At 43.8% G+C, this 115,343-nt stretch carries 90 protein-coding genes and 1 riboswitch (1 of these 91 running past the window's edge); of the genes, 53 read left to right on the plus strand and 37 right to left on the minus strand.

The genetic code is table 11. The annotated features are described in order from the left end of the window. The 3 genes from CAG58_RS10010 to ubiG form a co-directional block, all read right to left on the minus strand. Positions 1 to 287: ribonucleotide-diphosphate reductase subunit beta (locus CAG58_RS10010; protein ID WP_202598261.1), on the minus strand; the 287-nt coding region annotated here is incomplete at its 3' end. Between the two features lie 76 nt (positions 288 to 363). Beyond that, positions 364 to 2,646 (minus strand): class 1a ribonucleoside-diphosphate reductase subunit alpha, encoded by a 2,283-nt coding sequence (gene nrdA, locus CAG58_RS10015; protein WP_158138393.1) that lies wholly within the window; start codon positions 2,644 to 2,646, stop codon positions 364 to 366. 500 nt (positions 2,647 to 3,146) lie between these two features. Further along, on the minus strand, positions 3,147 to 3,854 hold the full coding sequence (ubiG, locus tag CAG58_RS10020; protein ID WP_158138394.1) for a bifunctional 2-polyprenyl-6-hydroxyphenol methylase/3-demethylubiquinol 3-O-methyltransferase UbiG: 708 nt from the start codon (positions 3,852 to 3,854) through the stop codon (positions 3,147 to 3,149). 350 nt (positions 3,855 to 4,204) lie between these two features. Between ubiG and gyrA the strand changes: the two genes are divergently transcribed. From gyrA to CAG58_RS10045, 5 genes are all read left to right on the plus strand, one after another. Further along, positions 4,205 to 6,880 (plus strand): DNA topoisomerase (ATP-hydrolyzing) subunit A, encoded by a 2,676-nt coding sequence (gene gyrA, locus CAG58_RS10025; protein WP_161426333.1) that lies wholly within the window; start codon positions 4,205 to 4,207, stop codon positions 6,878 to 6,880. A gap of 364 nt (positions 6,881 to 7,244) precedes the next feature. Beyond that, on the plus strand, positions 7,245 to 7,433 hold the full coding sequence (locus CAG58_RS16955; RefSeq protein ID WP_372436266.1) for a hypothetical protein: 189 nt from the start codon (positions 7,245 to 7,247) through the stop codon (positions 7,431 to 7,433). A gap of 479 nt (positions 7,434 to 7,912) precedes the next feature. Then, positions 7,913 to 8,560, plus strand: coding sequence for a GTP cyclohydrolase II (locus CAG58_RS10035; protein WP_154168307.1), 648 nt, complete (start codon positions 7,913 to 7,915; stop codon positions 8,558 to 8,560). A 389-nt stretch (positions 8,561 to 8,949) separates the two neighbouring features. Continuing rightward, on the plus strand, positions 8,950 to 10,488 hold the full coding sequence (locus CAG58_RS10040) for a L,D-transpeptidase family protein (protein WP_161425667.1): 1,539 nt from the start codon (positions 8,950 to 8,952) through the stop codon (positions 10,486 to 10,488). A gap of 109 nt (positions 10,489 to 10,597) precedes the next feature. Beyond that, positions 10,598 to 11,254: an MBL fold metallo-hydrolase gene (locus CAG58_RS10045; RefSeq protein WP_161425668.1), complete on the plus strand. Its 657-nt coding sequence runs from the start codon at positions 10,598 to 10,600 to the stop codon at positions 11,252 to 11,254. A gap of 66 nt (positions 11,255 to 11,320) precedes the next feature. Here CAG58_RS10045 and CAG58_RS10050 read toward each other — a convergent pair whose 3' ends face one another. Beyond that, the gene (locus tag CAG58_RS10050) at positions 11,321 to 11,986 is read right to left on the minus strand and encodes a DUF2982 domain-containing protein (RefSeq protein WP_161425669.1); all 666 of its coding nucleotides are present in this window, start codon (positions 11,984 to 11,986) and stop codon (positions 11,321 to 11,323) included. Between the two features lie 247 nt (positions 11,987 to 12,233). Between CAG58_RS10050 and CAG58_RS10055 the strand changes: the two genes are divergently transcribed. Next, entirely contained in the window at positions 12,234 to 12,620 is a 387-nt protein-coding gene (locus CAG58_RS10055) for a MarR family transcriptional regulator (RefSeq protein ID WP_158138399.1), read from the plus strand. Between the two features lie 69 nt (positions 12,621 to 12,689). Here CAG58_RS10055 and CAG58_RS10060 read toward each other — a convergent pair whose 3' ends face one another. Continuing rightward, positions 12,690 to 13,166: a MarR family winged helix-turn-helix transcriptional regulator gene (locus CAG58_RS10060; protein ID WP_004395351.1), complete on the minus strand. Its 477-nt coding sequence runs from the start codon at positions 13,164 to 13,166 to the stop codon at positions 12,690 to 12,692. A gap of 629 nt (positions 13,167 to 13,795) precedes the next feature. Between CAG58_RS10060 and CAG58_RS10065 the strand changes: the two genes are divergently transcribed. Together CAG58_RS10065 and CAG58_RS10070 are read left to right on the plus strand one after the other, a co-directional pair. Then, positions 13,796 to 15,370, plus strand: coding sequence for a BCCT family transporter (locus CAG58_RS10065; protein ID WP_004395350.1), 1,575 nt, complete (start codon positions 13,796 to 13,798; stop codon positions 15,368 to 15,370). Positions 15,371 to 15,594: 224 nt separating this feature from the next. Next, entirely contained in the window at positions 15,595 to 17,478 is a 1,884-nt protein-coding gene (locus CAG58_RS10070; RefSeq protein ID WP_161426506.1) for a methyl-accepting chemotaxis protein, read from the plus strand. 128 nt (positions 17,479 to 17,606) lie between these two features. Here CAG58_RS10070 and CAG58_RS10075 read toward each other — a convergent pair whose 3' ends face one another. Beyond that, positions 17,607 to 18,323 carry a 3'-5' exonuclease gene (locus tag CAG58_RS10075; protein ID WP_154168299.1) on the minus strand — a complete coding sequence of 239 codons (717 nt, stop codon included), beginning with the start codon at positions 18,321 to 18,323 and terminating at the stop codon, positions 17,607 to 17,609. Positions 18,324 to 18,330: 7 nt separating this feature from the next. Beyond that, a complete protein-coding gene (locus tag CAG58_RS10080; protein ID WP_158138402.1) occupies positions 18,331 to 20,220 on the minus strand; it encodes a DUF294 nucleotidyltransferase-like domain-containing protein in 1,890 nt (629 codons plus the stop codon). 227 nt (positions 20,221 to 20,447) lie between these two features. Here CAG58_RS10080 and CAG58_RS10085 point away from each other — a divergent pair, with 227 nt between their 5' ends. Further along, the gene (locus CAG58_RS10085; RefSeq protein WP_161426505.1) at positions 20,448 to 21,068 is read left to right on the plus strand and encodes a DUF481 domain-containing protein; all 621 of its coding nucleotides are present in this window, start codon (positions 20,448 to 20,450) and stop codon (positions 21,066 to 21,068) included. Between the two features lie 101 nt (positions 21,069 to 21,169). Here the strand turns inward: CAG58_RS10085 and CAG58_RS10090 are convergent, their stop codons facing one another. Further along, a complete protein-coding gene (locus tag CAG58_RS10090; RefSeq protein WP_004395346.1) occupies positions 21,170 to 22,360 on the minus strand; it encodes an amino acid aminotransferase in 1,191 nt (396 codons plus the stop codon). Between the two features lie 221 nt (positions 22,361 to 22,581). Further along, entirely contained in the window at positions 22,582 to 23,982 is a 1,401-nt protein-coding gene (gene asnS, locus CAG58_RS10095; protein ID WP_004395345.1) for an asparagine--tRNA ligase, read from the minus strand. Positions 23,983 to 24,412: 430 nt separating this feature from the next. Between asnS and queD the strand changes: the two genes are divergently transcribed. Next, the gene (queD, locus tag CAG58_RS10100) at positions 24,413 to 24,772 is read left to right on the plus strand and encodes a 6-carboxytetrahydropterin synthase QueD (RefSeq protein WP_004395344.1); all 360 of its coding nucleotides are present in this window, start codon (positions 24,413 to 24,415) and stop codon (positions 24,770 to 24,772) included. A gap of 38 nt (positions 24,773 to 24,810) precedes the next feature. Here the strand turns inward: queD and CAG58_RS10105 are convergent, their stop codons facing one another. The 7 genes from CAG58_RS10105 to pabB all read right to left on the minus strand — a co-directional run bounded on the left by CAG58_RS10105 (position 24,811) and on the right by pabB (position 34,737). Next, positions 24,811 to 26,193, minus strand: a complete 1,383-nt coding sequence (locus CAG58_RS10105) for an efflux transporter outer membrane subunit (RefSeq protein WP_161426504.1) — start codon at positions 26,191 to 26,193, stop codon at positions 24,811 to 24,813. A 2-nt stretch (positions 26,194 to 26,195) separates the two neighbouring features. Continuing rightward, positions 26,196 to 28,160 carry a MacB family efflux pump subunit gene (locus CAG58_RS10110; RefSeq protein ID WP_161426503.1) on the minus strand — a complete coding sequence of 655 codons (1,965 nt, stop codon included), beginning with the start codon at positions 28,158 to 28,160 and terminating at the stop codon, positions 26,196 to 26,198. Then, complete coding sequence (locus tag CAG58_RS10115; protein WP_161429703.1) at positions 28,160 to 29,347, minus strand: efflux RND transporter periplasmic adaptor subunit; 1,188 nt, start codon at positions 29,345 to 29,347, stop codon at positions 28,160 to 28,162. The genes CAG58_RS10110 and CAG58_RS10115 overlap by 1 nt, the downstream gene beginning before the upstream one ends. 167 nt (positions 29,348 to 29,514) lie before the next feature. After that, the gene (locus CAG58_RS10120; RefSeq protein WP_040904335.1) at positions 29,515 to 30,876 is read right to left on the minus strand and encodes an L-serine ammonia-lyase; all 1,362 of its coding nucleotides are present in this window, start codon (positions 30,874 to 30,876) and stop codon (positions 29,515 to 29,517) included. 145 nt (positions 30,877 to 31,021) lie between these two features. After that, positions 31,022 to 32,275, minus strand: a complete 1,254-nt coding sequence (locus CAG58_RS10125) for an aromatic amino acid transport family protein (protein WP_161426263.1) — start codon at positions 32,273 to 32,275, stop codon at positions 31,022 to 31,024. Between the two features lie 295 nt (positions 32,276 to 32,570). Then, positions 32,571 to 33,170 (minus strand): CoA pyrophosphatase, encoded by a 600-nt coding sequence (locus CAG58_RS10130; protein ID WP_040904333.1) that lies wholly within the window; start codon positions 33,168 to 33,170, stop codon positions 32,571 to 32,573. 199 nt (positions 33,171 to 33,369) lie between these two features. After that, positions 33,370 to 34,737, minus strand: coding sequence for an aminodeoxychorismate synthase component 1 (gene pabB, locus CAG58_RS10135; protein WP_161426118.1), 1,368 nt, complete (start codon positions 34,735 to 34,737; stop codon positions 33,370 to 33,372). 194 nt (positions 34,738 to 34,931) lie between these two features. Here pabB and CAG58_RS10140 point away from each other — a divergent pair, with 194 nt between their 5' ends. The 7 genes from CAG58_RS10140 to CAG58_RS10170 all read left to right on the plus strand — a co-directional run bounded on the left by CAG58_RS10140 (position 34,932) and on the right by CAG58_RS10170 (position 42,129). Continuing rightward, positions 34,932 to 36,455: a fumarate hydratase gene (locus tag CAG58_RS10140; protein WP_161426117.1), complete on the plus strand. Its 1,524-nt coding sequence runs from the start codon at positions 34,932 to 34,934 to the stop codon at positions 36,453 to 36,455. A 207-nt stretch (positions 36,456 to 36,662) separates the two neighbouring features. Beyond that, positions 36,663 to 36,848: a hypothetical protein gene (locus tag CAG58_RS10145; RefSeq protein WP_040904331.1), complete on the plus strand. Its 186-nt coding sequence runs from the start codon at positions 36,663 to 36,665 to the stop codon at positions 36,846 to 36,848. 47 nt (positions 36,849 to 36,895) lie between these two features. Then, the gene (locus CAG58_RS10150; RefSeq protein ID WP_161425582.1) at positions 36,896 to 38,275 is read left to right on the plus strand and encodes a YcjX family protein; all 1,380 of its coding nucleotides are present in this window, start codon (positions 36,896 to 36,898) and stop codon (positions 38,273 to 38,275) included. After that, a complete protein-coding gene (locus CAG58_RS10155; RefSeq protein ID WP_161425581.1) occupies positions 38,272 to 39,294 on the plus strand; it encodes a YcjF family protein in 1,023 nt (340 codons plus the stop codon). The genes CAG58_RS10150 and CAG58_RS10155 overlap by 4 nt, the downstream gene beginning before the upstream one ends. A gap of 147 nt (positions 39,295 to 39,441) precedes the next feature. Beyond that, positions 39,442 to 40,986 (plus strand): transcriptional regulator TyrR, encoded by a 1,545-nt coding sequence (gene tyrR, locus CAG58_RS10160; RefSeq protein WP_161425580.1) that lies wholly within the window; start codon positions 39,442 to 39,444, stop codon positions 40,984 to 40,986. Next, positions 40,986 to 41,573 (plus strand): ribosomal protein S5-alanine N-acetyltransferase, encoded by a 588-nt coding sequence (gene rimJ, locus CAG58_RS10165; RefSeq protein ID WP_040904330.1) that lies wholly within the window; start codon positions 40,986 to 40,988, stop codon positions 41,571 to 41,573. Before tyrR ends, rimJ begins: the two co-directional genes overlap by 1 nt. An 82-nt stretch (positions 41,574 to 41,655) precedes the next feature. Then, a complete protein-coding gene (locus CAG58_RS10170; protein ID WP_040904328.1) occupies positions 41,656 to 42,129 on the plus strand; it encodes a DUF2947 domain-containing protein in 474 nt (157 codons plus the stop codon). Positions 42,130 to 42,210: 81 nt separating this feature from the next. Here CAG58_RS10170 and CAG58_RS10175 read toward each other — a convergent pair whose 3' ends face one another. The 3 genes from CAG58_RS10175 to CAG58_RS10185 all read right to left on the minus strand — a co-directional run bounded on the left by CAG58_RS10175 (position 42,211) and on the right by CAG58_RS10185 (position 46,541). Continuing rightward, the gene (locus CAG58_RS10175; RefSeq protein ID WP_004395331.1) at positions 42,211 to 43,080 is read right to left on the minus strand and encodes an EamA family transporter; all 870 of its coding nucleotides are present in this window, start codon (positions 43,078 to 43,080) and stop codon (positions 42,211 to 42,213) included. 347 nt (positions 43,081 to 43,427) lie between these two features. Then, positions 43,428 to 44,651 carry an alanine racemase gene (alr, locus tag CAG58_RS10180; protein WP_154168282.1) on the minus strand — a complete coding sequence of 408 codons (1,224 nt, stop codon included), beginning with the start codon at positions 44,649 to 44,651 and terminating at the stop codon, positions 43,428 to 43,430. 258 nt (positions 44,652 to 44,909) lie between these two features. Then, positions 44,910 to 46,541, minus strand: a complete 1,632-nt coding sequence (locus CAG58_RS10185; protein ID WP_158138412.1) for a methyl-accepting chemotaxis protein — start codon at positions 46,539 to 46,541, stop codon at positions 44,910 to 44,912. 471 nt (positions 46,542 to 47,012) lie between these two features. On the opposite strand from CAG58_RS10185, the gene CAG58_RS10190 reads away from it, so the two are divergent. The 3 genes from CAG58_RS10190 to CAG58_RS10200 are packed head-to-tail and all read left to right on the plus strand — an operon-like array spanning position 47,013 to position 50,244. After that, positions 47,013 to 48,431, plus strand: a complete 1,419-nt coding sequence (locus CAG58_RS10190) for an SLC13 family permease (RefSeq protein ID WP_170905962.1) — start codon at positions 47,013 to 47,015, stop codon at positions 48,429 to 48,431. 30 nt (positions 48,432 to 48,461) lie between these two features. Continuing rightward, complete coding sequence (locus CAG58_RS10195) at positions 48,462 to 49,784, plus strand: ATP-binding protein (protein WP_202598267.1); 1,323 nt, start codon at positions 48,462 to 48,464, stop codon at positions 49,782 to 49,784. Next, entirely contained in the window at positions 49,771 to 50,244 is a 474-nt protein-coding gene (locus CAG58_RS10200; RefSeq protein ID WP_161425769.1) for a response regulator, read from the plus strand. Before CAG58_RS10195 ends, CAG58_RS10200 begins: the two co-directional genes overlap by 14 nt. 62 nt (positions 50,245 to 50,306) lie before the next feature. On the opposite strand, the gene nqrM is transcribed toward CAG58_RS10200, so the two are convergent. Next, the gene (gene nqrM, locus CAG58_RS10205) at positions 50,307 to 50,498 is read right to left on the minus strand and encodes a (Na+)-NQR maturation NqrM (RefSeq protein WP_161425768.1); all 192 of its coding nucleotides are present in this window, start codon (positions 50,496 to 50,498) and stop codon (positions 50,307 to 50,309) included. Between the two features lie 30 nt (positions 50,499 to 50,528). Further along, complete coding sequence (locus CAG58_RS10210; RefSeq protein WP_040904326.1) at positions 50,529 to 50,987, minus strand: NifB/NifX family molybdenum-iron cluster-binding protein; 459 nt, start codon at positions 50,985 to 50,987, stop codon at positions 50,529 to 50,531. 414 nt (positions 50,988 to 51,401) lie between these two features. Between CAG58_RS10210 and CAG58_RS10215 the strand changes: the two genes are divergently transcribed. The 6 genes from CAG58_RS10215 to CAG58_RS10240 all read left to right on the plus strand — a co-directional run bounded on the left by CAG58_RS10215 (position 51,402) and on the right by CAG58_RS10240 (position 60,242). Continuing rightward, positions 51,402 to 52,097: a GntR family transcriptional regulator gene (locus CAG58_RS10215; RefSeq protein ID WP_154168272.1), complete on the plus strand. Its 696-nt coding sequence runs from the start codon at positions 51,402 to 51,404 to the stop codon at positions 52,095 to 52,097. Then, the gene (gene prpB, locus CAG58_RS10220) at positions 52,094 to 52,993 is read left to right on the plus strand and encodes a methylisocitrate lyase (RefSeq protein WP_161425395.1); all 900 of its coding nucleotides are present in this window, start codon (positions 52,094 to 52,096) and stop codon (positions 52,991 to 52,993) included. Before CAG58_RS10215 ends, prpB begins: the two co-directional genes overlap by 4 nt. 116 nt (positions 52,994 to 53,109) lie before the next feature. Then, positions 53,110 to 54,240, plus strand: a complete 1,131-nt coding sequence (gene prpC, locus CAG58_RS10225; RefSeq protein ID WP_161425394.1) for a bifunctional 2-methylcitrate synthase/citrate synthase — start codon at positions 53,110 to 53,112, stop codon at positions 54,238 to 54,240. Between the two features lie 51 nt (positions 54,241 to 54,291). Beyond that, positions 54,292 to 56,889, plus strand: a complete 2,598-nt coding sequence (acnD, locus tag CAG58_RS10230) for a Fe/S-dependent 2-methylisocitrate dehydratase AcnD (RefSeq protein ID WP_161425393.1) — start codon at positions 54,292 to 54,294, stop codon at positions 56,887 to 56,889. Further along, a complete protein-coding gene (prpF, locus tag CAG58_RS10235; RefSeq protein WP_161425392.1) occupies positions 56,886 to 58,121 on the plus strand; it encodes a 2-methylaconitate cis-trans isomerase PrpF in 1,236 nt (411 codons plus the stop codon). Before acnD ends, prpF begins: the two co-directional genes overlap by 4 nt. 258 nt (positions 58,122 to 58,379) lie before the next feature. Further along, the gene (locus CAG58_RS10240; protein ID WP_161425391.1) at positions 58,380 to 60,242 is read left to right on the plus strand and encodes a potassium transporter Kup; all 1,863 of its coding nucleotides are present in this window, start codon (positions 58,380 to 58,382) and stop codon (positions 60,240 to 60,242) included. Between the two features lie 86 nt (positions 60,243 to 60,328). Here the strand turns inward: CAG58_RS10240 and CAG58_RS10245 are convergent, their stop codons facing one another. From CAG58_RS10245 to CAG58_RS10255, 3 genes are all read right to left on the minus strand, one after another. Further along, positions 60,329 to 61,012, minus strand: a complete 684-nt coding sequence (locus tag CAG58_RS10245) for a DedA family protein (RefSeq protein WP_004395317.1) — start codon at positions 61,010 to 61,012, stop codon at positions 60,329 to 60,331. Between the two features lie 52 nt (positions 61,013 to 61,064). Further along, positions 61,065 to 61,442, minus strand: coding sequence for a hypothetical protein (locus CAG58_RS10250; RefSeq protein WP_158138419.1), 378 nt, complete (start codon positions 61,440 to 61,442; stop codon positions 61,065 to 61,067). A gap of 98 nt (positions 61,443 to 61,540) precedes the next feature. Beyond that, the gene (locus CAG58_RS10255; RefSeq protein ID WP_161425139.1) at positions 61,541 to 62,254 is read right to left on the minus strand and encodes a GGDEF domain-containing protein; all 714 of its coding nucleotides are present in this window, start codon (positions 62,252 to 62,254) and stop codon (positions 61,541 to 61,543) included. Between the two features lie 562 nt (positions 62,255 to 62,816). On the opposite strand from CAG58_RS10255, the gene CAG58_RS10260 reads away from it, so the two are divergent. Beyond that, positions 62,817 to 63,800: a helix-turn-helix transcriptional regulator gene (locus CAG58_RS10260; RefSeq protein WP_161425140.1), complete on the plus strand. Its 984-nt coding sequence runs from the start codon at positions 62,817 to 62,819 to the stop codon at positions 63,798 to 63,800. Positions 63,801 to 63,900: 100 nt separating this feature from the next. Here the strand turns inward: CAG58_RS10260 and CAG58_RS10265 are convergent, their stop codons facing one another. Then, entirely contained in the window at positions 63,901 to 64,548 is a 648-nt protein-coding gene (locus CAG58_RS10265) for a HEPN domain-containing protein (RefSeq protein WP_161425141.1), read from the minus strand. A 241-nt stretch (positions 64,549 to 64,789) separates the two neighbouring features. Between CAG58_RS10265 and CAG58_RS10270 the strand changes: the two genes are divergently transcribed. Together CAG58_RS10270 and CAG58_RS10275 are read left to right on the plus strand one after the other, a co-directional pair. Continuing rightward, positions 64,790 to 65,572, plus strand: coding sequence for a cytosolic protein (locus tag CAG58_RS10270; RefSeq protein ID WP_161425142.1), 783 nt, complete (start codon positions 64,790 to 64,792; stop codon positions 65,570 to 65,572). 60 nt (positions 65,573 to 65,632) lie between these two features. Next, on the plus strand, positions 65,633 to 66,667 hold the full coding sequence (locus tag CAG58_RS10275; protein WP_161429702.1) for a cytosolic protein: 1,035 nt from the start codon (positions 65,633 to 65,635) through the stop codon (positions 66,665 to 66,667). 101 nt (positions 66,668 to 66,768) lie between these two features. Here the strand turns inward: CAG58_RS10275 and CAG58_RS10280 are convergent, their stop codons facing one another. Next, the gene (locus CAG58_RS10280) at positions 66,769 to 68,088 is read right to left on the minus strand and encodes an alpha/beta fold hydrolase (RefSeq protein WP_161425375.1); all 1,320 of its coding nucleotides are present in this window, start codon (positions 68,086 to 68,088) and stop codon (positions 66,769 to 66,771) included. 510 nt (positions 68,089 to 68,598) lie between these two features. Here CAG58_RS10280 and CAG58_RS10285 point away from each other — a divergent pair. Continuing rightward, the gene (locus tag CAG58_RS10285) at positions 68,599 to 69,156 is read left to right on the plus strand and encodes a sugar O-acetyltransferase (protein ID WP_161425376.1); all 558 of its coding nucleotides are present in this window, start codon (positions 68,599 to 68,601) and stop codon (positions 69,154 to 69,156) included. Positions 69,157 to 69,237: 81 nt separating this feature from the next. Here CAG58_RS10285 and CAG58_RS10290 read toward each other — a convergent pair whose 3' ends face one another. After that, complete coding sequence (locus CAG58_RS10290) at positions 69,238 to 70,719, minus strand: carboxypeptidase M32 (protein WP_161425377.1); 1,482 nt, start codon at positions 70,717 to 70,719, stop codon at positions 69,238 to 69,240. Between the two features lie 555 nt (positions 70,720 to 71,274). Here CAG58_RS10290 and CAG58_RS10295 point away from each other — a divergent pair. From CAG58_RS10295 to CAG58_RS10310, 4 genes are all read left to right on the plus strand, one after another. Beyond that, positions 71,275 to 72,960: a carbon starvation CstA family protein gene (locus CAG58_RS10295; RefSeq protein ID WP_161425378.1), complete on the plus strand. Its 1,686-nt coding sequence runs from the start codon at positions 71,275 to 71,277 to the stop codon at positions 72,958 to 72,960. Further along, positions 72,947 to 73,219 (plus strand): cory-CC-star protein, encoded by a 273-nt coding sequence (locus tag CAG58_RS10300; protein ID WP_040904321.1) that lies wholly within the window; start codon positions 72,947 to 72,949, stop codon positions 73,217 to 73,219. Before CAG58_RS10295 ends, CAG58_RS10300 begins: the two co-directional genes overlap by 14 nt. A gap of 66 nt (positions 73,220 to 73,285) precedes the next feature. Beyond that, complete coding sequence (locus tag CAG58_RS10305) at positions 73,286 to 74,269, plus strand: ArsA family ATPase (RefSeq protein ID WP_443084098.1); 984 nt, start codon at positions 73,286 to 73,288, stop codon at positions 74,267 to 74,269. Between the two features lie 198 nt (positions 74,270 to 74,467). Continuing rightward, the gene (locus CAG58_RS10310) at positions 74,468 to 75,103 is read left to right on the plus strand and encodes a LysE family translocator (protein WP_158138428.1); all 636 of its coding nucleotides are present in this window, start codon (positions 74,468 to 74,470) and stop codon (positions 75,101 to 75,103) included. Positions 75,104 to 75,195: 92 nt separating this feature from the next. Here CAG58_RS10310 and CAG58_RS10315 read toward each other — a convergent pair whose 3' ends face one another. Continuing rightward, the gene (locus CAG58_RS10315; RefSeq protein ID WP_154168241.1) at positions 75,196 to 76,569 is read right to left on the minus strand and encodes an alanine/glycine:cation symporter family protein; all 1,374 of its coding nucleotides are present in this window, start codon (positions 76,567 to 76,569) and stop codon (positions 75,196 to 75,198) included. A 184-nt stretch (positions 76,570 to 76,753) separates the two neighbouring features. Beyond that, positions 76,754 to 76,858, minus strand: a riboswitch (glycine riboswitch). 448 nt (positions 76,859 to 77,306) lie between these two features. On the opposite strand from CAG58_RS10315, the gene CAG58_RS16820 reads away from it, so the two are divergent. Together CAG58_RS16820 and CAG58_RS10320 are read left to right on the plus strand one after the other, a co-directional pair. After that, on the plus strand, positions 77,307 to 77,465 hold the full coding sequence (locus CAG58_RS16820; protein WP_167363644.1) for a hypothetical protein: 159 nt from the start codon (positions 77,307 to 77,309) through the stop codon (positions 77,463 to 77,465). 19 nt (positions 77,466 to 77,484) lie between these two features. Continuing rightward, positions 77,485 to 78,216 carry a chromosome partitioning protein ParA gene (locus CAG58_RS10320; protein ID WP_154168239.1) on the plus strand — a complete coding sequence of 244 codons (732 nt, stop codon included), beginning with the start codon at positions 77,485 to 77,487 and terminating at the stop codon, positions 78,214 to 78,216. Positions 78,217 to 78,276: 60 nt separating this feature from the next. On the opposite strand, the gene CAG58_RS10325 is transcribed toward CAG58_RS10320, so the two are convergent. Together CAG58_RS10325 and CAG58_RS10330 are read right to left on the minus strand one after the other, a co-directional pair. After that, positions 78,277 to 78,759, minus strand: coding sequence for a YajQ family cyclic di-GMP-binding protein (locus CAG58_RS10325; protein WP_004395307.1), 483 nt, complete (start codon positions 78,757 to 78,759; stop codon positions 78,277 to 78,279). A gap of 17 nt (positions 78,760 to 78,776) precedes the next feature. Next, on the minus strand, positions 78,777 to 79,835 hold the full coding sequence (locus tag CAG58_RS10330) for a 3-deoxy-7-phosphoheptulonate synthase (protein ID WP_161426047.1): 1,059 nt from the start codon (positions 79,833 to 79,835) through the stop codon (positions 78,777 to 78,779). 206 nt (positions 79,836 to 80,041) lie between these two features. Between CAG58_RS10330 and CAG58_RS10335 the strand changes: the two genes are divergently transcribed. Together CAG58_RS10335 and CAG58_RS10340 are read left to right on the plus strand one after the other, a co-directional pair. Further along, entirely contained in the window at positions 80,042 to 80,932 is an 891-nt protein-coding gene (locus tag CAG58_RS10335; protein ID WP_161426045.1) for a putative PEP-binding protein, read from the plus strand. Positions 80,933 to 81,052: 120 nt separating this feature from the next. After that, a complete protein-coding gene (locus CAG58_RS10340) occupies positions 81,053 to 81,535 on the plus strand; it encodes a DUF4442 domain-containing protein (protein WP_158143898.1) in 483 nt (160 codons plus the stop codon). A 19-nt stretch (positions 81,536 to 81,554) separates the two neighbouring features. Here the strand turns inward: CAG58_RS10340 and CAG58_RS10345 are convergent, their stop codons facing one another. After that, on the minus strand, positions 81,555 to 82,904 hold the full coding sequence (locus CAG58_RS10345; protein WP_040904829.1) for a hypothetical protein: 1,350 nt from the start codon (positions 82,902 to 82,904) through the stop codon (positions 81,555 to 81,557). Positions 82,905 to 83,007: 103 nt separating this feature from the next. Here CAG58_RS10345 and CAG58_RS10350 point away from each other — a divergent pair, with 103 nt between their 5' ends. Next, complete coding sequence (locus CAG58_RS10350) at positions 83,008 to 83,841, plus strand: CvfB family protein (RefSeq protein WP_161426044.1); 834 nt, start codon at positions 83,008 to 83,010, stop codon at positions 83,839 to 83,841. Between the two features lie 242 nt (positions 83,842 to 84,083). Here the strand turns inward: CAG58_RS10350 and rsmF are convergent, their stop codons facing one another. From rsmF to CAG58_RS10370, 4 genes are all read right to left on the minus strand, one after another. Further along, the gene (gene rsmF, locus CAG58_RS10355) at positions 84,084 to 85,508 is read right to left on the minus strand and encodes a 16S rRNA (cytosine(1407)-C(5))-methyltransferase RsmF (RefSeq protein WP_161426043.1); all 1,425 of its coding nucleotides are present in this window, start codon (positions 85,506 to 85,508) and stop codon (positions 84,084 to 84,086) included. A 68-nt stretch (positions 85,509 to 85,576) separates the two neighbouring features. Further along, positions 85,577 to 88,216, minus strand: coding sequence for a PqiB family protein (locus CAG58_RS10360; protein ID WP_161426042.1), 2,640 nt, complete (start codon positions 88,214 to 88,216; stop codon positions 85,577 to 85,579). Next, on the minus strand, positions 88,209 to 89,468 hold the full coding sequence (locus CAG58_RS10365; protein WP_161426046.1) for a paraquat-inducible protein A: 1,260 nt from the start codon (positions 89,466 to 89,468) through the stop codon (positions 88,209 to 88,211). The genes CAG58_RS10360 and CAG58_RS10365 overlap by 8 nt, the downstream gene beginning before the upstream one ends. Positions 89,469 to 89,551: 83 nt before the next feature. Continuing rightward, positions 89,552 to 91,342, minus strand: coding sequence for an ABC transporter ATP-binding protein (locus CAG58_RS10370; RefSeq protein ID WP_161426041.1), 1,791 nt, complete (start codon positions 91,340 to 91,342; stop codon positions 89,552 to 89,554). 84 nt (positions 91,343 to 91,426) lie between these two features. Between CAG58_RS10370 and CAG58_RS10375 the strand changes: the two genes are divergently transcribed. From CAG58_RS10375 to rmf, 13 genes are all read left to right on the plus strand, one after another. After that, positions 91,427 to 91,900, plus strand: coding sequence for a GAF domain-containing protein (locus tag CAG58_RS10375; RefSeq protein ID WP_154170647.1), 474 nt, complete (start codon positions 91,427 to 91,429; stop codon positions 91,898 to 91,900). A gap of 101 nt (positions 91,901 to 92,001) precedes the next feature. After that, positions 92,002 to 92,634 carry an RNA chaperone ProQ gene (gene proQ, locus CAG58_RS10380; protein ID WP_154168225.1) on the plus strand — a complete coding sequence of 211 codons (633 nt, stop codon included), beginning with the start codon at positions 92,002 to 92,004 and terminating at the stop codon, positions 92,632 to 92,634. 17 nt (positions 92,635 to 92,651) lie between these two features. Further along, on the plus strand, positions 92,652 to 94,649 hold the full coding sequence (gene prc / locus CAG58_RS10385; protein WP_154168223.1) for a carboxy terminal-processing peptidase: 1,998 nt from the start codon (positions 92,652 to 92,654) through the stop codon (positions 94,647 to 94,649). A 182-nt stretch (positions 94,650 to 94,831) separates the two neighbouring features. Then, a complete protein-coding gene (locus tag CAG58_RS10390; RefSeq protein ID WP_158143893.1) occupies positions 94,832 to 95,506 on the plus strand; it encodes a hypothetical protein in 675 nt (224 codons plus the stop codon). 301 nt (positions 95,507 to 95,807) lie between these two features. Further along, the gene (pepN, locus tag CAG58_RS10395) at positions 95,808 to 98,417 is read left to right on the plus strand and encodes an aminopeptidase N (protein WP_161429701.1); all 2,610 of its coding nucleotides are present in this window, start codon (positions 95,808 to 95,810) and stop codon (positions 98,415 to 98,417) included. 72 nt (positions 98,418 to 98,489) lie between these two features. After that, complete coding sequence (locus CAG58_RS10400; RefSeq protein WP_040904316.1) at positions 98,490 to 98,711, plus strand: DUF2835 domain-containing protein; 222 nt, start codon at positions 98,490 to 98,492, stop codon at positions 98,709 to 98,711. Positions 98,712 to 98,895: 184 nt separating this feature from the next. After that, the gene (locus CAG58_RS10405; protein WP_161429700.1) at positions 98,896 to 103,737 is read left to right on the plus strand and encodes an NAD-glutamate dehydrogenase; all 4,842 of its coding nucleotides are present in this window, start codon (positions 98,896 to 98,898) and stop codon (positions 103,735 to 103,737) included. A 71-nt stretch (positions 103,738 to 103,808) separates the two neighbouring features. After that, complete coding sequence (pyrD, locus tag CAG58_RS10410) at positions 103,809 to 104,819, plus strand: quinone-dependent dihydroorotate dehydrogenase (RefSeq protein ID WP_004395290.1); 1,011 nt, start codon at positions 103,809 to 103,811, stop codon at positions 104,817 to 104,819. Positions 104,820 to 104,985: 166 nt separating this feature from the next. After that, the gene (locus CAG58_RS10415) at positions 104,986 to 105,531 is read left to right on the plus strand and encodes a cell division protein ZapC (protein WP_040904315.1); all 546 of its coding nucleotides are present in this window, start codon (positions 104,986 to 104,988) and stop codon (positions 105,529 to 105,531) included. A gap of 666 nt (positions 105,532 to 106,197) precedes the next feature. Next, positions 106,198 to 108,345, plus strand: coding sequence for a bifunctional 23S rRNA (guanine(2069)-N(7))-methyltransferase RlmK/23S rRNA (guanine(2445)-N(2))-methyltransferase RlmL (gene rlmKL / locus CAG58_RS10420; protein WP_040904314.1), 2,148 nt, complete (start codon positions 106,198 to 106,200; stop codon positions 108,343 to 108,345). Between the two features lie 100 nt (positions 108,346 to 108,445). Then, on the plus strand, positions 108,446 to 110,365 hold the full coding sequence (locus CAG58_RS10425; protein ID WP_158138440.1) for an ABC transporter ATP-binding protein: 1,920 nt from the start codon (positions 108,446 to 108,448) through the stop codon (positions 110,363 to 110,365). After that, entirely contained in the window at positions 110,365 to 112,050 is a 1,686-nt protein-coding gene (locus tag CAG58_RS10430; protein WP_161429699.1) for a DUF3466 family protein, read from the plus strand. The genes CAG58_RS10425 and CAG58_RS10430 overlap by 1 nt, the downstream gene beginning before the upstream one ends. A 166-nt stretch (positions 112,051 to 112,216) precedes the next feature. Beyond that, entirely contained in the window at positions 112,217 to 112,390 is a 174-nt protein-coding gene (gene rmf / locus CAG58_RS10435; RefSeq protein WP_040904313.1) for a ribosome modulation factor, read from the plus strand. A 181-nt stretch (positions 112,391 to 112,571) separates the two neighbouring features. Here the strand turns inward: rmf and fabA are convergent, their stop codons facing one another. Both fabA and CAG58_RS10445 read right to left on the minus strand, forming a co-directional pair. Beyond that, positions 112,572 to 113,090: a bifunctional 3-hydroxydecanoyl-ACP dehydratase/trans-2-decenoyl-ACP isomerase gene (fabA, locus tag CAG58_RS10440; RefSeq protein ID WP_004395285.1), complete on the minus strand. Its 519-nt coding sequence runs from the start codon at positions 113,088 to 113,090 to the stop codon at positions 112,572 to 112,574. Positions 113,091 to 113,159: 69 nt separating this feature from the next. Further along, positions 113,160 to 114,800, minus strand: coding sequence for a S16 family serine protease (locus tag CAG58_RS10445; protein ID WP_161429698.1), 1,641 nt, complete (start codon positions 114,798 to 114,800; stop codon positions 113,160 to 113,162). Between the two features lie 165 nt (positions 114,801 to 114,965). On the opposite strand from CAG58_RS10445, the gene matP reads away from it, so the two are divergent. Next, a protein-coding gene (matP, locus tag CAG58_RS10450; RefSeq protein WP_154168209.1) for a macrodomain Ter protein MatP crosses the window boundary here: on the plus strand, positions 114,966 to 115,343 show its 5' portion. It continues 78 nt past the right edge of the window; only the first 378 of its 456 coding nucleotides appear in the window; its start codon is at positions 114,966 to 114,968; its stop codon lies off the right edge, out of view.

Raw genomic sequence — 115,343 nt, forward strand, 5'->3', positions numbered from 1 at the left:
AGCGCAACGTTCGGGCTGCGTCCTTGAATAGAATCGAGCAGAGTTTGATATTTTAAATTAGAGATAAAAATATGCTTTTCATGATCAGGTAATTTACCATAGTCGATTCGGTCGCTCGATACATCGACTTCTTCTGGTCGCCAGAAAAAGCTTAATTGTTTTTCGATCAGTTTTTCGAAAATTTCATATTTTTGCTGGTCATAACGAGCAACGTTGACTGGTTGACCAAGAAACATAGGTTCTTTCAGTTGGTCATTTTTTTTCTGAGTAAAAGTGCTGTAAGCCATAGTGGTTTCATCCGTTTAGCCCCTTACTCTGCAAGGGGCATACAAATTATCAGTGAATAACATTCAAAAAAGTTGCTTAGATCTTACATCCGCCGCCAGCGCAGTCATCATCTTGTGCTTGCACAGCATCTTTTTGATCATCTTTAGCGCCATCACGCGTGTTATGATAGTAAAGCGTTTTTACGCCATACTTATACGCAGTGAGCAGATCTTGGAGCAGTTTTTTCATCGGAACTTTACCAGAATCGTACTGGCTTGGATCATAATTGGTGTTCGCTGAAATCGCTTGATCAACGAACTTCTGCATAATACCGACTAAATGCAGGTAACCATCATTAGAGCCAATATTCCATAACAACTCGTAATTTTCTTTAAGCTTGATGAACTCAGGAACGACTTGCTTAAGAATGCCATCTTTAGACGCTTTGACCGATACATAGCCACGTGGTGGTTCAATACCATTGGTCGCGTTAGAAATTTGCGATGACGTTTCAGACGGCATTAAAGCGGTCAACGTTGAGTTACGTAAACCAAACTCCATGATCTCAGTACGTAAGCTATCCCAATCGTAATGCAATGGTTCATCACATAATGCATCAAGATCTTTTTTGTACGTGTCGATCGGTAGCAGACCTTTAGCGTAGTTAGTCTCGTTAAATGCAGGGCAACGGCCTTGCTCCTTCGCTAACAACACCGAGGCTTTAAGCAGATAATATTGCATCGCTTCAAAGGTACGATGCGTTAATCCGTTCGCGCTGCCATCGGAATATTTCACACCGTGTTTTGCCAAGTAGTAAGCGTAGTTGATAACACCTACGCCTAACGTACGGCGGTTCATGGTTGACTTACGAGCCGCTGGAAGAGGGTAATCCTGATAATCGAGTAGAGCATCTAATGCACGCACCACCAATTCAGCTAACTCTTCGAAATCATCGAGTTTTTCTATTGCACCTAAGTTAAAGGCAGACAGGGTACAGAGTGCAATCTCACCGCTATCGTCTTCGACATTCGTCAGTGGTTTGGTAGGTAGAGCAATCTCTAAACACAGATTCGATTGACGTACTGGTGCGACGCTGGCATCAAATGGACTGTGAGTATTGCAGTGGTCAACGTTTTGAATGTAGATCCGACCTGTTGAGGCACGCTCTTGCATTAACAGCGAGAAGATCTCTAACGCTTTGACGGTACGTTTTTTGATACTAGGGTCATTTTCATAGTTAACGTACAGACGTTCAAATTCATCTTGATCTTGGAAGAAAGCGTCATATAAGCCAGGGACATCAGACGGTGAAAAGAGGGTAATATTGCCGCCTTCTACTAAGCGTCTGTACATCAGTTTATTGAGCTGAACTCCATAGTCCATATGACGAACACGGTTTTCCTCGACACCACGGTTATTTTTCAGAACCAATAAGGATTCTGCTTCACCGTGCCACAAAGGATAGAATACCGTTGCTGCACCGCCACGAACGCCACCTTGTGAGCAGCATTTCACCGCCGTTTGGAAATACTTGTAAAATGGAATACAACCCGTATGGAATGCTTCACCGCCACGAATTTCAGAGCCTAATGCGCGAATGCGTCCAGCATTAATGCCGATCCCTGCTCGTTGTGAGACGTAACGGACAATCGAGCTTGCCGTTGCATTAATCGAGTCTAAGCTATCACCACATTCAATCAACACGCACGAGCTGAACTGACGCGTAGGGGTGCGCACACCTGACATAATCGGTGTCGGGAGTGATATTTTAAAGGTCGACGTCGCATCGTAAAAACGTTTAACAAAATCAAGACGTGTTGCTTTGGGATACTTGGCGAATAAACAAGCGGCCACTAACAGATACAAAAATTGTGCACTTTCGTAAATTTGTCCAGTGACTCGGTTCTGTACGAAGTATTTGCCTTCCAGCTGTTTGACGGCGGCGTAAGAAAAATCTAAATCGCGTCGATGATCAATAAACGTATCCATCATCGCAAATTCTTCGGCGCTATAATCTTCAAGTAAGTGACTATCATACTTACCTTTTGCGACCATTGCAGAAACGTGATCATAGAGTGCGGGTGGCTCATATTGACCATAGGCTTTTTTGCGTAGATGGAATACCGCGAGCCTTGCTGCAAGATATTGGTAATCTGGTGTCTCTTCAGAAATCAAATCAGCGGAAGACTTGATGATCGTTTCATGGATATCAGAGGTGGTGATCCCGTCATAAAACTGGATGTGAGCGCGCAGTTCTACTTGTGAAACGGAGACGTTATCCAGACCTTCAGCGGCCCATTCGATTACGCGATGAATTTTATCTAAATCGATATTTTCTTTGCGGCCATCACGCTTGGTGACAGTAAGTTGTTGGTTCATTCTGCTTTATTTCCCTAACAAAACTGATAAAAGCCATGTTTTGGTGTAATTATTGTAAATCAAACGTTGGCTTTGTGATAAAAATCGCCCTACAGCCAGTGGTGAGAAACACTATATATAGGGGTGTATCAGTGTTCGGGTTACAAGATAGTGCTATCTGGTCATGAATGCAAGTTACAGAACTTGCACATATTGTGGATAACCTGAGAAATAAAAAAATTCAGTTAGTAGCTACTTACCGACAATCAAAGGGTAGATTTAATGGTAAAAAATCTGCCTTTGCAGATTGCTTTTTTACTAACCAAGCTTAAAAAAAAATGACTTGATCTTTCAGTAATTTTTTCAGTAAAGATTGAGACCCGAGTCAAAGGTTTACTAAGGTCTTGTCAAGCACCAATTGACACGATAAATGTGCTGGTCATGATGCCCAAGACCCGTTGTTCGTTCTACTTATGGTTGCCAACGCTCTTTGCTATCGATGAGCAAAGAGAGCGGTTATTTTAGAGCACTCGGGTATGAATGATGTAATTCACATCCACATTCTTTCCCAAACGGTAACGATCAGTAAGGGGATTGTAATGCAAACCAGTGATGCCTTGTTCTTGTAACGCAGTTTGATCAATCATACGTAACAGCTCAGAAGGGCGAATGAACTTGCTGTGGTCATGGGTTCCTTTCGGCACAATCTTGAGCAGTTGCTCAGCACCGACAATCGCAAATAGATAAGATTTAATATTGCGGTTTAAGGTAGAAAAAAACACATGGCCGCCGGGTTTCACCAAACGAGCACAGGCTTTGACCACGGAGAGAGGATCGGGTACGTGTTCGAGCATTTCCATACAGGTGACCACATCATAATGATGCGGATATTGCTGGGCGTGATCTTCGACGGTACTTTGTAGATAAGTCAGCGTTGTGCCTGTTTCAAGCGCGTGTAAGCGAGCCACTTCCAATGGTTCTTTGCCCATATCAAGGCCAGTCACGATTGCGCCTTCTCGAGCCATACTTTCGGCTAAGATCCCCCCGCCACAGCCAACATCCAGTACGGTTTTATCAAATAAACCATTAGCATTATCCAGCACGTAATTAAGACGTAGCGGATTAATTTGATGCAATGGTTTAAATTCGCCGTTTAAATCCCACCAACGTGATGCCATATCGGCAAATTTTTGAATTTCATTTGGATCGACATTTTGTGCTTTGGTCATACTTCTGATTGCCTATGTTTTCCACACGAATAAGCGCTCATTATAACCCGCTGAGCAATACACACCAGCCGTTATCTTTAACCCAAAGAGAGTTGATGGAAAAGTAACCACTTATCAGTTAGATATAAGACGAATGTGTGATTTCTCGGCAGTTGATACTTAACCACGGTCACAACCTGATAAAAGGGCAGGGAAAGTGATGCCGAAATGGGTCAACTTGTGTTATATTTTTCAACCTTATAAGTATCAATATTATTCGGCCAACAAAACAGTTAAACCAAGGCTCGTTGTCGAGCAAAACTGAGTGTGGTTTGAATAATCCGATCAAACTATAGAGGGATAATGGCTCTATGAGCGATCTAGCTAAAGAGATCACACCCGTAAACATTGAAGATGAGCTACGAAGTTCATACTTAGACTATGCGATGTCAGTCATCGTTGGTCGTGCTCTTCCAGATGTGCGTGATGGTCTAAAACCAGTGCATCGTCGCGTGTTGTTCGCGATGAGTGTCTTGGGTAACGATTGGAATAAACCCTACAAAAAATCGGCTCGTGTAGTAGGGGACGTCATTGGTAAATATCACCCACATGGTGATAGTGCGGTTTACGATACAATTGTACGTATGGCGCAACCTTTTTCTCTGCGTTATATGTTGGTCGATGGCCAAGGTAACTTTGGTTCGATTGACGGTGACTCAGCGGCAGCGATGCGATATACCGAAGTTCGGATGTCGAAAATTGCTCACGAGCTTTTGGCCGATTTAGATAAAGAAACGGTTGATTTTGTACCTAACTATGATGGTACAGAGCAAATTCCTGCTGTCATGCCGACAAAAATTCCTAATTTATTGGTGAATGGCTCGTCTGGTATTGCGGTCGGTATGGCAACCAATATCCCGCCTCATAACTTGACTGAAGTGATCAATGGCTGTTTGGCTTACATTAGTAATGAAGATATTACTATTGATGAGCTGATGGAGTATATCCCAGGTCCAGATTTCCCAACTGCTGCTCTGATCAGTGGTCGTAAGGGCATTGTTGACGCCTATAAAACGGGGCGCGGCAAAGTCTACATGCGTTCAAAAGCGGAAATTGAAACCGAGAAAAATGGCAAAGAGACGATCATCGTTAGTGAAATTCCTTATCAAGTGAATAAAGCGCGCTTGATTGAGAAAATTGCCGATTTAGTAAAAGAGAAAAAAGTCGAAGGGATTAGCGCATTACGTGATGAGTCTGATAAAGACGGTATGCGCATTGTAATTGAGTGTCGTCGCGATGCTGTGGCGGAAGTGGTATTAAATAATCTTTATGCCAATACTCAACTGCAAACGACGTTCGGCATTAACATGGTGGCACTTGATAACGGTCAACCAAAACTGTTCAACTTAAAAGAGATGTTGAAGTGTTTTGTTAACCACCGCCGTGAAGTTGTCACTCGCCGCACCATTTTTGAATTACGTAAAGCGCGTGAAAGAGCCCATATTCTTGAAGGTTTATCACTCGCGTTGGCCAATATCGATGAGATCATCGATCTGATTCGTAAAGCCCCGACACCGGCTGAAGCCAAAATGGGTCTTGTTTCTCGTGGTTGGGATTTAGGCCATGTTGCCGCTATGCTTGAGCGTGCTGGTACTGATGCTGCGCGTCCAGAGTGGTTAGAGCCGCAATACGGCATTCGTGATGGTCAATATTTCTTAACTGAGCAACAAGCTCAGGCGATTCTTGACTTGCGTCTACACCGTTTGACGGGTCTAGAACACGGCAAAATCCTCGATGAATACAAAGCATTATTGGATGAAATTGCTGAGCTAATCCATATTTTATCGAATACAGAACGCTTGATGGAAGTGATCCGTGAAGAGTTAGAAATGGCTCGTGATAATTTTGGTGATGCACGTCGTACCGAAATTACTGCCGCTAGCCACGATATCGATATGGAAGAGCTGATTGCTCGTGAAGATGTTGTCGTTACTTTGTCACACGAAGGCTATGTTAAGTATCAGGTATTGACCGATTACGAAGCGCAGCGTCGTGGTGGTAAAGGTAAGAGTGCGACTCGAATGAAAGATGAAGATTATATTGAGCGTTTATTGGTAGCCAATACACACGATAATATCTTATGTTTCTCAACTCGTGGTAAGACCTACCGTTTGAAAGTGTATCAATTACCATTGGCTAGCCGCACCGCACGTGGTAAGCCGATTGTTAACTTACTGCCACTTGAAGAAAACGAGCGTATCACCGCTATTTTACCGGTAACGGAATTCAGTGAAGATAAATTTATCTTTATGGCAACCGGTGATGGTACGGTTAAGAAGACCTCACTTGATCAATTCTCTAATGTTCGCGCTAATGGTTTGATCGCTGTTAACTTACGTGATGATGATTCGTTGATCGGGGTTGAAATTACCGATGGTGAAAGCGATATCATGTTGTTCTCAAAATCAGGCAAGGTGGTTCGTTTTAACGAAAAACCGATTGTTGATGATGAAGGTAATGTGAAAGGTGGGGTTCGACCAATGGGACGTACCGCTTCTGGTGTTCGTGGTATGAAGCTGGTTAAAGGCGATCAAGTCGTATCTTTAATTGTGCCGAAAACCGATGGTGACATTTTAACGGTGACCGAAAATGGTTACGGTAAACGAACTCAGCTTTCTGAATACCCAGCGAAGAGCCGTGCGACACAGGGCGTTGTGTCAATCAAAGTTTCAGAACGTAATGGTAAAGTTGTCGGAGCGGTGCAAGCCGATGAAGGCGATGAATTTATGATGATTACCAATGCAGCAACTTTGGTTCGCACTCGTGTTTCTGAAGTGAGTCAGGTAGGGCGTAATACCCAAGGTGTCACGCTTATCCGTACTTCAGAAGGTGAGAAAGTGGTTGGTCTGCAACGTATTGAAGAGCTTGATGAGGCGGATTTGCCACAAGATGATGATGTTTCTTCTGAAGATCAGTCATCGGTGGAGTCAACGTCAACGGTGATCGATACCGATTCAACGGATGTAAATACGGATCCTACTGAATAAGTTGTCATACTCACACCGCTTTAATAAATAAGAACTGGTGAATATTACGAATAAAAGACCGAGATTAAATACTCGGTCTTTTTTATGGTTAAAAGAAGTGCAGATATTAAGATCATAATAGGATCGTTAAGAACGATCGATATAATTGAGTGATCATTCCATATCATGATTTTACTCTTCACTCACTCTCGATGATCCCTTTTATTATATAGCCAATGTATTTATGATTGTCTAAGGTTCAATCCCTCTATTAGCTCATATAAATAAATAGTGTGATTATTATTGCAATTCTAAAATATTCTTGCTAGATATTAACAGGAAGTGATATTATTTTTAGAGTAAATTATAATCAAACCACCATAGGATATTCGCCGTGGACTACGCCATAATCTCGCAATTAAAAAAAGATTTTTATGCGCAAATTAGCGCGTTTCAGTCTTATGCTTTGCCTCAGCAAACCACGACCTTATCGTTGTTAACTGAAGAAGAATTAAAAGAGCTAGAGCAAATTTGGGTTGAATTAGCGGTTTGGAAGCGCTCGCAAAGTCATTAATTCAAAAATGGTAACATCGACTAATGAATGGATCTCGATGATATCATCATTTTTGATTGAACAGAGCATCGTCTATCTATTTTATTATTTAGCTATTCTTTTTTTTGATCATCTTTTCTTACGACTTAAGTGTCACACTTTTTCTGCTTGATTGACGTCAGTCTAGTCTGGATAGGTTCGCATATTCTTTATGCTGCAATGTTGGCCACAAGCCTCACTATCTATCCCCTTCCGACTTGAAGCTGCAGCGGTGTTAGCTACGTTCGTTCATCCCAATCACATCGTTTGCCTATGCTCATGGGGATTCACTCACTTGCCGCCTACCTACAACTTTAAGTCGTTTGGGTATAAGCTCTTCACTCTTTTGTTGCGATCTTAATGAATTGTTATAATATAACAATTTGAGCTTATTGTGATCTTTTCGTTGAAAAATGGGGTATTAGTCTCCATAGTAAAAATCATCAGATAAGAGTAACCTTATGCATACCATAACTAGCGTGCAGTCAGAACGAATTCAAGTGAGTAAAGATATGGCGGAAGTGAGAGCCAGAGTCGACTTTAAAGTTGGCTTGAAAAGTAATATTGATGCTGAGATTCTTTCATTCCGAGGTTTACAATCGGATAAAGAACACGTAGCCGTTATCTTTCAAGCGGCAGATAAAACACAACCTATTCCATTAGTTAGAATGCATTCTGAGTGTCTAACTGGCGATGTTTTCCATTCTTCAAGGTGTGACTGTGGGGAGCAACTTGAAGAGACCATTACTAAGATGGGCGAATATGGCGGTATCATTCTCTATTTGCGTCAAGAAGGTCGTGGAATCGGTTTGTATAATAAGATTGATGCTTATCGCTTACAAAGCCAAGGCATGGATACATATCAAGCCAATAATCATCTTGGCTTTGGTGATGATTTGCGCGATTTTACCGAAGCTGCGCAAATGCTAAAAGCACTTGGGGTGACTAAAATTCGTTTAGTAACGAATAACCCTAAGAAAATAAGAGAATTACAAGAGCACGGTATTGAAATTATCAGTGTCGTTAATACAGCTGCACACATTAAAAATGGTAATGAAGACTATTTAAAAGCGAAAGTCTCACATGGTAAACATCATTTGAAGTTATAAGCGGTTATCTTTTTCAGTGTAGAAGTCTCTGCGATATCGATGTGTGTTTCTCCATCGGCGTCATCTACGTGATATTTTCTATGACTGCTCATTAAAATTTTATACCCAAACCCCATCATTTCAAATCAAGAAATGATGGGGTTTGTCGTTTGTACGTTGCAGATTTTTCCTATCGATAGCCTATCAAGATAACGCGCTACTTGCTCAAGAGCAGCCGATAAACGTTTGGCTTAGCCGTCGAGATCAATTTGGATAAAGAGTGGGTAAAGCGGGGAATATTTGCCATACTTACTCCAACATCGGTTGGACGGTTTAGTGATGGGTATCGTCTATGCCCACCTATCCTAAATTAACCAATGCTACCGGTTAGCCAAGGGAGCACTAAAAATATGAAGCGTTACTCATTGATGGCGATTGTTTTGCTTTGGATTAGTTTGCCACTTTTTGCCAATACGCCAGTGGTTCAACTTTCTGATCTCAAAGGACAAAGTGAGTATGCGTTACATTATCCTCAACAAGTCGAGAAACTCTATCAGCGTAATCAGTATCAATTAATTTGGCGAGATGAGTTGAGTCGAGTCTATTTTGAGCAGCAACTTGCGCTGATCCATCAGGCGAATATTAGTCCGTTATTTTCAAAACGCTATAAGCAATTACGAGCCTTGAGTGAACAACAAGCATGGGTTCAATATGATGTTTTAGCGACAGACACCATTATCGGCTATCTTAGTTATGCTCAATTGGCCCCTCAACAAGGGATTGATTGGTTTTTTAACGGTAAACTTAACCACGTTTTGCCTTTGCCGAGTGCATCTTCACGGTTAGCTCTGTCTGTTGCCGCTGGCACGCCAGCGATGGCTGATTTAGTGTTGCAGCATGCACCACAAGATCCCGCTTATCATCAATTGGTTTATGCTCACGGTTTTTTATCTGCGCTCAAAGCGACACCATTACCGCTTTATCGACAAGCGGGTTTGAAACGGCCGGGCGATAAGTTGGACGACCGTCCTACCTTGATCCAGCGTTTAGCTCTGGTCAATATTGATGTCACAGTGATTCGTGATGATGTCTCTTGGTACGATAATTCATTAATCGAACCCATAAAGCATTTTCAGCAGTTACATGGACTAACCGCTGACGGTGTGATTGGTCCGCAGACATTAAAATGGCTTAATCTCTCCGTTGAAGAACGTTTGGGTCTGATTGCCTTGAATGCTGAGCGAATGCGTTTATGGCCAACCAGTAACACATCCATTGTGGTTAATGTACCGAGCTTTGAATTGAAATATTGGCATGCGGGGGAAAACGTCTTTCAATCAAAGGTGGTGGTCGGACGCATTTCACGACCGACGCCAGTCATGACGACTCGTTTGGATTCTTTAATTGTTAATCCCACTTGGAATGTTCCCTATAAAATCATGGTGGAAGATATTTTACCGATGGCGAAGCGAGACCTTCGTTATTTAGATCGTCAGAATCTAGAGATTCTACCGCGTTGGGGAGCGACGCAGACTCTAGATCCGACATCGATAGATTGGGAAAATATCTCATTAGAGGCATTTCCCTATCGTATGCGTCAAAGAGCGGGCTATCATAATGCTCTGGGATTATATAAATTTAACACCCCGAATCGCCGAGCGATCTTTTTGCATGATACTCCAAGTAAATACTTATTTGAGCGTGACTCAAGAGCGTTTAGCTCGGGGTGTATTCGGGTTGAACATGCCGATCAATTTGCCAATATGTTGTTAACTAAACAGGGGTTAGACTCTCAACAATTTGCTCCGCAAAGTAGCTCAGTGAACCAAGCAATCCCATTAAGACAGCGCATACCAGTGCAGATCATTTATCAAACAGCATGGTATGACGCAGGACAATTGCATTTTAGAGAAGATATCTATCGTCTCGATAAGCTAGTGACTCAATAGCGACTCTCCTTATCACGTCAAGTGATGTGAGTCGCGAGCGCGACTTGTCAAAACGTAGTGAGAATGTCATAGTTGGTGATAATTTTTTGCTGGTTGTTCAGGTTTTCTCATGTCTTTGAAGTATCAAATTGTCCCCGTTACTCCGTTTGCGCAAAATTGTTCGATTGTATGGTGCGATGAAACCATGCAAGGTATCGTTGTTGATCCCGGTGGTGATGTAAAACAACTGAAAATGTTGATTGATCAACTAGGTATTCAGGTAGTTAAACTGGTTCTGACTCATGGTCATTTGGATCATGTCGGTGGAACACAGCCTCTCGCTGCATTGTTGGGCAATGTTGACATTATTGGTCCTCATAAAGCCGATAACTTTTGGTTGCAGGGCTTAGAAGGGCAGAGTCAAATGTTTGGTTTTCCGCTGACAGAAGCCTTTGAGCCTCATCAATGGTTAGATGAAGGTGATACCGTCACGTTTGGCAACCAGACACTTGCTGTCTTGCATACGCCAGGCCATACCCCAGGTCATGTGGTTTTATTTAGTGAAGAAGCCAGCTTAGCGTTTGTAGGCGATGTGCTTTTCAATGGCAGTATTGGACGGACGGATTTCCCACAGGGCGATTTCAACACCTTAATTGATTCTATTAAGAACAAATTGTGGCCATTGGGTAATCACGTGACGTTTATTCCTGGCCACGGACCGACGTCAACGTTTGGTCGTGAACGTGCGAGTAATCCCTTTGTAGCCGATGAAATGTCGCTTTACTAGCAGAATAGATATTACGTTTACTATGACAAGTAGGGAAGGTTCGGTGGCCTATAAACCAAACTTCTCTTATTCTGGCTTGGCTGCGGCGAGATAGCGTCGAGCCAGCCCAATAAATTCATCAGCAGAACGGTCAAGATCATTCTCCGAGATGAAGACATCAAAGCCATAAAAATTACGTTGATGCTGCATACGGTTAGCGAGCATCGCCATTAGGCCAGTGTATACTTTGCCTTGTGGATCCGTATAGGGGGTAGAGTCTAATACGATGTCTTCAAAAAGCAGGCTTTTATCATGCTGCTTCATGCCTAAATACAGTAAAGCTCGTTGGTTAAATAACATTTCTCGAGCAATTCTTGGGCAAATCCCGTCTAAAAAAGGGCTATAATTTTTTAAACGAACACCTATCCATGGCAGCGGCTGATGCCAACCCTCTTGTTGATGGGTGCATATTCCAATTTGACTGATATTTTGCCATTTCACTACCCATCCACCATAGTAAAAATATTGCTGTAAGTGACTGGCGGTGAGAGTAAAACCAACCCAACTTTTACGTGCTAGCCAATAACCAACACCACATAAAATCAACACACACATCACCGAAACTAACGCTTGTTGCCAACTGTTCGATAAGCGAATCAAAGCAGTAATGATCAACAACACGATCAATAAACCGATTTTGACGTAAGGTGAATGTCGATCAAATTGATAATTAGATAAGTGGATTGTTGGCATACCGATCTCGCATGCAAATACTTTATGATTAATACTCAATGTTCGTTGACAATGATCACTGATCCTCACTGAAATCGTAAACAGCAAATAATGATTTACTGTTTAAATTCTAGTCGCTTATGGTTTAAATCTCGTTTTTGTCGTCTGAACTTGAGCGATACCCTACAAAAGGTCGATGAATTTTGCTATAAAACGCGCTTCAAATTTTCACCACTGCATCTTGTGCAGTGAAATGGAGAGATACTCGATGAGACTTGCTCATAAGCGTAAAGTGCAGGCAAAACTGCAAAAACGCATCATAGCGATGGTAGCAAACATTACCTCAGCACCAAAAACAGCCAAGCCTGTAGCCGTTAATCCTGTCGTTGCAAAGAAAACGGCACACCCATCAAGTGAACCCGTTTCACCAACAACACGTGCAGAGATCGTGTTAACCCCTAAGCAGCAACAAGTATTTGATATTGTTGTCGCGAATGCGGAAGGTATTAATCCTAAAGGGATTGGTTTGGCGGCAGGACAAGAAGAGAGTAAAGCGGCATCTTGGGCGACAGGGGCATTAAAGAAACTACTTGAAGTTGAATTAATTACCAGAGAGTCCCAGGCGGGCAACAAGGTTATTTATAAAGCGCTGTAAATAATTAAAGATTCTACAACTGCTCTTGTCACTCAGGCGGCAGTTGTAGAACGGTACTGATTGTCAAACTTACTCAATTTTGGTGATGCTGCCAATTTCCAGCATCGGTGCGACATCCATCTTTTCTGCATTCATCATTGCAGATAAACGTTGAACCGATGAGAGTAATAAACTTTGCTCCCAATCGGCCAAATGCTGAAATTGTTCCACAAAACTGTCTTGTAGCGGCTGTGGTGCGCGAGCCAAGAGTTCTCGGCCAGTTTCTGTTAAATGGGCATGGACTTTACGTTTATCGGTGCTACTTCTAACACGTTGTACGTATTGATTCCGCTCTAAGCGGTCTAGGATGGTCGTGGCTGTTGCTTGACTCATGTTAGTATGTTTTGACAATTGACGAATGGTAACTTCCCCCAACTCTTCAATTGAACGCATCAAAATCAACTGCGGTCCCGTCAACCCTGCGTATTTGCTTAATTTTTTTGAATGCAAATCGATGGCTCGGATAATTTGACGAATCGCAACCAACACCTCTTCGTGTTTTTCCACAATATTTACCTACAACAAACAAGAGACCAATTGGATCGGACCATACCTTAGTTGGGGATAATTGAAAAGTAGAGAAATCGTCTTCCTACTGCAAGCTACCGTAGTGTGAGTAACGTTCGTCCATCGCCAATCCGGTCCTTTCTCTATACTGATGAGGAAGATTTATCTGCGGATTGCTTAGTCAAGCTCTGCCTCTCGCTGAGCAAATTTATCACTCACCTGCTGCCTAACTGTAATCGCTAGTATTTGGGCAGGCGAGGATACCTCCAAAATCTCACAAGTCTCGAAACGATGGATTGAAATGCCATGGATACAATAGGTATTTGAGTGAACGATTTCGTGAATAGCACACATTACTCACCAGTAAACCAATGCCCATTAAATGTTCGAGCTCAAACTAAATTTTGGTGGTGGCTTGTAACTTTTAGCGATAATTTACTATAAAATGGTCGATTTTTATCCTGAATAACTTTGTTTTGTGGATTTTAATCTAATTTTCTGTAATATATCGCCCCTTAAATGAATTCTTTAGTTATGAGTACGAAATATATTTTAATGGTAAGTCTGTGAATTTATTTCGTTGTCATGGTTACTGAATTTTGTCTGTCGTTACCAAAAAGAGAAGATCAATGACAAAAGGAATAGACAAGTACAGCATTGACAGTACCGACTATACAGTCGGTCAGGATAATGTGCAGAAGTGGGGGTTTGATGTTCATAACCCTGTATTTGGCATCAGTGCGGGATTAATTGGTTTATTTTTACTCGCCACTCTGTTGGTGGATGCTGATACCGCTAAGAATGCACTAGACGGGGTTAAATGGAAAATTATTGGCTCATTTGATTGGTTATTCATTTGGTCGGGTAACCTTTTTGTGATTTTTTGTTTGGCTTTGATTGTATCGCCATTTGGTAAAATTCGCTTGGGTGGTAAAGATGCGGTGGCTGATTACTCGGTGATCTCATGGTTATCGATGCTCTTTGCCGCCGGCATGGGTATTGGTTTGATGTTTTGGAGTGTCGCGGAACCAGTTGCTTATTTTACGGGATGGTATGAAACACCATTAGGTGTAGAGGCCGGTACACCAGAAGCGGCAAGATTAGCTTTAGGCGCGACCATGTATCATTGGGGACTCCATCCTTGGGCGATTTATGCTGTTGTTGCCTTATCGCTGGCATTTTTCTGTTATAACAAAGGGTTGCCTTTATCTATTCGTTCTATTTTTTATCCTATTCTCGGTGATAAAACGTGGGGATGGCCAGGGCATCTGGTTGATATTTTAGCGGTATTAGCGACGTTATTTGGCCTTGCTACTTCGCTAGGTTTAGGGGCTCAACAAGCCGCAAGTGGTATTCATCACGTGTTTGGTCTTGATGCAGGAATAGGATTACAAATCATTGTTATCCTAGTGGTAACCGCATTAGCGACGATTTCGGTCATTCGTGGAATTGATGGCGGGGTCAAAGTGATCTCTAATATCAACATGATTGTAGCCTTATTACTTGTCGCGTTAGTTGCTCTGATTGGTTATGCGGTCACTTTTGCGTCGATTCCAACCACATTGATGTCGTACATTGAAAATATCATTCCATTAAGTAACCCTCATGGACGTGAAGATGAAGCGTGGTTCCAAGGTTGGACCGTTTTCTATTGGGCATGGTGGATCTCATGGTCACCATTTGTCGGTATGTTTATTGCTCGGGTATCAAAGGGGCGGACGGTTCGTGAGTTTATTACCGCAGTGTTACTGATTCCAACAGCCGTCACTGTGATCTGGATGTCTGTATTTGGTGGATTAGCGATTGAGCAGGTGATAGGCGGTGTTGGCGAATTAGGTCAAAAAGGTTTAACGGATGTGTCATTAGCCATGTTCCAAATGTTTGATGTATTACCACTGGGGACTTTACTCTCGATTATCGCGGTAGTGTTAGTGTTGGTGTTTTTCATTACTTCATCTGATTCTGGTTCATTGGTTATTGATAGCATTACGTCTGGCGGTAAAATGGATGCGCCAGTGTTACAGCGAATTTTCTGGGCAATCATGGAAGGGGCGATTGCCATAGCCTTACTGTGGATCGGTGGTGCGCAGGCCGTTCAAGCTTTGCAAGCTGGTGCGATTTCGACGGCTTTACCCTTTACTTTTGTCTTATTACTGATGTGCGTTAGTTTGGTGATGGGCATGCGTACAGAGCTGAAAAAGTAAGTCAAGTGGATACATAGAGGTTTAAAAAAGCTGGCTGAGCCAGCTTTTTTTGTTGATAGACGAATAATGTTGGAATGATGACATTTGTCACTAATTTGACGGTAATGTGATTAAAAGCAGATAGTTATTGCAACGGTGTTTATTTTTACATAATGCGTGCAAACGCTTATAAACCTCGCTATTATTTGCCGCCCAACTGTTCCTTTTATCAGCGATAATTCACTATGAAATTAACCCTAAAACAAAAGCTTATTGGCACCAGCCTGTCAGCGGTCGTCGTGATGGCGGCCGCATTAACTTGGTTGTCAGCCGATCAACTCAAACAACAAACCAGTCGTGGTGTACTTGCCCGTGCACAAGCCATTTCTGAAACGGCATCGAAAGGTATTTCTGATTGGATTTCGATCCGAAAAGATATTTCTACCGCCTTTAATGACTATACCGTACAACCTGATGTGGTGCCTTTTTTACAACAGGCGCGTAAAGCTGGCGGATTTGACGATATTTTCTTTGGTACTGTTAACGGTGAAATGTATCGCTCCCATCCAGAGCGCAACCGAGCTGATTATGACCCTCGTACTCGTCTTTGGTATCGCGATGCCGCGAATGCGGGTAAGCAAATTATTACCACGGCATATCAAGATGCGATCACTAATGCTTTATTAGTGACTATTGCCGAGCCTATTCGTCACAATGGTCAGTTACGTGGTGTGGTCGGTGCTGATGTATTGATTGATCAATTAATCAGTGATGTGTTGAGTATCGACGCGGGTGATAATGCTTACACGATGCTGATTGATACCCAAGACGGCTATTTTCTGGCACATCCAGACAAACGATTGCTTTTAAAGCCTGTCAGTTCGCTCGATAGCGCATTAACCATGAATGCTATTCAGCAAGCCGCCAATAGCCGTCAGCTAATGGCACTGAACCATAACGGTCAAGAGAGCTTGTTTTACTTCGATAGAGTCGCGGATACGCCATGGGTATTTGCTGTGCAGATGGATAAAAATACCGAATTCGCAGCACATACTCAATTGCTCACCGGCTTGTTGATCACAGCGATTTTCATCACCTTGATTGTGGTGTTGATCGTCTCTTGGTTAGTCAGCTTTTTATTCAGAGATTTATTACGAGTTTCTAAAGCATTAGAAGAAATCGCAACCGGAGATGGTGATTTAACGCAACGCTTAGAGCCACGTAGTGACGATGAAGTGGGGCAATTAGCGAATAATTTCAATATTTTTGTTGGCAATATGCATACCATGGTCAGTAAATTGAGTGAGGTTTCGGCATCGCTTTCATCACAATCGCATATGACCGCCGCGCATGCTGAAGAACGTAGTGCACGTATTCGCATGCAGCAAGATGAAATCAATATGGTCGCCACAGCGATCAATGAAATGGCCGCTGCGACCCAGGAGATTGCTAACAACTCTGAGCATACTGCGCAAAACTCATCCGAGGCGGTAACCGCTTGTGTCGATGGCTCTAAGCAAGTATCGCAAACGCAGAACTCTATTCTTTCTTTAGCGAAAGAAGTGCAGGTAGCAACAGGCGTTATTCAAGAGCTGGAAGAGCATGGTAATCAGATCAGTACTATTCTTTCAACCATTCAAGGCATTGCAGAACAGACCAATCTATTGGCATTGAATGCGGCGATCGAAGCGGCTCGTGCTGGAGAACAAGGTCGCGGCTTTGCGGTGGTTGCGGATGAAGTGCGGGTACTGAGTCAACGTACTCACGCCTCAACCAAAGAAATTCAAACCATGATTGAAATGTTGCAAGGCACGACAGGCAAAGCGGTCGGGATCATGAATGATAGCCGAATGCTAGCCGATACGAGTGTTGATGATGCGCACTCTGCAGCAGCGAGCTTAATGCAAATTCATCATGCGGTTGAGCGTATCAGTGATATGGCAACTCAGATTGCCTCAGCCGCTGAAGAGCAGGCATCCGTCACCTCTGAGATTACGCGCAACACGGTAGGCATTCGCGATGTCTCGAACGATCTCGCTGAAGAAGCCCATGAAGCTGCAGCTCAAGCGGCGGAGCTATCACAACTTTCTTATCAGCTTGACCAAGAGATCCGTCGCTTTAAGTTATAAGTTTTAATTGATAACAGATGAGCTGATAAACTTAAGTTATTCGCAATAGTTTGTTTATGATAAATAATAGGGAGCGAAAGCTCCCTATGTTGATCCTTGAGACTAGTGATAACGACTTCAGTGAAAAGCTATAACCAAAAACGTTTAAGCCGATCATCTGGTGAATAATGGTGGGCGATTTGTGCCTGCATCAGTTCTGCTGTAGCAATCGCGTCCGTTAGGGCGTGATGAGGATTATAAGCCGGTAAACCATAGCGTTGTCGGGCTTGCCCTAAACGCAGTGATTGCGGTTTCTTACCGCGCAGTTTATTCCAAATCCCTGCGGTGAGGCGTTTTTGAATCTCCGCTTCGAGTTGCATGGTATCGATAATTGGAAACTCAATGCCTTCATTTATTCGCCGTTTAAAGGCTTGATCCAAAAACTCACGCTCAATTTTATGGTAGTGAGCCACAACGATTTTCCCTTCCAGTGCGGTTAATAACGCTTCGAACACCTCACTTAAATCAGGGGCGTGCATAATGTCACTGTGCGTGATGCCATGAATGATCACCGAACCCTCGTCTAATTTTTGTCGAGGACGAACGATCCAGTGCTGCGCTCGCTTAAGATAGACGCGCTGTAAAGTGAAGGGTACTAAGCCGATGGTGATAATTTCATCTTTATTTTCATCAAGCCCGGTGGTTTCAAAATCCATTGCGACAAACTCAATCTCACCTAACGGCGAATTGCCATCAGCCAGTTCCGCTTGATAAAAACGTTGCAGCAAAGGGGATTGGGCAAGCTTTTGTTTCGCTCGATATTTATAAGGCCAATTGATACTTGGCGCTTGAAATAGTCCTTTCATGCTCACCTTATTTAAAATTGCTGCTTGCTTGATAACGATATTTAAGGAAGTTTTGTCCGTTACTCAAAATTTGAAAGGCATCTTTTAAATTACGTCGTTCAAATTCAGAGAGATTTTCTGGCTCAATGTTGTTATCGGGTTCATTATTATTTTCTACATCCAGAGCTTGATGGCGAATACGTACCATCGAAATAAACTCTAAGGCATCTCGCAGATCTTGCCCTCGTCCTTTGGGTAAGATGCCCGCATCGATGACATCATCGAGTCGTTCGAACGAGTTTTTCGCTCGAGAGCCGACTGCCAGAGCATGAACGCGAATTAAATCCGCCAATGGAGCGGTACCGCGACGTTTTAAATTCATTGAGTTATTGTGGCGGCCATCTTTTTCCATGACGAAGTTTTTGAAAAAACCGAGCGGTGGAGTACGGTTTAAGGCATTGCGGGCCAAGCACGCTAAAAAGCGGTTATTACGTCTGGCGCGGCGGACAATAAAGCCATTCAGTTGCTCTGCCCATTTCAGACGGCCATAAACCCCATCTAAGTCAAAGAAAATTGAGGCATTCAGTAAAGCTTTCGGGTTGGGATTATCAATCCAATCGGCAAAACAGGCTTCCCATTGTTGACGAGTCATTCGCCACATCGGGTTGGTCGCCATGATCTCGCCAGTACAATAGGTATAACCGCATTGATCGAGCCCATCACAGACAAACTGAGCTAAGTCGGCAAAATATTGGCCGTGCAAGGCTTCATCATAACTGTCATCCAGCAGCAGAGCATTGTCTTGATCAGTGACAATCAGTTGTTCATCGCGTCCCATTGACCCCAGTGCTAAAAAGCAGTAGGGGACGGGCGGAGGGCCAAACTTCTCTTCAGCCAGCTCTAATAGTCGTTGCTTGAAGCTACGACCAATCGTTGACATGGCTGTGCCGACCATATGTGAGTTCGCGTCTTCATTAACGAGGCGCACGAAAGCATGTTTGACCTGTTTGGCTAAATTCGCTAAATCGTCAATGCTATTTTGATGGAAAATCGTACTGACTAATAACAATGAGTTGTGGGATTCATGACGAACGATATCGGTAATATCGACGATACCGATCGGATTATTTTCTTTTAGTACCGGTAGATGATGCACGTTGTAACGTAACATGAATAGCATAGCTTCATAGACATAAGCATTATGATCCAAGGCGATTACTTCGCTAGTCATGACTTCTGTCACTGAGTGGCTGAAGTCTAATCCGGTGGCAATCACTCTTCGACAAAGATCGCGATCAGTAAGGATGCCAACGACTGGACTGCTGTCGTCTTCGTTGTCTTTCATAATGCTGGGATCGATGATCAGTAACGAAGAGACGTTCTCTTCTGACATTTTGATGGCAGCTTGCTGAATGCTGGCATCGTTATAGACGAAAGGGGCCTCACGAGTCAGCAAATGTTTGACTTTAGAGGTCGTTAAATCATTTTGTTCTTGGGTATTAGATACGGTTTGTCGTAAGCGTGCATTATCTTGAACTTCAACATAATCCGCAAAGGTATCGTATTCATCGTATAACTTTTGAAATATAGCTTCCGGCATGCAATAAATGAGTGTGTCTTCAATCGCGGTAACGGGAAAACGCACTTTATTATTGGTGAGCAACCCCATTTGTCCAAATAAGCCACCTTCGGAGAGTCGGTTATATAATTCCCCTTTACGACGATAAATTTCGACTACACCACTGCGGACAATATATAAATCTTGAATATGGTCGCCAGCGTGAATGATTGGGGTGTCTTGGCGATAATAAGCAATCTCTACTTGGTGAACGGCTTCATTAAGCGCTGATTCAGGAAGCTCATTAAAAGGCGGGTATTGGGCAAGAAAGTTTTTAATTTCGATTAATTCTGCTTCCATCAATGGACTCCTTTAGCCAAAAATAATCCTTAATCTGGACCATGTTGGTATCACAATATGCTTGAGTATTTATAGGACGAGATCGGCAATATTCGCAGTCTCTATCTCTTTAATTAATGATCTAGTCTACACGATTTTGTGGCTCAGCGCAGATTTGAGGCAGCGCTTACTCTTTTCTTATCGATTATCCGTTATTCTAAGACCAGACAAAGAAAATAGGTATGGCGATGAACAAAACCAGTGTATTGATAATAGCGATGTCGATTTTTCCGCTAGCACACGCGGAAAATTCTCACGCTGAACAGCGGTTGAAGTATGATTTTTTTAGTGCAGAGCTGACGTCGGGAACCATGAGTGGTTTATACGCTGCTGGAAAAAGTGATAATACGACAACACTGTCGATAGGAGTGAGTCATCAACTTGCCGAGCGACGCGTATTGTTGATCTCCGATTACAGTGCTCGCTTTTATCATCCTGATGACGAGACGATCGAACAATACCGTTTACGATTTGGGGCTGGCTATCATTGGTCAATAATCGACAAGCTTGATCTGGTTAGTCATGCCCGAGTGGGGATGTTAAGGATCAGCAGTGATTATACGGTCGATAATGAAACTCGCTCCGTTTTTGGCGCGGATATTGGGCTACGTTACCTCATTCGTCCCGACTGGGAGGCAAGTTTATTTGCCGAAGCAAATTATAATCACTGGCAAGATGAATACGTGTTTACATTAAGAACTGATTATCAGTTGAGTAAGCGCTTAGCGTTAGGTGGGCTTGTCACTTATCGAGATGGTGAATTGCAAAATATCAATGAAGTTGGCATAACGATGCGAATTCATTATTAACGTTATATGTCGATATCAATTACAAAAGCCAAGCAGAGGTTGTTTCTGCTTGGCTTTATATTCATCGCTGTGTTTGCTCAACCTGTCGGTAGATAAGCCATTTATAAAACGACTTTAATCCCTTCACATAGAGGAGACATGTTGTTTTTCGTCATCCCAGCAACACTGATCCGACCTGAGCCAACAATATAAATACCAAATTCTTCTTTCAGTCTCTGAACCTGCTGCTTATTTAAGCCAGAGAAAGAGAACATGCCATTTTGGCGTTCGATAAAGCTAAAATCTGCATTAACGCCGATTTCTTGTAAACGAGTAACGAACAGTTCACGCATTTCTTGAATCCGTTCACGCATCTCGGCGACTTCTGCTTCCCATTCAGCGCGCAGGGCAGGGTTTTGCAGTATGTAGGTGACTACGGCGGCACCATGGGCTGGTGGGTTCGAGTAAATGGAGCGAATAATCGCTTTGACTTGTGAGAACGCCGTATTAGCCACATCGGCTGAGGCGGCGACTAAGGTAAACGCACCGACGCGCTCGTTATACAAACCGAAATTTTTTGAAAATGAAGAGGCGACTAAAATTTCAGGATTGTATTGAGCAAAAATACGCAGCCCAGCGGCATCCTCTTCGACACCTTTAGCAAAACCTTGGTAAGCAAAATCAAACAGTGGGAGTAAGCCTTTTTCTGCCACCAATTTAGCCAAAATTTCCCACTCTTCTAACGTAGGATCAATCCCTGTTGGGTTATGGCAGCAGCCGTGCAGTAAAACCACATCACCCGCAGACGCTTGCTCAAGGTCGGCAAGCATCGCTGGGAAATCTTTATCTTTTTTCTCGGCGTTGTAATAAGTGTATTCAGTAGTTTCAAGTCCCGCCGCACCAAATACACCATGATGGTTGGCCCATGTTGGGTTACTGATCCAGACTTTGACATCACCGAGTTGACGTTTAATAAACTCACCCGCGACGCGAAGCGCACCTGTACCACCAGGCGCTTGAGCGGTTTTAGCTCGTTGATCACTAATGATGTCGGCTTGCTCACCAAACAATAATTTCTGTACCGCTAGGCCATATTCAGCCGTGCCTTCAATGGTTAAATAAGATTTGGTTTTCTCCGATTCAAGCAGCGCAGCTTCGGCTTTTTTGACGGTCGCCAAGACTGGCGTTTGACCGGCTTCGTTTTTATAAATACCGACGCCTAAATTGATTTTGTCTGTCCGAGGATCGCTTTTAAACTCTTCAGTTAAACCAAGAATAGGGTCAGCAGGTGCTGCGACAACTTTTTCAAACATAATGTCCATCCATGTAAAGTTAAGGTGATACTCTTCGTGTTTGACTTTGCCGTGATGCTAGCAGCATTCACTGTGGCGGCTTACCAATAGCGCCAAGTCGTGTGCGGAGAGAAGATTTATTGTCAGTATTTATACCTTTCTGATTGAAGAGTGACAACCATCACGCTAAGGAAAATGAAAAAAAACCTCCGCGAAGCGAAGGTTTTTGGTGAAAAGCAAATTTAGAAGTTGGCACTGCGTGGTGTACGTGGGAATGGAATCACATCACGTACGTTACCCATACCGGTCACATAAGAGACCAAACGCTCAAAACCAAGACCAAATCCTGCATGAGGAACGGTGCCATAGCGGCGTAAGTCACGGTACCAGCTCATGTGTTCAGGGTCGATGCCCATTTCAATCATGCGCGCATCGAGAACATCTAGACGCTCTTCACGCTGTGAACCACCGATGATTTCACCAATTCCCGGCGCTAATACGTCCATAGCGGCAACAGTTTTACCGTCGTCGTTAAGACGCATATAAAAAGCTTTGATGTCTTTTGGATAGTTTTTAACGATCACCGGTGCTTTGAAGTGCTCTTCAGCAAGATAACGCTCATGTTCTGAAGACAGGTCGATACCCCATTCCACATCAAATTCAAACTTGCGACCAGAATCAAGCAGAATCGTAATCGCATCGGTATAGTCAACTTGTGCAAAGTCCGATTGAACGAATTGCTCCAAACGAGTAATCGCGTCTTTATCGATGCGAGAAGCAAAGAATTCAAGGTCATCACGACGTTCAGTCAGTACGGCATTAAACACGTACTTGAGCATATCTTCAGCTAATTGAGCCACATCGTGCAAATCAGCAAAGGCAACTTCAGGCTCTACCATCCAAAATTCAGCTAAGTGACGGCTAGTATTGGAGTTTTCTGCGCGGAAGGTTGGGCCAAAAGTATACACTTTGCTCAGTGCGCAAGCGTAAGCTTCAGCGTTTAACTGGCCTGATACGGTTAAGAATGTCTCTTTACCGAAGAAGTCTTCGTTAAAGTCAATCTCACCGTTTTCTTGGCGAGGCAGGTTAGCGAAATCTAGAGTCGAAACACGGAACATCTCACCCGCGCCTTCAGCATCGGAAGCGGTGATCAGCGGGGCAGAAACCCAGAAATAGCCCTGTTCATGATAAAAACGGTGGATCGCTTGAGACAAGCAGTTACGTACACGAGCAACAGCACCAATCACGTTGGTGCGTGGGCGAAGGTGAGCAACTTCACGTAAATACTCAATAGAGTGACGAGTTTTAGCCATCGGATAGGTTTCCGCATCTTCTACCCAGCCGACAACCTTCAGTTCAGTCGCCGCTAATTCGAAATCTTGACCACTGGCAGGAGACTCAACAACCGTACCTGTAATTTCTACAGAACATCCGGTGGTGAGTTTGAGAACTTCGTCTTGATAATTATTGAGTGAATTCGGGACCACGGCCTGAATCGGGTCGAAACAAGAGCCGTCATATAAGGCAAGGAAAGAGATTCCAGCTTTGGAATCACGACGTGTGCGGATCCAGCCGCGAACAGTAACTTCACTGTTTACTGCAAGCTTGCCGCTTAATACGTCTTTTACAGGCGCGTAAGTCATGGTTAATATCGTCTCCATTGAGGTAAAAACTCAACTCAAAAGTGTTGCTTCCCTGACGACTTGAAATAACGATAACGTGTGAGTTATTAGCGTCTTTTAGACAGATACCGTTACCATATTTGAACAAGTTGATTGAAAAAAGCGAAACATTGAGTTGGCTAAAATTTTACAAATTCAATGGCACATATTACCTGTCAATTTGTCCGCATCAACCTTTAATATGCTCTGATTGTTGATTTCTTATTCGAAAAGCTAAATTGATGGAATAAATGGCGTATTCTTACCGTAAAACTGATGATGATTTACGATTTAAGCAAGCCGTTTAGGGGATAATACTCGCCTTTGGTTGGTGTGCTTGACTGGATTTGGCTTGTTTCATTTAACAAGATTCCGTAGTATGGCGGCTCTTTTTTTAAGCTTGAGTTGTACGATGAAAACCGAAATTTATAAAGAGTTCATGTTTGAAGCTGCCCATCATTTACCTCATGTGCCTGAAGGGCACAAATGTGGTCGTTTACATGGGCACTCTTTTTTAGTTCGTCTTTATGTCGCTGGAGAAGTCGATGCTCATACCGGTTGGTTGATTGACTTTGCGGAGATCAAAGCGGCGTTTCAACCGATTTATGATCGTTTAGATCACTACTATTTAAATGACATTGAAGGATTAGAAAATCCGACCAGCGAAGTGTTAGCAAAATGGATCTGGCAACAACTTAAACCAAGCTTACCGCTACTCAGCAAGGTCGAAATTAAAGAAACCTGTACTGCCGGGTGTGTATATACGGGATGATTTTTAGCCAAGCTATGGTGTTAGCTTGGCTAAAGGGTCTAACTCTCTTCCTCTATAAGGATCGTCTGCCCCCCTAGGCTTCGATAAAGGGTGCTTAAGGTTACTCGTTGATGATAGTCGTTTTCCAGTAAAGCGGCTCGAGCATTACGTTCGTTTTCTTGGGCATCCAATAGCGTCTTAATTTCTATAGCACCATGCTGATATTGGCTTTGATAGATACGCATTGCTTCAGCGGCGCTTTGCCATTGCTGAACTAATTTTTCAGCTTGGTACTGATAATTTTCTCGGGCGGATAAGGCATTATCCACATCCTGAAAAGCGGCATACAAGGTTTTACGGTAGTTGATGATGGCCGATTCATACTGTACTTGTGCGATATCTCGCTTTAGCTGCATTTCATTCCAATTTAAAAATGGCAAAGTTAAGTCAGCGCCTAAAGTACCGATAGGATCGCTCAATAGTTTTTTTAGTTCCGTCGATGACCCACCCAGAGCTCCAGTTAGTGTGAGCGCAGGAAAATAGCTGCGGCGAGTACTCTCCTTGGCAGCCAGAAAAGCTTGAAGTTGATACAAGGCTTGTTTGACATCGGGTCTACGTGCCAAAACTTCCGCGGGTATTCCTGCAGAAATAGTAGGCAAGGCTTGAGCGGGTTGTTGATCAATTTCAATAGCGGCTTGTTCAGGATCTTGCTCAAACAAAATAGCTAAGGCATTACTGGCTTGTCGATATTGTTGTTGATAATCACGGTGTGCCGCTTCCAATCCAGCCAGTGAGCGTTTGGTTTCTAATACGGTCAAGCGTGAGGTTGCGCCATGAGTATATTGACTTTGAGCAAGATTGAAGTTTTGGATAGCGTTGTCAATATCTTGCTGACTTAAACGAATTCGTTGTTTTAAATAGCCGATTTGCCAATAGAGTTGAGCGGTGGTTGCCACTAAACTTTGAGCGGTTGCTTCTCGCTCTTGTTGCGTCGCGAGGGCTTTCCACTGACTTTCATCTATTGTCGCTGAAAGCTTACCCCATAAATCCACTTCATAACTGACGCTGATTCTAGCCTGATAGTTGTTAGACGTGTCGCCATGATTGAAATCCTTTGAACGGTTACCGGATACCCCAGCGGCGAGATCGGGAATCTGTTGATCTCTGTCTAAATTCGCGTTTAAGCGAGCCTGTTTTAAAGTGAGCGTCGCCAATGCAAGGTCGTGGTTGGTGGACAGGACGCGCTCAACTAACAGATCAAGCTTAGGATCTTGAAAGTTTTTCCACCACTGGCTTTCCCACACCGTATTGGTTTCTTGTTGAGGCGTGTGCCAGTCAGTGGCAATAAAAACAGAAGGCTCTACAAGATCATAGTGAGCGGAACAGCCAAGCAGTAGCAACATGGATAAAGCTAAGCTGGAATATTGAGTTGCAGGTAACATGTTTACTCCCGGGCAAGCGCATCAATCGGATTTAGCTGAGCGGCATTTTTCGCAGGAAGATAGCCAAATAGAACACCGATTAATGTTGAGCACAAAAAGGCAGAGACGATTGAAGCGGTAGAATAGATCAAGGTAAAACTACTACCGAATGAGGAAAAACCGACGCCGATTAAATAGGCGAGGGCAATTCCGATGATCCCACCACACAAACAAACAAGTACAGCTTCGATAAGAAACTGACGCAAAATATCGTTCTGCCTTGCACCAACCGCCATACGAACGCCGATTTCTCGGGTACGTTCAGTGACCGAAACCAGCATAATATTCATTACGCCAATCCCCCCGACAATTAATGAAATAACGGCGATGGCGGAGATGAGTAAGGTCATGGTCGCTGTTGTTTTTTGAATATTTTGTTGAATGGTGTCGGTATTAATCGTAAAGAAATCTTTAGTACCATGACGCATGGTTAACAAAGAGATAATCGCTTGCTCTGCCGCATCACTAGGAATGTTGTCATCAAGGCGTACAGTGATTCGATTAAGGTGGCTTTGACGCATCATTCGTGCATTAATCGTACTGTAAGGAACCCATATATTGAGAGCGTCGTTATTGCCAAATGCACTCTCTTTCGCCGCAGTCACGCCAATAATTCGGATGGGGAGCTTACCTGCAAAAATGACTTTACCGATGGGATTCTCATCAGCAAAAAGAGCCGTTAATGTATTGTGATCGATGACAGCTTCTTGGGCCAAGTTATCCACACTGGTTTGATCCCAATATTGCCCTTTGGCGAGTTCATAGCCACGGACTCGGAAAAAATCAGGCCCAACTCCTTGTATGGAAGCGGTGACCGATTGATTACTAAATTTGATGATGGCGGAACTATTGACGGTAGGGGTGACGCTATCAATAAACGGCAGTGATTGCAGCGCTTGGGCATCTTCTGCGGTTAACGTTCGAATTCGCCCTGAACGCCGATCGCCAAAGCCAGATCCGGGCATAATATCAATCGTATTGGTGCCCATGGCGGCAATGCTCTCTAAAATCGACTTTTGTGAGCCATTACCGAGCGCTACAACGGAAACTACCGAAGCAATTCCAATGATGATGCCGAGCATAGTCAAGAAGGTTCTTAATCGATGGTTTGACATGGCTAACAGTGCCATTTTTAACGCTTCCCAACAATTGTCGAGCCACTTTTGGTTACGACCGAGAGTTGAGGCTTTGAATGGCGGAGTATGATGGGCATGTGGCTGAAGTGCCGTGTCACTGGTCGAGTGGTTGATACGATCACTGAGAATTTCACCATCTTTGATCTCTATAATGCGATCGGCATATTGAGCTACATGCATATCGTGGGTGACGATAATGATGGTGTGCCCAAGGCTATGAAGCTCTTGCAGCAGTTGCATCATTTCTGAACCACTTTTACTATCCAGTGCGCCCGTCGGCTCATCGGCAAGAATGACATCGCCGCCATTAACGAGAGCTCGAGCCACAGAAACACGTTGTTGTTGACCGCCGCTTAGTTGGTTGGGCTTATGATCCAGTCGATCGGCTAGTCCTAATCGTTCCAGTAGTTTGCGTGCTCGTTCATGGCGAGTCTGTTTATCGTAACCAGCATAAATAGCTGGGATTTCGACATTTCCTAAGGCGTCTAAATCCCCTAATAGGTGGTAGCGTTGAAAGATAAAGCCGAAATATTCACGGCGTAGCTCAGCCAGTTGATCAGAATTCAGTTGTGAGGTGTTTTGTCCATTCACCCAATATTCACCACAACTTGGGGTATCTAAGCAACCTAAGATATTCATTAAAGTCGATTTACCTGAACCAGAAGCGCCAACTATGGCAACCATTTCACCTCGTTCGATAGTTAGATTGATCTCTTTTAAGACAGTGAGCGTCTCATCGCCAGAAGTAAAGTGGCGGGAAACATTGACTATGTTTAATAAAGCTTCTGACATTAGAAACGCATCCCCGGTGGGCTCATACGACGGCTCGTGTTGTTATTGAGTGTATTTGGCATGCCTAAAATCAGTGTTTCGCCTTCATTAAGTCCCTCAAGAATTTCCACATTGACTTTATTATTGAGGCCGATTTTGACATCACGAAATACGGCTTGGTCATTTTCTAATACAGGAACTTGGTAGCGAGGCTTTGGTCCTGGCTGTCTGATCAGCACTTGAGCGGGGATCAATAGTGCGTTTTCTGAGCGGTGTAAAACAATGGTGACTTGAGCCGTCATACCGATGCGTAATAGCCCATCCGGGTTATCAATATCAAACAAACCATGATAGTAAATGGCCTCATCATTACTGATAGAAAGGTTACTGTCATTGCCAGTCATTAATGTTGGGCCGGGTTCAATAGCACGCAATGTACTGGAATAACGTTTATTCGGTTGACCTAGAATAGTGAAATAGATCGGTAATCCCGGAGTGACTTTAATGATGTCGGCTTCGGATATTTGAGCTTTTACGGTCATGGTATCGAGTACTGCTAGCTCAATAATTGTCGGGGTAGTTTGATTGGCATTGACGGTTTGGCCTTCTTCAACGGCACTGTAAACCACCGTCCCATCCATTGGCGCTCGGATGGTGGTGTAATTGAGGTCGAGGTTGGCGCTATCTACGCTAATTTTTGCTTGTTCTTGCTGAGCTTTGAGTTGTTTAAGTTCTGCAATATACACAGCAAGCGATGTCTGAGCGGCTTCGTAATCCGCTTGTGAGCTAGCGTTTTCTGCCAGCATGGCTTTTTGTCGGTTAAACTCAGCTTGAGCTTGACGAATCAATGCCTGTTTGGCTTGGTATTGGGCATTTAAACTGTTCAATGATGCTTGGGCTTCTTTGAGTTTATTCTGTTGGGTCAGGTTGTCGATTTGAGCCACTAAATCACCTTGTCGAATAGGGTCCCCTAAATTGACCGCCAGTGTCTCAATTTGACCTGATACCTGCGCGCCAACCGCCACTAGCTTTGAAGCTTGTAGCATTCCGGTAGCAAGTACGGTTTCTTCGATGTTACCGCGCTGAACGGTGTCGGTAACGTAGGTTGTCGCATTTTTTTTGGGGTACAAGATATAACCCACTGCGATAAGAATAAGAATGACGATCAAAAACGTAAGCGTCGTTTTTTTAGTAATAGAGAATGACATGGTAAAAATGAACCAGCATATAAAAGAGAATGATTATCACCATTTATAACGTTATCTGGAGATAAAACAAGCGGCGGTTCGGTAAAGCTAAGTAAAGATGGAGAAAGGGAAAATAAAAAGCCTGATGCATAAGTATCAGGCTTGGGAAGATCAATCGTTGAGGAAGATTAGCAGATCACTTTAATCGCTAATCCACCTTGGGAGGTTTCGCGATATTTAGCATTCATATCTTTACCTGTTTCAAGCATTGTTTCGATCACTTTGTCTAAAGAGACACGGGGAGCCGATGAACGACGCATCGCCATACGAGTGGAGTTAATCGCTTTCACGGCAGCAATCCCGTTACGTTCGATACAAGGTACTTGAACTTGCCCTGCAACCGGGTCGCAGGTAAGACCTAGGTTATGCTCCATAGCAATCTCTGCGGCCATACACACTTGCTCAGGACTGCCCCCGAGGAGCTCAGCTAAACCAGCCGCTGCCATTGAGCATGCTACGCCCACTTCACCTTGACAACCCACTTCAGCTCCAGAGATAGAAGCATTACGTTTGTACAAACCACCAATAGCGCCTGAGGTCGCAAAGTAACGAATGTAATCTTTCTCGGTTACGGTTTGGATAAATTTGTCATAGTACGCTAATACCGCTGGAATAATGCCACAAGCCCCATTAGTTGGTGCTGTTACCACGCGACCGCCTGCTGCGTTTTCTTCATTAACGGCAAAGGCGTACATATTAACCCAATCGACGACCGCCATCGGATCATTGGTGGTTTTTTCAGAGGTTAATAATTGCTGGCGTAGTGCAGCGGCACGGCGCGGAACACGCAAAGGCCCCGGCAAAATGCCTTCAGTATTGAGACCACGTTCCATACACTCACGCATGGTGCGCCAGATATTGGCGAAATAAGTACGAACCTCTTCGTCTGAATGAAGGGTTTTCTCATTAGCCATCACTAAAGTGCTGATAGAAAGGCCATGCTCTTGGCATTGAGCAAGAAGTTGTTCGGCACTCGTGAATGGATAGGGAACTTGGACTGGAGATTCAATCTCTTTACCAAAATTTTCTTCATCGACAATAAACCCGCCACCAATAGAGTAATAGGTTTTTGAGTAGACAGGATTATCATCAACCCAAGCGTGAATTTGCATGCCATTTTCATGTAATGACAAATTACTTTTATGAAAATTCATGCCGCCTTCACGAGGAAAATCAACGGTATGGCAGTGCATGCCAACAGGAAGGCGCTCCGTTTCAGTAACGCGAGCAATAAAGCTTGGAATCGCATCGATATCGACTTTTTCTGGGGTATTACCCGCTAAGCCCATAATAATGGCGATATCCGTGTGGTGACCTTTCCCTGTCAGTGATAATGATCCATAAACATCCACGGTGATTTTAGTGATGTCGCGCAACTTTCCCATTGCTCGTAAATCATCAATAAATTGTTTACCCGCTTTCATTGGGCCAACCGTGTGTGAGCTCGACGGTCCGACACCAATTTTATAGATATCAAATACACTAATCATATTGATTGCCTCAAAAGTAAGCCCCCCTTAGTGAAGGGAGGCTTTTATTGTTATATTTTACCTGTCTAGTTTGAGGTTACCGCGTGGTTGATCACGCTATTCTTCAAGCTTCAGGTATCTTTTCACTCATACGCGGATGTAGAGATTAAAGAGCGCCGTAGATTACAGAACTAATCGCGGCAAAACCACAAATAACTGTGAATATTTGTACGGGTAGTTTAGTTTTAAACTTGGCCATCGCTGGCACTTTCTGCATCGCAAAAACCGGTAAAATGAATAGGATAGCAGCAATCATTGGTGCGCCCATGGTTTCTATCATACCTAGGATGCTTGGGTTAACGATTGCAACAATCCAAGTGGTCAGTACGATGAACACGAGCGAGATTTTATCGATTTTACCAACAGACATTTGACTGCGTGATTTTACCAATCCCACTAAACCTTCATGAGCACCTAAGAAGTGACCAAAGTAGCTTGAAGTGATCGCCGCAAGTGCCACGATAGGACCAAGATAAGAAATCAGTGGTGATTCATGCACATTGGCTATGTATGAAAGCACACTGATGTTTTGCTCTTGTGCCATGATTAACTGCTCAGGTGTTAAAGACAACACGACTGAGAAGACGAAAAACATCACAAATCCCATTAACATCATTGCTGCGCCAGCAGTGATCATATCGGTTTTCACGACCGCATGCTCACCGTGCTCTTGACGTTGTGATTTAGTAAATTGGCTGATGATTGGACTGTGGTTAAAAGAGAACACGATGATAGGAATAGCTAACCAGACAATCAGCGGAACGGTAGACCAATCTGGAGAGGTTTCGATCATGGAAGTGTTCCAATCAGGAATAAGGAACACAGATAAAGCCAGTAGAATAAATACCAGAGGATAAACCATCGCTGAAGTGGCTTTGAGCATTAACTCTTTACCAAAAACAACGCCAGCGGTCATTAATGAAATTAACGCGCCAGAGAGTAACCAGCGAGGAATGGATTCCATACCAAATTGGTGAACGAGGAAAGAGTCGACGGTATTAGTAATCCCGACGCCGTAAATCAGAACAATAGGGTAGATGGCGAAAAAGTAAGCAAAAGTGATAAGGTTGGCGCCAGTTTTACCAAAGTGTTCTTCTACGGTATCGGTGATATCAGAGTCAGTGTTACTTGCAGAAAGAACAAAGCGAGCGAGACCTTTATGGGCAAACCAAGTCATTGGTGCTGCGATGAGCGCAAGAATGACAAGCGGCCAAAAGCCACCCGCACCAGCTTTGATTGGCAGAAAAAGAACGCCAGCACCGACGGCGGTACCAAAAAGGGAAAGCGACCATACAAAATCTTTATAGGTCCACTTGCCAGTGGATTGTGTGGCTGATGTAACCGTTGTGGTTGTATTCATGTTTAATTTACTCATTTTGGGAACAGGAAATAAGTCGAGCGCAATTTTGCAGGTTTTTTTACAATAAAAAATAGATCTAAATCATGAATTGTTTGCGCTTGTTGAATGATATGTCAAAAACCCCTGATTGATCACGAAAAAACTGTGCCACATGTGGGAATTGTTAATGGTTGGGTTGGTTAAGGTTATTTGAAGGTGTCATTTTATGATAAACCAGCAAGGCAAACGATTGCTTTTTTGAGTAAAAATAGGTCAGTGATAATATGAGGTGTACGTAAATTAATCATTTCAAAGGCTATCTATCACTATTAATGTGTTTTTGCAGTGCTTGGATGATTTGTGCTGTCATACCCCATATAAAATGATGTTTATATGGTAAGGCGAAGACTTTATGCAGGGAGTTTTTTATTAAAAAGGTATTACTGAGTAAATGTTTTTGATCGAAAAGATAAGCGGCTGGAACCTCGAAGACTTCTTCGACTTCGTTAGTATCAATTGACATTTCATAACGGGGATCAATGAATGCAATCACTGGTGTCACCGCAAACTGGCTGATGGTCACAAGCTCAGGCAATTGACCGAGGATCTTAATGTATTTGGCTTCTAATCCGATCTCTTCGTGCGCTTCTCTTTTGGCCGTTTGATAAAGTGTGCCATCGCTCGCTTCATATTTTCCACCTGGGAAGCTAATTTGTCCAGGATGATGCTTAAGATGGGCGGCGCGTTTAGTTAAAACAACACTGAGCCCTTGTGGCCGTTCGACAAACCCGACCAATACCGAGGCCTTTCTTAATGAGGCTGACTGTAAGTGAGCTGCACGGTTGAGTGACTGGGCATGGTAACCAACGGGGGTTTTGAGTAAAAAATCTTGCATCAGTTGTTGTTTACTGATCATGCCTCGTTCTCCTTAGGTAAAAGGTGTCCGATGGAATCATCCACCCTCATCGGTTTGCTTAATCATCATGTTCATTTACGACTTGAAGTGATAGTCGTGTTAGCGTCCGAATCACAGCGTAGTTCAATGCTGAGAGTAATCGATGGATTGGCCGCTTAGCTGCAACTCCAAGTTGTTTGATATCTCTTATAAATTTAGCCTATTGTTCAAGAATTGGCAGAATACGGCTGAGTTTATCTAACGTTTCTTGATATTCGGCTTGCCATTGACTGTCGGCGACGATACCACCACCGGCCCAAGCGTAAATTTTGTGTTGATGCGCCACCAAAGTCCGGATAGTAATACTGGTATCCATTTTGCCATGACGGCTGATATAACCAATTGAACCGCAATAAGCGCTACGTCGATGTGGTTCCAATTCTTCAATAATCTGCATCGCTCGGACTTTTGGCGCACCAGTAATCGATCCACCGGGAAAGCTTGCACGCAGTAAGTCCGTCGCTTGATATTGCTCATCAAGTTGGGCGCGAATCGTACTGACCAAATGGTGCACTGCAGGAAAACTCTCGATTTCAAAGAGCTTAGGTACATGCACACTACCTGGTTTAGCGACACGACCAATATCATTACGCAGCAGATCGACAATCATTAAATTCTCAGCTTGATCTTTGGCGGCTTGCGCGAGCTCATTAGCTTGTGCTTTATCTTGTTGAGGATCTTGATGGCGTGGTCGAGTGCCTTTAATCGGTTTAGTTTCAATCACTCGTTGATTCACTTGCAAAAAACGCTCAGGAGAGACACTAAGAATCGCGCCTTGTTCTAAGCGAATGAAAGCAGAAAAGGGCGCAAGATTGCTCTGTTCTAGCCGTTGATAGGCAAGCCATTCACTACCTTGATAATCAGCACTAAAGCGTTGCGCTAGATTAATTTGATAGCAATCACCGGAAAGTAAGTACGCTTCGATTTGATTGAATTTCTGCTGATATTGTTGAGCACTCATGTTCGATGACCACGCACTGGTCAATTGAAAGTTTTGTTGAGCAGAAGGCTTAATTGAAGCAAACCAAGCCTGAGCTTGCTCAATATTGATGCCAGCCCAGCAAGCAGTTTGTTGTTGGTGATCGACGATCAATGCCCATTCATAAAGACCAATCGCCATATCTGGCATAGCAATGTCGTGTTGTGCTTGTTCTGCTAATGGTTCTATCCGACGCCCTAAATCATAGCCGAAATAGCCCAGCGCGCCGCCGACAAAAGGCAACTCACTGTGATAAACCTCAGCGGGTAAATAGCGTTCTTGCAGCTCGGCTAGCAGCGTAAAAGGGTCTTGTTGTGATGATATCACACCACTCGGTTGCTGAATGGTGGTATCGTTACCGACAGTGACTAGGGTCGCAATGGGATTGGCGACCAAAATATCAAATCGGCTATCGATATGTTGGGTCGAAGCAGAGCGAAGTAGCATTGCCCATGGTCGCTGCTCAATGCGATTAAAAAACTGTTGAGCGAGATCGGTTTGGTAAGTGATGGGCTGCACTTGAATAAGTTTTTTTTCTTCAACGTTCATTTGTGTAATTTGTGACAATGGGTCACTTCACTGCGTAGCACATAGAGGAAAGCAAGAGTATCATAAAAGCCTGAAAGAAAGCTGTTTCTTGATCTTAGCGCTTAATTCAGTCGTTTGTTGCCCTTTGGCTTTACTGACTTTACCTTGTGCTTTCGGTTTCAGCTAGTGAACACATAACAATAATGAGGCATGCAATGACGGTAATTCGCCAACAAGATGTGATCAGCAGTGTCGCTGACGCATTACAATACATCTCTTACTACCATCCCCTTGATTTTGTCCAAGCGCTAGAACAAGCCTACCATCGTGAAGAGAGCCAAGCCGCTAAAGATGCGATTGCGCAAATCTTAATTAACTCGCGTATGTCAGCAGAGGGTCACCGTCCTATTTGTCAAGATACCGGTATCGTCACTTGTTTCGTTAATATCGGTATGGCTGTGCAGTGGGATTCTACCGATATGACCGTACAGCAGATGGTGGATGAGGGGGTTCGTCAAGCTTACACCAACCCAGATAACCCTTTACGAGCGTCGGTACTGATGGATCCTGCGGGCAAACGGATCAATACCAAGGACAATACCCCTGCCGTAGTGCACATTAATATGGTCCCGGGTGATAAAGTAGAAATCCAAATTGCCGCCAAAGGGGGCGGCAGTGAAAACAAAACCAAAATGGCAATGCTTAACCCTTCTGATGATATTGCAGAGTGGGTGGAAAAAACGTTACCGACCATGGGAGCCGGCTGGTGCCCACCAGGTATGCTCGGTATTGGTATTGGTGGCACGGCAGAAAAAGCGGCAGTGCTGGCCAAAGAATCTTTGATGGAACATATTGATATTCAAGATCTTATTACGCGTGGCCCACAAAATGCTGAAGAAGATCTACGTTTAGATATCTTCAATCGAGTCAATAAACTCGGTATCGGTGCTCAAGGGTTAGGCGGTTTAACTACGGTGGTTGATGTGAAAATTAAATCGGCACCGACCCACGCGGCTTCTAAGCCAGTGTGTTTGATCCCTAACTGCGCGGCAACTCGTCATGTGCATTTTACATTAGATGGCAGTGGCCCTGCAGAACTCACCCCACCTAAGCTTGAAGATTGGCCACAAATTACTTGGCAAGCGGGTGCGAATACCCGTCGAGTGAATTTAGATACGGTGACTCGTGAAGAGACTCAGCAATGGAAAACCGGTGAAACCGTATTGCTGTCGGGTAAAATTTTAACCGGACGTGATGCGGCGCATAAACGCCTACAAACTATGCTACAAAACGGAGAGAAACTTCCTGAAGGCGTTGATTTAAGAGATAAATTCATCTACTACGTTGGCCCTGTTGATGCGGTTGGCGATGAAGTCGTAGGGCCTGCGGGACCGACAACCTCAACTCGCATGGATAAATTTACCGATATGATGCTTGAAGAGGTGGGCGTGATGGGCATGATTGGTAAAGCCGAACGTGGCCCAGTGACCGTTGAATCGATAAAGAAAAATAAAGCAGTCTATTTAATGGCCGTTGGCGGCGCGGCGTATCTTGTTGCTAAAGCGATTAAGAAAGCGCGCGTTGTCGCTTTTGAAGATCTCGGTATGGAAGCTATCTATGAGTTTGAAGTGGAAGATATGCCAGTCACGGTTGCAGTGGATTCGACCGGAGCCAACGCTCATCAGATTGGTCCGGATACTTGGCGAGTCAAAATTGCTGAAGCTACTCAGCAGAGCTAAATAAATGTGTGAGCAAATTGAGCTCAAGTGACTATTAGGTGTAGCATAACGCTACACCTTTTCTTTATCTGGTCTATGCATATCTTGTTGTGACTATCGAGGAACAATCGCCATTGACAAACGGACTATCAGTGCGATTTAAAAAGTAGTTCAGGATGAGAAATAACCGATAACCAGTATTGTTAATAGAGTTTCAGAGGAGAAACCATGCCACGTTTTATTCGATTGCTACAAATCGTCGTTGCTATCGTATTAGCCGCGTTATTAAGTTATGACCTGATTTTTCATGGTCTTTCTATTTTTTACAGTAAATATGTTATTACTAGTTGTGTTCTGTTTGTTTTGCTACAAATAAGCTTATTTGTCATTTACAAACTGATTGAAGACGATTAATTATCTTGATCTAAAATGGCAACATTTACTGAGGGAACCCACAAGCTATGCAGCGAATCAGTCAAGAGGTGAGTGCACTTCTGCACCGAGGTTTAGACGCCCATGTTCGTCTTGCGGTCACTGGTTTATCGCGAGCAGGTAAAACTGCGTTCATTAGTTCGTTAGTGAATCAACTGCTGCATACGGCCACGCATGATCAGTTACCTTTGTTAGCCGCGGCGCGTGATAAACGGATTATTGGTGCTAAGCGTATCCCACAAAGTAATCTTATGGTGCCTCGTTTCAGTTACGATCAGGCGATGGAACAGCTTCATGCTGATCCGCCAAACTGGCCAGTACCTACCCGCGATGTCAGTGAAATTCGTTTAGCGATTAAATATCGCCCGCATAAACGCAGTAAAAAATTACTGGGCAGCACGGCAACCTTGTATCTGGATATTATTGATTACCCTGGTGAATGGTTGTTGGATTTACCACTGTTAAATTTGGATTTTTATACTTGGTCGGCTCAGCAGTTTAATGCGTTACATGGTCAACGTGCAGAGTTAGCGAAACCTTGGTTAAACGCGATAGATAAGCTTGATCTTGAACAAGAAGCGAATGAAGCGCAATTGGCCGAGATTGCTGCGCTTTATACTGACTATCTTCATCAATGCAAGTTGCATGGTTTGCATTGGGTTCAACCGGGACGTTTTGTATTGCCAGGAGAACTTGCGGGAGCGCCGGTGTTGCAGTTTTTTCCTTGTCGTCATGTTGATCCACAAAATAAACCTGCAAAAAACTCGATGTTAGGATTACTGCTCTCACGCTATCAAGAGTATCAAAATAAGGTCGTTAAGGCGTTTTATAAACAACACTTTGCTACGTTTGATCGGCAAATTGTTTTGGTCGATTGTTTATCGCCTTTAAATGCGGGTCATGAAGCGTTTTTGGATATGCGTTGTGCGCTAGAACAGATTATGCACAGTTTTCGTTATGGTCGCAGTGGCTTACTCAGCCGTTTATTTTCACCGAAGATTGATAAAGTGCTTTTTGCGGCCACCAAAGCCGATCATGTGACGCCTGATCAGCATCCGAATATGGTGTCATTGCTGCAGCAGATGATTCATCCGGCTTGGCAACATGCCGCTTACGAAAATATTGAGATGCGTTGTATCAGTCTTGCGTCGATTCGAGCGACTCAATCGGGCTATGTTGAGAGTCATCATCAAAAAATTTCGGCTATTCAAGGGATCGATGTGCAAGGGCAACCGATCACTCTATACCCCGGAGATGTCCCGAAAAAACTGCCTCATCCTGACTATTGGCAGCATCATCAGTTTAAGTTTATTGCTTTTCGTCCTATGCCGAGTCTCGACGATCAACCTTGTCAGCACATTCGGATGGATAAAGCATTAGAGATCTTGATTGGGGATAAATTGACATGACGGATTTAAAAAATCAGCAAATTTTTAATCAACCACTCAAGCAAACCGAGCCTGAACCAGTCATCGCTGCATCTGCGACCTTTAATGATCAGCAGCGGTTTATTATCGAGTCAAGCATAGCGCCGGAAACCGAATTAGAGAGCCAGCTTGAACAAGTCATTCGTCCTAAGCGGAAGAAAAAATGGATGGTAGTGAGTCTATTGATTGCTTTTTCTACCTTACTCGGTTGGCAAGCAATAGAGAGTATTTATACCGCGATCCAATCGGCTAACTGGCTTGATCTGGCTTGGGTTATTTTGTTGACGCTCTTAGCGAGCTTGGGTATTGGGCGTTTAGGGAAGGAGCTGTGGACACTGCGTCGCTTACGTCAGCATTTTTCTGTGCAAGAGCAAGCCGAGCAATTGATCCAGCAAGATGGGCTAGGGCAAGGACAAGCTTTTTGTACGATGCTAGCCAATAAAAGTCACACTAATTTACATAGTAGTGCTTATCAACGCTGGTTGAAGAGTATTGATAATAGCCACAGCGATGCTGAAATCATCGAGTTATATGATGCGATGGTGGTCAATGAACAAGATAAACAGGCCACTCAAATCGTCTCACGCTATGCCACTGAAGCCGCCGTATTGGTAGCGATCAGTCCTTTAGCCTTAGTGGATATGTTATTGATCGCTTGGCGTAATTTTACGATGATTGATCGTTTAGCAGACGTGTATGGCATTGAGCTTGGTTATTGGTCTCGTTTACAGCTATTTAAAGCCGTATTAGTCAACATGGCGGTTGCAGGAGCGAGTGAATTGGCCATTGATGCTAGCATGGATCTGTTATCGATGGATCTGACTAAAAAACTCTCTGCTCGTGCAGGTCAAGGGCTCGGGGTTGGGCTACTGACCGCTCGGTTAGGTCTAAAAGCCATTTCGCTACTTAGGCCATTACCGTGGCAAAAGAATCGAGTGGTTAAGCTGAGTGCAATACGTAAACAAATCGTGGCAAAAATTACTGCTTTGGTAAGCCAATAATTCGCTTTATGAAGCGCATTGTTGGCTTGGTTACAGAAAGTATTGGGGCAAGTCAGAGGATTTAACGAGAATCACTTGACGCTGTGCTGAGGTTGATAGAAACTACTGTCAACTTTTCGTGACACTTTCTGCTTAGGATAACATTCAGTGCGTCTAGAAGTCATTTGTGAAGATAGACTCGGCTTAACCCGAGAGCTTCTTGAGATCCTCGCTTCAAAAAAAATCGATTTGCGAGGTATCGAAATTGATGTGATAGGCATTATTTATCTTAATTGCCCAGATATTGATTTTGATACTTTCAGTGAATTAATGGCGGAAATTCGCCGTATTTCTGGCGTCAAAGATGTTCGTAAAATTCAGTTTATGCCGATGGAACGTCATAATACTGAACTGATTTCCTTGCTCAATAATCTACCCGATGCCGTATTAGCGATTGATTTAAAAGGCTTTGTCGATATGGCCAATCAAAGTGCCTTAGCACTCTTGAATAAGCCCAGTGAGGAAGTGATCGGAACGCCCATTTCTCAAGTGTTACCGCTGTTTAATTTTTCACGTTGGGTCGATGGCAGTAAAGCACCGATTCGTGAAGCGGTTGTGATTGACGGGCTAGACTATACCATGGAGCTAATGCCAGTTTATATTGGTAATTCAGCCCATGATGCCACGTTGGCGAGCTCGATGATGATCTTACGTTCTAAGGTCACCACAGTACACGGCCACGATCGATTATCGATACACAATTCACTAGGTTTTGAGCATTTTGTTGGTGTATCCAATCGCCATAAGGCATTGATAAATCATGCTAAAAAATTAGCTATGCTCGATCAGCAGTTATTAATTGAAGGTGAAACGGGGACCGGAAAAGAGATGCTCGCTCGAGCTTGTCATCACCGTTCTCATCGCTCTACCGCTCCCTTTTTAGTGTTAAGCTGTGCCTCTATGCCGGATGATGTCGCAGAAACGGAGCTTTTTGGGCATGCTCCGGGCTCTTTTAATCATCAACAAGGGCATAAAGGGATTTTTGAACAAGCGAACGGTGGCACGGTATTTTTAGATGAAATTGGCGAAATGAGCCCTCATCTACAGATCAAATTGTTGCGCTTCTTACAAGACGGAACCTTTCGTCGAGTTGGCGAAGAGCATGAAATTCATATCGATGTCCGCGTGATTGCCTCTACTCGTCATAATTTGGCCGAATTGGCTGATTCAGGCACGTTCCGGGAAGATCTTTTCTATCGACTGAATGTATTAACCTTGCGTATTCCAGCACTACGCGAGCGTCCTAGCGATATTCAACCGCTTTTGGAGCTCTTTGTAACCAAACACAGCCATAAATTAGGCATGGTGAAACCGCAATACGCCGAAGGTTTAGTGGATCAGTTAATGCAATATCCATGGCCAGGTAACATACGCCAGTTAGACAATATGGTGTTGCGTGCGTTGACAGAAATGGATGGCGAACAATTGCAGGTCGATTATTTTCATTTGCCAGCGGTAGACAGTAGCGGCTTGAGCTTATCGACGGTAAACCTTGATGGCTCGCTTGATGACATTATGAAAGACTATGAATCACAAATTTTAGACAAGCTTTACCAGTCGTTTCCATCCAGTCGAAAACTCGCTAAACGTTTGAATGTTTCACATACCTCAATAGCCAATAAGTTACGTGATTATGGGATTAGGAAACGTTAATGGCTAAGGGAACAACAGCGATGTTGGTCAGTGATGGGGAGATTCTTGTACGCAGTGCTCAATTAGCGGATGCTAAAGCACTGGCTGATTATTTTGTGACTAATCGTGATTATTTAAAACCGTGGGAACCTCAACGCGAAGCGGCTTTTTTTGAAGTTACCGGTTGGCAGCAGAGATTAATCAAACTGGAAGAGTTGCATCGTTTAGCTCTCGGATACTATTGCTTAATCATTGAGGTGAATAGTCAACAAATTGTTGGCACGATTTCGTTCAGTAACGTCACGCGTTTTCCCTTTTATGCTTGTCACGTTGGCTACTCGTTAGCCGAGTCTGCCCAAGGGCGTTATATTATGACTCGGGCACTTCATATGGCCTGTGAATCTTTGTTTAAACAACAAAATATGCATCGTATTATGGCGGCTTATATGCCAACGAATCATCGCAGTGCTGCGGTACTTGAGCGAGTTGGCTTTATCCGAGAAGGGTTAGCCAAAGATTATTTATTAATTAATGGTCAATGGCAGGATCATGTGCTGGTTTCGTTGATTAATCCAAACTGGCAAGCCAGTACTTCAATCAATCGATAAGTCACTTTTCATTCGCCGTTTATTTAGGTATCTCATTTTATTTATTACCAGCATGCGCTGGTTTAACGTCTAAGGACATCTCATGTCGTATTTGCCTTTGGAACAGTATTCAAGAAAATGGATTTTCACGCATCAATCAATGCCCGTGTCCGAGAGTGATCAAGCACAGATAAAACCGATGAGTCCGTCACGCTCAGCTCAGTTTTGGAAAGAAAACATCAGTGCGCAAAGTCCAGATGCTGAGCGTTTTAGCTCGCAAGACTGGCCCAAGAAAGCTGCGAGTTGGCAGCAAGACATCTCATGGATGGAAGCATGGGAAAGTGATGATCCTGCTTTACCAGCAGCGATACTGGAACACATTGATTGGCAAGATGATGTAACGGTTTATTTTTGTTATGAGAAATACAATGTGATTGAAACCAAATGGTCGGTGTTTAAAAACCATTGGAAGAACTTTTTATTCTACGACGATGGTCCGATTTTAATTGGCCGCCGTCGTGCGCAAGCATTATGGTTTCAAACCAACGGCTCAGTAAAAATTGGTCAGCGTTTGTAGACTCTGTTGAGTTCGTTTTGAGTTTCAAAAAAAGGGGAGAGTGTATTAACAAAATAAATACACTCTCTCTTTGTTGAGAGGTTACGAAGTGACAGTCTTCCTACGTTGAGCACTTAAGGTGCTGCCCATTGATGCACTGATGATCATACCGATAGCGAACCATTGTGACAGCGCTAATCTTTCATCTAAAATCATAAATCCTGCCATGGCGGCGACGGCGGGTTCTAGACTCATTAGTACACTGAAATGCTGGGTAGATAGGCGGTTTAACGCCATCATTTCCAAACTGTAAGGCAATGCACTAGATAGAATCGCGACGGTAATCGCCATCGGTAGTATTGACCAAGTAAAGATCGTGGATGATGCGCTATAAGCGCCAATCGGGAAAATAAACAGCGCCGCGACGGTCATACCGATAGCGACTGTCATGCCACCGGAACCAACCGTACCAGCTCGTTGCCCAAACCAAATATACCCAGCCCAGCAACCGCCAGCAGCCAATGCGAGCGCAACCCCAATGGGATCGAGGGCATCAACTCCCCGCATATCGGGCAGTAACAACGCCATACCAGATATCGCCAAAGCAACCCAAACCAAATCGAGCTTACGTTTTGAAGAAAATAGCGCGAGGAGTAGTGGGCCGGTAAATTCTAAAGCGACACCAATCCCTAATGGAATACGTTCGATGGCAAAGTAAAATAAGATCTGCATTCCGCCTAAACTTGCCCCGTAGATGATCATCGATCGCCACTGCGCAAGGCTTAACGATAATCGCCACGGGCGAAAAATGAGCAATAAAATACAAGCAGAGATACTCACGCGCAGGGCAACCGTTCCACCAGGACCGACGATAGGAAACAGTTGTTTAGCGATTGAGGAGCCTGATTGTATAGCCATCATTGCGATCAGTAGGCAACCTACCGCAAAAAGAACGGGTGATTTCTGGGTCATATACTCTTTTACTTGAAGTGGGTAATCTAAAAGGTTTCCCAGCGATATATTGGACAGACAGTCCGTTATTGCTGGAATTCGCTAGGATAGCGTGAGGCGATCGAGGTCAGCCTAAAGAAGGGTTATTCTGCCTGAAATAAAACAAATGGCAATGGTAACAGGATATGAATTTTCTTTTGCTACAAACGCCTAAACAACATTTGTCGGCAAGTTTCATCATGGTCGCTGAGCGTAATCGTCCCCTTATCGATAGAAATAAGGGGACTGGTAGTTGAGTGAATCTAGAAAAGGATCAACGCCTCAAAGACTCACTGGCCTGACAAGTAGATAAGATAGGTTTAACTCCACTACTTAACGTAAAAACGCGGATTAGCCGTGCCCCATATGGTGTAAAGCTCAGGGAAGATAAGATCGCTATGCGTTTCAATATCGTCGACACTGATTTGTTTTTTGCCTTGAGCTCCAAACAGTACTACCTCTTGTCCAGGTTTAACGCCTTTAATAGTAGAGACGTCAACCATGGTGGTATTCATTGAGGTAACTCCGACTACGTTTGCCCACTGACCATTGATCAGCACTTGCGCTTTATTGCCCATTTTTCGTGGATAGCCATCAGAATAACCCACTGGCAAATTGGCCAATACGGTGTCACTGTCGGTGATATGAGTGCTGTCATAACCTACGGTTTTACCTTTTGGTAGGTGATGCAGTGACGCGATGCGAGTTTTAAATGAGACAATAGGGAGGTATTCTGGATTGGTTGGTAAATCGCCATACAACACGCCACCAGGGCGAACCATGTCCAATTGAGCTTCGGGTACATTGAGCGCCGTATATGAGTTAGCAACGTGAAACTGAACCTCTTCGCGTTTCAATGGCCCTTGCTCAACCAGCCAATTAGCATGTTGGTTAAAGGTGGCTAATTTGGCACGAATATCATCCGGATTATAATTGGGGAAATGTGTCATGATCCCAACAATTTGTAAGCCTTTTTGCTGAGTAATGCTGAGCGCTTCCTGTTTCCCTTTTTCATGGCTCATATCAACGCCATTACGGCCCATACCACCATCATTTAACGCTAAATGCGCTTTGATAGGCGTACCTAAACGCTGACCTAATTGAGCAAGATCCATCGCTTGTTGTTTGGTGCCGATCAACTCTTCAATGTTCAGCTCGGCGACGGCGGCAATTTCAGTGATGGTTGCAGAACGAACACGCATCAGTTGACCTTGAAAGCCACTTTCGCGTACCGCGCGGGCTTCAGCATTACTGGTGATGGCGACACAAGGAATGCCTTGTTCGATGATCGTCGGCATTAAACCACGGATGCCATTACCGTAAGCGTCAGCTTTCATCACTGCACAAATTTTACTGCTTGGGTTAATGTGTGATTTAAATAGTTCAATGTTGGTTTTAAATTGACCTAGGTTGATTTCGAGCCAAGCATTGGATTGCGCGATTTGCTCAGCAGAAGGGACGGTAGTATCAAGCGCTAATGGAGCAGAATGGCTGAGAAAAGAAGGTAAGGTGCTCGCCAAAGCGATAGAAAGTAGCGTAGCTTTAAAATGCATAATGTCTCCAAATCGGGGGGCATAAAATTTAAAAATCGAATTTCGCTTAACTTCATATGACAATCAGTATAGCGAGAATCTCAGAGTGTTTTGATAAGGCGTTAGAATAGGCGTTTAATCTGTGATGGGCGTTTGAAAAAACAAACGGAAGGGAAGTCCGCGAAGATAAACGACGCCCCAACAACACAAACGCCTACTGTCTGTTTAGAGAGTAGGCGTTTTATAGAGTATTCTAAACGGTTGTTAGAATAACGTATTTTACTGAAGTTTGAAACGCATCATCGAATTTTGTAATGACACCGACAGTTGCGCCAATTCGGTACACGCTTGTGCAGTTTGATTGGCACCTTGAGCCACTTCTTGAGAGGCATGGTGAATATTTTCTATATTACGCGTTAACTCATCGGCCACCGAGTCTTGTTGGCTACAAGCGCTGGCAATTTGCGCCCCCATATCGGCCACTTGAGCAATAGATTGCTCGATAGAGTGCATGAGTTGTTGTGAATGGTTACCTTGTTCAACGCAGTTATCAATACTTGAACATGAGCGATCAGTACCTTCTTTGGCCTGTTTGGCCATATTTTGCAGTTTTTCAATGATAGAGGTAATTTCACCTGTCGAATCTTGTGTGCGTCCGGCAAGAGTACGAACCTCATCGGCCACCACGGCAAAGCCTCGACCAGATTCACCAGCGCGGGCCGCTTCAATGGCTGCATTGAGTGCAAGTAAGTTGGTTTGATCGGCAATACCACGAATAACATCGACAATCATATTGATTTGATTGGATTGTTGTTCAAGTTCAGAAACCGTTTGACCCGTTTGAGTAATGATTTCTGCCACTTGGCCAATAGCGTTAACCATCAGTTTATTGTCGCGCGCGCCTTCTTGAACTTGTTTATTGGTGGTATCAATTTCTTGCGCCGAGTTTTCGGTATTACTGGCAACATCAGCGACAGCCGCCTTCATCTCACTCATGGCCGTTGCCACTTGTGTGATTTGATCTTGCTGCTCTTGCATACCCTGAGCTGCTTGAGAGGAAATTTGTGACATTTCTTCTACTGCGCTGCTCAGTTGGGTCACTGCTGAAATGGTCTCTTCAATTAATTGACGAAGATTGTCTTGCATAACCATCGAGGCATCGGCCAACTCACCGAGCTCGTCATTGCCAATCGCTTGTCGATTGAGTTTTTGTGATAAATCACCTTTGGCAATCGCATTCGATTGTGCGACCACTAACTTTAATGGCCCACAAATGATCTGCGTTATAAAATAGGTAACCAGCGCCATAATAACTAAGATCGCGATATTGATGATACTCGAACTCACATCAATCCGATTGACGGCTTTAAGGATGTAGTCTTTATTGCCGTCCATAGCCTGACTAAGGATAGCGCCGAGTTTTTCTATATTGGCTTCAATTTGACGAAAATCTTGATTAGAACGGTTTAAAATATCCAAGGCTTTAATCTGCTCGTTGGCTGCTAATGCCTGATTGAATTCAACCATGGTTTGATTGTAGCTTTGCCAATGACGCATCAGTTGACTAAAGATACGTTCTTCTTCACCGGGCCAAATATCTTGCCCGTATTTCTTTAACTCCGCCTCGATTTCTTGTTGAAATTGACGGCTTTGATTGAGTCGATTGGTAATATCGCTGCGATCGCTAGAAAGTAATGAAGCAAATTGAGTGCGACGCCAATAAGACAGTTTATCACCAATATTATCGACCGCTTCAAAAGCGGGGAAGGTGTCTTCGGTAAAGTTAATGAGTTGATTTTTAATCTCACGGTGTTCTGTATGTAAAAACCAAGCAAATAAAATGTTGATAAGAGCAATGAGCCCAAATCCGCTGGCTAATTTTTTGCTAATCGACATATTTTTTAAAAACATGAATAAGCTACCTTACATTGGGTGGATTGGATTGGCACCAAACACAACTCCCTTGTGCACTTATTATCCAACGATGGTTTGTTAGATATCCATAATCTGTGACTTTGGTTCAATTAATCGTGTATTTTATCACTATTTTTATTACCTGTGTTGCTAGTTATAAAAATAGTCAATAAATCATCAAAAAGAGAGCTGGTGACTAAAAAATTTTTCCTCACAAGATGAGATCAGGACGAGGTTTTGCTGATTTTCCGCGCTAGTGATTGAAACTAATAGATATTCGTTGATCTACCCCTAAGTATTTCTTTCAGGTATAGGCATAATTCATGGTGGCTTCGAACTGTAACTATTTGTAATAGTTATTAACTTACAAGAGTTATTAACTAACAAAAGTTATCAACGGGTCGTGGATAAGCGATCTGGCCATTATTCGTGGTTTTTATGCACTTTGTCTCAGGAAGAGTAACTATGATACGCCCCTATATTAAGTACATTGTCCCGTTAGCGATTCCCTTATTGATCCTCCTTTTACCCCTCTCTGCGTTTCCTTTTGAGGGGCTGACCATTATTCAACAGCGAGTGATTGCGATTTTCCTGTTAGCGGCCTTATTGTGGGTATTTGAACCGATCCCGATTTATGCCACTTCAGTGGTGATCATTGTTTTAGAACTACTGATGTTATCGGATAAAGGCTTGTGGCTATTTAAAAGTAACCAGCATCTTCCGGAATTTGGTGGGTTATTAAAACATAGTGACATCATGGCGACTTTTGCTAGTCCGATCATTATGTTATTTCTCGGCGGGTTTTTCTTAGCCATGGCGGCGACTAAGTACCGTTTAGACGTCAACTTGGCAAGGGTATTACTCAAGCCTTTCGGTCAAAATCCTAAATTTGTGATGTTAGGTTTGATGCTGATCACCGGTATTTTCTCAATGTTTATGTCCAATACCGCAACCACCGCCATGATGCTCTCGATTTTAACGCCGGTTATCGCCGTTTTTGGCCCGAAGGATCCGGGCAGAATTGCTTTCGCCTTATCGATTCCGGTTGCCGCTAATATAGGTGGTATTGGTACACCCATTGGAACGCCGCCGAACGCAATCGCCTTAAAATATTTGGTGGGCGATAACTTAATCACGTTTGGTGAATGGATGGCTTTTGGTGTGCCTTTTGTGATCGTATTAATGGCGCTGGCTTGGGTGCTGATTGGATTTATGTATCGAGCAGAACAAAAAACCATTGAATTAAGTATTAAAGGTAAATTTCTTAAAACGCCGAAAGCGATGGTGGTTTATCTCACCTTCACACTGACCATTTTATTATGGTTAATGGGATCGACGCATGGCATGGATTCTTATACCGTGGCGTTAATTCCGGTTGCGGTGTTCTCGGTGACAGGGATCATCAATAAAGAAGATTTGAAAAAAATCTCCTGGGATGTGTTGTGGTTAGTCTCTGGTGGTATAGCGCTGGGTTTAGCGCTTGATAAAACAGGATTAGCGGAATTAGTGGTTAATAGCATTCCTTTTGATCATTACTCGCCTTATGTCGTGTTATTTGGTGCGGCGTTCTTATGTTTATTGATGGCGAATTTTATGTCGCACACCGCGACAGCAAACTTATTGATGCCAATTATGGCGGCATTGGGTACCTCTATGGTATCGCTTACCCCATTGGGCGGTGAGTTAACTTTAATTCTCGTCGTTACTTTTGCAGCTTCGCTAGGGATGTCACTGCCGATCAGTACTCCGCCTAATGCTCTCGCTCATGCGACCGGTCATGTACAAAGTCATCAAATGGCACGAGTTGGCGTTATCCTTGGTATTGTTGGTGTGTTGATGAGTTTTGTGATGATTTGGTTTTTACACTTTATTGGACACATTGGTTAATTAATGATGCTGGAAAACATGGATCCGCAGATGCAGGTATTAGTTGAGCGTTATTTTACTCATGCTCAGCGCTGCATCTGTTTACCCAGTGGCTCGATAATTCTTAAGCAAAATGGCTATAACGATCGCCTCTATTACGTAAAATCGGGTGAGCTACTCGGTCAATTTAGAGAAAAAGAGGGGAAGGCGATTCCGATTTTTTCGGCCTCAGCGGGCGCCTTTATTGGTGTACACAGTTTTTTCTCTGGTCATTGGATAGCCTCTTCCACAGTGATTGCGCAAACTGATGTTGAGCTCGGTTGGATTGACCGACATACGCCAGTGATTGAGCCACAACAGTTCGGTCCGCTGAGTACCCAGTTTATGCCCGTGATTGTGGCTGAGCTTTCGCGTCGTCAACGACGCGCAATGCAAGAAGCGGTTGCCAAAGAAAAGGCGCTTGAGCGGTTACATATGGCGGAACAAATGACGACCTTAGGTCAGTTAGCCGCTGGTATTTCTCATGAATTGAACAACGCAATTGGCGTGGTAAGCAGTAAAACAGAACGGTTAGAAAGCTTATTTATCGAGTTGTTGCATGAAGTGCATCCCGAAGCCAGTCAGTTTTTTGATTTTGGTTTGCTGTATGGGCAAAAAGTGTCGTCGAGTGAAGCGCGCGAACGTGGCGCACACTTTGCGCAGCGCTATCAATTGCCGAAAAATCTCGCTCGTGAATTAGCTCGGGCAGTACCGGAGGAGACACTGTCCGCTCATTGGCTGGCCAATCCACATTTAGCGATTCGCTATTGGCAAATGGGGCGTGATTTACACGATTTACGTGTTGCCTCGAAACATGTGGTTGGGATCGTTAAATCGGTTAAACAATTAGGGCGTAGCGAGATCCATTTTGATGAGCAGTTGGATCTGAATGACACACTAAATCGGGCATTAGCATTATTGCAAAGTGATTTGCGTCGAGTCTCGGTACGGATGCGTCCTAGCGGATTACCAATCTTAAAGGGGTCGCAGACCGAATGGGTACAAGTGTGGGTGAATATCATTAAAAATGCTTGTGATGCGATGCTCCAAACCGAGCATCCGGAAATAGATATCCATACTCGTTATGATAAACAACGCATTTTGATCACCATTGCCAATAATGGGCCAGAAATTGATGAAGCCACACGGCGGAGAATATTTCAGCCCAGTTTTACCACTAAAAAAGAGGGGTTGTCGTTTGGTCTTGGGTTAGGGTTGGCGATTGTTAAGCGTATCGTGACCAGTTATGGCGGAACTACGGTTGTCAAAAGCAATCATGAGAAAACGATTTTCAGGATAAAACTACCAGTCGAGGATGGATATGGAGAAGCTTAATATTATTTGTGTCGATGACCAAAGGGAAGTGCTCAGTGCGGTGTTGCAAGACTTGCAACCGTTAGCGAGTTGGTTGCAGATAGAAGATTGTGAATCAGCAGATGAAGTACTGCAATTGATGGACGAATTAGACGCTGAAGGTGAGTTTATTGCTCTGATTATTTCCGATCATGTGATGCCAGGAAAAACGGGGATTGAACTACTCAGCGAGATCATACAAGATCCTCGTTTTATCGGCACGAAAAAGGTCTTACTCACTGGACAAGCGACCCACTCTGATACGATTAATGCGATAAACACCGCAGGCATCAACCGTTATTTTGATAAACCATGGAGTGCAGAAGCGTTGATCGCCTGTGTTAGACAACTAGTGACAGAATTTATTTTTGACAAAGGGTTGGATTACACGCAGTGGCATCAAGAGTTGGATCAAAACGTGGTGCTAACTCGCGTACGCTAAATTTAACCTCAACTCAGCGTGATGATTAGCTCACGCTGAGTTTGCTATTTTTGCTATTTTTGCTATTTCAGCTCGTCGGTTTGAGTCGATTTAGTGTGATCTTGACACGGTGTCTTACAATTACAGACTTTATCAATATCAACCTTTGCTAGACCGCCACAACTACCTTGAATCGGTTTTCGCCGAGCCATCACGCCAATGCTCATTAAGAGCACCATCAATAGAAAAACGCCAAAAGCGATCAAATACACCATGTTTATGACTCCTTTTGTACTTCGTATGGATTAGCGGTGAATCGTAAAAATACGCTGTAACTTTTTTAACGTTGTTGGGTTGAGTTTAGTCCTTGCCTGCGAAGAATGACAACCTTGCTTTGTTTGGCAGGATTTCTGGTTTTTATGAATCGAAGGACGAGCGTAAGCCAGATCAGTGATTTCCTGAAGTTCAGTAAGAGTTAGCTGAGCCAATGAGCGGCGAGCTGGATAGGCGAAGACTTTGATACCTAGCTTAAATAGCGTCGATAGCATCGCCTGACCAATATTTTTTACGATTACAGCATCGACTTTATGTTGCCGTAACAGCTCAAGCAGCGCCGCTTTTTGAGCGCAGCGTTGAGCTGGGTCATGAGGTTCAGTGATGACAACACTTTGCTGCTCGGTCACAGAGTTAATCAATAAAAATTCGGATGCTTTGGAAAAATGGGGACTGAGTTTTTGACCTTGGCTGGGAATGGCATAGATCATATCAATATTCCTATTGTGGTGAGAGAAGAGTGAGAAGTGAATATTGTGCGCTAGTAATTAGCATATGCCAATTATTTTTTGTATTTTCCCTGTTTGCTGATCTAAGAAATCGTGGGTTCATCTTTAAGTAGACGCATTGATTGTCGACAATATTTCATTGGGATAAATCGACAATGCGATGTAATAATCAATAACAGTTAACTTCCCCTTAAAATAAGAGGTTTTTATTCGATTTTTGGATTGTTGTTGCGATGTTTTTTTGTTCGACCTTAGTCTAAATTGTCGCCGATTTTCTTGATTGTCGACAATTGCTTGTTTATGGTAAGCGGTATCAGCAAGTTGAGGTTGTTCGTATAAACCACCCATAAGCTTGATGAGCTCAGCGTAATGACTCATGCAAGGTAGAAGAGCCAAGTGAATAAACACGCAGATAACGAAAAAGAACATACTAAATCGGAAAGTTTAACTGAGTTTTTGATAGAGGCGATTGTCTCTGGCGACATTGCTCCTGGAAGTAAAATCTCTGAGCCTGAGTTAGCTAAACATTTTCAGGTCAGTCGAGGGCCTTTACGTGAAGCGCTGATGCGGATTGAAGGCTTAGGTTTAATCGAGCGTATTCCTCATGTTGGGGCCAGAGTGATTAAGCTTTGTCAAGAAAAGCTGGTGGATCTGTACGGCGTAAGAGAAGCGTTGGAAGGAATGGCGGCTCGTTTAGCGGCGCGTCATATTACCGAAGACGAATTGTCTAGCTTAGAGCAACTACTTATCACGCATTCTCGTCATATCGAACAAGTCGATGGGGCGGGCTATTTTCATCAATACGGTGATTTTGACTTTCACTATCGAATCATTCAAGCCAGTCGTAACCCACAATTGATTCGGTTGCTGTGCGATGAGCTTTACCATTTGCTGCGTATGTATCGATATCAATCGCCTCGTTCTCATTCTCGACCGATTGCCGCCCTTGAAGAGCATAAATTTATTCTGCAGGCGATACGTCACCGTGATGAAGAGTTGGCGGAGATGTTGATGCGTAGACATATTGCTTACAGCCGGCGTTTAATTGAACAGCAAATTCAGCTCGACAGCCATACTAAGGAGTGTTTATGAGCATCAGTCCGGGAGCTAAATTTAAGCTTGCCCTTCACCAGCAGCAACCTTTGTCCATTGTCGGTACGATTAATGCGTATTGCGCGATGATGGCTAAACAGATCGGCCATCAGGCCATTTATCTATCCGGCGCAGGCGTCGCCAATGCATCCTATGGATTGCCGGATCTTGGCATCACCGCATTAAATGACGTACTGATCGATGTTGAGCGGATCACGAATGCTTGTGATTTACCCTTATTGGTGGATATTGATACCGGATTTGGCGGCGCGTTTTCGATTGCTCGGACGATCAAGCTAATGGAAAAAGCAGGGGCGGCGGCGGTTCATTTGGAAGATCAAGTGGCTCAAAAACGTTGTGGCCATCGTCCAAATAAAGCCATTGTTAGCCAACAGGAGATGGTTGACCGACTCAAAGCTGCGGTCGATGCTCGTCACGATGATGATTTTGTGATCATGGCGCGTACTGATGCATTGGCCAACGAGGGTATGGACAAAGCCATTGAAAGAGCGATTGCTTATGTTGAGGCGGGGGCCGATATGTTGTTTCCCGAAGCGATGACGCAATTGGATCAATATCAACAGCTCGCTTTGGCATTACAATCGGCAACCGGAAAAAACGTACCGATTCTTGCCAATATGACCGAGTTCGGGCAAACCCCACTGTATAGCAAAGCGCAATTGGCGGAAGTTAACGTTGCCATGGCCTTGTATCCTCTCAGTGCGTTTCGTGCCATGAACCACGCTGCAGAAATGGTTTACCGCCACCTATTGGACAACGAGCATCAACAGGCGTTATTAGACGGGATGCAAACCCGTCAGGAGCTTTACCACTATCTCGATTATCACGCCTATGAGCAAACGCTGGATACGCTATTTTCAAAAGGCAAATCTTAAGCTTTTCTACGCTGGAATGATAAGCACAATGAGGTGGTTTATCGCGACAAGAGGATTGTCGCTTTAACCTCCAACCTTGAATCAACCAAACTTAATGCGAAAAGGAGTTCATCATTATGTCTTGTCCCTCATCCGCAGGCGCGGGATTACGTGGTCAAAGTGCTGGCAGCACGGCACTGTGTACGGTGGGTAAAACCGGTACTGGTTTGACCTACCGCGGTTATGACATTACCGATTTAGCCAACCATGCTCAATTTGAAGAAGTGGCTCACTTATTATTGATTGGGCACTTACCGACTCAGCGTGAGTTAGACAACTTTAAAGCGCGTTTGATGGATTTACGAAGTTTACCTCCCGCGCTCACCGAGGTCTTAGAGCGGATCCCCGCGACGGCTCATCCGATGGATGTCTTACGCACTGGCTGCTCGATGTTGGGTAATATCGAACCAGAGCAAGAGTTTGCTCAGCAGTTAGCCAGTGCCGAGCGAATGTTAGCTCTCTTTCCTGCCATCATTGCTTATTGGTATCGTTTCAGTCATCACGGAGTCAGGGTTGATACTCAGCAATACGATGAAGATTCTATCGGTGGCTATTTTTTGGCAATGCTCAGCGATCAAGCGCCGAGTGAGTTGTTTAAACAAGTTATGCATTGTTCCCTAATTTTATACGCTGAGCATGAGTTTAATGCGTCAACCTTTACCGCTCGCGTGTGCGCGTCGACCTTGTCTGATCTGCATTCTTGTATCACGGCCGCGATTGGTTCATTGCGTGGACCACTACACGGTGGAGCCAATGAAGCGGCAATGGCGATGATAGAGCCGTGGACGACGGCAGAGCAAGCCGAGCAACATCTGCTGCGGATGTTGGCGGAGAAGCAGACCATCATGGGCTTTGGGCATGCGATTTACCGTGAATGCGATCCACGTAATGCTTTGATCAAGCAGTGGGCTAAGCGCTTATCCGAGCAGGTGGGCGATAGCCATCTTTATGCGGTTTCTGAACGAGTGGAAGCTGTGATGCAGCGCGAGAAAAATTTATTTTGTAATGCCGATTTTTTCCACGCTTCGGCCTATCACTTTATGGGAATTCCAACCAAACTCTTTACCCCAATTTTTGTGCTGAGCCGTTTAACGGGTTGGGCTGCACATGTGTTTGAGCAGCGGGCTAATAATCGGATTATTCGTCCAAGCGCAGACTATATTGGGCCCGAGCCTCAAGACTGGGTTCCGATAGACCAGCGTGGCTAATCGTGACGCTGTCACTCGCTGTAATGGATTATTGAGGATCAAAGAAAGAGAATGAAGAGTCGTTTTAGACAAACCTTACCCGGAACCGAGATAGATTACTTTGACGCTCGCGCAGCGATTAACGCCATCAAGCCTGATGCGTATCAGAGGCTGCCTTATACCTCGCGGATACTGGCCGAAAATCTGGTGCGCTGTTGTCCTGGTGAGCAACTTACGTCAGCATTAACACAGTTGATTGAGCGTAAGCAAGATCGGGATTTTCCTTGGTATCCTGCGCGTGTAGTGTGCCATGATATTTTAGGTCAAACCGCTTTGGTTGATTTAGCCGGACTGCGTGATGCGATTGCTGAGCAAGGCGGCGATCCAGCGCAAGTCAACCCCATCGTCGAAACGCAATTGATTGTTGACCATTCGTTAGCGGTCGAGCACGCTGGTTTTGACGCCGATGCTTTAGTAAAAAATCGTGCGATTGAAGACCGACGCAATGAAGACCGTTTTCATTTCATTGAATGGTGCAAACACGCGTTTAAAAATGTCAGCGTGATCCCCGCTGGTAATGGCATTATGCATCAAATCAATTTAGAAAAAATGTCGCCAGTCATCCAACTGAAGCAAGGCGTTGCCTTCCCTGATACTTGTGTGGGGACCGATAGCCATACTCCTCATATTAATGCTCTTGGGGTTATTGCCATTGGTGTTGGCGGCTTAGAAGCGGAAACCGTCATGCTCGGTCGACCATCGATGATGCGTTTACCGGATATTGTCGGGGTAAAGCTTATCGGCCAGCGCCAAGCTGGAATCACCGCGACCGATATTGTATTAGCATTAACCGAGTTTTTGCGTACGCAGCGAGTGGTCTCAGCTTATTTAGAATTTTTTGGTGAAGGAGCCCATCAACTGACGATTGGCGATCGCGCCACCATCGCCAACATGACGCCAGAATATGGTGCTAGCGCGGGTTTGTTCTATATCGATCAGCAAACGCTACGTTATCTTCAGCTCACGGGCCGCGAACCAGATCAAATCGCGTTAGTTGAGCAGTACGCTAAACAGACTGGCTTATGGGCTGATGAGTTGCTCGAGGTGCAGTATGAAAGAGTCTTAACCTTTGATCTCTCTCAAGTCGAACGCACCATGGCTGGGCCTTCTCAACCCCATCGCTGTTTACCTACCTCACAATTGGTTGAGCGCGGTATCGCCCATACGCTAAGACAAGAGAGTACTCAATTCGGCTTACCTGATGGGGCGGTGATCATCGCAGCGATCACCTCATGCACCAATACCAGTAATCCGCGCAATTTGGTCGCGGCGGGATTACTTGCTAAAAAAGCCAATCAGCGTGGCTTGATACGTCAGCCTTGGGTGAAAAGCTCCTTTGCGCCCGGCTCTAAAGTCGCCAAACTGTACTTAGAAGAAGCCAACTTATTAACCGAACTTGAAACGCTAGGATTTGGGATTGTTGGCTACGCTTGTACAACCTGTAATGGAATGAGCGGTGCGTTGGATCCGGCCATTGAGCGAGAAATTCTTGCCCGTGATCTCTATACCACTGCAGTCTTATCTGGTAATCGTAACTTTGATGGGCGGATTCATCCTCATGCCAAACACGCTTTTTTAGCGTCACCACCGCTGGTCGTCGCCTACGCGATTGCTGGCAGCATTCGCTTTGATATTGAGCGAGATGCGCTTGGTGTGGACAGTCAGGGCAACCCGATTTACTTAGCGGATATCTGGCCGAGTGATGAAGAGATTGATGCCGTGGTCGAGAGTTGCGTTAAGCCGCAGCAATATCAGCACGTGTATATTCAAATGTTTCAGCTACAGGATTCGACTCAGCAAGCATCACCGCTTTATGATTGGCGTCCTCACAGTACTTATATCCGACGCCCTCCTTATTGGCAAGGTGCTCTAGCTGGCAAGCCGAGTTTAACTGCCATGCGTCCGTTAGCGATTTTAGGTGACAATGTCACAACTGATCACCTTTCTCCCTCGAATGCGATTTTAGCGAATAGTGCAGCCGGAGAGTATTTAGCCAGCATGGGCGTTCCCGAAGCGGACTTTAACTCTTATGCGACTCATCGCGGCGATCATTTAACAGCGCAACGCGCCACGCTTGCTAATCCCAAACTATTGAATGAAATGGTCAAAGAGAACGGCGAAGTGATACAAGGCTCGCTAGCGCGGATTGAGCCAGAAGGGCGAGTCACTCGACTATGGGAAGCAATAGAAACCTATCTAGAACGTAAACAACCGTTAATCATTATTGCTGGTGCCGATTATGGCCAAGGCTCATCTCGTGATTGGGCGGCGAAAGGGGTACGTTTAGCTGGCGTTGAGGCGATTGTTGCCGAAGGCTTTGAGCGCATTCATCGCACCAATTTAGTTGGTATGGGAGTATTGCCGCTGCAATTTATGACAGGGATGAACCGTTTAACCCTTGATTTAGACGGCAGCGAGTTATTTGATGTCCGCGGAGTGATCCAGCCAAATGCGAGACTCACGTTGACCATCACTCGCCGAGATCAGTCTTCTTTCTCTGTTTCAGTGATTTGCCGCCTTGAAACCGAAGATGAACTCGACGTTTATCAAGCGGGTGGGGTATTACCTCGTTTTGCCGAACAGTTTTTAACTAAAGAGAAGCCGTTATGAGTAATGTTCATTCTATAGTTTCTAGTACTTCAGACAGTACCGTTGGTTCAGTGCGGCAAATAAAAATTCCCGCCACCTATTTAAGAGGTGGCACCAGTAACGGCGTGTTTTTTAAGCTCTCCGACCTCCCTCTTGATGCCCAATTATCTGGCGAGTATCGCGATAGACTGTTATTGAGAGTCATGGGTAGTCCTGATGCCTATGGCAAGCAGATCGATGGTATGGGAGGGGGAAGTTCGAGTACCAGTAAAGTTGCGCTGATTTCGAAAAGTCAGCACGCGGATCACGATATCGATTATCTGTTTGGCCAAGTCGCTATCGACCAACCGCAGATTGATTGGAGTGGTAATTGCGGTAACCTTTCTGCGGCAGTCGGTCCTTTTGCGATAGAGGCGGGGTTGATTGACCCTGCTCGCATCCCTGAACAGGGCGTGGTGGCGGTAAAAGTATGGCAAACCAACATTCAAAAAACGCTGATCATTCATGTACCCATCGTCAACGGTCAAGTTCAAGAAATCGGTGATTTTCAGCTTGATGGCGTCGCGTTTCCTGCGCCTGAAATTCAGGTTGAGTTTATAGATCCTGCTGAGGGGCAAGGCGCGATATTTCCGACGGGGAATCTACGTGACTGCTTATCCATCCCCGGTCTTGGTGATGTTGAGGTGACGCTGATTAATGCAGGGATTGCGACCATTTTTCTTGATGCTCACCGACTGGGTTATCAAGGCGATGAAGGACAAGAGGTGGTCAATGCCGATCTTGAGATGCTCGCTAAGTTAGAAATGATCCGTGCGCATGGAGCGTTAAAAATGGGCTTGATTGAGCATTTAGAACAAGCTAAAGCGCGTCAACATACGCCTAAAATTGCTTTTGTCGCGCCGCCGAAAGCCTACCTCACCGCTAGCGGAAAACAGATTGAGAGTGCTGAAGTTGATCTCCTTGTACGTGCACTGTCAATGGGGAAATTACACCATGCGATGATGGGAACCGCTGCCGTTGCGATTGCCGCGGCGGCGTGCGTTCCCGGCACGGTCGTCAATCAAGCCGCGGGAGGCGGTCAACGAAGTCAAGTTACTTTGGGGCATCCTTCTGGCCTATTAACGGTCGGCGCTACGATTGAGTCGACCGTTATTGAAGAAGACACACCACCTATTTGGCGGATCACTAAAGCGGTGATGAGTCGCAGTGCTCGGATATTAATGGAGGGCTCGGTGAGAGTTCCAGCGCCATAATCATTTTTTGGAGATAGCGTTCAGCTATCTCCATGGCCACACTAAGTGCAACAATTGATTTGATTGTCAAAAGGAGCGGTTGAGCAAAGATAAGTCGCATGACTCATTGAGCATTGACTGCAACTGAATGTCCTTTGGCGCTGAAATTTTATATTTTCTATATATCTCTCGTCTTGTTTTATACATTTTCTTTAAATCCATCTGATTAGTATGGGGGATCTCTATTCAGATAGGATGCGCTGAAAGCGCAATAGGAAAATGAAACCATCACAAAAAAGTACGTCTTCGCTTGCTCTATTGGCTGTCGGTATTGTTTATGGTGATATTGGAACTAGCCCTTTATACGCATTGAAAGAAGTGTTTTTTAGCCATCATCCCCTTATTATTAATCCAACCAATGTATTGGGAATACTCTCGTTAGTCTTTTGGGCATTTATTATCATCGTGTCGGTAAAGTATTTATTGTTCATCACCCAAGCGGATCAAAATGGTGAAGGCGGTATCTTAACCTTAGCGAGTATTGCCAAAACTCATTGTCCTCATTCATTCAAACCCGTGGTTCTGCTATTGGGTTTATTAGCCGCAGGGTTCTTTTTTGGTGAAGCGGTGATTACACCAGCGATGTCGGTGCTCTCTGCGGTTGAAGGGATAGCCGTGGCTAAAGCCAGCTTAGCGCCTTATGTCTTGCCAATTGCCTTAGCGATCATATGCGCGTTATTTGCTATTCAAGTATTGGGAACAGAGTTGATTGGCCGTTTTTTTGCGCCAATTATGTTGCTCTGGTTTATCACACTGGGCGTTTTAGGTTTCATCGCTATCATCAAGCAACCACAGGTTTTGGCTGCAGTAAATCCATATTACGCTTGGCATTTTATTGCTACTCACGGCGCTTATAGCTTAATTATACTCGGTGTTGTCGTACTGTCGGTGACTGGCGTTGAAGCATTATACGCCGATATGGGCCATATTGGGATTACACCGATTCGATGGGCTTGGTTTACTATTGTTTTACCCAGTTTGCTGTTTAACTACTTTGGGCAAGGTGCGTATTTACTTCAAACACAAGGCATAGAAAGGCAAACTTTCTATGGATTAGTCCCCCATTCGTTACTGTGGCCGTTGATTATTTTGGCAACGTTAGCGGCGATCATCGCTTCTCAAGCGGTGATCTCTGGTATTTTCTCATTGACTCGTCAAGCGATGAACTATGGTTATCTGCCACCATTAAAAATTACTCATACTTCAGCGCACTCTCAAGGACAAATTTATGTGCCAGCAGCGAATCTATTACTATTCGCTTCAGTGATGATGGTGATGGCGAGTTTTAAATCCTCGGCAAATTTAGCCGCCGCTTATGGGATTGCGGTAACTGCGATCATGACCATCTCTTCATTATTAATCTTGGTAGTGATGCGTTATGGCTGGCATTGGCGGTTACGTTACATCATTGTCATGGGCGCTATTTTCATCTCTTTGGACGTATTATTACTGATCTCGACATCGACTAAATTTAGTCATGGTGGCTGGCTACCAATCGTGCTTGGTGGTGGTGTATTCCTTATTATGTATATCTGGCAGCAACAGAAACAGCGTTTATTGGAACAATCCGGGAGTGATTTATCGTTACCGGCAATGATCACATCACTCGAAGGGGAAACCTTTCAACGTACCCAACGTACCGCTGTGTATTTTTCTCGTTCGAGCGCTCATGTGCCTCGGTCACTGATCCATAACTTAAAATACAATAAGGTGTTGCATGAGCGTAATGTCTTGATGACTTTTCAAAGTGAATCGCAGCCTTATGTTCACCCCTGTCGTCGAGCGGAGATAACCCAACTGTCAGAGACGTTTTGGCAGGTGATCATTCATACGGGATATCAAGAAACCTTAGAAATAGACCAAGTGATGCACTCTTGTGCTTTAAAAGGGCTATTTCTCCATCCTAATGAAACGATTTTTTTCCTTTCTGCTGAGCATATCCAAGCACAAAAAATCGGCTTATGGCATGACTTTAAGGCCAAGCTATTTATTTTGCTGAGCAAGCATGCATTACGAACGTCTGAGCGGTTGAATATTCCCTCGGATCGATTAATTGAGATGGGCGTTTATCGGGAAATTTAACCTCTGTCATTAAGGTTACGAAAAAAGTAAAAGGCCAAGTAACTGTGTTTACATGGCCTTTTTTGATAATAGAGAATGAAAGCTTATTAATTTGATTCGCGATGAATAGGCGATATTTTTTGCTGAGCACGTCGGCGGACAGACCAACCAATGAGTAGGCTTACGACACCAATCAACAACGTCATCAACGGGGCGAGAATCAAAATATGATTGGCAATTTTCGATAAGTTATCAGGCAGTAATGACACGCCATAACCTGAAAAGACCAGAAAAAGAACCCATGCGATGGCACTCAAGGGGGTAACCAATAAAAAACGCGTTGGAGATATCGCATTTCTCAGGCCCATGACCATCGGCAATAAAGAGCGCACAACCGGTAAGAAACGCGCCATAAACATCGCCAGCATGCCGTATTTATGAATTAAACGATCTGTTGTATCCCATTGTTTAGCCGGAACTTTCCCTAACCAAGAAGCCACCATACGCCATTCTTTCAATTGATGACCTTGGTAAAATGCCATTGCTCCTCCTAACCATCCGGCGATGATCAGCACGCCAATCACGGCGTATAAATTCAAAATGCCGACAGCAGCAAGGCTACCACACAAGATAACGATGCTATCACACGGTAAAGGCGCAGCAGGCAGGAAAGCACTCTCAACAAAAATCAGTAACCCGATGCAGAGATACAATAACGAAAGATCGATGTGCTGTAATGCAATCAGATCTTGATGCCATAAGGCAGAAAAAATAGACAATAGCGTATTCACAATACCTTTCCTCAATCAAAAAAATAATAACGAACGGTTTGATTGAAAAAAGCTAAGCGTGAGCGAAACGTGAATAGAGGTTGGAAAATCGCAGAGCTTTGCGGATAAAAAACAGCGTGGATTGACTAAAGTAAAACCACAATATGATCGCCGCGACACTCAGTGCAAGAGCAAGATAAAAGGGAGTGTCTTTCTTTAGCGCGATATCGTCATTATCATCAGAGATTAGGCGAATGGGTGTTGCGCGGTTTGGCTCACTGCGTGCGATCACCGCGAGTGAATATTGTTCAGGATGTGCTTGTTCACTAGCCAAGTGGTGATGAGTCTGAGTGGATACCGCCAGCGGTTTCTCTTGAATAGCATTTAAGTTAAGCCAGTCAGGAAAACTGACCAGAGCGATAAACAATGCAAACAGAGCAGACTGGATCATAAGACGATTGTGGGTAACTTGAAATTACCGAGAGTATGCGGTGTGTCAGCCATATCTGTAAAGCGTTTTTAACCGCCCGAGTGAGTGAGGACCGTAAATCATTCATTAATGACTGAGTAACCATTCTCATCGGTCACGGATTGATGACGTTTTTTGAATTTTTTGACTTGATACATCGACTGATCAGCCAGTTCGATAAGAGAATGTGCCGTAGGATTGTGTGAGACATCTCGTTTGGGGGTATTCTGATGAATATAAACACCAGCAGATACCGTAACGTGGAAAGCGGTATTATCGACCCTAGTGAAAGGTGAGCGTGACAATTTTTGCTCAAGGGCCGTACACCATCGTTGGGCTTTAATATTATCATATCCTGGTAACAACGCTACGAACTCATCACCGCCAAATCGAGCGATATCGTGATCGTCATGTCTTATTTCTTTGAGAATACGCCCGATGTGAGCTAAGGCTCTATCGCCAATCGCATGCCCAAACTGATCATTAATCATCTTTAAGTTATCTAAATCGATAAACACAATGGCAAGTGGCGATGTAGATTGACTTTGTAACCATTGTTCAAGGATTAACATGCCATATTCACGAGTATTTAAACCAGTTAAACCATCATGATTGAGCTGATATTCTAATCTGGCAATTTTAGCAAGCAGCTGCTGATTTTCTTTGATTAATGCCTGCATCGTGTGTTCAGCATGACGGTAAGCTTGATGATTAATCATAGGTTCGGATGTCTGACCCGTTACACAAGTCATTTTAGGTTCTAGATTTACCGTATCAGATAACACTTTGCTCATACTCGCTATTCCTTACTGGATATTCACGATTTAAATGCTTTTTAATAGCGATAGCTTAGCGAGTCTTGCGGCGTAATGTGTCGTAGCTAAGCGATATCTTCTTCTTGATTAAAAAGTAAGCAAGGATAGTGCCAGTATATATATCGTTGCCTTATTGATGTTTATTGACCGAGTTTAAAACAGTCATGGTGTTCAATAAGAGGTGGTCGAGTAAAGGTGGCACAGTAGCTAACTGATTGATTGCTATTTATACAATGTGCTGCGACGCAATTTGTCTTAGCTCACGTTATTCTTAATTCACCACTAAATGCACACTGGATTGCTTAACTTCTGTTTGCATATTGGGTATAACCAACATTAATGCAACAGAGGCAATATAAGGCCGCTATGATGATGACCGCGCTCCGTTCTGCTTGCTTGGTTTGCAGTGTCAGCATCAATTTTGGAAATCCTATCCTCGGGTACTGTTTTTCCTCTTGGATTCAAGTACGAAGTGCTGCTCACTGAAAGTGATCAAACATTACCAAATCGTTAAATAACCCCTTAGTAAAGTGATACCAGCATGGCGAAACGAGCATCGACCCAAGAATCTTTACATATTGCGTTTGAAATTTTGAAGCGCATTCCAAAAACAGGCCAAGTGACCGCCAGTGAGATTCATCAGCAGTTACTGGGTTTAGACATTCAACGTGATTTGCGCAGTGTCCAGCGCACGTTAGATATGTTATCGCAACATTTTGATATTGAGCGGGATGAACGCAGCAAGCCTTATGGTTATCGATGGTGCAAGCACAGCCATGGTTTTCATTTACCGAAACTTTCGCCTAGTGAGGCGCTGCTGCTTAACTTAGCGGAAGATTATTTAGCCAATTTATTACCAGCCAATTTAGCTCTCTCATTAGAAAGTTTTTTCCGCGAAGCAAAACATACGTTAGCGCCGACGGCCAGCAGCCAAAAGGAGCGGGAATGGCTAAAAAAAGTGCGGGTAGTCAGTGAAACTCAGCCGTTATTGCCACCAACCATTAATAACCACGTCTTTCAGGCGGTGAGTGAAGCGCTGTTTCATGATCGCTTGCTAGATATTGAGTATCACAATGCCAAACAAGAACAAAAAAGCGCCACGGTCATGCCCCTTGGCCTCGCTCAGCAAGGTAATCGCTTGTATTTGGTGTGTCGCTTTAATGGCTATGCCAACGAGCGCAGTTTAGCTCTACATCGGATTAATAAAGCGCTGGTGTCGACCTTTACTTTCTTGCGACCGGCAGAGTTTCGATTAAGCCAATACGACGGCGATGGTCGCTTTGGGTTTGGCGAAGGCCAGCACTGCCAAGTGCAATTTAACATCAGTAAAGTGGCAGGCTTTCATTTGCTCGAAACCCCTCTCGCCAGCGATCAGCAGGTCGAAGAACACGACAACCACTACCAGATCCGCGCCACGGTGATTCACTCAAAACAGCTCGAACGCTGGCTAAATAGCTTTGGCGAGCAAGTGTGGGCGGTGGAGATAAGCAGCCAGCCACAAAAGCAATTAACAGAACAGGTATAAAATAGATATGGATACGCGTTTTAAATTGAAAGAATAAAGCTTAAATATAGATATATGCCAAACCATTCGGTGTTGTAGGTGGTAGCAAGCGAGTAGCACATCACACCAACGGATACACTGGCTCGCCCCACATGGCTTGTTTATTGTTCATCATAATGGTGATTAAGGTGGGGACAAGGTGTTGCAGTAGGCTGGTGCAATCGCGTAGTTGTTGGCGGTTAGCGGAACTGCCAAAGGTTGCGCCACCGTGAATCATTTGGTTTCTTAAGGTGTAAAGGCGAGCGAATACAATCGATAATACTGAAGCAGTATCATTTTGGCTCAGTGCTTGGTTAGCGGCGATTTTAGCTTTGCTGCGCGCTTGTTTCCAACTCTCTTGGTCAATCCGACCGGCTTGATAATCCCAATAAGCTTGTAAAATAAATTCATTGTCTAAAATGCAGCGAATAGGTCCAGAGTATTGCTCCCAGACAATCGCGCTTAATTGCTGCTGTTTATCTAACTCAACTAATTTGCTTAAAAACTCTTGAAATAAGCCGCGCTCACCAAAGCTACTTTTTTGTTCAAAATCTTGGGCGTAGGCAGAATTAAACGCTATCCATAAAAACAGAAAGGCAGAATCGTCATCGCTGCACTGTTCGGCTTTATTCAGCCAGCTGAGCGCGCGATGGACACGAATGGAAAGTGCGCTAGGATATTGATCTCGCTCTGCACGGTGACGTTGCTTTAAAGTATTAAATGTCAGCATTGGTTACCTTCCTTACCGAGTGTTAAAGTCCTTGATTATTGAATGCTAACCATAAAAATCACCTCACAGAGATACCTACTTTTAAGCATTCAGTTGATTATGTTGAGTATGCCGTTATTAACTAACAAGCTGCAAACAGATTGGCAAGGAAGTGTGAATCATTGACGGATTTGCTTAGTGCATATCATTTCTGTTGAATTTTTGCTAAGGTGCGCGGTTTGATTTTTCGTCGGGGAAAGTAATGAAGTTACTGTATTGGCTTAATGAAGCTTTATCGCTTTCTCATCCGGCGTTGCAAGCTAGGTTACCTTTTACAGGCTCGAACCTAATTGATGATGTATTTGTCCGTTACCAGCTGGTGGATATCGACCAGCCATTGCTATTTCTATTTTCACCTTCGGGCAGTGATGTTCGTCAGCAAGAGTTGCATGCTGATTATGTTCCTTGGGGTTATGATTTCGCTCAGCAGCAACAGGTTAATGTGATTGCTTTTCAGCACCTAGGAATGACGAACTGGTTTCGAAGCCCGAGTTTGATTGAGTTCCTTGAGCAACTTGCGCCATTACTGGCCCGTTTTCCCCTGCGCTTAGGTTATGGCTTAAGTCGGGGTGGGTTTGCGATTGGGGCGTTTGCCAATTTACTGCAGCTTAATCATGTGCTGCTGTTTTATCCTGTGAGTACCAAAAATAAACAGCGAGTGCCATGGGATACTCGTGCCAGTACCGAAGCTGCCCAAAAATTTGATTGGCAGGGGAAATACCATGATAAAGATCTTGGCGCAGCCCAAGGTTATATTATTTACGACCCTAACGATCCCATTGATACTCTTCATGCTCAACGTTACCCAGAGTTAATTCAAGTGCCGATATCCGGCATGGGGCATGGTATTCGTTCAAATGATACTGACAAGTTAAGTTTTTATAACCATATCGCTGAGCAGTTTATCCATCAACAAAAGATAGATGTTGATGATTGTTATCAACAAGCTCGGCAGTGGTTTTTCGAGAGGAAAGAGCCCGAATAAGCGGGGAAATACACGGTATTTTTAAACACAATTGCGTAATGCAATTTAGATGGAGGATAAATGAAGTTACTGTATTGGCTGGATGAATGGGCGTCTCTTTCCAAAGACGAACAACAGGCCAAGTTACCGATATCTGGTGAGGATTTACTTGATGACATTTTTGTGAAATATCAATTTGTTGATTTAAATAAACCCTTGTTATTTACCTTCTCACCAGCAGGAACGAATTTACAGGAACAGGACTTAGATTCGAATTTTTCGCCTTGGGGCTATCGTCTTGCCCAAAAGCAAGAGGTTAACATTATTGCTTTTCAGCATTTAGGGAAAAGTAATTGGTTTCGTAGTCGCAACTTAATTTTCTTTTTAGAGCAATTATCAACCTTATTGAGCCCGTTTAAGTCGCGGTTAGGTTATGGGCTGAGTCGTGGTGGCTTTGCGGTGGGCGCGTTCGCTAATTTACTAAAGCTAAATCAAGTTTTGCTTTTTTATCCGGTGAGTACCAAAAACCAACAAATTGTCCCTTGGGACGACCGATCCAGCACTCAGCTGGCGCAGCAATATGATTGGCAGGGTGATTATCACGATCTCGATTTAGGGGATGCGAAGGGGCACATCATTTACGACCCGACGAATCACATCGACCGACTGCATGCCAAACGCTACCCGCAATTAACTCACTTAAGGGTATTTGGTATGGGGCATGGCACTCATGCTAATTATCTCAATCAATTTGGCTTTTACAAACAGGTGGCCGTAGATTTTATTCGTCACCAACATATTGATATCGCTCAGTTTCGTCATCAAACCAGAGCGTTGCGTTTTAAAGAAGACTATTATCAGTGTCTGAATAAAGCCAATGCCAATTCTAGGCATCGTTTAAGGTTACTCAGTACCGCGCATCATGTATTGATGGCTGAGAAAAATGCTCATATTAAACAGCATCAAACCAATATTGATATCCAGCCTTTGGTGGATATTGCTATTAAGCATCAGCATGAAAACCCGCAGGATGCGGTGCAGTTATTAGAATTTGCTCAACAGATTGTCCCCGGCGATCCGCTGGTTGAATATAAATTGCAGCAACTGCTTTGTTAAAGACCTAGTTAGTTGATAGCAATTAGTTGACAGAAAAAAGCGCCAACGGCGCTTTTTATGATCTGGATGTCAGCAAAGTTCACTGCAAGCTTAAACCGCCATTAAGCCATTCGTTTTTGAGCGTCAATATTTGCTGTGATTTGATCGCCCATATTGATTAACTTATCTAAAATTCGCTCACCATCGACGCGAAGTCCGTTGTGCTCATACTCATTGGTGATCCATGCTGTTGAGTTTGCTATTTGCTTCAGGGTCGCGCGGCTAATATCCATATCAACAAACATATCATCAGCGTAAACCGCGCAACTGACCGGCACCTTATTTTGCGCCAGCACCTGCGGATGATACAGTGCAGGCCAATCACTTTTGGCGGCCAGTTGCTCTGCTGCCGCTTGCAATGGTGTTAAGCAGGTGTATTGTTCAAACATCCAAGGGAAAACCATCTCTCCGGTAAATAAGAAGGTCTGATCAGGCTGATACTCAAAGACTTGATACTCTTGGCTAATACGTTGTGCGGACCAATTCGAAGCGCTGTGCTGACAGTAAATCGATTCATGCAAAATGGCGTAAATAGGGTTAGTTTGAAATGCTTGTTGCATAAGCATCTGATGAAGAAACTCATAGCTCAAGGTCTCTTGCCCATCGACCGTGATCAAGGCGTTTTCCAGTAGATAATAAGTAGGCAGAAAACTGTCACTCATACCAAAGTTGATACCGATCTGCTGAAACTGCTCAACGGTAAACACTTGACCATTAGGCAAGCTGACACGGTTTTTTATTAGATGGTTGGCTATGCGCTGGCATAAGGTTTGCGCTTGAGGGAACTGCGCAAAAAAGGCGTGGTTTTTTTCCAAAGTACGAGCAAACGTCGCGCGGTAGACTTCATCAGCATGGGCGGTTAACGATGGCACGCCACCGGTAATATAAGCGCGAGATAAACTATCAGGAAACAAGGATAAGTAAGTCAGTGAGCAAAAGCCACCGAAGCTTTGGCCTAAAATCGCCCATTGCTTTACCCCGAGCGCTTCACGAATGGCTTCCGCGTCGCGTACGATATTATCAGCGCGAAAATGGCTTAAATATTCTGCTTGCTGATTGGCGTTCATGATCGATAAGGTTTGGTGGGAAATCACCGAACTATTGCCGGTGCCGCGTTGATCAAGCAGCAAGACTTGATGATCTTGTAGCGCGCGTTTTAACCAGCCGGATAAGCCATTAGGACGCGGCGCCGCAAAGCCAGGGCCACCTTGAAAATACACTAACCAGGGTTTTTGTTGCTCGCCATCAGAGACTAAGCGAATCGCCCGTGCAAAAACCGTAATAGTGCTTGAGTTCGGGTCGTTGTAGTTTAAGGGCAGGGTAAAAGAGTGCGGAGTGTAGTGTACTCCATTGTCAATAAAAGCAGTCAGGTGTTGCTGCATCACTATTCCTTGTTGATTATGGTTATGTTTTTAGTGACGCCGTCACTTATCGTGGGTCACAAAACTAATCAGTAAGGTTATAGTAGTTTACTGCTCGGTTCAAAGCGTCTGCAGCAGTCAGCCTGATCTTAATCACGCAGAAAATAAAAAAGCCAGTCGCAAAGGGCGGCTGGCTAAAAATGTGAACAAAATCTATTCACTAACAACGTCAGTTGGCTAGGTGATCCTCGGCTTAAAAGGATCAATCTATATAAAGCATTTAGCGTGCCAACTTTTTAATGCTGCGAATGTCCATAAAATCAGTGCTTGTTTGAGTTTAATATCACTTGGTTTCATACTTTGCCTTGCAAAGTGCAATTTCTTTTGCGTTTTGCGAATCCCGGTGGTGTGAGGGATAACTTGAGTCAGAGTATGGTCATCACTTCACAGAGTGTGGGCGGCGTCCTTGCATGGTTCTTATGATCCGTTTATATCGGGGATTATCCCTGATAGAAAGAGAGTCCTTACCTTATGAATGAATTTGAAAAAATGACTTTAGGTTTAGCGCATGATTCTGATAGCCCTGAATTTGGTATGCTAAGAAACCAAGCATTTGATCTACTTAAAGAGATAAATTCTCGCCAGTTTGCCGCGGCTCAGCCTTATCTCGCGAGACTATTCAAACAGGTTGGTGAGAATACGGTGGTTTGCCCGCCGTTCTTTTGTGAGTACGGGAAAACGATTTCGATTGGCAGCGATACTTACATCAATATGGGAGTGACGATGTTGGATAATGCGCCGATCATCATTGGAAACAATGTGTTAATTAGCCCCAATAGCCAATTCTATACACCCACTCATTCGCTCGATTATCAGCAGCGACGTGGTTGGACTTTTCAATGTGCGCCAATTGTGATTGAAGACGATGTTTGGATTGGGGGAAATGCTGTTATTTGCCAAGGTGTGACGATTGGCGCTCGTTCGGTGGTGGCTGCCGGAGCCGTTGTGACCAAAGATGTTGCTCCTGATACCTTGGTTGGTGGTGTGCCAGCTAAATGGATCAAGGCATTAAATCAAGTTGAAGAATAAAAACAGGGAGACGAAAAGTCTCCCGTTTGGATCTGTCTTTTTCCTATCGGAAGCGACAGCGGTGTTAGCTACGTTGATTAATTAACCCAAATAACGCGACACTAAATGTGCCTTGAAGTGTACGGGGTTAAGCACTTCACCCGTAGCTTGTTTCACCAATTCGTCAGTCGTCAGCAGGCTGCCTTGACTCCAGATATTATCACTCAACCAAGTAAAGATCGGGCTGAGATCTTTACGAGCAATCGCTGCTTCTACATCAACACTGTGCTTCATGGTGGCCATAAATTGCGCGGCATACATAGCGCCAAGGGTATAGGAAGGGAAATAGCCAAAGCTGCCGTCTGTCCAGTGAATATCTTGCATACAGCCATTTTGATAGTTGCCAGCGGTGGAAAGGCCAAGATAAGCGCCCATTTTTTCATTCCATAACTCTGGTACATCAGTGTGTTTGATGTGGCCGTTCATTAGATCACGTTCAATCTCATAACGTAAGATAACGTGAGCTGGGTAAGTAAGTTCATCGGCATCAACGCGAATAAAGCCTTTTTCCACACGGGTATAGAGTTTTTGGAAGTTATCAGCGGCGAACACGGCACTTTCATTCGCTGAGAAATGTTGCTGAGCTAGGGTGGCTAAATGTTCGATAAATGGCGCGCTGCGGCCCAATTGCATTTCAAAAAATAGCGATTGAGATTCATGAATCCCCATTGAGCGAGCATGACCAACTGGATTACCAGCAAAGGCTTTTGGCAAGCCTTGTTCATAACGCGCATGACCGGTTTCATGGACAATACCCATTAACGATTGAGTAAACTCGGCTTCGTTATAACGAGTGGTGATCCGTACATCACTGGGTACGCCACCGCAGAATGGGTGCGTACTTTGATCCAGTCGACCGTGATTAAAGTCGAACTGCAGTAGCTTCATTACCTCTAAACCAAGGGCTTTTTGCTCGTCTGCCGGATAATGAGCCGTCGGCAAAATGATCGGTTCGTGGCTTTGCTTTTCTAGAACCTGATCAATTAAAGAAGGTAACCAAGTTTTTACTTCATTAAATACCTTATCCAGCGCTTGGCTGTTTGTCCCTGGTTCATAGAGATCAAGCATGGCATCGTAGTGACTAAGACCGGTGATATCAGAGCGAATTTGCGCTTCTTCTTGAGACAGTTTGACCACTTCGGCCCAATTTTTTTCAAAACCAGTCCAGTCGTTATTTTTACGTTGACTGCGCCAAGCATGCTCACACTGAGAGCCTGCTAGGGATTGCGCTTTAACCAAAGATTCTGGCAGCGCATTGGCCAGTTGCCATTGACGATGCATTTCTCGCCAAGTCGCTTTTTGTTGTGCGGTTTCGAGCTGCTCTTGGCTGCGAGCGAACCACTCGGCCAGTTGTGGCTCAGTCAGCAACTGATGAATATGAACGGATAATTGTGCCATCGCTTCGGAGCGAGCTTGAGCTCCGCCCGCGGGCATAACCGCAGCTTGATCCCAACCACAAATCGAGCTGAGATGTTGAAAGTGGGCAATTTTTTTAAAATGTTCAATCAGAGCGGTAAAAGCCATGTTGATTTCCTTATTCGATGATGCGTTGGCTCACGATGGTGAATACGTAGAGCCTTGATTGGCAGTACTAGAAAACAGAGTCGATAGAATAGGGGATTCTGACTGTGCTGGCTAATCGTTGTTGTTTAAGCTCAATTAATGAGCCTGATACGCGCTAAATTTCTATCCCTAGTTGATGATCCGTCACTGTCTTCTATATGGAGTCTTGATTTGCACCCGTTATACTCTTCCTACTTGAAGCTGCTGCGGTGTTGGCTACGTTCGTTCACCCCAATCACATCGTTTGCCTATGCTCATGGGGATTCACTCACTTGCCGCCTACCTACAATTTCAAGTCGTTTGCGTATACCTATTATTTTCTTTATCCACTTTTGCATAGGCTGCATGGAAGATCTTAAGGTTAATGCGAAAAAATTAACTGAGAAGTGGCTCACTAATAGTACAAATAGGTTGCGAAGATGTTCAAATTTGTTGTGTTTTTATTTTTGGGGTGAATGTAAAGGTATTACTATCTTTTCGTGCATAACAATAATGAACGCTACAGTGGAGGTAGACATGAATGCAATATTCCTGATGCTAATGGGCTTAGGTGCCATGGCGCTGGGTTACGTTTTTTATTCGAAATTTATTTGTGAAAAAATCTTTAAAGTCGACCCGCATTTTCGAACCCCCGCTCATGAAATGAATGATGGTATCGATTATGTACCAACCAATAAGTATGTCTTGTGGGGGCATCACTTTACGTCGGTTGCTGGGGCAGCACCGATTATTGGTCCTGCGATTGCTGTGATTTGGGGCTGGGTTCCAGCCTTTATCTGGGTTGTTTTTGGCACGATTTTCTTTGCTGGGGTACACGATGCTGGAGCGATTTGGGCCAGTAACCGTAACAAAGCTAAATCGGTTGGTGCGTTAACTGGTGATATCATTGGCCCTCGTGCACGCAGTCTATTTATGATCGTTATTTTTCTTGTACTACTGATGGTGAATGCGGTATTCGCTGTGGTCATTGCCCGTCAGTTAATCAGCTTTCCCAGTGCTACTATCCCTGTGTGGGGAGCGATTTTGGTGGCTTTGGTGATTGGTCAGTTGATTTATCGTCGTTATATCGGGCTTGCGATGGTCTCGCTATTAGGGGTTATTGCTCTGTACGCGATGATTTATGTTGGCCCTATGATGCCGCTTTCTTTGCCTGATACTTTGATGGGATTGAATCCTACACAGAGCTGGATCATCATTCTGTTTGCCTATGCAGCTATCGCTTCTTTATTACCGGTTTGGATGCTACTGCAGCCAAGGGATTATATTAACGGCATTCAATTATTCATTGGTTTGTTTTTAGTTTACGGTGCGGTTTTATTCGCCGGTCCTGATGTGGTGGCTCCAGCGTTTAACACTAATTTACCAGAGGGAACGCCATCACTGATCCCATTGCTGTTTGTGACGATTGCTTGTGGTGCGATTTCTGGTTTCCACGGTTTAGTGGCGAGTGGTACTACGTCTAAACAATTAGATAAAGAACCGGATGTCCGCTTTGTTGGTTACTTTGGTGCAATTGGTGAAGGCTCTTTAGCGTTAGCGGCGATTATTGCGGCAACGGCAGGTTTTGCGACCTTAGCTGATTGGCAGGCGGTTTATCATGGCTTTGGTCAAGGCGGCGTTGGTGCGTTTATTAATGGTGGAGCCAACATACTTCAGCAAGGTTTGGGGTTAGATACTACGCTGTCACAAACGTTATTAACCGTAATGGTTGTTCTTTTTGCAGGGACAACGATGGATACGGGGCTTCGTTTGCAGCGCTATATTTTTCAAGAGTGGGGGAATATTTATAACATTAGTTGGATGCAAAAAGCACTGCCCGCGACGCTCTTAGCGGTTGGATCTTGTGTTTTGTTAGCGTTTGGTGCTGGTGGCGATGGTTCGGGTGGGCTACTGATTTGGCCTTTATTTGGTACCACTAACCAGTTATTAGCAGGATTAACCTTGCTTGTTATTACGGTGATGTTAGTACGTTTAGGGCGGCCAATGTATTACACCTTAGTACCGCTAGTGTTTTTATTAATTATGACTACCTTAGGTTTATTGATTCAGTTGAAAAGCTTTTACGATAAGCAAGATTGGTTCTTATTTACGCTCGATATTATCGTACTGATTGCTGCTATTTTGATCACTTTAGAGTGCGCTTCCGCCTTGAATAAATTGATTAAAAGTAAGAAGGAGGCGGTGTTGAATGAAACTGAGTAAGATCCGAGCTTGTTTTAAGCTCGCTAATCATTACGCAGAAGAAATTTATAACGCGCCATATCGTTCGGCAATTGCTCGCGCTAAGCGCGAGCAAGACGATTTGTTTATGTTGCTGATCTTCTCCGAGATGATGGGGGTACCTAATCCGGCGAGTTATTACACACTGGAGTTACAACCTCTATTAATGGAGCGTTTTCATGATTGGCATCTGCGCATGGGGATGGCTCATTCACCGCTCGATCAATTTAGATGTTGTTAAACACAAAAGCGGCCAGACATTCACAGAGAGGAGAGAGCGGTGGCGTTATTACTGAATAATCAACGAGTGATTTTAGTTGGCGGAAAAGGTGGGGTAGGTAAAACCACCACTTCAGCAACGTTAGCTTTGTTAGCAGCAGAAAGAGGTCGGAGAGTATTAGTGGTTTCCACCGATCCTGCGCACAGCTTAGCCGATGCCTTTGACCGACCGATCGGCGATAAAATCACCCGAGTTGCCCCGAATCTTGACGGTTTAGAAATTGACCCAGATGAAGAAGTGGTTCGTCATCTTGAGCAAGTCAGCCGCCAGTTAAAACGGTTTACTCGTCCTGAGCTTTATGGTGCCGTTGAGCGGCAAATTCGTTTAACGGGGCAATCTCCCGGCGCACAAGAAGCGGCGTTATTGGAGTGTATTGCACGTACATTAGAGCATGGTCTACAGCACTATGATTTAGTGATTTTTGATACCGCGCCCACCGGCCACACTTTACGTTTACTCGCTCTTCCAGAAGCGATGGCGGCTTGGACGCAAGGATTGCTGAAAAGTAACCAACAATCGGACAAGTTTGCCAAGGTGCTTGATCACTTAACGCCAAATAGTGGTAAAGATATTGATAACCCACTGAGCAGTCCAGAAGAGCATGCTACCAGTGGTCTTGATGAACGACACAAAGCAATTGCGGAAATTTTACTTAATCGACAACGGTTATTACAGCGAACGCGAGAAACGTTTTTGGATGGTTCACAAACGGCGATTTTATTTGTATTAACCCCAGAAAAACTGCCAATTTTGGAAACCACGCGAGCGGTACGCTCACTGACCGATGAAAAGTTACCTGTCGCCGGGATTGTGATTAACCGCATTTTACCGATTCATGCGGATGGCGAATTTTTAGCCTTGCGGCGTCAACAGGAAAAACAACATTTACAGGAAATTGATCAGCAGTTTTCCCATCTCAAGTGTTATCCAATCCCTTTACAAGCGACTGATATTCAGGGGGCCGACCAATTAATGGCGCTAGGAACGCAGTTTACCCAAGCTGGTTTCTAAGCCAAAGAAAATCGCTCAAAAGGTAAAAAAATATTACAGACAAGTGATTCACTCTCAGGTATAACGATTTTGTGATCTGAATCGTTATATCATTCAGAGCCGCAACAACCGCTAGGGAAGGCAGTGCAAAGAGGGCTTAGTCTGTTCTTTGTAAACTGTCTCTACGCAATTTGGTGTCAGTGACTTGTGTGAGAGATTATGTATATTCAGAATTTTGAAGCGTTTTTAATTGCGATAACTATTTTAACCTTAACGCCGGGTTTAGATACCGCGTTAGTGATCCGTAATACGTCCCGAGCGGGCATGGCTGATGGCTGTATCACCAGTTTGGGTATTTGTATTGGTCTATTTGTCCATGCCACGTTTTCAGCGATCGGTATTTCGGCGATTTTAACTCAATCGGCTGAGTTGTTTCAGGTGATGAAGATGATCGGTGCGGCTTATTTGATTTGGCTGGGCTTGTCTAGTTTACGTACTTTAATGAAGTCACCGAGCGGGATCGATATTGTTACCCTGCAACATACACAACTAAATCCCCGCCGCTCGCTACGAGAAGGTTTCTTATCTAACGTACTTAACCCGAAAACCGCGGTATTTTACTTGGCTTTTTTGCCGCAGTTTATCAATCCTGAATATTCTCCTTTGCTACAGTCGTTATTAATGGCTGCGATTCATTTTGTGATTGCAATGCTTTGGCAGTGTGGGTTGGCTGGAACGTTGAGTTCGGCAAAAAATTTGCTGAAAAATAGCGCATTTATGCGTTGGATGGAAGGGACGACCGGGGTGGTGTTGGTCGGATTAGGTTTTAAATTAATGACTGATGACATTGAATAGCTATCAATTTTCGAATAGAAAAGGGCTTGAGAAATATCTCAAGCCCTTTATTTTTTATTTTTAAAGTCAATAGTAGCAGTAAAAAGAGTAAACTAGGCTTTGGCTTTAATGGTTTTTAAGGCTGGTAACTGCGCTTCAAAATAAAGCTTAGTCTCTTTGATGACGACATGACGTAAAGCGATTAAGCCGATCAGGTTAGGAATCGCCATTAATCCGTTAACAATATCGGCAATAATCCAGATCAGATCGAGATGAAGAAAAGCACCAGAGGCGACTAAGCCGATAAAAATCACTTTATAAGGCAGAACGGCTTTGGTTCCCCATAGGAAGACTACGCAGCGTTCTCCATAATAGTTCCAACCTAAAATCGTGGTAAAAGCGAAAAAAATCAGCCCTACAGAAACCAGCAATGGTCCAAGGGTTTGGGCATTAAGGCCCGTGGCAAAGGCATGGGTCGTCATCGCCGCCCCAGCAAAATCGCTTTGCCATGCACCTGTCAAAATCAAGGCCAATCCGGTCATGGTACAAATGATGATCGTATCAAAGAAGGTGCCCGTCATTGAAATCAGGCCTTGTTTCACACAAGAGTCGGTTTTTGCTGCAGCAGCAGCCATCGGTGCACTGCCTAAACCAGACTCATTGGAAAAGACACCACGGGCAATACCCGATTGAATCGCCAACATGATACTTGCGCCTAAAAATCCGCCGCTGGCTGCGGTTGGTGTAAAGGCGGAAACCAACACCAATTGAATCGCATCGAGTAGTTTATCCCCATTACTGATGATCACACTCAAACAAGCAACGACGTAAAAAAGCGCCATAATAGGCACAACTTTACCTGCGACTTTGGCGATGGATTGAATACCACCGACAGTGACAAAAGCGACTAGGATGGTCAGCACAACAGCGGACATCTCTCGGGGTACACCGAAAGAAATTTGAGTCGCGTCTAAAATGGCATTAACTTGTGGGAAAGTACCGATACCAAAACAGGCAACGCCTAGGGCAAAAACCGCAAATAAAATCGCTAAAGTATTTGAACCTACACCATCACGCAGATAATACATCGGTCCGCCGACCATTTGTCCTTTATCATCGACTTTACGGTATTTCACCGCGAGTAAGCATTCCGCGTATTTCGTTGCCATACCAAATAAAGCTGCCAGCCACATCCAAAATAATGCGCCTGGGCCGCCCAGTTTAATGGCAGTGGCAACCCCAACAATATTTCCAGTGCCAATGGTAGCGGAAAGCGCGGTGCAAAGTGCTGCGAAGCTTGATACATCACCTTGTTTATCGCCGGGTTCTTTACTAAATACCATTTTAATCGCAGAGGGTAGGTAACGAAACTGCAGTAAGCCTAAACGAAAGGTAAAATAGATCCCGGTTCCTACGAGTAGGATCAGTAGTGGTGGGCCCCAAATAAAGTGGTCAATAGTTTGTAGCAGTGTTTGTAGGTTGGTCATTATTTCCCCTTAATAGTGTCAACATAAGGAGAAGAGGAAAGGGGCTGAATAATATATTCAGTCAAACTCACCGCGATAAAACAACACACAAAGAAAACCGTGCCACGATACCCGTGGTACAAAGTCACTGTCAGCGTTGTTTACGTAAAGTGAGTAAAGCCATAAGGCTTAGAATCATAGAACCTTTCACTCCTCTGTCCTTTTGCCTGAGAGTTTCACTGTGCTGATATGATCAGCACAGCTTGCTCCTTCGGCGACCGATTGAACGGTTCTCTCCAGAGGTTCCTCCAACAACAGTCCTCGCTTTTCTCTTCAAAAAGAATAAAGCACCTGAAAGATTTACTTCTTCGGCGGGTATAGTTAACTAAGTGTTAGAATTTAGTTAATAACCACTCTCCTGCTGTCTTCAACGGAACAATTATCTAGTGTTACAATAATTTGCTTGGCGATATTACCCAAAATAAAGTGTGATGTCATCTGCAAATTTAGTGGTAAATGACTGGAATCAACAAGGGAGCGCAGTGCACGAGTCAGCGTAAAAAATCAGCGCTGTTTGAAAAAACGTCACTTTCAAAGTGAACTCAGTTAAATTATTGACATAACAGCAGGTTAATCCATTTTTCTTTGACCTATTTGGTGCGATAAATGGTATAAAATAGCAAGCAGCAACAGGCTTGAGAGCTACACTTGTCTTACCGAATGTCATTGAAGTAGGCAAAATAAAACCGGAGCATACTATGACCAGATTGATTTTTATTGGGGTATTGATTGTTCTCGCTTTTCTTTTAATCCGTTATGGAACTAATGAGAAACTTCAAAAGTGGGTAGTGATTGTTTTATTATCGGCTTTTGCTCTTTATACCGCTTCGCTTGTGGTCACTGAATTAATTCGCTGATGCTAAATTGGGAGTCAATGTGAATCAAAAAAAGGCAGATGAACACCAAGATGTTGTTGTCATTGAACAACGTGACAAACGCAGTTACCTCTATATTGGGTTAGCGGCAGCATTAGGGTTGGCATTAGGGGGATTAGTCGGTTCGTCAGTGACGGAGACTAAATGGCAAACCGCTTATGCTGGTTTGCAGGTCAATGTTCAAGCGTTACAAGAAAATGCGAAGGCATTAAATGAACGAACGGCTCAGCAGGCAGAGCGACAAGAGCAAGAGTGGCAAGTGAAACTGCAAGAGCATCTTGAGCAGCAAAAAACACAACATCAAGAGCAGTTGGATCAATTAGAACAACAGATTGCAGAATTAGAAAAAGTTAACTTATCGTTGGATCAGCAATTAGCAAAGCAAAACAACGCATTACAAAGTGCTGATGAGAAAAATGCACGATTACATCGTCAAGCGGATATGCAATCGATACTTTTTGAGCGTTCACGAGAGTTATTTCAAAAAGAGCTAAAGATTAAGCAAGAAGTTGAACAGCTACAGAAAGAGCAAAAGCAGTTGAATGATGCTTTACCTATCTTGAAAAAAGAGTGTGATGTTTATTTAAAAGGCCAATCTTGGGATGCAAAATCGGATGCTTGTGATAAGCAAGATGCGGCGAGTTCAAGATTAAGTCAAGTAGAACAAATGTTGCGCGTTCATCAACTGGATTTACAAGAAATTAAATCATTATCAGCGGAAATAGGTTTATAGCACCACGCGGTTAAGCATCGAAAAATCCAGCCTCTAGAGCAATAGAGACTGGATTTTTTGTTATTCGCGAAAGTTATTATATTGGAAAGGTTGTTCTAGGTTACTTTCTTTTAAAAAGGCGATTACCGTCTGTAAATCATCGCGTTTTTTACCACTGACTCGAATTTTATCGCCTTGAATAGAGGCTTGTACCTTGAGCTTGGCATCTTTGATCATCTTAACCACTTTTTTGGCCAGTAATGATTCGATCCCTTGCTTAAATACAACATCCTTGTACCAGTTTTTACCTGAATGGACGGAGTCTTTTAGCTCCATAGCTCGCGCATCAACACCGCGCTTGGCTAAATTGCCACGCAGGATATCCAACATTTGATTAAGTTGAAAATCATCTTCAGCGGCTAATTTTACTGTCTCATCTTTGAGCTCGAAACTGGCGTCGACATTACGAAAATCAAAGCGTGTGGCGAGTTCACGATTAGAGTTATCTACGGCATTGCGCAGTTCTACGGTATCAACTTCTGAAACAATATCAAAAGAAGGCATAACGAAAATTCCTTATCTTATTGAGCACGTCGAGTGGTTATCGCTTGCGCAAGGCGAGTGAGCATTGTTGCGGTATCATCCCAGCTTAAACAAGGATCAGTGATCGACTGGCCATAGGTTAAATTATTTAAATCACACATGGATTGATTGCCTTCAATAAGAAAACTTTCAGCCATAATACCCGCGACCTTATGGCTGCCGGATTCAATTTGACGACCAATCTCTTCAGCAACTTCAAGCTGTTTGCGATGCTGTTTTTGACAATTGGCATGGCTAAAATCAACCACTAATCGTTCAGGTAAATTAAATTCAGCCAGTTGAGCGCAAGCGCTATTAATTGAATCTACATCAAAGTTTGGGCCACTTTCCCCACCACGTAAAATGACGTGTCCGTAGGGGTTACCGCTGGTGCGATAGACGGTCATGCGCCCATTTTTATCAGGCGAATAAAAGTAGTGTGAGGCATGAGCGGCACGAATGGCATCAATCGCAATTTTGACATTGCCATTCGTGCCATTTTTAAAACCGACAGGGCAAGAAAGTGCCGAGGCCATTTCTCGGTGAATTTGCGACTCTGTAGTACGCGCACCAATCGCTCCCCAACTGATCAGGTCTGCAATGTATTGCCCCGTGATCATGTCGAGAAATTCGGTTGCCGTTGCTAGTCCGAGTTTATTGATATCGAGTAACAATTGACGTGCTTTGTTTAAGCCAGCTTCTAACGCATAGGAGCCATCTAAATTAGGATCAGTGATCAGACCTTTCCAGCCAACCACGGTGCGTGGTTTTTCAAAATAGGTACGCATGACAATGAACAGTTGGTCACGATACTGATCTTGTATCTCACTTAATCGGCGTGCGTACTCAAGTGCGGCATGGGTATCATGGACAGAGCAGGGGCCGACAATGACCAATAAGCGGTCATCTTGACCCGATAGGATTTGTTCAATTTGTTGACGTGAGTGAGCAATGCGTTCGGCAACCTCATGGGTCACCGGATGAGCAAGGCTTAATTCAGCCGGCGTTGGCATTGGGCCAAGGGCTTGGGTTCTTAATTCATCAGTTTTTAATGGCATCATATTGCCTATTCTTTTATTGCGAAGCGCTAAAGATAACGAATTTAACTCAGAGAATAAACCACTTAGCATAAATGCAAGTGATGAAAACTGTAAACTTGATATTTTATTCACTTTAAATGAATTAATATTGATGCTTGCCCTTGTGTTTGGTCAATGAACTCGGTATTTTCACCCTATACCAATCAAGAACAGATGGAGCCGTTATGAGTGTTGTATCACCCTCTTCAATAAATAAGCCGTTTGAGCAAGGGAATACCTTACCTCAATGGTCCCAACAAACATTGAGTTCGACGCTATTTGTTGTCATTTCAGAGTTGATCGCAGATAGCATTTTTTATCATCCTAGTTTGGTCACCGATCTGACTCAGCTATCTGAACGAGAGAAAAGCTCGCTGAATGCACTATTAAACGACCAGTCCATCGCTGAGCATTTTGTTGATACATTAGTGGAGCGCATTGAACAAGCGATTAAACCCCATCACCAAAGCGTTCGTGTCTGTTTAAGTAATGAAGATAGTGCACAGAGTCGTGCTTTGCTTGGCGGAGAAAAAGTCACAGTTGAACCAAATCCGGCGCTTGGAGTACGAGGTGTAGCTCGATTAACGGCCTGTGAATACGCTGATGCATTTGAGTTGGAGTGCAACGTGATCAAAAGGCTGATCAGTAAAGGGCATCCTATTGAAATCGTCGTGCCTTTTGTTCGCTCGCTGAGTGATGCCGCTGGAATTATTGACGGCCTAGCTGAGCAAGGCTTGCCACGCGGTTTACATGGATTACAAGTGTCGTTTGTTTGCCAAGTTCCTTCCGCCGCGCTATTAGCTGAACGTTTATTGGCTTATTTTGATGGGATGCTGTTAGATTGGGACTCCCTTGCCCAGTTTACGTTAGCGACGGATAATACGGTAGAAAGTCTTGTTGAACGTTATCAGCCGACCGACAACGATGCCGTGTTTCAGTTAGCAGAAATGGCGATCAAAGCCGTTCATCAAACCTCTAAGCCATTAAGTATATTAGTTAGTGAGCAGAGTGTGTCGACTAAAATTCAGCGCTTTTTGTCTGAGATTGCTCAGCCAGACTCGGTTTACTATTACTGAGTCTTATCTTTAAGAAGCCAAGCAAAAATAGCTTGGCTTCTTATTTTCTGTAACATTTCGTTGACATTTTCTTGGCTATCGAGTGAACTGGTCTGACAAGATCACAAGGAAGTTTTAACTATGTTTTCTGCTTTGACTAAAGCTAATTTCTATCTTAATTATTTCGGTATTTTTAAAGTTCCGCTGATTTGGTATTGCCGCCCTAAAATTTTGCTGTTGAATGAGCAAGCGGTTGAAGTACGTATTCCGCTGAAAAAGAGGAATAAAAATCATCTGAATAGTATGTATTTTGGCGTACTTGCCGTGGGGGCGGATGTGGCTGGTGGATTTATGGCCATGCATAAGGCTCAGCAGCGTGGGGAAGTTATTTCTTTAGCGTTTAAAGCCGTTAAAGCGGAATTTTTAAAAAGACCCGAAGGGGATGTCCACTTTCACTGTGTTGATGGTGCTGCGATTGATGCCATGTTGGATGAAACCATTGCGACTGGTCAACGCGTAAACCAAGAGGTCAAAATCGTCGCCACTTGCCCATCACAGCATGGTGATGAGCCAATGGCAGAATTTTGGTTAACGCTGTCTGTTAAAGCGGTGAAATCAAAATAATCAGAGTAAAGAGAGTGACTTAATCTAACTCAATGACTTCAATGTCGACAATTTTGCTTCGGTTAATCACGATTTTCCAACGGTAATAACGCGGTGTCTGTTGATGATCGTCTTCTTTAATGATCAAGTTAATTAAGTGACGTTTTTCGACAGACTCTCGGCTGACTTGACCATTGCTAAGCTGATAAATTCGAGTCGAGCTTTTATCAATTAAACGTGTTAACGGGCGTAAATCGATCATCATCGCTTCACGGGTTTCTTCATAACCGCTCATAAAGCGTGATGTTGACATCTCAACTTCAGAGCGGTAATGAAGGATTTGTTCTTCACGTTGAACAATCCGCTTTTTACGGATAGCTTGAATTTTTTCTGGTAGCTGGGATAACGATTGGTAATCCAACCATTCATCCTTTTGTCCAACTTGAGTTCCGGTACTGGGGTCAAAGTAGCGGCGACGCCATTTAGGTTTGCCTTTACGGATCCAACGCCACATCATGTCGCGCAAATCATCTTTAAAAATTTCGCGTAGCGCGTAAATAAATGACATCGCAATAATAAATGAAGCGGTAATCTCTCCCCAATAGTCACGTGCCACTATCGCGGTTAGCGTAACCACGACCATGACTAATCCCGTTGCGACCCCCTTAACCATCCGTTTGATGTTATTACCCAAAGAGGTCACTTTCTCGTTAAGAATGATCGGGTGTTCAATTAAACGACGTAATAAACGCATTTTATTACTCAGACGGGTCATGTCGGTTCCCGCTTTGGCTGAGTTGTAATGGTTTAAGGCACGATGCGCTTGTTCTTTTTCAACTAAGGTGATGAGGCGTTCTTTAATGGTTTTATAGTCACTGTCACGGGTGAGATGAGCGACAATCGATAAAAATTTTTGTTCGGTATACCAAGAGAGATAGTTATCAATATTGGCATAATAGCGCTTAAGGCTTTCATCGTAAGGGATGGTTCTGCGTAATCGTTTTAGAATATCGAGCGATAGCTCGATCACCGTATCGACCTCATCAGCTGTGACGGTGTCACTAGTCGCGTTGAGCTGATTAACGGCTCTATCTAAGGCGATCACATATTGATAAGCAAACAAACTCAAGCTTACCCGATACTGTGTTGATGACAGGCGACCTCGTTGTGCTAATCGGCTATGGACAAGAGGCAGGAGAATTTTATCACTATAATAGGAGCGCTTTTGATGAATGGAGCTATAAAAAAACTCCGACTCTGAAATGACTTCTGGGCTAAGGCCTAATTCTCCAGGAATAAAAAGATAAACATCCAAATCCAGTTTCTTACTGCCTGACATTTGAGTGGCAATCCTCAACGTGACAGCGTCATATTTATCTACCGTGATCAACGAAAGCTCCTGAAAAAATTGCTGAATTTTATCGATACAATTGCGAGAAAGCATAGCAGAGATCACGTATAATCTCTGCAAATTTGCTGTGAGACAATTTTACATGATTAACATTGGCCAAATTAATAGCTTAGAAGTGGTAAAAATCACTGATTTCGGCGTTTTTTTAGATGCGGGAGAGTTCGGTACCACTTTGCTGCCTAAGCGTTACGCACCTCAAGGTGTCGAACTGGGGCAATTTATCGATGTGTTTCTGTTCTTTGATTCAGAGAATCAATTAGCAGCGACAACGGAGACTCCGATTGCTCAAGTGGGAGAGTGGGGATTAATGAAAGTCGTTGGTGTGAATAACACCGGAGCTTTTGTTGATTGGGGCATTAAAGATAAAGACTTACTGATCCCCTACAGTGAGCAGCGTGCGCGTTTTAACGAGGGGCAGACAATTTTAGTTTATGTCTATACCGATAAAGCCTCGGGTCGTATTGTGGGTACCACCAAATTTAATAAATGGTTAGATAAAACACCAGCGCATTATACGATAAACCAACCTGTTGATTTGATTATTGCTGAGCGTTCAGAGCTTGGTTTTAAAGCGATCATTAACGGAGCGCATTGGGGGATGATTTTTCCCTCGGATGTGTTCGGAAAACTGTTTATCGGCAAAAAAATCAAAGGTTATATCAAAAGTATTCGTCCTGATGGCAAAATCGATCTGGCTCTTCAAAAAGTCGGTGTCGAAAAAATGGATGAGTTAAGTAGTAAAATCTTAGCCATGTTAGAGAAAAAACAAGGCTTTTTACCGCTGAGTGATAAATCGACCCCAGAAGAGATCTTTACCACTTTCCGTACCAGTAAGGGCACGTTTAAAAAAACCATTGGTGGTTTATTTAAGCAAGGAAAAATTGTGATTGAAAAAGACGGCATTCGTCTTGTTTAAGCTAGGTTGAGTACTGTCAGCTCAAAAAATGGCCCAAAACAGCGTTAGGTTTTGGGCCTTGGGAAACGCGCCAGAAGGGGAGTTGAGCGCGATTTACGGCTATCCCCTTGGTTTGGCTATTATATGGGGATATTGATAAAGTATAGACTAGTGTCCACTGTTTGATACTTATCATTCCTTAACGCGCAGCAATGCTTTTAAATCCGTCTATTAATATCATCAGTGTGGAATGTTCATTGGCTTTAAAACAGATTTTTATCGCGCACTAAATCTCGTGGTAAGCCATTTTTGATCCGATTACCGACCCATTTCCCTAGACCGATGACATCGCCTTGATAACAAACAATCACCTCACCTTGGCCAGATAGGTTTTCTGGCCTGACATCACGTCCCATAAACCACTCACGAGCTTGAACCTTATCTAATTCAACGGATTGCGATTCTTGTCCGCTTGCCAGTGTTGTAGCGACTTGATGTTGCCAACGGTAGCCCCGTTTATGTTGCTCAGCAATTTTTATCCCCATCCGAGAAAAACGGAGTTCGCTGAGTAACGGCTCTAAAGCTGAGGGAAAGAGCCAGATGTCATTATCCCGTGACCACACTTGGCTGTCTTTTGGTAAGCGAATGTTCAGTGCATGATATAATTGTTGCTCAATCTCAAGGCGTTGTGCAGGGTCGACTTTAGTGAATGGGAATTTCCCCAAGCGTTTTTTTACAGCGGGCGTTTCCACCGATGCCTGTTTGGTGATTTTGGCGACAAAAAATCCTTCACAGTCATAAACTTGTGGAAATATATGCAAAAAACCCTCTTCAGTAATGGCCTGTTCTGCACTCGGGAAAAGTTGATCAAGACGGGTGAAAGTCACGGCGTCACCATAAGTCTGTTTCAAGTACCAGCAGACGTCTTGGTTCTCTTCACGACTTAACGTGCAGGTTGAATAGACCAAAACACCGCCAACCTTGAGCGCCTGAAAAGCACTTTCAATCAACGATTTCTGAGTTTGCGCGATACTCATTACCGAGGCTTTGCTCCAGTTTTTCATCGCATCAGGATCTTTACGTACCGTGCCTTCTCCTGAGCAGGGAGCATCAAGTAATACGGCATCAAACTGCTCAGGCAGCCAACCACCAAAAATTTGCCCATCGAAATTGGTCAGAGCGCTATTGCGAATACCGCAACGCTCAATATTGGCGTGTAAAATTTTCACTCGACTGGCGGAATACTCGTTAGCGACTAATACGCCTTGATTATCCATTAAGGCCGCGATTTGTGTGGTCTTAGAGCCTGGTGCGGCGGCCATGTCTAATACATGTTCAAAAGGCGCTCCAGATTGCATAAATAGGGCAGAGACGGGCATCATGGAACTGGCTTCTTGGATATAGAATAAGCCCGCCATATGTTCTGCAGTATTGCCCAAAGGAACTTGTTCTTCATCTGCGGTAATCCAAAAGCCGCTCTCGCACCAGGGGATAGGTTCTAAGTACCAACCTTTGTCTGTGGCTCGGGTTTGAAAGTCAGCGACGGATATTTTTAAGGTGTTAACACGAATACTTTTTCTGAGTGGTCGTTGGCATGCAGCAATAAAGTCATTCAGATTGAGTGTTGAGGGCAATATTTCAGCGATGGTAGCGAGGAACTCTTCGGGTAGCGTAACGGTGGAATGCAAAACAGTGTCTCGATAAGCGGATTCTGGCCGCGATTATATACACATCGCGGCCAGACTTGAAGTTTATCTCAAGGTCTAGGTATCGCTGTTCGCCAGCGTTTCCATTCTTCTTGTGGTTTGGAGTGAAGATAAAAAGATTGGCCAGCTTGAGCAGGAGGAGCAAGCTGCTTTTGTTCTGGCGTTGCAAAAGTAATCCCACCGCGAACTATACTTTCCAGTGTTCCTGACTTGATATTCGCTCCAGTCAATCCAATTGAGACATCTACGCCCGACGTGTTCCAAAATAGGCTATTACGGCGAACTAAATAAGCATAGTCGGGATTAATATCGATTGTTGAGATAACCCGATCAGCAAGAGCGCCCAGTTGGATATCAATCACTCTGCCAACTTCAATATCACGGTAAAAGACAGGAGTTCCGACATTAATTGAACCACGGTATTCGGTTTGGAGTGTAAACCTGACACCACTCGGTGAGTAAGGCGCAGAAGCGAGGTGAAAAGTATGTTGCTCAGCACCTTGACCGGGATAGACTTCGATACTCGGTGAGACAAGATTCTCTAAATTAGTGATGCCTTGTAAACTGACATTGGCTTTGGCTACCCAAAACACGCTCGTTGCACGAGTAATAAAAGGGGCGTATTCGGGATGAATACGAGCAGAAAAAGTCACTTGTGATTGACTAAAACTCGGTGAAACAGCGATAACTTCACCGACTTGTACGCCTTGATATTTGATTGGAGTGCCTCGGTTGATTCCTTCATTGCTCTTTGCCAATAACGTAATGGCTTCACCAAACTGTTGTGCTTGTTGATAGTTGGCGTAAAGCTTCCAACGCCCATCGAGTTTATTTTCTACACCGGGTAAGGTATCAAAGGCAATACCACCTTGGAGCAGGCTTTGTAACGGTGCCGCTTGGATACGCAGACCATCGGTTAAAGAGGCATTTACTTCAATACCAGAATGATTCCAGAATACAGTTTGTTCATTAATTAAATGTTGGTATTGGTTATCAATACTGACTTCCACCTCAACACCTTCTTTTTGTAACTTAAATTGGGTGACATGACCAACGGGTAAATGACGAAATAGTAGCGGGCTACCAATTTGTACCGGAGGCAAGGTATCTGCACTGAGTCGCAAGGCGCGAGAACCCGATTGTTGATACGCCGCCAGCTCTGCCAGTGATGGGTTAGCATACAGAGAATAGCGTTCAAGTACGGTTTCTTCTCCTTCACTAATAAAGCTGATAGCCCCACTCAGTAGTTGCTTCACAGGAGGAAGTGAGAGATTAATGCCCGCACGGCCAAGTTCAGCACGCATTGAACCATCAACATAAAAACGGTTTTTTGAGCGAATTAATGGCTGATATTGTTGCTCGATAACCGCGTGGAATTCGACGAGGTCAGCACTAAGCTGAACATCTTTTATCACGCCAATGCGTACCCCTCGATATAAAATTGCAGCGCCAGAGGTTAAGCCATAAGCATGTTCTGCAGTGAGGGTAATAGAAAAAGTATGCGATTGGGATTGTTGATACTCAATTTTTCTGAGTGCCGTAAATTGTCGAGTGCGTTCACCGTCACCCGGCTGTAAAGTGAGGTAATTACCTTTGATTAAGTTCGATAAATTTTCTAAGCCAGATAGTGAGATTTTGGCTTCTTGTAAAATGAACTGACTGCCGGTGGTCAGTAGTTCATTTAATGACGGTTGAATCGCAGCATGAGCAATAATTTGTGTCTTATCCTCATTCAGTTGTAAATGAGTGATTTGTCCTATCTCTAATCCGCGATACATAATGGGCGATCCGGAAGCGTTAATCCCACTATCATCAGGCAGTGTAATCGTGATCGGAATGCCGCGTCCGGCCGTTTTGAGATCTTTGTAGAGCCGAAATTCACTAAATTGGGCAGCAGGCTCACCGCCATCGGGAGAGTCGACGGCAATCGCTCCGCCAATTAAGGCGCTTAAACTTTCTAAACGAACGTCAATTCCATCAAAGCCTAATGAGGTACCTATGCCGCTGACGTTCCAAAAACGACTGTCTTTGGTAATCAAGTGACGGTATTCAGATTCAATCGAGACTTGTAAAACAATCGATTGTGCATCTTTAGCAAGCTGATAGCTAAACACTTCACCAATCGGGATTTTTTTATAAACAATCGGTGAGCCAATAGAAATACCGCCAAGATCGTTGGCTCGCAAAGTGATCTGTAGTCCACCATTGGAGACTAAATCGGATGGGGCACGCTCTAGAGCGTGGTATACCTGAGGATGATTTTCTTGCCCAGGGCCACCTGGATGTAAGGCTATATAATTACCAGAGACCAAAGCATCCAATCCTGAAACACCAGACAAACTGGCGGTAGGTTTCACTAACCAAAAGCGAGTAGTATCGGAAAGCAATTGAGTTGCTTCGAGATAGATATCTGCTTCGACATAGATACTGTCTAATTCGGGAGCGAGTTTTATTTCCCGCACCATACCGACTTCTAAACCCTGATAACGAATGGTCGTTCTGCCTGCGACGAGCCCCTGTGCATCAGAAAAATGAATTTGGATACGTTCACCAGCATCATGTATCGCTTTACCGACCAGCCAACCCGCGAGCAATAAAGTGAGTATCGGTAATATCCACAATGGGGAAATCCCTTTATTGGATTTGATTTGCGGAGAATAAGACGCTTGCGTTATTGTTGGTTTATTCATTACAAGACTCGCTGTGTTTTGTCTCTTGCTGATAATTGTCCCACAATAAACGGGGATCAAGGCTTTCTGCTGCTAACATGGTTAATACGACCACAAAGCCAAAGGCTAGGGCACCATCACCAGGGATAAAATTAAGTAACTGGCCCCGATCGACCAAGGTCAACATAATGGCAATCACAAATAAGTCGAGAACTGACCATTTTCCAACCCATTTTATCGCATAGAAAATACTCATTCGCTGCCGATGATAACGGCTACGTCGATATTGAATGGCCAATAACAAGTAGACAAGCCCGAAAATCTTCATTACAGGAACCACAATGCTGGCCACAAAGATAATCGCAGCAATGCCATACATACCTGAATTCATCAGCGAGGCGACACCCGATAAGATGGTATCTTCTAGACGTTGCCCATTGGTGATTAATATGGAGATCGGCAGCAGATTAGCGGGAATGATGGCAATACTCGCGGCGATAACATAGGCCCAAGTGCGTTCGATTGAACGAGGTTTTCGATGATAAAGCGGGTGATGACAGCGAATGCAGTGCGTGCTTTCATGTTGCGATAAGTGGCAATGATGGCAATGGACTTGTTTATCGGTTTGAGCAGGGTAATCTTGTTCGGGTTTCCACGCTTCCCAATAGCGACGAATGCTAATTCTGCTGAGTAATAACACAGTAAAAATTTGCAAGAGCACCAAACTGAACAGCGCCGGACCAACAAAAATATCGGCGTAATCGCTCAATTTAAAGCTTGAAACGGCAACGCTGACCAAAAAGACATCAATCATTGCCCATGCTTTTAACAGCTGCATGACCCAGACCGAATAGCGTAAACCAATAAACCAACGATAACGTAGCGCTAGATGGGCGGTAACGATGGAAGCAAAGACCAGAAAAGGAGCTAGGGAGCTGCAAAAAAACACCAGCAAAGCCAGAATCACATAGCCCTCATTGGCGAGAGCGATAATCCCTCCAGATAAGGATGCAGGGATCATCACACCAATTAAGCGGATAGTTAAAAAGTCAAAGGCATGCGCCGGAAAAAACAGCAGTAAACAGGTGACCGCAATGGCTAAATTACCCGATAACGATGGGCTGCCACCTCGATAGAGCTGAGTTCCGCAGCGAGGGCAATAAGCACTTTTACCGCGCGGCACATCGACAACATCAACGGGCAATTCACATCCCTGACACAAACGAAGGTTGTTCGTGCTGGATGTATGTTGAGTGAGTGGCGTGCTAGACATCAGCGGGTTACTCGGCATTCGGTGACGTTGTCACTGATTGGGTGCGTAAATTGCAGCTAATCAGTGCCATAAGCCAAACGGAACTATGACTGAATAGCGCCATATAATGTTTGATAAAGTCCTTGCTGTTCAAGTAACTCTCCATGTGTACCAATTTGACTAACGCGTCCATCTTCTAATACATAAATCAAATCAGCCTGTTTCACCGCAGATAAACGATGGGCGACAATCAGCGTAGTTCGTCCTTTTAAAAATCCACTCAATGCACGATGCAGTGCCGCTTCGGTTGCCGTATCGAGCGCAGACGTCGCCTCATCTAAAATAACCAATTTAGGATCGCTTAATACCATTCTAGCAATAGCTAGACGTTGGCGCTGTCCACCAGAAAGACGGATACCGTTACGGCCAATGGGAGTATCTAATCCTTGACTGAGTTGATGGGTGACGTCTTGCAGTTGCGCGACTTCTAATGCATGCCAAAGCGAGGCGTCATCATAATCACCACCGAGGGTTAAATTATGCCTTAAAGTGTCGTTGAAAAGTATAGGTTGTTGTAATACCACCGCAATTTGACTGCGAATAATCTCAAAACCAATATCATCACACCGTTCGCCATTAAAACAAATTTCACCTGAATCTGCTCGATATGCTCCGAGTAGTAATTGAATTAAAGTCGATTTCCCGCCACCACTGGCTCCAACTAAAGCGACTTTTTTACCCGCGGGTATGGATAAAGATAGCCCATCAAGGACTTTTTTCTCGCCATCATAAGAAAAATTAACTTGTGAGAGTGTCACCGTTACGGGTTGATGTTGAGTAAATGGGTTGACTTTACTGATCGGACGATACTCTTCCTCAAGCTGCAATAAGGTATTAATTCGTGTCAGTGCTGCCTTCGCGCTATACCAAGAAAATTGAATGCCCAGCAGCTCTTGTACTGGTCCTAACATAAACCATAAGTAGCCAAAAACCGCAAAAATTTGTCCGATAGTCAGGTCGCTAAATAGCACCATTAACATTGCGACCGCGCGAAACAGCTCAAAGCCCAGTAGAAAGAGTAAAAACGAGAGTCGACCCGCCGCTTCAGCTTGCCAAGCGTATTTATCGGCATCGGCTCGCACTTCGTTGGCATTGATTTTGAGTTGAGTTAAAAACTCCCGTTCTTTGTTGGCGGCTCTAAGCTGATAGATACCATCCAAGGTTTCGACTAAGCGATTTTGAAATTTCTCAAATGCTTGATTCTCGCGTTTTTTGAGATGTTTGACTTGACTGCCGAGTAGGCGAGAAAAATAGATAACAATTGGGTTAACCAACAAAATAAATAACCCTAATCGCCAATCAAGCCACAGTAGCACTAAGGCTGTGCCTAACACCGTCAGTAAACTGATTAAAAATTTACTCAATGTTGAGCCAATAAATTGATCGATGGTTTCAATATCAGTCACTAAATGGGCATTGATTCCGCCACTACCGCGCGTTTCGTACTGACGAATGCTGATTCGGCCTAGCTTATCAATCATCTTACAGCGCATTTGATAGGTAACCGTCTTCGATACCCGCGTAAATTGCCGACTTTGTACAATATTCAGCAGTTGGCTGCCAGTGCGCATGAGCACTACCAGTAATAAAGTGAACAGAATATACCCCGTCGGTGTTTGCCAATCAGTAGGCAGGAGAGTATCCATTAAGGCTAAACCACCAGCGGGTTGATTAAGTAATACTTCATCGACCATCAATGGCATCAACAAGGGAATAGGTACACTGATTAAAGTCGCAACGATGGCAATAAAATTGGCATAAAGCAGCGGACGTTGATGTTTTTTTACTTGAGTTATCAACCAAGAACGGCTAATAGTGTCATGATTATTGGTCATTATAATGAGAATGCATCCTATTTAGTTTGATAGGTATTGTACGAAGAACAATAAGTGAAGTCTTTAATTTTATTGGGAATGAATATGAACTTAGCAGATTACCAACGTTTAACGAAGCAAGCCGTCGCTTTACTCGAATCTGAAACCGACTTAGTGGCTAACTTAGCGAACTTAAGTGCTTTATTAAATATGGAACTGAGCGACCTAAACTGGGTTGGGTTTTATCTCTTACAGAATGATGAATTAGTGCTAGGCCCTTTTCAAGGTAAACCCGCTTGTGTTCGTATTCCGGTAGGACGTGGAGTATGTGGGACGGCGGTTGCCACCAATACCGTACAACGTGTGGATGATGTGCATGCTTTTGTCGGTCATATCGCTTGTGATGCAGCAAGTAACTCGGAATTGGTGATCCCATTCACTATCTGTGGGCAATTGGTTGGTGTGTTAGATATTGATAGCCCAACAATTGCTCGCTTTTCAGAAATTGACCAGCAAGGACTGGTATTTTTAATGACAGAAGTAGAAAAGGTGCTTAATTCACACGCGAACAAGGCATAAATTCGCCTTTGCCAGTGGTTTTTCGTACTCAGGTCACTATAATACCGAACATATTTTATTATTTATGCCCCGCGGACCAGCCGCATCAACCAGGAATCCTCATGGAAAACACTGAAAAGTTAAAAAACAGCAAAGAAGTGATTGCGTATATTGCTGAATGTTTCCCTAACTGCTTTACTTTAGAAGGTGAGGCTAAGCCTCTTAAAATTGGTATTTTTCAAGATCTTGCTCAGCGTCTTAATGAAGATCCTAAAGTAAGCAAAACTCAACTTCGTGCAGCACTAAGACAGTACACTTCGTCATGGCGTTATCTGCATGGTGTTAAAGCTGGTGCGGTTCGTGTTGATCTTGATGGTAATGCTTGTGGTGAACTTGAACAGCAACATGTCGATCATGCTCAAGCTGCGTTAGCAGAAAGCAAAGCTCGCGTTGATGCGCGCCGTAAAGAGCAAGCGAAGAAAGTGCGTGAAGAGGCCAATAAAGCCAAGCCAAAAGCGAAAAAACCTCAACCACGTCGTGCACAAGCAACCGATGTGACAGCAAAAACAGAGAAAAAACCAGTTGAAACGCGCGTGTTACAAGCTGACGAAATGAAAGTTGGCAAAGAAGTCAATGTGAACATGGGCAAAGGCAACATGGCTGCGACCATCGTTGAAATTAATAAGGAAGATGTGCGTGTTCAACTCGGTAACGGCCTGCAAATGGTTGTGAAGACGGAGCACTTGCGCGCTTAAAGGAGATATTCCTAAGCATGAAATGCCGTTCAAAATTAACATCAATTGCTGCTGGCCTATGGCTGGCAGCTTTTTCTGTTCAGGCGATAGAAGCCAATCTCAAGATAGAGGATCTTCCTCTTCTTACTCCACAAGCTCAACATGAAACCGCCAGTAAACGAGTAACGTCACGTTTTACTCGTTCTCACTATAAACACTTCTCTTTAGATGATGCGTTTTCTCAAGCTATTTTTGATCGTTATGTTGGCATGTTGGATTACAATCGTAATCTCTTTACTCAGGCCGATATTGACGCTTTTAAACCCTGGTCAACCCAGTTAGACGATCAGTTAAAAGCAGGCAATAATCAGATAGCGTTTGAATTGTATAATCTTTCAATGCGTAAACGTTTTGAGCGTTTCCAATACGCGTTGTCGCTCCTTGACCATGAAATGACCTTTGATAACGACGAGTTTATTGAACGCGATCGCTCCAAAGCCGCATGGCCGAAAGATCAAGCGGAAGTCGATGAGCTATGGCGTCAGCGTGTTAAATTTGACGCATTAAACTTGAAATTAACGGGTAAAACATGGCCAGAAATTCAAGAAACACTGGCTAAACGTTATAATAATGCGATCAAACGTTTAACTCAGACCAATAGCGAAGATGTTTTTCAAGTCTATATGAATGCCTTTGCTCGGCAGATCGACCCTCACACCAGCTATTTATCTCCTCGCAATGCTGCTCAATTTCAATCGGAGATGAATTTATCTCTTGAAGGGATTGGCGCGGTATTACAGATGACGGACGATTATACGGTGATTCGCTCATTAGTCGTTGGTGGCCCTGCGGCGACCAGTCGACAGTTGAGTGAAGGGGATCGCATTATCGGTGTCGGTCAAGAGAAAGGCGATATTGTTGATGTGATTGGCTGGCGTCTCGATGATGTCGTGCAGTTAATTAAAGGGCCGAAAGGCACTAAAGTGCAACTGCAGGTATTACCGGAAGGTAATGACGCAAAAAGTCACATTGTCACTATTGTCCGAGATAAAATTCGTCTTGAAGACCGAGCGGTGAAATCTAAGGTCATTGAACAAGACGGCAAAAAAATCGGTGTCCTTGAAGTACCTAGCTTTTATGTAGGCTTAGCACAAGATACCGATAAGTTACTGACGGAGCTAAAAGCCAGCGGAGTCGACGGTATCATCATCGATTTACGTAATAATGGTGGTGGCGCATTAACGGAAGCCACGGCACTTTCTGGTTTATTTATTACCAGTGGTCCTATTGTTCAGGTACGCGATAGTTATGGCCGAGTGAATGTTAATAGCGATACTGACGGTAAAATCAGTTATCAAGGTCCAATGACGGTTTTGATTAATCGATTTAGTGCTTCTGCGTCAGAGATTTTTGCCGCGGCCATGCAGGACTATGGTCGAGCGATTATTCTTGGTGAAAACTCATTTGGTAAAGGTACGGTTCAGCAGCATCGCTCTTTAAATCATATCTATGATTTATTTGAACAAGAGCTTGGTTATGTGCAATACACGATTCAGAAGTTTTATCGAATTGATGGTGGCAGTACCCAAAATCGCGGTGTGATCCCTGATATCGTTTTCCCGAGTGCTATTGATGCGAGTGAAACAGGGGAAAGTGTTGAAGAGAATGCACTACCTTGGGACCGGATTGATCCGGTTAAATACCAAGTATTGCATGACTTTAGTGCGACGATTGCTAAGCTCGATCAGCGTCATCAAACTCGGATCCTAGCGGATCAAGAGTTTGGCTTTATCTTGCAGGATATTGAAAAATATCAAGCAGAAAAAGATGATAACTTATTGTCTTTAAATGAAAAGCAACGCAAGCAAGAGATGGAACAAGCGGATAAACAGCGATTGGATAGAATTAATCTTCGCCAAGCATCCCTTGGTAAAGAACCTTTTGCGGCCTTGAGTGATGTTCCCAAAGACTATGAAACTCCTGATGCTTATTTGAATGAATCGGTATCAATCATGGTGGACATGCTCAAGATTTGAGCTTTTCTATCTTGAAGAGTGAAAGCGAGCCAATGGGCTCGCTTTTTTATAACTGTTTGTTTTATCGTTGTTAATTTGAAATAAGTGTGCAGATAAGAAAAATTTATAATGTGATTTTCATCGAAATTTCGCATTATAAATTGAAACCGCCTAAGCTTAAAATAAAAGCATTAGGGGGCACGATGAAATGGATTGCACTATTTATTGCTTGCTTCAGCTTAACGGCAACGAGCCCACAGTTAGAAGCGCGTTATCACTCAAGACAAGATCTGACTCAGTTTGACGTGCCTTTCTTACTTGGCGATTGGTTTTTGTTTAACTCTGCACCAGAGGCATCGAAAGAAAACTTTCTCGTCGTTCGCTTAACCCTCAAGTCGGATTATTCATTTTTAATCGATATACAAAAGAAAGACTACAGTATTGATCACTGGCAAGGGCAGTATTCGCTCAATCAAGATAGCTTGATCCTTGGTATCGATAGCAGCACACCACAGCACTATTTTTATCAAGCGAATCATAATCAATTAATGCTTAATGGCGTTATTTTTACCAAGATGTTAACTAGCCCGTTAGCGGGAACTTGGTCAGGAGACTCATTGGCTGGCAGCGATCAATCGCTTCTCAATTTACAAAGCCTCGATTTGATTTTACAACCCGATTTCATCTTCTTTTTTCGTGCAACGGGTCAAAATGGTAATCAAACCGTACAACAAGGGGTGTTTTATACCGAAGATGAACAATTGGTCCTGTTGTATCCCCATGGTGAACATAATACGCGCTTTCAACTCAACCAAAATCGCTTAACGTTAGATATTGAGCAGGGCATGCTTTACGCCGAATTAAATCGAATTCGTTAGTCGTTTTTTTCTCCATCATATTGCAGATTGACGATTTTCTTTGTTCTTTAGCTTCTTTAGCTTCTTTAGCTTCTTTAGCTTCTTTAGCGCTGTCAGCGTGACGCTTTATCGTTTTAATACCTTTATTTTTGACCTTATCATTAAAATCCCATATCGCGTATCTGGGATACATCGGGCGAAAATCTCTCATTTTTTCGGTCTAGGGGTTGTTATTGGTGAAAACAAGATTAAGATCAGTTGATTAACATCAAGGTTTCTCAACCTTGCTCTTCATCTGTTTACGTCAAAAAGGATTCCGACCATGGCGACAAGCCCATTAGCCAAGTATCGTAAAGATTATCAGGCTCCCTCTCATTATATTGATCGTATTGATCTAATCTTTGATTTGCACGATCACGCGACTGTCGTTACGGCGGTTTCTCACGTTGAGCAACAGGCTGACAGCTCAACACTATTGCTGGATGGTGAAGGGCTAGTATTAACATCATTAAAAATTAATGGTGAAGAGTGGCAACACTTTACCAAGTCAGAGGCTCATTTAGAAATAACTCAACTACCTCAGCAGTTTGAGTTAACCATTGTGACGGAAATCGATCCTCAAAGTAATACTGCATTAGAGGGACTCTATAAGTCCGGTGGCGCTTTCTGTACTCAGTGTGAAGCGGAAGGGTTTCGTCGCATCACTTATTTCCTTGACCGTCCAGATGTCTTAGCCAAATACACCAGTACCGTGATTGCCGACAAAGCCTTATACCCATACTTGCTAAGTAATGGCAATAAAATTGCTCAAGGTGAGGCTGACAATGGTCGTCATTGGGTCAAGTGGCACGATCCCCATCCTAAACCAGCGTATTTATTTGCTTTGGTTGCGGGAGATTTTGACGTCTTGCGTGACCAGTTTATCACTCGTTCTGGTCGTCACGTTGATTTGGAAATTTTCGTTGATAAAGGCAATTTAGATCGCGCAGGCCATGCGATGACGTCACTAAAAAATTCGATGAAATGGGATGAGCAGCGGTTTGGTCTGGAATACGATCTGGATATTTATATGATCGTGGCTGTCGACTTTTTCAATATGGGAGCGATGGAAAACAAAGGATTAAATATTTTCAACTCAAAATTTGTGTTAGCTAATGAGAAGACGGCGACCGATACCGATTATCTTGGTATTGAAGCGGTGATTGGCCATGAATATTTCCATAACTGGACGGGTAACCGAGTTACTTGTCGTGACTGGTTTCAATTAAGCTTAAAAGAAGGCTTAACGGTATTCCGCGATCAAGAATTCTCTTCTGATCTTGGTTCGCGAGCGGTGAATCGCATTCATAATGTCCGGATTATTCGTGGCCCTCAATTTGCGGAAGATGCTAGCCCAATGTCTCATCCTATCCGTCCGGATAAAGTGATAGAAATGAATAACTTCTACACACTGACCGTCTATGAAAAGGGCAGTGAAGTGATTCGGATGATGCATACCTTATTAGGTGAAGCAGCGTTCCAGCAAGGGATGAAGCTTTATTTTGAACGCCATGATGGCACCGCAGCAACTTGTGAAGATTTTGTTTTAGCGATGGAAAAGGCAAGCGGAATTGATTTAACTCAATTCCGTTTATGGTATAGCCAATCGGGTACACCATTACTTAAAGTGACGAGTCATTATGATGACCAAGCACAAACTTACGCATTAACGGTTGAACAAAGTACAGAGCCAACGCATGATCAGCCAGAAAAGTTACCATTGCACATTCCGTTTGATATAGAACTGTATCGTGAAAATGGTGAAATCATTCCGTTACAGTGTAATGGAAAGGCCGTTTCTCATGTACTCAATGTAACTCAAGCCAAGCAGACGTTTGTCTTTGAGAAGGTGACCAGCCAACCGATTCCATCTTTATTACGTGAGTTTTCTGCTCCGGTAAAACTTGAGTATGACTACCGTGATCAAGAGTTAAGCTTTTTAATGAGGCATGCGACTAACGCTTTTGCACAATGGGATGCTGGGCAGATGTTGTTGGCAAAATACATTCGAGCGAATGTCGAAGCCGTTCAGCAACAACAAAAGGTCACCTTACCTGAAGCGGTTGTCGATGCATTTCGTGGCGTGTTGCTCAGTGATAAGCTAGAGCCAGCCTTTGTGGCAGAAATGCTGGCTTTGCCGAATCATAATGAAGTATCGGGTTGGTATAAGCAGGTGGATGTCGATGCGATTGCCAAAGTGTTACATGAACTGAAAGTGATGTTAGCCACTGAGCTAGAAGATGAACTCAGTGCCACTTATCATTCATTAACTCAGGCTGAATATTCGATTGAGCATGCGGCGATTGGTCAGCGTACTTTACGCAATACCTGTTTAGCTTTATTGGCTTTCACTGAGCAAGGCAACCGTTTGGTCCAATGTCAGTATCAGCAAGCCAATAATATGACCGACACGATTGCCGCAATGAGCGCGGCGAATAGTGCTCAATTGGCTTGTCGAGAAACGCTGATGGCTGATTATAGTCTGAAATGGCAACACGATGGGTTGGTGATGGATAAGTGGTTTGCTTTGCAAGGTTCGAATCCTGCTGAACATGCCTTGAGTGTCATCCAGGCAACGATGCAACATACCGCTTTTAGCTTGAAGAATCCTAACCGCATTCGTAGCTTAATTGGTTCATTCTTTACCATGAACCCGGTTAATTTCCATGCACTTAGTGGTGAAGGTTATCGCTTTGCGGGGCAGATATTGCGTGAGTTAAACAGCAGTAACCCTCAAGTAGCTTCTCGTTTAATTGATCCATTACTCAAGTTTCGACGTTATGACGAGCAGCGACAAGCATTAATGAAACAGCAGTTAGAAGCGTTACAGTCACTGGATGATCTTGCGCGTGACTTATTTGAAAAAGTCAGCAAAGCGCTTGAACAAGCCTAACTTGTTCGATATTTACTCATTGATCGGGTGCTGGAAGGGAATCCCGTTTCCAGCACCATTTAAAGCACAATTATGAACTACTATTTTTTCTCTCTTAACATCTCTTATCAAACTTTCCTTGCTCATTATTCTGGGCTAGCCAGCCACATTCTAGTCACTACCGAACATGGCTTACGTTTACAATTACCAGCTGCAAAATTTCGCCCATTTCTTAGCCAAATTGGAGTAAAAGGTCGATTTCGTCTAACAACTGACCAAAACAATAAGTTTATAAAGTTAGATATGCTGTCCTAAGGTAAATTTGTGGTGATTTGAATCGCTACGCCTGTCACATTATTAAACATTTCACTATCAATTGCGTCCAAATGCGTTAACGAATGGTTAGCAAAGCACTACAATAGGCCTCGCATTACCGTAAGTTACAACTATGCTTAGCGCATACCCTACCAGCCTATAATTCTAATATTTGGAGTCGCATATGACCGCGCGTGAAAGTTTGATGCCGGTTCTACTTGAAAAAGTATACCAGCTAATTCAAGACAAACTTGAGCTTGCTCACCAACCTCTTGTTACTCAACTCGGCCAACACCTATTTAGTAATGTTGCGCAAGACGATCTTAGTAAACGTAATGAATCTGACTTATACGGTGCCGTAGTCAGTCTTTGGCATCATATTAATGAAAAGAAAGCCGACCAACGTTCGGTACGTGTATTTAACCCAACCGTCAGTAAACATGGTTGGCAATCGACTCATACGATCGTTGAAATTGTCGTACCCGATACTCCTTTCCTTGTTGATTCAATCAAAATGACCTTAAGTCGTCTCGATTTAACATCGCACTTAATGCTAAACGGCCCAACGCACATCGAACGAGACAATAACGGTGCGGTGCTTAGCATTGGTCAAGGCGCTGGCGCGTTGCAATCACTCTTTCATATTGAAGTGGATAGACTCAGCAGCAAAGAAGATATGACGGCGCTAAAAGAGGAGCTATTGGAAATCCTCAGTGACACGGCTCTGGTGGTTCAAGACTGGAAGCCAATGGCGAGTAAGCTTGAGCAAGTGATTGAGGAGTTAGAGTCGCATAAAAACCATATTCCGGTTGATGCTGAACATTATCAAGAAACTCTCGTTTTCTTACGCTGGCTTGGCGCGCATAATTTCACTTTCATGGGTTATAAAGAATTTGATCTGGTTAATCATGATGATGACACCGAGCTTCGACCTACGCCAGATGCAGGATTAGGCTTATTTTCGGATCCGAAACGGGTTCGTGGTGTTAAATTATCACAGTTTTCCGACTCTGCTCGTTTAGAAGCGAAGAAGCCTTTCTTACTGATCCTGACTAAAGGCAACAAACAGTCGCGCATTCATCGCCCAGCGTATACCGATTACATTGGTATTAAGAAATTTGATGCCAATGGTAAAGTGATTGGTGAGCATCGTTTCACGGGTTTATACACCTCAGCCGTTTATAACCAAACGGTCGAAAGCATTCCACTGGTTCGCGAGAAGGTACAACGTATTCTTAAAGCAAGTGGCTATCGTGAGGGCTCTTATGCCTATAAAGCATTACACAATATTTTAGAGAACTATCCTCGCGATGAGCTTTTGCAAGCGAAAGAAGAAGAGCTTCTTGAAGTGGGGATGGGGGTTGTGCAGATGCAAGACCGTGACCTGATCCGTCTGTTTGTTCGCAAAGACCCCTTTGGCCGTTTCTTTAGTTGCATGGTTTATGTTACTAAAGAGCGTTACAACACCGAACTACGCCGTCAAACACAGCGCTTATTAAAGCAGTATTTTGGTTGTGAACAAGAAGTGGAATTCACCACCTATTTTTCTGAAAGCCCGCTAGCGAGAACGCATTATATTGTGCGGGTAGAAAATAACAGTGCCAATATTGATGTTAAGAAGATAGAGCAAAATTTAATGGAAGCATCAACCAGCTGGGATGATCGTTTATCCGAAGCAATTATTGCCAATTTTGGCGAAAGTTCAGGTTTATCATTAGCCAAAGAGTATCAACGCGCTTTTCCTCGCTCTTATAAAGAAGATGTCATGCCAGGCTCAGCGGTTGCGGATATTGAACGATTAGAAGCCCTGAATGAAGATAACAAACTCGGCATGCTGTTTTATCGTCCTCAAGAAGAGGCGAAAGATTCTAAGGCGGTGCGCTTAAAACTGTATCATCGTGATGAGCCGATTCATCTGTCCGATGTGATGCCGATGTTAGAAAACCTTGGCTTACGTGTCATCGGTGAATCGCCATACGAAGTGACGAAGACCAATGGCCAAGTCTATTGGATTCTAGATTTCTCTATGCTGCATAAGAGCGAGAAGCAAGTTGATTTGCGTGAAGCACGCGATCGTTTCCAACAAGCATTTTCAGCCATTTGGCATGGCGAATTAGAGAGTGATGGTTTTAACCGCTTAGTGCTTGGTGCTTCTTTAACTGGACGTGAGATTTCTATTTTACGCGCTTATGCACGTTACATGCGTCAAGTCGGTTTCCCATTCAGCCAACACTATATTGAAGATACCTTAAGTCATTATCCCGACCTAGCGAAAGGGTTGGTTGATCTGTTTGTACGTCGTTTTGATCCTAAATTTAAAGGTTCGCAAAAAGGCCAAGCGGAGCTGATTGCTCAGTTAACCGAGCAATTGGATCATGTCGAAAGTCTCGATGATGACCGTATTCTTCGCCGTTATATGGAAATGATCTGCGCAACGCTACGTACGAACTATTTCCAAATGGATGAAGAGAAACAACCGAAACCTTGGCTGGCTCTTAAGCTAAAACCACGGGAAATTCCAGATATCCCAGCTCCCGTACCGGCCTTTGAAATTTTTGTCTATGCACCGGATATGGAAGGGGTCCACCTGCGTGGTGGTAAAGTTGCCCGCGGTGGTTTACGTTGGTCTGATCGCCAAGAAGATTTCCGAACCGAGATTTTAGGTTTAGTAAAAGCTCAACAAGTAAAAAATACCGTGATTGTTCCCGTTGGAGCGAAAGGCGGTTTTGTTTGTAAGAAACAGCATTTACTGACGGGACGAGATGAAATCTTTGCCGAAGGACAACGTTGTTACAAGCGCTTTATCCAAGCATTATTAGATGTCACGGATAACATTATTGAAGGTGAAATTGTCCCGCCACGTAATGTGGTTCGTCATGATGAAGATGATCCTTATTTGGTTGTCGCTGCGGACAAAGGGACAGCGACCTTCTCTGATTTAGCAAACTCGGTATCGGCGGAGTACCAATTCTGGTTAGGGGACGCGTTTGCCTCTGGTGGCTCTAATGGTTATGACCATAAAGCCATGGGTATTACTGCTCGTGGTGGTTGGGAATCGGTTAAACGTCATTTCCGAGAACTCGGTATTAACTGTCAAACGACGGATTTTACCGCGGTCGGTATCGGTGATATGGCGGGCGATGTGTTTGGTAATGGTATGTTGTTATCGCAACATATTCGTTTACAAGCCGCTTTTAACCATCTGCATATCTTTATTGATCCAAGTCCAGATGCTCAAACAAGCTGGCAAGAGCGGCAACGTCTGTTCCAATTACCACGCTCTAGCTGGGAAGATTACAATCCAAGCTTGATCTCGCAAGGTGGTGGTGTTTTCTCTCGCAAAGCGAAATCAATCGCGCTTAGTCCAGAAATTCAAAAAATGCTTGGTACTAAGAAAGCGTCAGCTGCTCCGAATGAATTGATCAAGATGATCCTAAAGATGCAGGTTGATCTTTTGTGGAATGGTGGGATCGGCACTTACATCAAATCATCGAAAGAATCGCATGCCGATGTCGGTGATAGAGCGAATGACGCACTGCGTATTGACGGTCGTGAAGTCAAAGCCAAAATTATTGGTGAAGGCGGTAACTTAGGTATGACTCAGCAAGGGCGAGTAGAGTACGCGCTCACCGGTGGTCGAGTGAATACCGATTTCGTTGACAACGTAGGTGGGGTTGATTGCTCGGATAATGAAGTCAATATTAAGATCTTCTTGAATGGTTTAGTCGCCAATGGCGATCTAACCGTAAAACAGCGCAACCACATTCTAGAATCCATGGAAGAGGAAGTCGGTGAAATTGTTATTGAAGATGCTTACACTCAGTCAGAGTCTATTTCGGTAACTGAGCAATTGGGCGTTGAGGTGGTTAAAGAGCAAATTCGTTTCATTCATCACATGGAGAAAACGGGTTATCTTGACCGCGCCTTAGAGCATATTCCTGATGACGAAACGTTGTTAGAAAGAGAGAAACAAGGTTTTGCATTAACTCGACCAGAGCTTGCCGTGCTGGTGGCCTATGGAAAAATGGCCTTAAAAGAGGAGTTGGCTTGTGATGAGATAGCTAATGATCAGTTCCATGCGCAGCAATTGATTCAGTACTTTCCATCAAAGTTACGCGGTGACTATTCGCAACAGATGCACAACCATCCACTGCGTAAAGAAATCATTGCCACTGCATTAGCTAACCAAATGGTTAATGAAATGGGCTGCAATTTTGTGACGCGTTTGCAAGAAGAGACTGGAGCTAGCGTAACGGATATTGCTCATTCTTACGCGGCTGCCCGTGAAATTTTCGAGCTCGGTAGCGTATTGCAGCAAGTTCGTTCACTGGATAATCAAGCGACAGCGAGTGCTCAATATCAAGTGATGTTCCAAGTTCGTCGAACGTTGCGTCGTCTATCTCGTTGGTTGCTGCGTAATCGCACTGGAAAACAGTCTGTGCAAACGCTCATTGATCAGTACCAATCGGACGTACGCAGTATTACTCGTCAGTTAGATAGTTTGCTGGTGGCTGATGAAGTTGCTGAACATGATTTGCTGGCGAATAGCTGGATAGAACAAGGCATCAATTCGGACTTAGCGCATTATGTCGCTCGTCTATCCAGCCTTTACTCAGTACTGGATATCTCTACCGTCTCTCATGAGAAGGCGATTCCAGTTGAGCATGTCGCTAAATTATATTTTAATCTGGGCGATCGTTTATCGATTCATTGGTTCTTGAAACAGATAAATAATCAAGCGGTTGAAAATAACTGGCAGGCATTGGCAAGAGCGGCATTTAGAGAAGATCTCGACTGGCAGCAACGCCAATTAACCGCACAAGTGCTTAATGCGAACAATGGGTCAGAGACTACGGATGTGATTCATGCTCTGCAACGTTGGATGGACAATAACAGCGTTTCACTACAGCGTTGGGAAAACATTCTTAATGAATTTAAAGTGGGCTCGGTACATGAGTTTGCTAAGTTTTCCGTTGCGATGCGTGAATTGATGTTGCTCAACTTAAATTGTGTGGCGACCGAATAAGCATTGAATTGTGCGACAAATAGGTCAATAATAACGCCCCGTTTATACGGGGCTTTTTTTTCGGAGGCACAATGCTTTACCGCTTAGCCAGAGCTGGCTTTTTTCAATTGGATGCTGAAAGGGCGCATGATCTCGCCATTCAAAATTTCAAACGCTTTACCGGTACACCGCTTGATCTCTTCTATCGTCAACACCTTCCTCATCGTCCTGTCGAATGCATGGGACTCACGTTTAAAAATCCTGTTGGTTTAGCCGCTGGCCTTGATAAAAATGGCGAATGCATTGATGCGTTTGCCGCGATGGGCTTTGGATTTATTGAAGTGGGCACAGTGACACCTCGACCGCAATCAGGTAATGATAAACCTCGTTTATTTCGTTTAGTGCATGCTGAAGGGATCATTAATCGAATGGGGTTTAATAACCTGGGTGTTGATCACTTAGTGGAGAAGGTAAAGCAAGCGAATTATGATGGCATCATTGGGATCAATATTGGTAAGAATAAAGACACGCCAATTGAAAAGGGTGCTGAAGATTATTTAATTTGTATGGAGAAGGTGTATCCCTATGCTGGTTATATTGCGGTGAATATTTCTTCACCCAATACCCCTGGGTTACGAACGTTACAATATGGTGAAGCTTTAGATGAGTTACTCTGCGTCTTAAAACAGAAGCAGACCGCGCTCGCTGAGCAACACAACAAATACGTACCTCTAACTTTAAAAATTGCACCAGACCTAACGGATGATGAGCTGCAGCAAATTTGCCAATCTTTACTCAAGCACAATATCGACGGGGTGATTGCTACCAATACCACTTTAGATCGTACTTTAGTGGAAGGAATGAAATTTGCTAATGAGGCAGGGGGACTGAGTGGTCGTCCACTGCAATCACGCAGCACTGAAGTCGTAAAACTATTATATCAACAGCTCGGTGAACAAATTCCAATCATTGGTGTTGGAGGAGTGGATAGCTATGTGGCAGCGAAAGAAAAATTACTCGCCGGTGCTAAGTTAGTTCAAGTGTATAGTGGTTTTATTTATCATGGCCCTAAATTGGTCAGCGATATTGTGAAGAATTTATAACGTATTGAATTAAATTCTGATTTTTAAAAAGTGACAAGGTGACATGAAGAGGAAGTGAGTAACTCATTTCCTCTTTTTTTTTATTCCATGCTTCCTAGAATGGCACTAATAGGTAAGAAATTTTTATCTGATTGGTTTGATCATCAGCAAATAGAGAGCCGGAATAATGCTAAAGCCCAGTGATAAATGGAGTTGGTACTATTCAGATAGTGAAGGCTATTTGATGCTGGACCTTGGACAAGAGATGGTCTTTCGCACTAATCTGAGTCGCAATCTGTTGGTTGATTCCGCTTTCTCGAATCCTTCATTTACGGTCGATGATGCTTCCGATTACCAAACGTACAAAGAACGGATCAGCGGCCTTCAACTCACCGAGCCACGTCAGGTTGAATTGGCACTGTATTGCGTGGCTGCGAAGCGTTTCCATAAGCCTGTGCAGCCAAAGAGCTGGTTTTTTGATTATCAATCAGTCACGGATACTAAACCTGAAGAGGGTGACATTGTGGGTTTAGTAAATGGCTTCAATCAAGGTTTTTTTATCGTACTTGAGGTTGGAGAGAGTGCGAGTTTGTGTGCATTAATTGAGCTAGAACCGTTTATATTAAGTACGACGAAACAGTTAGAGTTCGGTCAAGTGATTAAAGTGATGCATGACCGAATGTCCATAGCCAACCACATCCTTCAGCCAGAGCGAGTTGCTTTGGTTAGTTAGTTTCCCTCATCATTTCGTTCCTTTGTTTTATTTCCTATCGGCGTTCTGCCGATTTTTTTTGTCTCTATGTTGCCAAAACTCCCAGCGAACATTGTTAATCAACTGAAAGAGCGCGATATTCTGCGCAAAATTTAGAGATTAATTTCCAGAAACGTGACACAGCAAAGCCTTGAAAACGGAGGTTAGGAGTGTCAAAAATTCCCGTTTTACCGTTAAATGGTGTTTTATTACAACTGTTATTTTGCTTTGGTATAGTCCAGTTTTGTTGTGAATAAATACTCACTTCTTTGTTGGCGCAGGGAATTGCACCTTGATTAAGGTGGGTAAGGAGGCTAATAAGCAGTGTTAACAGACAGCGGCAATAGTTTTGTAGTAAGTTTATAACGGCTTTGGAGCCAATCAATCGTCCTATCCAAAGGGTTAATTAGCTATTCGATTTAGGCTTCTAAGCTGCAATCGTGTTGGCTGTGTTCGTATCTCATTGTTTAACGATGCTCATTGGATGACAGGCTTGTCGCCGAGCTGCAGCGCCACGTTGTTTGGGTACCGATAAAGTGCTAGGGGAGTTATAACGATGATTTTTTGTAAAAATGGTCGGTTTAACTTTAGGAATGGCCTTTAATGTCAGTTATAATCTGAGGCCATTTTTACCAGTTAAAGAACCCTATGAATCAATATCTAGCAGTAACCTCAAATGGCCTTGAAAATCTATTAGCCGAAGAACTCACACAATTAGGCATCACCAATGTAAAACCCGTTCAGGCCGGGGTGAAATTTACCGCTTCCAATGAACAGATTTACCGTTGCTGTTTATGGAGTCGATTAGCTTCTCGATTTGTTCGTGTTGTTGCTGAGTTTGCTTGCCAAAATGATATGGACTTATATCTTTCGGCTAGCGCAATTAACTGGGTCAATCATTTCCATAGTTCGAAGCAATTTGTGGTCGATTTTAATGGTACTAACCGCGAAATTCGTAATAGCCAATATGGTGCGATGAAGGTTAAAGATGCCGTTGTTGACTGCTTTACTAAGAAAAACTTACCACGCCCTTCGATCAATAAAGAGCAACCGGATGTAAGAATTCACGTTCGTTTACATAAAGATAAAGCGCTGCTTGGTATTGATATGGTCGGAGCGGGTTTACATATTCGTGGTTATCGCCCGGAATCGGGCCGAGCTCCATTGCGAGAAACATTGGCTGCAGCGATTGTATTACGTAGTGGCTGGGAAAGTACCAAGCCTTTACTCGATCCAATGTGCGGTTCTGGTACCTTATTGATTGAAGCTGCGATGATGGCGGCGAATATTGCCCCAGGTTTAAAAAGAGCCAAATGGTGTTTTGAAGCATTAGAAGATTTTCAACCAGAGCTGTGGGCAGAAGTGAAAGCTGAAGCAACAGTGCAAGCGAGAAAGGGCGTCAAGAAAACTGACGCAAGGTTTTTTGGCTTTGATAATGACAGCCGTGTTTTACAAATGGCTAAAGACAACGCACGTCGAGCCGGTGTAGAGAGCTTAATTCAATTTGACGTTGGTGATGCTGCGAAGTTGACTCGTCCTGCAGAGTTTACTCAGGGGGTGATTATTTGTAATCCACCTTACGGCGAACGTTTAGGTACTCATCCCGGTCTTATTGCTTTATATACCGCTTTCGGCGCTCAATTAAAAACCGAGTTTGGCGGCTGCCAAGCGTCCATTTTTTCTGGATCGGATGAGCTATTAAGCTGTTTACGCATGCGAGCAGAAAAACAGTTCAAATTGAATAACGGTGCGTTACCTTGTCACCAAAAGAACTATCTGATTGCGGAGCGCGAACAGGCTCAATTAGAGGGGATGCAGCAAGCTCCGACGCAGCAGATTGCGCCTGATTTTTCCAATCGTTTGAAAAAAAATCTCGCGAAAATTGCTAAATGGGCTAAGCGTGAAGGCTTAGATTGTTATCGTATTTACGATGCCGATCTACCTGAATATAACGTTGCGATTGACGTTTATGTTGATCAATTGGTCATCCAAGAGTACGCGCCACCGAAAACCATTCCTGAAGAAACGGCTAAACGTCGTCTGACGGATATTATTCGAGCTGCGATTCAGGTAACGGGCGTTGATGCCAATAAGGTCGTATTAAAAGTCCGTGAACGTCAAAAAGGCAGTGCTCAATATCAAAAGATGGCTCAACAATCTCAAACCTTTGCGGTTAACGAGTATGGTGTCAAATTGTTGGTCAATCTGCATGATTACCTCGATACTGGCTTATTCCTCGATCATAAACTGACTCGCCGTCGTTTAGGTCAAATGGCGAAAGGATGTGATTTCTTAAATCTCTTTGCTTATACCGGCTCGGCAACCGTGCACGCTGCGTGTGGTGGGGCGAAGTCGACAACCACCGTTGATATGTCCAATACCTACCTAGAATGGGCAAAAGAGAACATGAAACTCAACGGTCAAGTGGGAAGACAGCACCAATTTGAACAAGCCGACTGTCTGAAGTGGCTAGACAATGCCAACGGCCAGTATGATCTTATCTTTATTGATCCGCCGACTTTTTCTAATTCGAAACGAATGGAGCAGTCGTTTGATGTGCAAAGAGACCACATTTTGTTGATGAAGAATCTTAAGCGTATTTTGCGCCCAGGCGGCACGGTGGTTTTCTCAAATAATAAGCGTCATTTCAAAATGGACATGGACTCGCTGCAAGAACTTGGCCTATTGGCGCAAAATATTTCGGCTCAAACACTGCCAATGGATTTTGAGCGTAACAAGCAAATCCATAACTGTTGGTTAATCACTCATCAACCGCAACAACCAGGTTTAGTGTGACTTTAAGTGACAATGTAACTAAAGTTCAGCTTACTTACCAAGGTGGAGACATCACTTCACCTTGTTGTTTTAATCAATTAACTCAATGGTTTGAAAAAACATGGCATTAATTACCATTCATAATGGGTTGCTGGCGTTCGGTGATCATCCTTTACTTGATCAGGCTGATTTTGCACTGCAGGAAAACGAACGTGTGTGTCTTGTAGGGCGTAATGGGGCGGGTAAATCAACATTAATGAAAGTGTTGGCAAAAGAAATCTTACTCGATGACGGTAAGATGCAGATCATGCAAGATGTGGTAGTCTCACGTTTAGAGCAAGATCCTCCTCGTGATCAACAAGGCACAGTGTATGATTATGTTGCCGGTGGTTTAGCTGAAGCAGGAGAACAGCTTAGGATCTACCAAGATCTTTTGGATCTTGTCACGCATTCACCCACCGACGCCAATATTAAAAAATTATCGGCGGTTCAAGAGCAGTTGGATCACACCGGTGCGTGGCGCTTTGAAGATAGAATCAATAATGTGCTGACCGCCCTGAAATTGGATGGGCAAACTAAGCTTACCGATTTATCCGGTGGATGGCAGCGTAAAGCCGCTTTAGCTCGCGCCTTAGTGTGCGAGCCGGATGTGTTATTGCTTGATGAACCCACTAACCATTTGGATGTGACGACCATCGAATGGTTAGAAGGCTTTTTGAAAGATTTTCGTGGTTCGATTATTTTTATTTCTCATGACCGAACCTTTATCAAATCGATGGCAACGCGCATTGTCGATTTAGATCGCGGCAAGTTGAATTCTTTCCCCGGTAACTATGATCAATATTTAGTTGAAAAAGAAGATCAATTACGCGTTGAAGAAATGCAAAATGCTGAATTTGATAAAAAATTGGCTCAAGAAGAAGTATGGATCCGCCAAGGTATTAAAGCACGTCGTACTCGTAATGAAGGACGAGTGCGAGCCTTGAAAAAACTTCGTGAAGAACGTAGTCAGCGACGTGAAGTGCAGGGCAAGGTTAACCTTAAGATTGATGATGGTTCTCGCTCAGGCAAAATTGTCTTCGAAGCGGAAAATCTGTGTTATTCGATTGATGGCAAATCGATTGTTAACGATTTCAGCTTTAATATCATGCGTGGCGATAGAATCGCCCTCATTGGTCCAAATGGCTGTGGTAAAAGTACCTTATTAAAGCTGTTGCTCGGTGAGCTGACCGCTGACAGTGGCCGTTTGCATTGTGGTACCAAACTTGAAGTCGCTTACTTTGATCAATATCGAGAGCTGCTCGATCCTGAGAAATCGGTGATTGATAACCTTGCTGATGGTAAACAAGAGGTGATGGTTGCAGGGCGACCACGTCATGCGTTAAGTTACCTGCAAGATTTTCTCTTCGCGCCTAAACGGGCTCGAACGCCGGTGAAAGCCTTATCTGGTGGTGAGAAAAACCGCTTACTACTGGCGCGGATTTTCCTAAAACCCAATAACTTATTGGTGCTCGATGAACCAACCAACGATTTAGATATCGAAACATTGGAACTTTTAGAAGATTTGCTTGCCAATTACCAGGGTACATTATTATTGGTGAGCCACGATCGTGAGTTTGTCGACAATACCGTGACCACCAGTTGGATTTTTGAGGGTAATGGCGTTATTGAAGAGTTCGTTGGCGGATATCATGATGCGCAGCAGCAGCGACAACAGGTCTTACAGGCTCGCCTTGCGGATGTTGAGCCGGTAAAATCAGTCAAAGCTGTTGATAAACCAGCTAAAGCCAGCGAAGTAAAACCGAAACTTAAAAAGTTATCTTATAAGTTGCAGCGTGAGTTAGAAGAACTGCCTGCCAAACTTGAACAGTTTGAAACTGAGATTGAGACGCTACAGCTGCAAATCAATGACGCTGATTTTTTCAGCCAGCCTGTAGAGCACACACAACCGATATTAGATAAGCTAGCGGCCACTGAGCAGGCGCTCGAAGTAGCTTTTGAGCGTTGGGAAGAGCTTGAAGCGATGCAACAGGAAAGTTAATGAAACCAATAAGTAGTAACATGTTTAAGCTGACAGCGATCAGCGCAATGATTCTGTCAACCACATCAGCCTCAGCGGCACTGTATCAAGTGATTGAGGTTAAACCTCAAACTACTTTTGCTTTTGAAAGTGTTTATGGAGTCGCGATTCAACCGGGTAATGTTGTCGGTGGTAATTCATTAGGTTGCTTTGCCGATGGGACAACAGATTGTGAATCGTCGTTTAAACTTGCCGGTGAAACTCGCCTTGTCGCCACCCATGCTGGACAAGCTATCGACGGTCTCAGTTACCGTGAAGAAGCACCATTTGGGATAGATAACGGATTTATCTATGTACAAGATGACGAAAGAGATTTTGAGCGTTATTGCCGTACGGATCTACGCTATGCCATTTGTGAAACTTGGGCAGACATTCGTTGGAATGTTTGGAAGAAAGAAATTAATGGCGTTCAAACGCCCAACTCTATCGCTTTTATTGAAGGTCAAGCGACACCTATTGATGAAACTAAGAATGTCGTCGTCAATAGTTTAACGGCTAACGCAGAGCCAATTGGCATTACTCTGACTCCTGGCGATGTTACTGGTTCACGACGTAACTCGGTGAAAGCATTAGTTGCCAATACTAGTATCAATATCGATGCTGGCTTGCAAACTCGCGCTTGGAAAACCGATGGAACTTATACGGTCGGAAGTATCGCTCACGAAAAAACAAATAACCAAGGTAACTTTTATACCTCCAAAGGCGCGATTTGGGACAGCTTAGGTACAATGACGGAAATCCCTTGGCAAACGACAAATACAGAACGAGATAATCGTTTAGCTCAAGGTAGTCTGCGAGATGTTACGGTCAAAGACGGTAATATTTACGCGGTAGGTTATAACACCTTCTATGATGACCGTAATTTTATGCAAGCCAGCGTTTCTTCGGTAAAAGTGGGAGAAAGCAATTGGATTACTAAGCCGGTTACTGGAGCAACCGTACGAGAAAACGGTACTGGCGGTGATTTTATTCACTCTCATTCGCTGTTAACGGCAGTCAATGAGCATGGTATTGCGATTGGTGAGGCTAAATTATCTCGCGCTGAAAGTGGAGCTTACGCAAATCGCTTATTTGTTGTTCCAGATATTAAAGATCCTAAAGCCAATTTCTTAAATGGCAGTCTCTTTTTTGCTGGAGCAGGAGGCAAAGCGGGGGCCATTAATAACTTTAATGAAATCGTCGGTCAGATTGATACCGAAGAAACCCGTGAAGTGGGCGGAAAACCGCGTCGTAAGCGAGGGTTTATCTATCCTTATGGCACTGAGCTTCAAGGTAGTGTTCCTGAGCGTCAAGCCATTTTCAACAATCGGGCGTGGTTATTGGATGATTTAACCAATGGTAGTGAGTTTTCTGATAATAACCAATATCGAATTATTGCGGCTAACGATATTAATGATGCCGGTGTAATCGCGGCCACTGCACTAAAATGTACGGGTGGTTATGACTCGACTGCGCATAATGCCCAATGTGGCGCAGGGAAAGGACAAGAGAAAACGGTCGCGGTTAAATTGGTGCCAATTGCAGGCAAGACCCATAAGGACATCTCTCCTCGAGGTATGGATGATCTAGTGGTAGAGCGTAATGGCGCTGGACTGGGATTGTGGTCTTTGATTCTTGGCGGCTTACTTTGGTTCCGTAGAAAATAGTTAAAATTTGTCAAACGAGGCATAGGTTCACAATTTTGGACTTATGCCTTTTTTATTGCTTGAGAAAGGGGCGCTTTTGGTCGATTCTTAATGATGTGGTCATAAAAACACCACATCATTTTAATAGTTGTACGTTAGAAACAAGTTACTGTATGAGGACTGCACTATGAAGAGACAAAAGCGTGATCGCCTGGAAAGAGCGCAATCTCAAGGATACAAAGCAGGATTGAACGGACGTTCTCCTGAGGAGTGCCCTTATCAACAAACAGATGCTCGCTCATATTGGCTAGGTGGTTGGCGTGACGCCAGAGATGATAAACACTCAGGTCTCTACAAATAATTTGCCACATACAACATGGTTCTAAGCCCCGAAAGGGGCTTTTTATTATCCTGCATAAACGCCATACAATAGACCATCATTTTAAACCATCTACCTAATGCACTATAACTTAATTTATTTGTTAAGAATAAAACAGCCATAAGAGCTGCTTCATTCTTAAACTACCTAGATAAAAGTTGCTTTAAAAAGCTGACGTATCTTGGAAAAGACCTACTTTTAAGTCTTTGGCAACGTAAATTTCTTTGCCATCAACCAAGACTTTACCATCAGCGAGGCCCATGACTAACTTACGGTTAACCACGCGCTTCATGTGGATCTCATAGGTTACTTTCTTTGCCGTTGGTAAGATTTGTCCGGTAAATTTTACTTCACCAACGCCCAACGCTCTTCCTCTGCCTTTTCCGCCAACCCAGCCGAGAAAGAAACCAACCAATTGCCACATAGCATCTAGACCTAAACAGCCGGGCATAACCGGGTCACCCGGGAAATGACAATCAAAAAACCAAAGATCAGGAGAGATATCCAATTCAGCGAGAATAAGTCCTTTTCCAAAATCGCCTTCTGTTTCTGACATTTTACTCACACGATCCATCATCAACATATTAGGGGCGGGCAGTTGAGGATAACCTTCACCAAATAGTTCACCACGGCTTGAGGCTAGAAGATCTTCACGATTATATGAGTCACGTTTATTGTGCATAGTACTACTCCAATTTCAGATAGGAAGCATGTTAGTGAACGCATGTACGCTAAACAACTCCGATCAGTGTTAGATAAACCAATTTTTTATTCTTTCGACTATTCCGGGTGTTTGAATATGTTTTTCAAAAAATTCAATACGTTCGGCAATTTTGCTGATCACGCTTTCTTGATCATCGCCTCTAAATGGCTTGTTCATCAAAATAGGGATAGCTTCATCCACCGTAGAGACAGGCCAGATATTAAACTCACCGTTCTTAATACTTTCTACGACTTGAGAGTGCAGGGCGAGATGTTTTAAGTTACTTTTAGGAAGAATAACCCCTTGCTGCCTCGTAAAACCATGATGCTGACAAACTCGGTAAAAGCCTTCAATTTTTTCATTCAAACCGCCCACGGCTTGAACTCGGCCAAATTGGTCAACAGCGCCAGTGACAGCAATTTGTTGATCAATCGGATATTCTGATAACGCACTGACTAAAGAACACAATTCGGCCAGCGAAGCACTATCGCCATCCACCTCACTGTATGATTGCTCAAAGACCACGGAAGCAGAGAAGGGTAATGGCACATCAAGATGAAGAGCACTGCTGACAAAGGCTTGCATAATCATCATTCCTTTAGCGTGTAAATTACCGCCCAGTTCAACTTTACGTTCAACATCAGCAATATCACCATCGCCAAAATGAATCACACATGAAATTCGCGCTGGCTCGCCGTAAGATGTCGGATGGCCAGCAACATCAATAACCGTAAGTCCGTTGACTTGTCCAACATGTTCACCTTGTGTTTCAATAATCACTTGCCCATCAAGAATGTCATCTAATGCTCGTTCTGGAAGATAAGAGGCACGATAGTAACGTTGATGGATAGCCTGTTCCACGTGCTGCTGTTCAATCGTTTGCCCTTGAGACTCAATAGCAGACTCTTCGAGTAGTGAGCGATGCCACATGACACAGAGTGGCGCATAATGCTGATCCTCTGTATAACGAGCCCCCGCAGTCATCACTGTTTTAATCGCCTCTGCGGTAAGTAAAGGTAAATCATAGCGTTGAATTAACCAACGTAGATAACCTAAATAGGTCAGCATGCGATCATTTTCAATTTTAATGTCGAGTTCCATTTCACTAAACAGACATAATCCAGCATGAATGTCTGAATCGAGAAAATCGATATCACCGAGTTGATGACGATCACCGACAACAATCAATTTAATGTTATAAGATTGATTGATAGGAGTCTGCAGCAGCGATTTTTTACTCACGTTAATAGGGGATACGGGTTCACCGAGTACCGCCGCTTTTAACATTGGCCAGCAGAGTGGGTTAGCAAGCAATAGATTCGCTGAAATGATCAAATAACCATTATCCGCTTGTGCTAATAACCCATGAGTTTGATCAATAACTTGACCATTTTTAGCGGTGACTTGCCCAAATAACATGGTCATGTCGAGTGTTTCAGTTCTGACTACTGGTACACGATGAGTATTTTCAAGATGCTCTTGAATCAAACAACGATAAATGGAGTTATCTGGCGCATTGATCAGCAGAACTCGGCTAAAACCCTGTATATGTATGAAACGTTCAATCGCTTGTAACAGTCTTGGTTGAGTGTCGAAAAACGGCACCGCCGTTAATTGCGCAAACTGAGCCAGCGGTTCATTAAAATCGTCATACTGGGGCGTAACTAAACGCCAGATATCTTGTGTCATTGAGTCATCGAAGTGATTAAAAGGATTGAAATTATATAGAAAAACCCTGACTACGAATAGCTTTGTTATCAGGAATACTCATTAGAGCATTTTTATTGCTATGATTGAAACTCAGCAAAGGTTGGGTTACCCTGTCACTATGCTTTTATATGGACTTTGCCGACTATGAAATATCAACAACTCGAAAATCTGGAATGTGGTTGGAAATGGCAGTATTTAATAAAAAAATGGAAAGATGGTGAGCAAATTACTTGCCATATTGATCGTAGTGAAGTGGAAAACGCGATAGTAAAGCTCAAATCTATTGAGTATGAACCCACCTTAGTACTCGATTGGATCGCACAACATATGGCTCCCGAGCTAGAAAACAAGTTAAAACAAGCCATTCGTGCTAAGCGCAAAAGGCATTTTAATGCTGAACAGTTGCACACTCGTAAAAAGTCGATTGATCTCGATTATCGCGTATGGGAAAAATTATCCTCAAGAGCTAACGAACTCGGTTGCACTTTATCAGATGCGATTGAGTATCTACTCAGTGAAGCA

The organism is Vibrio sp. V31_P5A7T61, from assembly GCF_009904895.1.
Taxonomy (GTDB): domain Bacteria; phylum Pseudomonadota; class Gammaproteobacteria; order Enterobacterales; family Vibrionaceae; genus Vibrio; species Vibrio metschnikovii.

Coding starts and splice junctions, on each gene's coding strand:
- prpF (WP_161425392.1), top strand. CDS start 56,886: ATGAGTAATGTTCATTCTATAGTTTCTAGTACTTCAGACAGTACCGTT.
- CAG58_RS10170 (WP_040904328.1), top strand. CDS start 41,656: ATGTCGTATTTGCCTTTGGAACAGTATTCAAGAAAATGGATTTTCACG.
- alr (WP_154168282.1), bottom strand. CDS start 44,651: ATGCATTTTAAAGCTACGCTACTTTCTATCGCTTTGGCGAGCACCTTA.
- rimJ (WP_040904330.1), top strand. CDS start 40,986: ATGGCTAAGGGAACAACAGCGATGTTGGTCAGTGATGGGGAGATTCTT.
- CAG58_RS10145 (WP_040904331.1), top strand. CDS start 36,663: ATGCCACGTTTTATTCGATTGCTACAAATCGTCGTTGCTATCGTATTA.
- CAG58_RS10365 (WP_161426046.1), bottom strand. CDS start 89,468: ATGTCTAGCACGCCACTCACTCAACATACATCCAGCACGAACAACCTT.
- CAG58_RS10105 (WP_161426504.1), bottom strand. CDS start 26,193: ATGTTACCTGCAACTCAATATTCCAGCTTAGCTTTATCCATGTTGCTA.
- CAG58_RS10330 (WP_161426047.1), bottom strand. CDS start 79,835: ATGCCATTAAAAACTGATGAATTAAGAACCCAAGCCCTTGGCCCAATG.
- CAG58_RS10050 (WP_161425669.1), bottom strand. CDS start 11,986: ATGCCAACAATCCACTTATCTAATTATCAATTTGATCGACATTCACCT.
- CAG58_RS10250 (WP_158138419.1), bottom strand. CDS start 61,442: ATGATCCAGTCTGCTCTGTTTGCATTGTTTATCGCTCTGGTCAGTTTT.
- rlmKL (WP_040904314.1), top strand. CDS start 106,198: ATGAATCAATATCTAGCAGTAACCTCAAATGGCCTTGAAAATCTATTA.
- CAG58_RS10210 (WP_040904326.1), bottom strand. CDS start 50,987: ATGATCTATGCCATTCCCAGCCAAGGTCAAAAACTCAGTCCCCATTTT.
- pyrD (WP_004395290.1), top strand. CDS start 103,809: ATGCTTTACCGCTTAGCCAGAGCTGGCTTTTTTCAATTGGATGCTGAA.
- CAG58_RS10375 (WP_154170647.1), top strand. CDS start 91,427: ATGAACTTAGCAGATTACCAACGTTTAACGAAGCAAGCCGTCGCTTTA.
- CAG58_RS10200 (WP_161425769.1), top strand. CDS start 49,771: ATGGAGAAGCTTAATATTATTTGTGTCGATGACCAAAGGGAAGTGCTC.
- CAG58_RS16820 (WP_167363644.1), top strand. CDS start 77,307: ATGACCAGATTGATTTTTATTGGGGTATTGATTGTTCTCGCTTTTCTT.
- gyrA (WP_161426333.1), top strand. CDS start 4,205: ATGAGCGATCTAGCTAAAGAGATCACACCCGTAAACATTGAAGATGAG.
- CAG58_RS10110 (WP_161426503.1), bottom strand. CDS start 28,160: ATGTCAGAAGCTTTATTAAACATAGTCAATGTTTCCCGCCACTTTACT.
- CAG58_RS10400 (WP_040904316.1), top strand. CDS start 98,490: ATGAACTACTATTTTTTCTCTCTTAACATCTCTTATCAAACTTTCCTT.
- CAG58_RS10445 (WP_161429698.1), bottom strand. CDS start 114,800: ATGACACAAGATATCTGGCGTTTAGTTACGCCCCAGTATGACGATTTT.
- prpB (WP_161425395.1), top strand. CDS start 52,094: ATGAGCATCAGTCCGGGAGCTAAATTTAAGCTTGCCCTTCACCAGCAG.
- CAG58_RS10275 (WP_161429702.1), top strand. CDS start 65,633: ATGAAGTTACTGTATTGGCTGGATGAATGGGCGTCTCTTTCCAAAGAC.
- acnD (WP_161425393.1), top strand. CDS start 54,292: ATGAAGAGTCGTTTTAGACAAACCTTACCCGGAACCGAGATAGATTAC.
- CAG58_RS10080 (WP_158138402.1), bottom strand. CDS start 20,220: ATGGAAGCAGAATTAATCGAAATTAAAAACTTTCTTGCCCAATACCCG.
- CAG58_RS10045 (WP_161425668.1), top strand. CDS start 10,598: ATGTCTTTGAAGTATCAAATTGTCCCCGTTACTCCGTTTGCGCAAAAT.
- CAG58_RS10185 (WP_158138412.1), bottom strand. CDS start 46,541: ATGTTTTTAAAAAATATGTCGATTAGCAAAAAATTAGCCAGCGGATTT.
- CAG58_RS10280 (WP_161425375.1), bottom strand. CDS start 68,088: ATGCAGCAACACCTGACTGCTTTTATTGACAATGGAGTACACTACACT.
- CAG58_RS10290 (WP_161425377.1), bottom strand. CDS start 70,719: ATGGCTTTTACCGCTCTGATTGAACATTTTAAAAAAATTGCCCACTTT.
- CAG58_RS10285 (WP_161425376.1), top strand. CDS start 68,599: ATGAATGAATTTGAAAAAATGACTTTAGGTTTAGCGCATGATTCTGAT.
- CAG58_RS10065 (WP_004395350.1), top strand. CDS start 13,796: ATGACAAAAGGAATAGACAAGTACAGCATTGACAGTACCGACTATACA.
- CAG58_RS10115 (WP_161429703.1), bottom strand. CDS start 29,347: ATGTCATTCTCTATTACTAAAAAAACGACGCTTACGTTTTTGATCGTC.
- CAG58_RS10120 (WP_040904335.1), bottom strand. CDS start 30,876: ATGATTAGTGTATTTGATATCTATAAAATTGGTGTCGGACCGTCGAGC.
- CAG58_RS10195 (WP_202598267.1), top strand. CDS start 48,462: ATGCAGGTATTAGTTGAGCGTTATTTTACTCATGCTCAGCGCTGCATC.
- CAG58_RS10405 (WP_161429700.1), top strand. CDS start 98,896: ATGACCGCGCGTGAAAGTTTGATGCCGGTTCTACTTGAAAAAGTATAC.
- CAG58_RS10260 (WP_161425140.1), top strand. CDS start 62,817: ATGGCGAAACGAGCATCGACCCAAGAATCTTTACATATTGCGTTTGAA.
- CAG58_RS10335 (WP_161426045.1), top strand. CDS start 80,042: ATGAGTGTTGTATCACCCTCTTCAATAAATAAGCCGTTTGAGCAAGGG.
- CAG58_RS10430 (WP_161429699.1), top strand. CDS start 110,365: ATGAAACCAATAAGTAGTAACATGTTTAAGCTGACAGCGATCAGCGCA.
- CAG58_RS10155 (WP_161425581.1), top strand. CDS start 38,272: ATGACGGATTTAAAAAATCAGCAAATTTTTAATCAACCACTCAAGCAA.
- CAG58_RS10125 (WP_161426263.1), bottom strand. CDS start 32,275: ATGAATACAACCACAACGGTTACATCAGCCACACAATCCACTGGCAAG.
- CAG58_RS10370 (WP_161426041.1), bottom strand. CDS start 91,342: ATGACCAATAATCATGACACTATTAGCCGTTCTTGGTTGATAACTCAA.
- CAG58_RS10360 (WP_161426042.1), bottom strand. CDS start 88,216: ATGAATAAACCAACAATAACGCAAGCGTCTTATTCTCCGCAAATCAAA.
- CAG58_RS10130 (WP_040904333.1), bottom strand. CDS start 33,170: ATGATCAGTAAACAACAACTGATGCAAGATTTTTTACTCAAAACCCCC.
- CAG58_RS10150 (WP_161425582.1), top strand. CDS start 36,896: ATGCAGCGAATCAGTCAAGAGGTGAGTGCACTTCTGCACCGAGGTTTA.
- CAG58_RS10265 (WP_161425141.1), bottom strand. CDS start 64,548: ATGCTGACATTTAATACTTTAAAGCAACGTCACCGTGCAGAGCGAGAT.
- CAG58_RS10270 (WP_161425142.1), top strand. CDS start 64,790: ATGAAGTTACTGTATTGGCTTAATGAAGCTTTATCGCTTTCTCATCCG.
- fabA (WP_004395285.1), bottom strand. CDS start 113,090: ATGCACAATAAACGTGACTCATATAATCGTGAAGATCTTCTAGCCTCA.
- CAG58_RS10055 (WP_158138399.1), top strand. CDS start 12,234: ATGAGACTTGCTCATAAGCGTAAAGTGCAGGCAAAACTGCAAAAACGC.
- CAG58_RS10295 (WP_161425378.1), top strand. CDS start 71,275: ATGAATGCAATATTCCTGATGCTAATGGGCTTAGGTGCCATGGCGCTG.
- proQ (WP_154168225.1), top strand. CDS start 92,002: ATGGAAAACACTGAAAAGTTAAAAAACAGCAAAGAAGTGATTGCGTAT.
- CAG58_RS10035 (WP_154168307.1), top strand. CDS start 7,913: ATGCATACCATAACTAGCGTGCAGTCAGAACGAATTCAAGTGAGTAAA.
- nqrM (WP_161425768.1), bottom strand. CDS start 50,498: ATGGTGTATTTGATCGCTTTTGGCGTTTTTCTATTGATGGTGCTCTTA.
- CAG58_RS10255 (WP_161425139.1), bottom strand. CDS start 62,254: ATGAGCAAAGTGTTATCTGATACGGTAAATCTAGAACCTAAAATGACT.
- CAG58_RS10300 (WP_040904321.1), top strand. CDS start 72,947: ATGAAACTGAGTAAGATCCGAGCTTGTTTTAAGCTCGCTAATCATTAC.
- rmf (WP_040904313.1), top strand. CDS start 112,217: ATGAAGAGACAAAAGCGTGATCGCCTGGAAAGAGCGCAATCTCAAGGA.
- ubiG (WP_158138394.1), bottom strand. CDS start 3,854: ATGACCAAAGCACAAAATGTCGATCCAAATGAAATTCAAAAATTTGCC.
- CAG58_RS10040 (WP_161425667.1), top strand. CDS start 8,950: ATGAAGCGTTACTCATTGATGGCGATTGTTTTGCTTTGGATTAGTTTG.
- CAG58_RS10240 (WP_161425391.1), top strand. CDS start 58,380: ATGAAACCATCACAAAAAAGTACGTCTTCGCTTGCTCTATTGGCTGTC.
- CAG58_RS10390 (WP_158143893.1), top strand. CDS start 94,832: ATGAAATGGATTGCACTATTTATTGCTTGCTTCAGCTTAACGGCAACG.
- CAG58_RS10070 (WP_161426506.1), top strand. CDS start 15,595: ATGAAATTAACCCTAAAACAAAAGCTTATTGGCACCAGCCTGTCAGCG.
- nrdA (WP_158138393.1), bottom strand. CDS start 2,646: ATGAACCAACAACTTACTGTCACCAAGCGTGATGGCCGCAAAGAAAAT.
- CAG58_RS10140 (WP_161426117.1), top strand. CDS start 34,932: ATGACGGTAATTCGCCAACAAGATGTGATCAGCAGTGTCGCTGACGCA.
- CAG58_RS10310 (WP_158138428.1), top strand. CDS start 74,468: ATGTATATTCAGAATTTTGAAGCGTTTTTAATTGCGATAACTATTTTA.
- CAG58_RS10175 (WP_004395331.1), bottom strand. CDS start 43,080: ATGACCCAGAAATCACCCGTTCTTTTTGCGGTAGGTTGCCTACTGATC.
- pabB (WP_161426118.1), bottom strand. CDS start 34,737: ATGAACGTTGAAGAAAAAAAACTTATTCAAGTGCAGCCCATCACTTAC.
- CAG58_RS10090 (WP_004395346.1), bottom strand. CDS start 22,360: ATGTTTGAAAAAGTTGTCGCAGCACCTGCTGACCCTATTCTTGGTTTA.
- asnS (WP_004395345.1), bottom strand. CDS start 23,982: ATGACTTACGCGCCTGTAAAAGACGTATTAAGCGGCAAGCTTGCAGTA.
- CAG58_RS10315 (WP_154168241.1), bottom strand. CDS start 76,569: ATGACCAACCTACAAACACTGCTACAAACTATTGACCACTTTATTTGG.
- CAG58_RS10325 (WP_004395307.1), bottom strand. CDS start 78,759: ATGCCTTCTTTTGATATTGTTTCAGAAGTTGATACCGTAGAACTGCGC.
- CAG58_RS10350 (WP_161426044.1), top strand. CDS start 83,008: ATGATTAACATTGGCCAAATTAATAGCTTAGAAGTGGTAAAAATCACT.
- pepN (WP_161429701.1), top strand. CDS start 95,808: ATGGCGACAAGCCCATTAGCCAAGTATCGTAAAGATTATCAGGCTCCC.
- CAG58_RS10075 (WP_154168299.1), bottom strand. CDS start 18,323: ATGAAAGGACTATTTCAAGCGCCAAGTATCAATTGGCCTTATAAATAT.
- queD (WP_004395344.1), top strand. CDS start 24,413: ATGAAAACCGAAATTTATAAAGAGTTCATGTTTGAAGCTGCCCATCAT.
- CAG58_RS10415 (WP_040904315.1), top strand. CDS start 104,986: ATGCTAAAGCCCAGTGATAAATGGAGTTGGTACTATTCAGATAGTGAA.
- prc (WP_154168223.1), top strand. CDS start 92,652: ATGAAATGCCGTTCAAAATTAACATCAATTGCTGCTGGCCTATGGCTG.
- CAG58_RS10340 (WP_158143898.1), top strand. CDS start 81,053: ATGTTTTCTGCTTTGACTAAAGCTAATTTCTATCTTAATTATTTCGGT.
- CAG58_RS10425 (WP_158138440.1), top strand. CDS start 108,446: ATGGCATTAATTACCATTCATAATGGGTTGCTGGCGTTCGGTGATCAT.
- CAG58_RS10085 (WP_161426505.1), top strand. CDS start 20,448: ATGAACAAAACCAGTGTATTGATAATAGCGATGTCGATTTTTCCGCTA.
- prpC (WP_161425394.1), top strand. CDS start 53,110: ATGTCTTGTCCCTCATCCGCAGGCGCGGGATTACGTGGTCAAAGTGCT.